Annotated in this window: 101 protein-coding genes and 3 tRNA genes (1 of these 104 only partly in view); 21 read left to right on the forward strand and 83 right to left on the reverse strand. The window is 68.8% G+C overall.

What is annotated here, in order from left to right; all coding sequences use genetic code 11:
* The 6 genes from BLQ75_RS08315 to dxr form a co-directional block, all read right to left on the reverse strand.
* A protein-coding gene (locus BLQ75_RS08315) for a type II toxin-antitoxin system VapC family toxin (RefSeq protein WP_092600535.1) crosses the window boundary here: on the reverse strand, positions 1-112 show its start. It extends 302 nt beyond the left edge of the window; only the first 112 of its 414 coding nucleotides appear in the window; the start codon lies at positions 110-112; the stop codon falls past the left edge of the window.
* Between the two features lie 73 nt (positions 113-185).
* Positions 186-1,997: a penicillin-binding transpeptidase domain-containing protein gene (locus BLQ75_RS08320; RefSeq protein ID WP_211481239.1), complete on the reverse strand. Its 1,812-nt coding sequence runs from the start codon at positions 1,995-1,997 to the stop codon at positions 186-188.
* 215 nt (positions 1,998-2,212) lie between these two features.
* A complete protein-coding gene (locus BLQ75_RS08325; RefSeq protein ID WP_092600287.1) occupies positions 2,213-3,049 on the reverse strand; it encodes a GNAT family N-acetyltransferase in 837 nt (278 codons plus the stop codon).
* 191 nt (positions 3,050-3,240) lie between these two features.
* A complete protein-coding gene (gene ispG, locus BLQ75_RS08330) occupies positions 3,241-4,389 on the reverse strand; it encodes a flavodoxin-dependent (E)-4-hydroxy-3-methylbut-2-enyl-diphosphate synthase (RefSeq protein WP_092600289.1) in 1,149 nt (382 codons plus the stop codon).
* Positions 4,390-4,634: 245 nt separating this feature from the next.
* A complete protein-coding gene (locus BLQ75_RS08335; RefSeq protein WP_092600291.1) occupies positions 4,635-5,915 on the reverse strand; it encodes a M50 family metallopeptidase in 1,281 nt (426 codons plus the stop codon).
* Entirely contained in the window at positions 5,915-7,177 is a 1,263-nt protein-coding gene (gene dxr / locus BLQ75_RS08340) for a 1-deoxy-D-xylulose-5-phosphate reductoisomerase (RefSeq protein WP_052428021.1), read from the reverse strand. The genes BLQ75_RS08335 and dxr overlap by 1 nt, the downstream gene beginning before the upstream one ends.
* A gap of 257 nt (positions 7,178-7,434) precedes the next feature.
* Here dxr and BLQ75_RS08345 point away from each other — a divergent pair, with 257 nt between their 5' ends.
* On the forward strand, positions 7,435-7,734 hold the full coding sequence (locus BLQ75_RS08345) for a DUF2631 domain-containing protein (RefSeq protein ID WP_043572732.1): 300 nt from the start codon (positions 7,435-7,437) through the stop codon (positions 7,732-7,734).
* A 377-nt stretch (positions 7,735-8,111) separates the two neighbouring features.
* On the opposite strand, the gene rlmN is transcribed toward BLQ75_RS08345, so the two are convergent.
* Positions 8,112-9,227: a dual-specificity RNA methyltransferase RlmN gene (rlmN, locus tag BLQ75_RS08350; protein WP_092600293.1), complete on the reverse strand. Its 1,116-nt coding sequence runs from the start codon at positions 9,225-9,227 to the stop codon at positions 8,112-8,114.
* 205 nt (positions 9,228-9,432) lie between these two features.
* Here rlmN and BLQ75_RS08355 point away from each other — a divergent pair, with 205 nt between their 5' ends.
* On the forward strand, positions 9,433-10,119 hold the full coding sequence (locus BLQ75_RS08355; protein WP_092600295.1) for a metal-dependent transcriptional regulator: 687 nt from the start codon (positions 9,433-9,435) through the stop codon (positions 10,117-10,119).
* A gap of 52 nt (positions 10,120-10,171) precedes the next feature.
* Here the strand turns inward: BLQ75_RS08355 and BLQ75_RS08360 are convergent, their stop codons facing one another.
* From BLQ75_RS08360 to rpsB, 7 genes are all read right to left on the reverse strand, one after another.
* Positions 10,172-10,579, reverse strand: coding sequence for a hypothetical protein (locus BLQ75_RS08360; RefSeq protein ID WP_092600297.1), 408 nt, complete (start codon positions 10,577-10,579; stop codon positions 10,172-10,174).
* 255 nt (positions 10,580-10,834) lie between these two features.
* Positions 10,835-11,572 carry a class I SAM-dependent methyltransferase gene (locus BLQ75_RS08365; protein WP_092600537.1) on the reverse strand — a complete coding sequence of 246 codons (738 nt, stop codon included), beginning with the start codon at positions 11,570-11,572 and terminating at the stop codon, positions 10,835-10,837.
* A gap of 22 nt (positions 11,573-11,594) precedes the next feature.
* Positions 11,595-12,440: a phosphatidate cytidylyltransferase gene (locus BLQ75_RS08370; RefSeq protein WP_092600539.1), complete on the reverse strand. Its 846-nt coding sequence runs from the start codon at positions 12,438-12,440 to the stop codon at positions 11,595-11,597.
* A 40-nt stretch (positions 12,441-12,480) separates the two neighbouring features.
* Positions 12,481-13,038 (reverse strand): ribosome recycling factor, encoded by a 558-nt coding sequence (gene frr / locus BLQ75_RS08375; protein WP_092600299.1) that lies wholly within the window; start codon positions 13,036-13,038, stop codon positions 12,481-12,483.
* Between the two features lie 117 nt (positions 13,039-13,155).
* Positions 13,156-13,908, reverse strand: coding sequence for a UMP kinase (gene pyrH, locus BLQ75_RS08380; RefSeq protein WP_043572194.1), 753 nt, complete (start codon positions 13,906-13,908; stop codon positions 13,156-13,158).
* 276 nt (positions 13,909-14,184) lie between these two features.
* Positions 14,185-15,000 (reverse strand): translation elongation factor Ts, encoded by an 816-nt coding sequence (tsf, locus tag BLQ75_RS08390; protein WP_092600303.1) that lies wholly within the window; start codon positions 14,998-15,000, stop codon positions 14,185-14,187.
* Between the two features lie 104 nt (positions 15,001-15,104).
* Positions 15,105-15,941 (reverse strand): 30S ribosomal protein S2, encoded by an 837-nt coding sequence (gene rpsB, locus BLQ75_RS08395; protein WP_092600305.1) that lies wholly within the window; start codon positions 15,939-15,941, stop codon positions 15,105-15,107.
* 515 nt (positions 15,942-16,456) lie between these two features.
* Here rpsB and BLQ75_RS08400 point away from each other — a divergent pair.
* Entirely contained in the window at positions 16,457-17,014 is a 558-nt protein-coding gene (locus tag BLQ75_RS08400) for a murein hydrolase activator EnvC family protein (RefSeq protein ID WP_092600541.1), read from the forward strand.
* Between the two features lie 82 nt (positions 17,015-17,096).
* Here BLQ75_RS08400 and whiG read toward each other — a convergent pair whose 3' ends face one another.
* The 21 genes from whiG to ftsY all read right to left on the reverse strand — a co-directional run bounded on the left by whiG (position 17,097) and on the right by ftsY (position 38,897).
* Positions 17,097-18,089 carry an RNA polymerase sigma factor WhiG gene (gene whiG, locus BLQ75_RS08405; protein WP_092600307.1) on the reverse strand — a complete coding sequence of 331 codons (993 nt, stop codon included), beginning with the start codon at positions 18,087-18,089 and terminating at the stop codon, positions 17,097-17,099.
* On the reverse strand, positions 18,064-19,044 hold the full coding sequence (locus tag BLQ75_RS08410; protein ID WP_092600309.1) for a tyrosine recombinase XerC: 981 nt from the start codon (positions 19,042-19,044) through the stop codon (positions 18,064-18,066). Before BLQ75_RS08410 ends, whiG begins: the two co-directional genes overlap by 26 nt.
* A 69-nt stretch (positions 19,045-19,113) precedes the next feature.
* Entirely contained in the window at positions 19,114-20,265 is a 1,152-nt protein-coding gene (gene dprA, locus BLQ75_RS08415) for a DNA-processing protein DprA (RefSeq protein ID WP_092600311.1), read from the reverse strand.
* On the reverse strand, positions 20,262-21,785 hold the full coding sequence (locus tag BLQ75_RS08420; RefSeq protein ID WP_092600313.1) for a YifB family Mg chelatase-like AAA ATPase: 1,524 nt from the start codon (positions 21,783-21,785) through the stop codon (positions 20,262-20,264). Before BLQ75_RS08420 ends, dprA begins: the two co-directional genes overlap by 4 nt.
* Position 21,786: 1 nt before the next feature.
* Positions 21,787-22,188: a YraN family protein gene (locus BLQ75_RS08425; RefSeq protein ID WP_092600543.1), complete on the reverse strand. Its 402-nt coding sequence runs from the start codon at positions 22,186-22,188 to the stop codon at positions 21,787-21,789.
* A 261-nt stretch (positions 22,189-22,449) separates the two neighbouring features.
* A complete protein-coding gene (locus BLQ75_RS08430; protein WP_043572207.1) occupies positions 22,450-22,773 on the reverse strand; it encodes a DUF2469 domain-containing protein in 324 nt (107 codons plus the stop codon).
* Positions 22,774-22,794: 21 nt separating this feature from the next.
* Entirely contained in the window at positions 22,795-23,586 is a 792-nt protein-coding gene (locus BLQ75_RS08435; protein WP_425286444.1) for a ribonuclease HII, read from the reverse strand.
* On the reverse strand, positions 23,580-24,530 hold the full coding sequence (gene lepB / locus BLQ75_RS08440) for a signal peptidase I (RefSeq protein WP_092600317.1): 951 nt from the start codon (positions 24,528-24,530) through the stop codon (positions 23,580-23,582). The genes BLQ75_RS08435 and lepB overlap by 7 nt, the downstream gene beginning before the upstream one ends.
* A gap of 380 nt (positions 24,531-24,910) precedes the next feature.
* A complete protein-coding gene (rplS, locus tag BLQ75_RS08445) occupies positions 24,911-25,270 on the reverse strand; it encodes a 50S ribosomal protein L19 (RefSeq protein WP_043572209.1) in 360 nt (119 codons plus the stop codon).
* A gap of 371 nt (positions 25,271-25,641) precedes the next feature.
* On the reverse strand, positions 25,642-26,436 hold the full coding sequence (trmD, locus tag BLQ75_RS08450) for a tRNA (guanosine(37)-N1)-methyltransferase TrmD (protein WP_092600319.1): 795 nt from the start codon (positions 26,434-26,436) through the stop codon (positions 25,642-25,644).
* Between the two features lie 155 nt (positions 26,437-26,591).
* Positions 26,592-27,134: a ribosome maturation factor RimM gene (gene rimM, locus BLQ75_RS08455; protein WP_092600321.1), complete on the reverse strand. Its 543-nt coding sequence runs from the start codon at positions 27,132-27,134 to the stop codon at positions 26,592-26,594.
* 11 nt (positions 27,135-27,145) lie between these two features.
* Positions 27,146-27,385 (reverse strand): RNA-binding protein, encoded by a 240-nt coding sequence (locus BLQ75_RS08460; RefSeq protein ID WP_092600322.1) that lies wholly within the window; start codon positions 27,383-27,385, stop codon positions 27,146-27,148.
* Complete coding sequence (rpsP, locus tag BLQ75_RS08465) at positions 27,382-27,837, reverse strand: 30S ribosomal protein S16 (RefSeq protein WP_092600324.1); 456 nt, start codon at positions 27,835-27,837, stop codon at positions 27,382-27,384. The genes BLQ75_RS08460 and rpsP overlap by 4 nt, the downstream gene beginning before the upstream one ends.
* Before the next feature lie 237 nt (positions 27,838-28,074).
* Complete coding sequence (locus BLQ75_RS08470; protein ID WP_244515340.1) at positions 28,075-28,860, reverse strand: CPBP family intramembrane glutamic endopeptidase; 786 nt, start codon at positions 28,858-28,860, stop codon at positions 28,075-28,077.
* A 152-nt stretch (positions 28,861-29,012) separates the two neighbouring features.
* Positions 29,013-30,086: an amidohydrolase family protein gene (locus BLQ75_RS08475; protein ID WP_092600326.1), complete on the reverse strand. Its 1,074-nt coding sequence runs from the start codon at positions 30,084-30,086 to the stop codon at positions 29,013-29,015.
* A 274-nt stretch (positions 30,087-30,360) separates the two neighbouring features.
* Positions 30,361-31,896, reverse strand: a complete 1,536-nt coding sequence (gene ffh / locus BLQ75_RS08480; RefSeq protein WP_092600328.1) for a signal recognition particle protein — start codon at positions 31,894-31,896, stop codon at positions 30,361-30,363.
* A 92-nt stretch (positions 31,897-31,988) separates the two neighbouring features.
* Complete coding sequence (locus BLQ75_RS08485) at positions 31,989-33,734, reverse strand: DEAD/DEAH box helicase (protein WP_092600330.1); 1,746 nt, start codon at positions 33,732-33,734, stop codon at positions 31,989-31,991.
* A 298-nt stretch (positions 33,735-34,032) separates the two neighbouring features.
* The gene (locus BLQ75_RS08490) at positions 34,033-34,671 is read right to left on the reverse strand and encodes an AAA family ATPase (protein ID WP_244515341.1); all 639 of its coding nucleotides are present in this window, start codon (positions 34,669-34,671) and stop codon (positions 34,033-34,035) included.
* A 719-nt stretch (positions 34,672-35,390) separates the two neighbouring features.
* Positions 35,391-35,729: a P-II family nitrogen regulator gene (locus BLQ75_RS08495; RefSeq protein WP_092600334.1), complete on the reverse strand. Its 339-nt coding sequence runs from the start codon at positions 35,727-35,729 to the stop codon at positions 35,391-35,393.
* Positions 35,726-37,066, reverse strand: a complete 1,341-nt coding sequence (locus BLQ75_RS08500; RefSeq protein ID WP_092600336.1) for an ammonium transporter — start codon at positions 37,064-37,066, stop codon at positions 35,726-35,728. Before BLQ75_RS08500 ends, BLQ75_RS08495 begins: the two co-directional genes overlap by 4 nt.
* Positions 37,067-37,292: 226 nt before the next feature.
* Positions 37,293-38,897: a signal recognition particle-docking protein FtsY gene (gene ftsY / locus BLQ75_RS08505; RefSeq protein WP_092600338.1), complete on the reverse strand. Its 1,605-nt coding sequence runs from the start codon at positions 38,895-38,897 to the stop codon at positions 37,293-37,295.
* Positions 38,898-39,010: 113 nt separating this feature from the next.
* Between ftsY and BLQ75_RS08510 the strand changes: the two genes are divergently transcribed.
* Positions 39,011-40,273, forward strand: coding sequence for an anhydro-N-acetylmuramic acid kinase (locus BLQ75_RS08510; protein WP_092600547.1), 1,263 nt, complete (start codon positions 39,011-39,013; stop codon positions 40,271-40,273).
* Positions 40,249-41,763, forward strand: coding sequence for a sodium:solute symporter (locus BLQ75_RS08515; protein WP_092600340.1), 1,515 nt, complete (start codon positions 40,249-40,251; stop codon positions 41,761-41,763). The genes BLQ75_RS08510 and BLQ75_RS08515 overlap by 25 nt, the downstream gene beginning before the upstream one ends.
* A gap of 70 nt (positions 41,764-41,833) precedes the next feature.
* On the opposite strand, the gene smc is transcribed toward BLQ75_RS08515, so the two are convergent.
* Together smc and BLQ75_RS08525 are read right to left on the reverse strand one after the other, a co-directional pair.
* Complete coding sequence (smc, locus tag BLQ75_RS08520) at positions 41,834-45,484, reverse strand: chromosome segregation protein SMC (protein WP_092600342.1); 3,651 nt, start codon at positions 45,482-45,484, stop codon at positions 41,834-41,836.
* Between the two features lie 115 nt (positions 45,485-45,599).
* Complete coding sequence (locus BLQ75_RS08525; RefSeq protein ID WP_092600549.1) at positions 45,600-45,893, reverse strand: acylphosphatase; 294 nt, start codon at positions 45,891-45,893, stop codon at positions 45,600-45,602.
* Between the two features lie 258 nt (positions 45,894-46,151).
* Here BLQ75_RS08525 and BLQ75_RS08530 point away from each other — a divergent pair, with 258 nt between their 5' ends.
* A complete protein-coding gene (locus tag BLQ75_RS08530) occupies positions 46,152-46,859 on the forward strand; it encodes a hypothetical protein (protein ID WP_092600344.1) in 708 nt (235 codons plus the stop codon).
* Between the two features lie 25 nt (positions 46,860-46,884).
* Here BLQ75_RS08530 and BLQ75_RS08535 read toward each other — a convergent pair whose 3' ends face one another.
* On the reverse strand, positions 46,885-47,505 hold the full coding sequence (locus BLQ75_RS08535; protein WP_092600347.1) for a nucleoside/nucleotide kinase family protein: 621 nt from the start codon (positions 47,503-47,505) through the stop codon (positions 46,885-46,887).
* Between the two features lie 325 nt (positions 47,506-47,830).
* Between BLQ75_RS08535 and asnB the strand changes: the two genes are divergently transcribed.
* Positions 47,831-49,666: an asparagine synthase (glutamine-hydrolyzing) gene (gene asnB, locus BLQ75_RS08540; protein WP_092600349.1), complete on the forward strand. Its 1,836-nt coding sequence runs from the start codon at positions 47,831-47,833 to the stop codon at positions 49,664-49,666.
* Between the two features lie 59 nt (positions 49,667-49,725).
* Here asnB and mutM read toward each other — a convergent pair whose 3' ends face one another.
* The 5 genes from mutM to BLQ75_RS08565 all read right to left on the reverse strand — a co-directional run bounded on the left by mutM (position 49,726) and on the right by BLQ75_RS08565 (position 53,253).
* The gene (gene mutM / locus BLQ75_RS08545; RefSeq protein ID WP_092600351.1) at positions 49,726-50,622 is read right to left on the reverse strand and encodes a bifunctional DNA-formamidopyrimidine glycosylase/DNA-(apurinic or apyrimidinic site) lyase; all 897 of its coding nucleotides are present in this window, start codon (positions 50,620-50,622) and stop codon (positions 49,726-49,728) included.
* A gap of 71 nt (positions 50,623-50,693) precedes the next feature.
* Positions 50,694-51,449 carry a ribonuclease III gene (gene rnc, locus BLQ75_RS08550; protein WP_092600353.1) on the reverse strand — a complete coding sequence of 252 codons (756 nt, stop codon included), beginning with the start codon at positions 51,447-51,449 and terminating at the stop codon, positions 50,694-50,696.
* A gap of 13 nt (positions 51,450-51,462) precedes the next feature.
* On the reverse strand, positions 51,463-51,645 hold the full coding sequence (gene rpmF, locus BLQ75_RS08555; RefSeq protein ID WP_092600355.1) for a 50S ribosomal protein L32: 183 nt from the start codon (positions 51,643-51,645) through the stop codon (positions 51,463-51,465).
* Between the two features lie 2 nt (positions 51,646-51,647).
* A complete protein-coding gene (locus tag BLQ75_RS08560) occupies positions 51,648-52,223 on the reverse strand; it encodes a YceD family protein (RefSeq protein WP_170837393.1) in 576 nt (191 codons plus the stop codon).
* 286 nt (positions 52,224-52,509) lie between these two features.
* A complete protein-coding gene (locus BLQ75_RS08565; RefSeq protein ID WP_092600359.1) occupies positions 52,510-53,253 on the reverse strand; it encodes an ATP synthase F0 subunit B in 744 nt (247 codons plus the stop codon).
* Between the two features lie 281 nt (positions 53,254-53,534).
* On the opposite strand from BLQ75_RS08565, the gene BLQ75_RS08570 reads away from it, so the two are divergent.
* Entirely contained in the window at positions 53,535-54,581 is a 1,047-nt protein-coding gene (locus BLQ75_RS08570; RefSeq protein ID WP_092600551.1) for an ion channel, read from the forward strand.
* A gap of 88 nt (positions 54,582-54,669) precedes the next feature.
* Here the strand turns inward: BLQ75_RS08570 and BLQ75_RS08575 are convergent, their stop codons facing one another.
* The 6 genes from BLQ75_RS08575 to BLQ75_RS08600 form a co-directional block, all read right to left on the reverse strand.
* Complete coding sequence (locus tag BLQ75_RS08575) at positions 54,670-55,104, reverse strand: guanyl-specific ribonuclease (RefSeq protein WP_092600361.1); 435 nt, start codon at positions 55,102-55,104, stop codon at positions 54,670-54,672.
* 136 nt (positions 55,105-55,240) lie between these two features.
* Positions 55,241-55,726: a pantetheine-phosphate adenylyltransferase gene (gene coaD / locus BLQ75_RS08580; RefSeq protein WP_092600364.1), complete on the reverse strand. Its 486-nt coding sequence runs from the start codon at positions 55,724-55,726 to the stop codon at positions 55,241-55,243.
* 175 nt (positions 55,727-55,901) lie between these two features.
* Positions 55,902-56,465: a 16S rRNA (guanine(966)-N(2))-methyltransferase RsmD gene (gene rsmD / locus BLQ75_RS08585; protein ID WP_092600553.1), complete on the reverse strand. Its 564-nt coding sequence runs from the start codon at positions 56,463-56,465 to the stop codon at positions 55,902-55,904.
* 290 nt (positions 56,466-56,755) lie between these two features.
* Positions 56,756-60,133: a pyruvate carboxylase gene (locus tag BLQ75_RS08590; RefSeq protein ID WP_092600366.1), complete on the reverse strand. Its 3,378-nt coding sequence runs from the start codon at positions 60,131-60,133 to the stop codon at positions 56,756-56,758.
* Between the two features lie 482 nt (positions 60,134-60,615).
* Positions 60,616-62,853, reverse strand: a complete 2,238-nt coding sequence (gene recG / locus BLQ75_RS08595) for an ATP-dependent DNA helicase RecG (protein WP_092600368.1) — start codon at positions 62,851-62,853, stop codon at positions 60,616-60,618.
* A 243-nt stretch (positions 62,854-63,096) separates the two neighbouring features.
* Complete coding sequence (locus tag BLQ75_RS08600) at positions 63,097-64,752, reverse strand: DAK2 domain-containing protein (protein ID WP_092600555.1); 1,656 nt, start codon at positions 64,750-64,752, stop codon at positions 63,097-63,099.
* Between the two features lie 797 nt (positions 64,753-65,549).
* Here BLQ75_RS08600 and rpmB point away from each other — a divergent pair.
* On the forward strand, positions 65,550-65,741 hold the full coding sequence (gene rpmB, locus BLQ75_RS08605; RefSeq protein ID WP_043572261.1) for a 50S ribosomal protein L28: 192 nt from the start codon (positions 65,550-65,552) through the stop codon (positions 65,739-65,741).
* 137 nt (positions 65,742-65,878) lie between these two features.
* On the opposite strand, the gene BLQ75_RS08610 is transcribed toward rpmB, so the two are convergent.
* Positions 65,879-66,556, reverse strand: a complete 678-nt coding sequence (locus BLQ75_RS08610; RefSeq protein ID WP_092600370.1) for a uracil-DNA glycosylase — start codon at positions 66,554-66,556, stop codon at positions 65,879-65,881.
* 100 nt (positions 66,557-66,656) lie between these two features.
* Entirely contained in the window at positions 66,657-67,649 is a 993-nt protein-coding gene (locus BLQ75_RS08615) for a thiamine-phosphate kinase (protein WP_092600372.1), read from the reverse strand.
* A 257-nt stretch (positions 67,650-67,906) separates the two neighbouring features.
* On the opposite strand from BLQ75_RS08615, the gene BLQ75_RS08620 reads away from it, so the two are divergent.
* Complete coding sequence (locus BLQ75_RS08620; protein WP_043572263.1) at positions 67,907-68,140, forward strand: Lrp/AsnC ligand binding domain-containing protein; 234 nt, start codon at positions 67,907-67,909, stop codon at positions 68,138-68,140.
* A gap of 138 nt (positions 68,141-68,278) precedes the next feature.
* Positions 68,279-68,863 (forward strand): DUF3515 domain-containing protein, encoded by a 585-nt coding sequence (locus BLQ75_RS08625; protein WP_244515345.1) that lies wholly within the window; start codon positions 68,279-68,281, stop codon positions 68,861-68,863.
* 165 nt (positions 68,864-69,028) lie between these two features.
* On the opposite strand, the gene BLQ75_RS08630 is transcribed toward BLQ75_RS08625, so the two are convergent.
* Together BLQ75_RS08630 and pdxR are read right to left on the reverse strand one after the other, a co-directional pair.
* The gene (locus BLQ75_RS08630) at positions 69,029-70,120 is read right to left on the reverse strand and encodes a D-alanine--D-alanine ligase family protein (protein WP_092600560.1); all 1,092 of its coding nucleotides are present in this window, start codon (positions 70,118-70,120) and stop codon (positions 69,029-69,031) included.
* A gap of 47 nt (positions 70,121-70,167) precedes the next feature.
* Complete coding sequence (gene pdxR, locus BLQ75_RS08635; RefSeq protein ID WP_092600374.1) at positions 70,168-71,580, reverse strand: MocR-like pyridoxine biosynthesis transcription factor PdxR; 1,413 nt, start codon at positions 71,578-71,580, stop codon at positions 70,168-70,170.
* Positions 71,581-71,691: 111 nt separating this feature from the next.
* Between pdxR and BLQ75_RS08640 the strand changes: the two genes are divergently transcribed.
* Positions 71,692-72,141 (forward strand): GNAT family N-acetyltransferase, encoded by a 450-nt coding sequence (locus BLQ75_RS08640; protein ID WP_244515346.1) that lies wholly within the window; start codon positions 71,692-71,694, stop codon positions 72,139-72,141.
* Positions 72,142-72,204: 63 nt separating this feature from the next.
* Here the strand turns inward: BLQ75_RS08640 and BLQ75_RS08645 are convergent, their stop codons facing one another.
* From BLQ75_RS08645 to BLQ75_RS08660, 4 genes are all read right to left on the reverse strand, one after another.
* A complete protein-coding gene (locus BLQ75_RS08645) occupies positions 72,205-72,651 on the reverse strand; it encodes a cysteine dioxygenase (protein ID WP_092600378.1) in 447 nt (148 codons plus the stop codon).
* Positions 72,652-73,023: 372 nt separating this feature from the next.
* Complete coding sequence (locus BLQ75_RS08650; protein WP_092600380.1) at positions 73,024-74,124, reverse strand: cystathionine gamma-lyase; 1,101 nt, start codon at positions 74,122-74,124, stop codon at positions 73,024-73,026.
* A 32-nt stretch (positions 74,125-74,156) separates the two neighbouring features.
* Complete coding sequence (locus tag BLQ75_RS08655) at positions 74,157-75,197, reverse strand: NAD(P)H-dependent glycerol-3-phosphate dehydrogenase (RefSeq protein WP_092600382.1); 1,041 nt, start codon at positions 75,195-75,197, stop codon at positions 74,157-74,159.
* Complete coding sequence (locus BLQ75_RS08660; RefSeq protein WP_092600384.1) at positions 75,190-75,969, reverse strand: lysophospholipid acyltransferase family protein; 780 nt, start codon at positions 75,967-75,969, stop codon at positions 75,190-75,192. The genes BLQ75_RS08655 and BLQ75_RS08660 overlap by 8 nt, the downstream gene beginning before the upstream one ends.
* 104 nt (positions 75,970-76,073) lie before the next feature.
* Between BLQ75_RS08660 and cofC the strand changes: the two genes are divergently transcribed.
* The 3 genes from cofC (at position 76,074) to BLQ75_RS08675 (ending at position 80,213) form a co-directional block, all read left to right on the forward strand.
* Positions 76,074-76,745: a 2-phospho-L-lactate guanylyltransferase gene (gene cofC, locus BLQ75_RS08665; protein WP_092600386.1), complete on the forward strand. Its 672-nt coding sequence runs from the start codon at positions 76,074-76,076 to the stop codon at positions 76,743-76,745.
* A 156-nt stretch (positions 76,746-76,901) separates the two neighbouring features.
* Entirely contained in the window at positions 76,902-79,184 is a 2,283-nt protein-coding gene (locus BLQ75_RS08670; RefSeq protein WP_092600388.1) for an RNA degradosome polyphosphate kinase, read from the forward strand.
* A 51-nt stretch (positions 79,185-79,235) separates the two neighbouring features.
* Positions 79,236-80,213 (forward strand): NUDIX hydrolase, encoded by a 978-nt coding sequence (locus BLQ75_RS08675; protein ID WP_092600562.1) that lies wholly within the window; start codon positions 79,236-79,238, stop codon positions 80,211-80,213.
* A gap of 6 nt (positions 80,214-80,219) precedes the next feature.
* Here BLQ75_RS08675 and BLQ75_RS24460 read toward each other — a convergent pair whose 3' ends face one another.
* From BLQ75_RS24460 to leuC, 3 genes are all read right to left on the reverse strand, one after another.
* Positions 80,220-81,257 (reverse strand): HU family DNA-binding protein, encoded by a 1,038-nt coding sequence (locus BLQ75_RS24460; protein ID WP_092600390.1) that lies wholly within the window; start codon positions 81,255-81,257, stop codon positions 80,220-80,222.
* Positions 81,258-81,483: 226 nt separating this feature from the next.
* Positions 81,484-82,086, reverse strand: a complete 603-nt coding sequence (leuD, locus tag BLQ75_RS08685; protein ID WP_092600392.1) for a 3-isopropylmalate dehydratase small subunit — start codon at positions 82,084-82,086, stop codon at positions 81,484-81,486.
* 99 nt (positions 82,087-82,185) lie between these two features.
* Entirely contained in the window at positions 82,186-83,586 is a 1,401-nt protein-coding gene (gene leuC / locus BLQ75_RS08690) for a 3-isopropylmalate dehydratase large subunit (protein WP_092600394.1), read from the reverse strand.
* Positions 83,587-83,672: 86 nt separating this feature from the next.
* Here leuC and BLQ75_RS08695 point away from each other — a divergent pair, with 86 nt between their 5' ends.
* A complete protein-coding gene (locus BLQ75_RS08695; protein ID WP_084133986.1) occupies positions 83,673-84,374 on the forward strand; it encodes an IclR family transcriptional regulator in 702 nt (233 codons plus the stop codon).
* Between the two features lie 356 nt (positions 84,375-84,730).
* Here the strand turns inward: BLQ75_RS08695 and BLQ75_RS08700 are convergent.
* The 5 genes from BLQ75_RS08700 to gltX all read right to left on the reverse strand — a co-directional run bounded on the left by BLQ75_RS08700 (position 84,731) and on the right by gltX (position 88,030).
* A tRNA-Glu gene (locus tag BLQ75_RS08700) sits at positions 84,731-84,803 on the reverse strand.
* A gap of 170 nt (positions 84,804-84,973) precedes the next feature.
* A tRNA-Glu gene (locus BLQ75_RS08705) sits at positions 84,974-85,046 on the reverse strand.
* Between the two features lie 36 nt (positions 85,047-85,082).
* Positions 85,083-85,154 (reverse strand) — tRNA-Gln (locus tag BLQ75_RS08710).
* A gap of 412 nt (positions 85,155-85,566) precedes the next feature.
* A complete protein-coding gene (locus tag BLQ75_RS08715) occupies positions 85,567-86,361 on the reverse strand; it encodes an HAD family hydrolase (protein WP_092600396.1) in 795 nt (264 codons plus the stop codon).
* A 157-nt stretch (positions 86,362-86,518) separates the two neighbouring features.
* On the reverse strand, positions 86,519-88,030 hold the full coding sequence (gene gltX / locus BLQ75_RS08720) for a glutamate--tRNA ligase (protein ID WP_092600398.1): 1,512 nt from the start codon (positions 88,028-88,030) through the stop codon (positions 86,519-86,521).
* A 329-nt stretch (positions 88,031-88,359) separates the two neighbouring features.
* Between gltX and BLQ75_RS08725 the strand changes: the two genes are divergently transcribed.
* A complete protein-coding gene (locus tag BLQ75_RS08725; RefSeq protein ID WP_092600400.1) occupies positions 88,360-89,598 on the forward strand; it encodes an FAD-dependent oxidoreductase in 1,239 nt (412 codons plus the stop codon).
* A 111-nt stretch (positions 89,599-89,709) separates the two neighbouring features.
* Here BLQ75_RS08725 and BLQ75_RS08730 read toward each other — a convergent pair whose 3' ends face one another.
* The 8 genes from BLQ75_RS08730 to BLQ75_RS08765 all read right to left on the reverse strand — a co-directional run bounded on the left by BLQ75_RS08730 (position 89,710) and on the right by BLQ75_RS08765 (position 99,578).
* On the reverse strand, positions 89,710-90,492 hold the full coding sequence (locus BLQ75_RS08730) for a fumarylacetoacetate hydrolase family protein (protein WP_043572289.1): 783 nt from the start codon (positions 90,490-90,492) through the stop codon (positions 89,710-89,712).
* A 67-nt stretch (positions 90,493-90,559) separates the two neighbouring features.
* A complete protein-coding gene (gene cimA / locus BLQ75_RS08735) occupies positions 90,560-92,245 on the reverse strand; it encodes a citramalate synthase (RefSeq protein WP_092600402.1) in 1,686 nt (561 codons plus the stop codon).
* A 361-nt stretch (positions 92,246-92,606) separates the two neighbouring features.
* Positions 92,607-93,650: a 3-isopropylmalate dehydrogenase gene (locus BLQ75_RS08740; RefSeq protein ID WP_092600404.1), complete on the reverse strand. Its 1,044-nt coding sequence runs from the start codon at positions 93,648-93,650 to the stop codon at positions 92,607-92,609.
* 337 nt (positions 93,651-93,987) lie between these two features.
* Positions 93,988-95,583 (reverse strand): phosphoglycerate dehydrogenase, encoded by a 1,596-nt coding sequence (serA, locus tag BLQ75_RS08745; RefSeq protein ID WP_043572295.1) that lies wholly within the window; start codon positions 95,581-95,583, stop codon positions 93,988-93,990.
* Between the two features lie 239 nt (positions 95,584-95,822).
* A complete protein-coding gene (locus BLQ75_RS08750) occupies positions 95,823-96,068 on the reverse strand; it encodes a DUF397 domain-containing protein (protein WP_043572297.1) in 246 nt (81 codons plus the stop codon).
* Between the two features lie 120 nt (positions 96,069-96,188).
* Entirely contained in the window at positions 96,189-97,184 is a 996-nt protein-coding gene (gene ilvC, locus BLQ75_RS08755; RefSeq protein ID WP_092600406.1) for a ketol-acid reductoisomerase, read from the reverse strand.
* A gap of 46 nt (positions 97,185-97,230) precedes the next feature.
* The gene (ilvN, locus tag BLQ75_RS08760) at positions 97,231-97,737 is read right to left on the reverse strand and encodes an acetolactate synthase small subunit (protein WP_043572301.1); all 507 of its coding nucleotides are present in this window, start codon (positions 97,735-97,737) and stop codon (positions 97,231-97,233) included.
* 8 nt (positions 97,738-97,745) lie between these two features.
* Complete coding sequence (locus tag BLQ75_RS08765; protein ID WP_092600408.1) at positions 97,746-99,578, reverse strand: acetolactate synthase large subunit; 1,833 nt, start codon at positions 99,576-99,578, stop codon at positions 97,746-97,748.
* 330 nt (positions 99,579-99,908) lie between these two features.
* Here BLQ75_RS08765 and BLQ75_RS08770 point away from each other — a divergent pair, with 330 nt between their 5' ends.
* Positions 99,909-100,529 carry a PH domain-containing protein gene (locus BLQ75_RS08770; RefSeq protein WP_092600410.1) on the forward strand — a complete coding sequence of 207 codons (621 nt, stop codon included), beginning with the start codon at positions 99,909-99,911 and terminating at the stop codon, positions 100,527-100,529.
* Positions 100,530-100,687: 158 nt separating this feature from the next.
* On the forward strand, positions 100,688-102,532 hold the full coding sequence (gene ilvD / locus BLQ75_RS08775) for a dihydroxy-acid dehydratase (RefSeq protein ID WP_092600412.1): 1,845 nt from the start codon (positions 100,688-100,690) through the stop codon (positions 102,530-102,532).
* 41 nt (positions 102,533-102,573) lie between these two features.
* Here ilvD and BLQ75_RS08780 read toward each other — a convergent pair whose 3' ends face one another.
* Positions 102,574-103,332, reverse strand: a complete 759-nt coding sequence (locus BLQ75_RS08780) for a DoxX family protein (RefSeq protein WP_092600414.1) — start codon at positions 103,330-103,332, stop codon at positions 102,574-102,576.
* Positions 103,333-103,456: 124 nt separating this feature from the next.
* Between BLQ75_RS08780 and BLQ75_RS08785 the strand changes: the two genes are divergently transcribed.
* On the forward strand, positions 103,457-104,650 hold the full coding sequence (locus BLQ75_RS08785; protein ID WP_170837395.1) for a PQQ-dependent sugar dehydrogenase: 1,194 nt from the start codon (positions 103,457-103,459) through the stop codon (positions 104,648-104,650).
* Between the two features lie 72 nt (positions 104,651-104,722).
* Here the strand turns inward: BLQ75_RS08785 and gatB are convergent, their stop codons facing one another.
* From gatB to gatC, 4 genes are read right to left on the reverse strand one after another with little or no spacing between them, the layout of a single operon-like run.
* Positions 104,723-106,231, reverse strand: a complete 1,509-nt coding sequence (gene gatB, locus BLQ75_RS08790; protein WP_092600416.1) for an Asp-tRNA(Asn)/Glu-tRNA(Gln) amidotransferase subunit GatB — start codon at positions 106,229-106,231, stop codon at positions 104,723-104,725.
* Complete coding sequence (locus tag BLQ75_RS08795; protein ID WP_092600418.1) at positions 106,228-106,422, reverse strand: hypothetical protein; 195 nt, start codon at positions 106,420-106,422, stop codon at positions 106,228-106,230. The genes gatB and BLQ75_RS08795 overlap by 4 nt, the downstream gene beginning before the upstream one ends.
* Positions 106,422-107,969: an Asp-tRNA(Asn)/Glu-tRNA(Gln) amidotransferase subunit GatA gene (gatA, locus tag BLQ75_RS08800; protein ID WP_092600420.1), complete on the reverse strand. Its 1,548-nt coding sequence runs from the start codon at positions 107,967-107,969 to the stop codon at positions 106,422-106,424. Before gatA ends, BLQ75_RS08795 begins: the two co-directional genes overlap by 1 nt.
* Positions 107,969-108,268 carry an Asp-tRNA(Asn)/Glu-tRNA(Gln) amidotransferase subunit GatC gene (gene gatC, locus BLQ75_RS08805; protein ID WP_092600422.1) on the reverse strand — a complete coding sequence of 100 codons (300 nt, stop codon included), beginning with the start codon at positions 108,266-108,268 and terminating at the stop codon, positions 107,969-107,971. The genes gatA and gatC overlap by 1 nt, the downstream gene beginning before the upstream one ends.
* A gap of 420 nt (positions 108,269-108,688) precedes the next feature.
* Here gatC and BLQ75_RS08810 point away from each other — a divergent pair, with 420 nt between their 5' ends.
* Complete coding sequence (locus tag BLQ75_RS08810; protein ID WP_092600424.1) at positions 108,689-109,342, forward strand: ACT domain-containing protein; 654 nt, start codon at positions 108,689-108,691, stop codon at positions 109,340-109,342.
* Between the two features lie 67 nt (positions 109,343-109,409).
* Here BLQ75_RS08810 and BLQ75_RS08815 read toward each other — a convergent pair whose 3' ends face one another.
* From BLQ75_RS08815 to BLQ75_RS08835, 5 genes are all read right to left on the reverse strand, one after another.
* Complete coding sequence (locus BLQ75_RS08815; RefSeq protein WP_092600426.1) at positions 109,410-109,910, reverse strand: GNAT family N-acetyltransferase; 501 nt, start codon at positions 109,908-109,910, stop codon at positions 109,410-109,412.
* A gap of 48 nt (positions 109,911-109,958) precedes the next feature.
* Entirely contained in the window at positions 109,959-112,079 is a 2,121-nt protein-coding gene (gene ligA / locus BLQ75_RS08820; RefSeq protein ID WP_092600566.1) for an NAD-dependent DNA ligase LigA, read from the reverse strand.
* 126 nt (positions 112,080-112,205) lie between these two features.
* Positions 112,206-112,919: a hypothetical protein gene (locus tag BLQ75_RS08825; RefSeq protein ID WP_092600428.1), complete on the reverse strand. Its 714-nt coding sequence runs from the start codon at positions 112,917-112,919 to the stop codon at positions 112,206-112,208.
* A complete protein-coding gene (locus tag BLQ75_RS08830; RefSeq protein ID WP_092600430.1) occupies positions 112,919-113,569 on the reverse strand; it encodes a DUF6461 domain-containing protein in 651 nt (216 codons plus the stop codon). The genes BLQ75_RS08825 and BLQ75_RS08830 overlap by 1 nt, the downstream gene beginning before the upstream one ends.
* A 97-nt stretch (positions 113,570-113,666) precedes the next feature.
* Positions 113,667-114,887, reverse strand: coding sequence for a L,D-transpeptidase (locus BLQ75_RS08835; protein WP_170837396.1), 1,221 nt, complete (start codon positions 114,885-114,887; stop codon positions 113,667-113,669).
* Between the last annotated feature and the right edge of the window lie 456 nt (positions 114,888-115,343).

Raw genomic sequence — 115,343 nt, forward strand, 5'->3', positions numbered from 1 at the left:
CGCTGGTGGCGCGCGGCTGCTCCCAGTTACTGCGGATCCACACGCTGAGCGCCCCGCTCTCCGGTTCGGCGGCGATCAGTTTCTTCAGGGCCGAAGAATCGAAGTAGATCACATCCACTCCCGTCGACGGTGTTGTCGCACCGCACCCGGTCGGGCACGGTGCGCGACAACCTAACACACCCGGCTCACCGGATCCCGTCGAGAAACTCCTTCGACACCCGCACCGCACGTTCCGAGGTCCCAGCGTCGGTCACCAACACCGCGAACGACATGTCCCCTCGATAGCCGGTGAACCAGCCGTGCGCCCGACTACCGTCGCCGAACTGCGCGGTACCGGTCTTGCCCGCCACCTCGCCGAGCCCCGACAGCTCGGTGGCCGTCCCGGAGCGGACGACCTCGCGCATCATCTCGCGGAGCTGCCGCAACGCGGACTTCGAAGGGGCCTGCCCGGCCTGCTCGTTCACGCGGGTCTCGGCCCCCTGGATCAGTTTCGGCGTGGGCATGGAACCGTGGGCCACCGAGGCACTTGCCAGCGCCATCCCGAACGGGCTCACGAGTACCTCGCCCTGACCGATGCCGTTGACGGCGCGCGCCACCCTTCCCTCGGAAGCGGGCACGTCCCCGGTGAGCGTGGTTATGCCCGGGACGGCGAAGTCGGCACCGATCCCCAGCTTCTCGGCCGCGTCGGGCAGTGCCGAGGCGGGCATCTCGGTGGCCAACTTCGCGAAGGTGGTGTTGCAGGACTCGGCGAACGCCTTCCGCAGCGTCACCCGCCCCAGCTCGAAGTGGTGCGAGTTGGGCAGGGTCTTGCCGTTGAAGGTCCGCTCCGCCGGGCAACCCAGCCTGGTGTCGATGTCGGCCTTCCCCGCCTCCAGGGCCGCGAGGCCGGTGGCCATCTTGAAGGTCGATCCGGGCGGGTACTGCCCCGTCAGCGCCAGCGCGCCCTTCTGGTCGGCGGCCTCGTTCTGGGCGACGGCCAGCACACCGCCGGTGGAGGGCCGCATCGCCACGATCATGGCGGGCTTGTCGATCGGGTCCACCGCGGACTCGGCCGCGTGCTGGACCTCATCACTGAGCGTGGTCTTGAGCGCCTCGGTCGGTTCGGGCTCGGCCTCGTGCAGCGTTTTCAGCTTCGCTCCCGAGGCGTTTGCCGTGAAGACGCGCCAGCCCGCGCGACCGTTCAGTCGGTCCTTCCTGCTCTCGGAGATGGCGGGCAGCACCTGCGAGGCGTAATCCCGTTCCGAAGCCACCAGGGCGGTCTCGTCCGGGAACCGGACACCGGGTAACTCGTATATCGCCGACTTGACCCGCTGGTAGTCGGACCAGCGCAGGGTGACGACCGTGTACGCCTGGTCCTCGGGGATCTTCTCGGCCCCCTCGACTATCCCCCCGGCGGTGACCGTGGGGGCGACGGGCCGCAGTCCCCGTGCCAGCGACCCGGCGACCTCGGAGAGATTCTTCGTCTCCTTCGGCACCACCGTGACCCGGACCAGCCGCTGCGGACCCATCAAGCGGGTTCCGTCACGTCCGAGGACGGGAGCGGGGGTGGCCGGGTCCGACTGGTAGTGCAGGCTCTGCCCCGAACCGAGTTCGGGATGTACCACGGAGGGTTGCCAGTGGACCTTCCACTCCCCCTCGCGATCACGCAGCTCGAAGCTTCCCCGATAGTTCCACACCCGCTCTGAACCGAAGTTCCACGAGGCGCGGAAGTTCGCGGTTGTGGGGTCGTCACCACCGCCGGACTCCACCTCGGTGACGGAGGCCCTGACCTTGTCCGGCGAGAGGTTCCGTCTCGTCTCGGCCAGGAAGTCGCGAGCGGCTTCCGGGGCGTCGGTGCGCCGGGCGGCCTCGGCGTTGTCACCCGCCGCGAAGGCGTTCAGATAAGCCTCCGCCGCGTCCTTCGCGGAAGGGCCGGAATCGAGAACGCCGCAGGAGGCCACCGGCACGGTGACGATCAGTCCCGTCAGCAAGCTGAGAGCACGAGCAGCTGTACGCACACACCGCAGTATGCCGAAGAAATCGACCGGATGTCTCGAACAACGCATCGCGCACAACGCACCGAGGGATCGGGAAACTTGTTGAACAGGAAGTAAGATCTCACCCGATCGCATGACTACGAACAAAAGTGTTCCGAATCACACCCGAAGCGGTCGCTGACGGCCCCTTCTCGGGAAGCGGCCCGGTTCCGGGGCCTCCGGCGCCGCGCCCCGATTCACAGCAGCACGGTGCCGAATGTCCCGGCCCGCCGGAAACCGACCTTGCGGTAGGCGGCCCTGGCGGCGACGTTGAAATCGTTGACGTAGAGGCTGGCCTTTCGCCTCATCACGCGAACCAGGTGGTCGGCGACGGCGGCGGTACCGGCCGCGCCCAGCCCGCTGCCACGCCGGTCAGGACGTACCCATACCCCCTGGATCTGCCCGACGGTGCTGGATACCGCTCCGATCTCGGCCTTGAAGACCACCTGACCGTCCTCGAACCTGGCGAACGTACGGCCGCTGGCTATCAGGTCGGCTATGCGTGCGCGGTAGCCCACCGCTCCGCCGTTCCTGCGGGGGTCCACCCCGACTTCCTCGACGAACATGGCGACGGCGGCGGGCAGGTAGCTGTCCAGCTCCTCGGAGCGGACCTGACGCACCTCGGGATCGACCCACCCGGTCGGCGGTTCGGACATCACCAGCAGGGGCTGCTCGGGGCGTATCTCCCTCGCGGGGCCCCAGTGCGGGGACAACTCCGTCCACAGCGCCATGACCTGCTCGGCCGGGCCGACGAGCGAGGAACACACCCGGCGCCGCCGGGCGGCCCGCTCCGCGAACGCGCGCATCGCGTCCCTGCCACCGCGCAGCGGGATGAGATTGGCCCCCGAGTAGCACACCCCCTCCGGGCCGCTGCCGTAGCCCCACAGCTCCCCGCTCAGGTACAGCGGGTTGACCTGGGCGGCCTCGATGCGGGACAGCACCATGCAGGCCGACACGGGATCCGACTCCAGCAGGGAACGGACGCAGGCCACGTCCCGTCCCTGCAACAACCGAGCACCCGCGAGCTTGAGCACTGCTCAAGAGTGCCAGAACTCGAGAGGAAAACGCCGCACGAGACATTCGGGAAGTGAGCAATTCCGCACCGAGATCACCCGTTCGAAGGACCTCTTCGGGCCACCCGGACAGCGGAACCGGGCTACACGACCCGGTGAAACGACTCGACCACCGTCCCGTGGCCGAATCGTTCCCGGCCTCACTCCCCGGCTCAGCTGACGGTGACGGTGGGCGAGTCGCCGGAGTCCTGCTCCATGCCCTCCGCCAGGCGTCCCGCCTCCTCGATGAGCGTCTCCACGATCTGGCTCTCCGGGACGGTCTTGATGACCTCACCCTTGACGAAGATCTGTCCCTTGCCGTTGCCCGAGGCCACGCCCAGATCGGCCTCCCTGGCCTCACCCGGACCGTTGACCACGCACCCCATGACGGCCACGCGCAGCGGAACCTCCATGCCCTCCAGACCGGCCGTGACCTCGTCGGCGAGCTTGTAGACGTCCACCTGCGCACGACCGCAGGACGGACAGGAGACGATCTCCAGCTTGCGAGGCCGCAGGTTCAGCGACTGCAGGATCTGCGTACCGACCTTGATCTCCTCCACCGGCGGTGCGGACAACGAGACGCGGATCGTGTCCCCGATGCCCTGCCGCAGCAGCGCGCCGAAGGCCACGGCCGACTTGACGGTCCCCTGGAAAGCGGGGCCGGCCTCGGTGACGCCCAGGTGCAGCGGGTAGTCACAACGCTCGGCTAGGATCTCGTAGGCACGCACCATCACGACCGGGTCGTTGTGCTTGACCGAGATCTTCACGTCGTGGAAGTCGTGCTCGGCGAACAGGCCGGCCTCCCAGAGCGCCGACTCGGCCAGCGCCTCCGGCACGGCCTTGCCGTACTTCTCCATCATGCGCGGGTCGAGCGAGCCCGCGTTGACCCCGATCCGGATCGGCGTACCGGTGTCCTTCGCGGCCTTGGAGATCTCCTTGACCTGATCGTCGAACTTGCGGATGTTGCCGGGATTGACCCGCACACCCGCGCACCCCGCCCTGATCGCGGCGAAGACGTACTTGGGCTGGAAGTGGATGTCGGCGATGACCGGGATCTGGGACTTCTGCGCGATGATCGGCAACGCCTCGGCGTCGTCGGCACTCGGGCACGCGACGCGCACGATGTCACAGCCCGAAGCGGTGAGCTCGGCGATCTGCTGCAGCGTTCCGTTGATGTCGGTGGTGTTCGTGGTGGTCATCGTCTGCACCGAGATCGGGTGGTCACTGCCGACACCGACCGGCCCGACCTGTAACTGCCGGGTCTTACGCCGTTCCGCGAGTACCGGTTCGGGATTGGCGGGCATACCCAGATCGACGGTCATCGCGTCTTCTCCACCTTCGCAATGCGGATCGAATTGTCGGTCCCGCGATATGACGGGAACCTCGGGGTGACGGGGCCCGGCGGGTGAGAGGCACCGGACCGCCACCCACGATACCGGCACGCACCACGACTCGAACGGGAAGTCACCTTTCGAGTGATGCCCGCCTTCTTAGCAGGCCTTTCGAGTGAGTTTAATAACACGGTGCGTGATACCGCGGGACCTTTCGGAACGCTGTTACCGGGGGATCAAGTGAACGTGACCGGGTTGACCACGTCCGCGACCAACACCAGCAGCGAGTACGCGATGAACACGATGCTGATCCCGTAGGCCAGCGGCATCAGCTTGGCCGTGTCGAACGGGCCGGGGTCGGGCCTGCGGGTCAGCTTCGCGAAGTTGCGCCGCAGCGCCTCCCAGCACGCGCCCGCGATGTGCCCGCCGTCCAGCGGCAGCAGCGGCAGCATGTTGATCAGGAACAGCGAGAGGTTCACGCCCGCCAACAGCTGCACCATCATGATCAGCCGGGCACCGACCGAGAGCTCGTCGTAGGAGAGCACCTCACCGCCCAACCGACTCGCGCCGACCACCCCCACCGGGGAGTCTTCCGCTCGCTCCTGCCCGCCGATGGCGGCCACCAGATCAGGCACCTTGCTGGGCAGCTCCACGACCTTCTGCGCGGTCGCGGTTATCATGCCGCCGATCCGGGTGACGACCTGACCGAAGTTCTGCCGCACCAGGTGATCGGTGGGGACCACCCCGAGGAAACCGACCTCGACGTAACCCTCCGCGTCGCCCAGCTTCGGCTGGGTGTTGCGCATGAGCTCCGGACGCAGTGTCAGCGTGCGGCCGTCCCGCTCGACGAGCACGCTCACCGTGCCGGACGACTCGCGGATCGAGCCGCGCAGCTCCGACCACGACTCGACCGGCTGGCCGTTGAACCGCAGGATCTCGTCACCGGCCCGGAAACCCGCCGTCGCCGCGGGTGACTTCGGCGCGTCAGGAGGGCACTCCTCCGTGTTCTGATCTTCGGGCACCACGCACTCGCTGACCGAGTGAATCGTGGTGGTGGGCTCCGCGATCCCGTAGCCCATCAGCACCGAGGTGAAGATGCCGATGGCCAGGATCAGGTTCATGAACGGGCCCGCGGCCATCACGATGATCCGCTTCCAGGGTTTGCGCTGGTAGAACTGCCGGTGGGAATCCTCGGGACGCACTTCCTCGGCCACGGCCTGCCTGGCGTCCTCGACCATGGCCCGCCACGGCGCGGAGGAGGCGGTGCGCCCGTACTCCTCGTCCCGCTTCGGCGGGAACATGCCGATCATCCGGATGAAGCCGCCGAACGGGACGGCCTTGACGCCGTACTCCGTCTCCCTGCCCTGCCTGGAGAACAGCGTGCGGCCGAACCCGACCATGTACTGGGTCACCTTGACGCCGAACATCTTCGCCGTCGCGAGGTGGCCCAACTCGTGCCAAGCGATCGAGAACAGCAGCCCGAGGAAGAAAATCAGGATGCCCAGCACGACAAGCATCAATGCGCTCTTTCCATACCGGCGAGTTCGCGGGCTCTGCGGCGGGCCCACTCCTCGGCTTCGAACACCTCGTCCACGCTGGCCGGCTCGGCGCACCAGGCGTCGGCCCCTGCCAGTACCTCCTCCACAGTGTGCACGATGCTGGTGAAACGACTGTTACCGGCGACGAACGCGGCCACCGCCTCCTCGTTCGCGGCGTTGTAGACCGCGGGCAGGCACCCGCCCCGGCTCCCCGCCTCACGCGCCAGCCGCACGGCGGGGAAGGCCGTGTCGTCGAGCGGTTCGAAGGTCCACGAGGCCGCCTGTTCGAACGTCAGCCGTGGGGTGACTCCGCCTATCCGGTCGGGCCAGCCCAGGCCGAGCGCGATCGGCAGCCGCATGTCGGGCGTGCTGGCCTGCGCGATGGTGGCGCCGTCGACGTAGGTGACCATCGAGTGCACGATCGATTGCGGGTGCACGACCACGTCGATGCGCTCGTAATCCACCCCGAACAGCAGGTGGGCCTCGATAAGTTCCAGACTCTTGTTCACCATGGTCGCCGAGTTGATGGTCACGACCGGCCCCATGGACCAGGTGGGATGCGCCAGGGCCTGCTCGACGGTCACCTCGTGCAACGCCGCGCGATCGTAACCCCGGAACGGTCCCCCGGAAGCGGTGAGCACGAGTCGCTCCACCTCCTCGGTGCGACCGGCCCACAGGCACTGCGCCAGCGCGGAGTGCTCGGAGTCCACCGGCGTGATCTGCCCCGGGGAGGCGGCACGCGTGACCAGTGGGCCCCCCGCGATCAGCGACTCCTTGTTCGCCAGCGCCAGCCGCGATCCGGCGCGCAGCGCCGCCAGGGTCGGCCGCAGCCCCCGCGAACCGTCCATGCCGTTGAGGACCACGTCGGCCTCGGTCTCGTCCACCATGTCCGTGGCGGCGTCCGGCCCGGCCAGCAGGCGCGGCAGCCGGAAGTGCCCGGCGGAGTAGCCGAGCCGCTGCGCCTCCGCGTACAGCGCCAGCTGCACGTCCTCGACGGCCGTGGCCCTGGCGACGGCCACGACCTCCGCCCCGAACTCGATGGCCTGCGCGGCCAGCGTCGCGGGATCGTTCCCGCCCGCGGCGAGACCGACCACCCGGAACCGTTCCGGAGCCCGCCGGACGACTTCCAGGGCCTGCGTGCCGATGGATCCGGTGGAGCCCAGCAGAGTGAGAGTTTGCACCGTGTCGCGACCGTCGTCGCGAGCGGGCGTGTCCGGTTGTGCGGAGACCATCGGGCTCATTGTCGCCCATCGGTGACCTCGCGTGTCATCGCGGTCGCGTTGGGCGGAACCGCCCCCACCCCGCCCGCCCGGAGTGACCGGGCGCACTGCCTACAGCACTCCGGCGTCGGTCACCCGGCGGTGTGCGAAGATGGTCGGCATCGGCGGTTCTCGTGCCGTGTGGCGTTCGGCCCGCGACGAAGCCGTACCGCCCGATGCCGACGATTCGGCGTCGCGGTTCCGAGGTCGGCAGCCGCGACGGGTTACAGGAGGAGAACGTGGCAAGCACGGAGCTGGAGCAGACCCAGAACGAACGGACACCGACCCAGGCGGTCGATCCGGCCGAAGAGCCCTCGGTGGAGTGGGGCTGGCACGGCTCGTTCCCGAAGGGCATCCAGATCGCGGGCTGGTTCTGCACCTTCGCGATGGTGATGATGCTGATCGGCAACCACCAGGGCATTCTCAGTGGTGGTGACGGCTTCATCAGCGCGGACATCTGGCTGATCGCGATAGCGCTCGGGATGGCGGCCGGGCTGATCTACGACCTGCGCAGGCGCCGCGTCTCCTGGCGGCGCTGACGTGCTCCTCCGGCGGTGGATTCCACCGCCGCGGCTCACGCGAGGAGCTCACGGACGTCGCGTGGGCGGACCGCGCGACGTCGCTCCCTCGCCGCCGGAGCGGTTCCCGCCCCGGCCATGTCGTTCCGGGTAGGCGAGCCGTTCCGGGTAGGCGAGCCGGGGCCACCGCGTGTGGTCCGGCCGAACCCCCACGGCGCGTGCTCGCGGGGATCGGATCCGCGAGGGCCGAGCACCCCGGGGCACGGGGTGGACGCATCGCCGGGCGGGGCCGTCCCGGAGCTCGGTTCGCTGTTCACCAACGACCGATCTTACGGACGGTGGCCGGAACCCGGGCCAACCGGGTCAGCGAGTTCTGCCCGGGTTCCGGCCACGAACGCTCAGGAGTTCTCCGCGGCCAACTGGCCGCAGGCCGCCGCGATCTCCTGACCACGGGTGTCGCGCACCGTGCAGGAGACCCCGGAGTCCCGCACGCGCCGCACGAACTCGCGTTCCACCGGTTTCGGGCTGGCGTCCCACTTGCTCCCCGGTGTGGGGTTCAGCGGGATGACGTTGACGTGGGCGAACCTCCCCAGGTGCTTGTGCAGCAGCTTTCCGAGCAGGTCGGCACGCCAGGGCTGGTCGTTCATGTCCCGGATCAGCGCGTACTCCACCGACACGCGCCTACCGGTGTGCTCGGCGTAGCCGCGTGCGGCCTCCAGCACCTCCGCCACCTTCCAACGGTTGTTGACCGGGACCAGCGTGTCCCGCAACTCGTCGTCGGGGGTGTGCAACGAGACGGCGAGCGTGACCTGGAGCCCTTCCTCCGTCATTCGCCGGATCGCGGGGGCTAGCCCCACCGTGGAGACGGTCACCGAGCGCTGTGAGAGCCCGAGCCCGTCCGGAGCGGGATCACAGATGCGGTGCACCGCGTCGATGACCCGTCGGTAGTTCGCCAGCGGCTCACCCATCCCCATGAAAACGACGTTGGAGAGCCTGCCCTCCCCACCGGGCAACTCCCCGTCACGCAGCATGGCGGCGGCCTGCCGGACCTGGTCGACGATCTCGGCCGTGGAGAGGTTGCGCTGCAGACCCCCCTGACCAGTGGCGCAGAACGGGCAGGCCATGCCACAGCCCGCCTGGCTGGAGACGCAGACGGTGGCGCGGTCGGGATAACGCATCAGGACGCTTTCCAGCGTGGTCCCGTCGTGCGCGCGCCAGAGGGTCTTGCGGGTCGCCCCTTCGTCGGTGTCGAGGTTGTGCACCGCGGTGAGCAGCGTGGGCAGCAGCTCCTGCGCCAGCAGCTGCCTGCTCGCGGTGGGAACATCGCTCATCGCCGAGACGTCGGCCGTGAGCCTGCCGAAGTAGTGCTGCGCGAGTTGGCGCGCCCGGAACGGCTTCTCACCCAGCTCGGAAACGGCGGTACGACGCTGCTCCCCGGAAAGGTCGGCGAGATGCCGGGGAGGCATCCCCCGTTTGGGGGCGTCGAAGATGAGGGGTAGGGACTTCGAGGTCATAGCCCCACCAGTATCCCACGACAGCGAGCGGCGAAGTGCGACGGTCACCTCCGTGAGCGGGCCGCCCCTCAGCCGTAGCGCCGAAGCGGACACCCCCGGAAGAACCGGATTCGTTGGGTATCGCCACAGACACGCTCAGTGCCGAACTCGCGGTTGCCTCACGGGGCACGGGCGGGATTCTCCGGCCTCGTCCTATTGTGAAGTCATGACTGGCATGGTCGAGCGCCACTCAGCCTCCGTGGAGGACTACGTGCGGACGATCTACGGGCTGGGCGAGCGGGGCGCGGCGGTCACCAACACCACCCTCACGGCACGTCTCGGCCTGAGCCCCTCCTCCGTTTCCGGAATGATCAACAAGCTCGCGCAGCTCGGGCTGGTCACTCACGAGAGGTATCGCAGCGTCGAACTCACCGACGAGGGGCGCAGGCTCGCCTGCGACGTACTGCGGCGGCACCGGCTGCTGGAGCTGTTCCTGGTGGAGGTCCTCGGCTACACCTGGGACGAGGTGCACGAGGAGGCGGACTCCCTGGAGCACGCCGTTTCGGACGAGCTGATCGAGCACATCGCCGCCAAGCTCGAACACCCCACGCACGACCCGCACGGCGATCCCATCCCGAGCGCCGACGGCGTGGTGGAAAAGCCCACCACGAAACTGCTGGAACAGCTGGAACCGGGCACTGTAGGCACGATAGCGCGGGTCTGGGACACCGACTCCGAGCTGTTGCGTTACCTCACCGACCACGGTCTGACGCTGGGCAACCGGATAGAGGTCGTGGAGCGGAAACCGTTCGGCGGTCCTCTGGTGGTGCGGGTGGGTGACGCCGGAGCGACCGAAACGCACTTCCTCGGCTCCGAGATCGCCCAGACGCTGTCCATCACGGTGCAGAAATGAGTTCACGAGTCCGGTCTGCGCCCCGGAACCACCGCAGCTCGGGAACCGACGTTCAGTGGACCGGGTCGTCCGAACGGCACGATTCGCCGAGCGCGGGGGTGTCCGTCGAGCCGTCCCGCCACCCCCGCTCCGCGTCGTAGGTTCCCAACACCGCCAGCAGCAGGTCGAACCTGTTGTCGGTGAGCCGCACGACCACCCAGCCGAACCCGAACAGTCCCGCGAACACGAACGCCGCCACCCACTCCATCGGGGCATCCTGAGCAAGGATCAGCACGGCCACGCACAGCGCCAGCCCGGAGGCGAACGCCACTGTCCTGGCGACGGTGACCGTACTCAACAGGGACCGGTACATCGGGCAGTCCCTGCCCAGCTCCCGCGTGACGGCCGCACGCTCATCGGCCTCCATTCGCGCCACCCGGTCCAACCCCGCCACCAACGTCTCGACCGGTCCCCCAGCCATAGCCACCGCACCCCTGCCAACAAATCGGAACTTCCCGAAACGAACGCCCCCCGACTTCGCCCGAACACAGTCGATCATGGAAAACGGCCGGCGACAAGGCGCCATTCGGGCCCATCGGGGCCTCCGCCCGGTCGCGATCAGTGACGATCGTCTCGCCCTGGCCTCTCCGTCCCGGTTCCGAAACCGATCGGCCAGGGCCACGAGGCGGGAAACCGCCCGTTCCGCCGATCACGCGGCGCGAGGCGGAAGAAGCGATCATCCGAAACGACGAATCCGAACTCGGTAAGTCACGGGTACGACGGTGCCCGGCACCGACTCGATCGCCCGGCGAGCCACAGGTGGGGAGAACTCGATGCGCAGCACGGCCTCCAGACTGGCGCGGTCGGGGAACACCCAACGCGTCTCCACCCCGAAGCTGTCGAACCCCCTGGCGGCGAAGAAGCGTTCGATTCTGCCGGGATCGAAGTCAGCCAGGTCGGCGCGCATCCACTCGCCGTACGGTGCGGCACTGCCGTCCAGGTCGACCACGACGAGCGCGCCGCCCGGACGCAGCACACGCCCGGCCTCGGCGATACCCGCCTCGCACCCCGGCCCGAAGAAGTAGGCGGTGCGGGCGTGCAACAGGTCCGCGGCGGCGTCCCCCAACGGCAGCCGGTGGGCGGTCCCGCGGACCACCCTGACCGACCCCGTGCCCCACGAACGCGCGATCCGGCGGCGCGCCCGTCGCACCAGCGGTCGATATGGTTCCACTCCCAGCACGCTGCGTGCCCGCCGCGCGAACACGGGCAGGTGGAAACCGGCACCACAACCGACGTCGACCACGTCGAGACCCCACCAGTCCTGGTGCCGACGCAGCTCGGCCCAGACGGCACCGGTGGCGTCCTGCGCGGTGTTCTCCACCTCGTAGAGATCCGGCCATTTCCAGATGTTGGGACTCGGCCGGACCTCGGAGCCTCCCGCCGTCGCACGAACGGAACCGGCAACGGTGAACAGTCCGCCGAACACCACGAGCCGATCAACCAGGAAGCAGCCAGGACAGCGTGCTCCACGCCACCACCGCCGACGGCAGCAACGAGTCCATCCGGTCCATCAGCCCCCCGTGCCCGGGCAGCAGGGTCCCCATGTCCTTGAGGTCGAGATCCCGCTTGATCAACGACTCCATCAGGTCACCGATGGTCGAACTGCACACCACGGCGAGGCCGAACAACGCACCCGTCCACCAGGGCCCGCCGAGCAGCAGACCGACGGACAGCACGCCGCCGACCACACCGGAGACCAGCGAACCGGCGAACCCCTCCCAGGACTTGTTGGGACTCACCCGCGGCGCCATCGGATGACGTCCGAACAGGCTGCCGGAAGCGTAACCACCCGTGTCGGAGGCGACGACGCCGATCATGAAGCACAGCGCGCGGAAACCACCGTCGGGCGGAACGACGAGCATGGCCGCGAAAGCGGCGAAGACGGGAACGTAAGCGGTGGTGAAAACCGAGGCCGTGACGTCGCGCAGATACCCCTCGACCCCCAGTCGAACGCGCCAGACCAGACACCCCAGGGTCGTGATGGCGAAGGCGACCAGCACGGCGGGGAGCCCGTAAGGCCAGGACAGCCAAATGATCGCCTGTCCCCCCAGCAGCACCGGAAACAGCGCCAACCGGACACCGGCCCCCCGACGCAGAGCACCTGCCAGTTCCAGGGTGGAAAGAGCGGCCGCGGCGGCCACTATGCCGATGAACAGATGGCGATAAGTCAGCAGAGCGGCGACGATCCCCGCGCCGAGCAGCAACCCGACCGCCAGCGCGGCAGGCAGGTTCCGTCCGGCGCGGGAAGGGCGTGCGGCGTCGCCCGGCACGTCGGCCGACATTCCGGACTCACCTTCGCGCTGGTCAGCGGTTACCACGTCCTCAGACCTCGAGCAGCTCGTTTTCCTTGTGCTTGACCAGCTCGTCGATCTGGGAGACGTAGCGGTGGGTGATGTTCTCCAGCTCCTTCTCACCGCGCGTGCCCTCGTCCTCACCGACCTCACCGTCCTTGACGGTCCGGTCGATCTCTTCCTTGGCCTTGCGGCGCAGATTACGCACGGTGATGCGGGCGTCCTCGCCCTTCTGCTTGGCGAGCTTGGCCATCTCCTTGCGCCGCTCCTCGGTCATCTCGGGAATCTGTATCCGGATGACGTTGCCGTCGTTGGTCGGATTGACCCCGAGGTTGGAGTCCCGGACGGCACGTTCCATGGCACCGAGCTGACTGCCGTCGTAGGGTTTGATGACCACGAGCTTCGCCTCGGGCACGTTGATGCTCGCCAACTGGTTCAACGGAGTCGGCGAACCGTAGTAGTTGACGACGATGCCGGAGAACATCGCCGGATTGGCACGGCCGGTCCGAACTGTGGACAGATCGTCCTTGGCCACCGCCACCGCCTTCTGCATCTTCTCCTCGGCTTCGAGAAGAGTCTCGTCAATCACGGTTGCTCCTTCGGTACGGGCCGGCAGGCTCCGACGGGTTGTCGACACTGATCGCGGCTCCGGCGACGGTGATCGACCGGAGCCCCAACAGGATCCCAGCACGAGTCGCGGGTGCCGCTAACCGGGGGTGCTGACCAGCGTCCCGATCTTCGCACCGTTCGCGGCACGCGCGATGTTGCCTTCCACCAGGAGGTTGAAGACGAGAATCCGCATGTGGTTATCCATGCACAGACTGAAGGCCGTGGCGTCGGCGACCTTCAACCCCCGCTCCAGGACCTCGCGGTGGGTGATGCTGTCGAAGAGCTCGGCACCGGGCGTGGTCTTGGGATCGGCCGAGTAGACACCGTCCACGCCCTTGGCCATCAGCACCACTTCCGCACCGATCTCCAGTGCGCGCTGAGCGGCGGCGGTGTCGGTGGAGAAGTACGGCATACCCGTCCCGGCCCCGAAGATGACCACACGTCCCTTCTCCAGGTGCCGGATGGCACGGCGCGGGATGTAGGGCTCGGCGACCTGTCCCATACTGATCGCGGTCATCACGCGGGTGTCGATGCCGTGTTCGCGCTCCAGGAAGTCCTGCAACGCCAGGCAGTTCATCGTGGTGCCCAGCATCGCCATGTAGTCGCCGCGGGCACGCTCCATCCCGCGCTGTTGGAGTTCCGCACCGCGGAAGAAGTTTCCGCCTCCGATGACGACCGCGACCTCGACTCCGTTGGCGACCACCTCGGCCAGCTGCCGTGCCACCGTCCCGACGACGTCGGGATCGACTCCCACGCTGCCGCCGCCGAACATCTCGCCACCGAGTTTGAGCAGTACTCGCTGGTAACCGGCCTCGCTGGCATGGCCAACGGGTACGCCGTCGTCAGTCACTCGTTCCTCCTGAGAAAACGCCCCGCCCTCGGACTGCGAAGGCGGGGCGCGGACACCGATTCCTGGGCAGTGATCCGGAAACGAACAGGGTGATGTCCGGAGACCGGACCACGGACAGGATCCACGTCCCGCCCGTGGCCGGCACCGAAAGTACGACCGTTCCGGAACAGCTCCCGCGCGGAGCGTTCCGTGAGCAGGAACGCTCCGGTTCACATCTTGACCGCCGGAACCGCGGGGCGCACGACGAACACGGTTCGGCGGCCGTCGCCACGAAGCTCAGGACTGACCGACTTCGAACCTCGCGAAACGAGTGATGGTGATTCCGGCCTCGTCGAGCAGGTCACGCACGGACCTCTTGTTGTCCTGCACGGAGGGCTGGTCCAGCAGCACGTTGTCCTTGTAGAACCCGTTGAGCCTACCCTCGATGATCTTGGGCATGGCCTGCTCCGGCTTGCCCTCGGAACGCGCCGTCTCCTCGGCGATCCTGCGCTCGTTGGCGACGACGTCCTCGGGCACGTCCTCGCGGGAGAGGTACTGCGGCTTCAGCGCGGCGATCTGCATAGCCGCGCCCCGCGCGGCCTCCTCGTCGGAGCCGGTGTACTCGACCTGGACACCGACCGCGGGAGGCAGGCCCGCGGCACGGCGGTGCAGGTAGGTCGCGACCTGACCGTCGAACGCGCTGATCCTGCGCAGCTCCAGCTTCTCACCGATCTTGGCGGACAGGTCGTGGATGGCCGTCCCGACGGTGCTGTCGCCCAGCTTGGCTTCCTTGACCGTTTCGACGTCCTCGGAACCCGCCGCCTTGGCAGCGGCCACGATCTTGTCCGCCAGCTCCACGAATTCGTCGTTCTTGGCGACGAAGTCCGTCTCGCTGTTGAGCTCGATCAGGATTCCGTTGCCGCCGGCGACCAGGCCCTCGGCCGTGGAGCGCTCGGCTCGCTTGCCCACATCCTTCGCACCCTTGATGCGCAGGTTCTCGATCGCCTTGTCGAAGTCGCCCTCGGTCTCCTCGAGCGCCTTCTTGCAATCCATCATTCCGGAGCCGGTGACGTCACGGAGACGTTTCACATCGGCCGCACTGTAGTTCGCCATCGTGCGTTGTCCGTCCTCGTCGGAGTGTGTACGCGGTGGGAAAATCGAAGTGACGGGGTGGCACCGACCCGGGCGAACCGCCGGAGCGGCACCACCCCGCCCCATCAGGACTGCGCGGGCTGCTCGGTGGCCTCGGAGTTCGCGGCGGCTTCGGAGTCACCGGAACCGCTCAGCAGTTCCTTCTCCCACTCCGCGAGCGGTTCCTCGGAAGCGGCCTGCTGGTTCTCGCCGTTCTCGGCACTCTCGCCGCGGCCGCTCCGGGCCATCAGCCCCTCGGCGACACCGTCCGCGACCACCCGGGTCAGCATGGCCGCCGAGCGGATCGCGTCGTCGTTGCCGGGGATGGGGTAGTCCACCTCGTCCGGATCGCAGTTCGTGTCGAGGATCGCGACGATCGGGATGCCCAGCTTGCGGGCCTCGCCGACGGCGATGTGCTCCTTCTTGGTGTCCACGATCCAGATCGCGCTGGGCACCTTGGACATGTCGCGAATACCGCCGAGCGTGCGCTCCAGCTTCTCCTTCTCGCGGGTCAGCATCAGGATCTCTTTCTTGGTGCGACCCTCGAAACCACCGGTCTGCTCCATCGTCTCGAGCTCCTTGAGACGCTGCAGCCTGCGGTGCACGGTCTGGAAGTTGGTGAGCATGCCGCCCAGCCAGCGCTGGTTGACGAACGGCATGTTGACGCGCTGCGCCTGTTCGGCGATGGCCTCCTGAGCCTGCTTCTTCGTCCCGACGAACAGGATGGTGCCGCCGTGGGCGACGGTCTGCTTGACGAAGTCGTAGGCCCCGTCGATGTAGGACAGGGTCTTCTGCAGGTCGATGATGTAGATACCGTTGCGCTCGGTGAAGATGTAGCGCTTCATCTTCGGGTTCCAGCGGCGGGTCTGGTGCCCGAAGTGCACACCGCTGTCGAGCAGCTGCTTCATGGTGACGACGGCCATAGCCTGCTTCGCACCTCACGTGTCGGGCGCGCCGATCGACGACGCGCGATTTCGGTTACCGTGACGAGCCGGGTGGCTCGTCACCCTGGTGCACGCGGAACCGTCACCCGGACACTCGCGGTGAACCGGGACCGCGGACGACTCCATGTGGCCGCCGCACCCTCGTCTCCTCGAACCGGCCCGTGACCCGGCCGAGGGCGGAAGCCTTCGTGCCGGTCGCCGTTGCCGGACAACGCACCCGGACGGCTCTCGTCGAGAGCGGTCTCCGAGGAATCGCTCGGGAGGAAGCCCCGACCGACCCGAGGAACGGACTCCGAACTCGGAATCCTGTGGTGATACGGCCGATACGCGCGCACGCGAAGTCGAACTCGTCTCCGACGAGTCGCGCGGCCGAGTATACGCCACGACAGGCGCGAACTGAATCGTGGTGGCGTTCTTCCACAACCGGCCGAACGATCCCCCACTGGAGGTGCGGACGTGGCGGGCGACCACGCTCCCTCGGCACGATGGCCGTCATGCGCGGTTGGGCGGTGGCACTGTTGCTGACCCTGGGTACCGGAGCCGTGGCCGCTTCCGGACATGGCGGTCCTCCCTCGGAACCGACCAATCCTTCCTCCCCGCGGGGCTCACCGCGGGGACCGCTCCGGGATCCGCTTCGGGGCCCCGCCGAGGTACTGCGGGACTTCCGGAAACCACGCGACCGCTACGCCCCGGGGCACCGAGGGGTGGACCTGCTGGCGCATCCTCGACAGGAGGTCCTGGCCGCCGCGGCCGGAACGGTCGGTCACGCGGGATTCGTGGTGGACCGGCACGTGATCGCCGTAAACCACGGTGACGGCCTGAGCACCACCTACGAACCGGTTCTCCCCGAAGTCGCGGCCGGACAGCGGGTCGCCCGAGGCGAGGTCATCGGGCACGTCACCGGCGGACACCCCGAATGCCCGGCGAAACCGCCGAACACCTGCTTGCACTGGGGAGTGCGTGACCACGACGCGTACCTGGACCCCCTCGGAGCGCTGCCCACCGGCGGTGTCCGGTTGCTGCCTTGGCGAGCGAGCGAGGCCGAACCGTGAGGAGCCGACGCTTCCGAAGCGACGGCGCACGACCCCTCGACCGGTTCGAGGTGAAGGCGGAGAACCGGGCGCGGGGGCGAGCTCAGTTCCCGGTTTCGGCCAGCTTGCCACGCAGTCGCAGTACCGCCCGGGTGTGCAGCTGGCACACCCTGGACTCGGTCACCCCGAGCACCTTGCCGATCTCGGCCAACGTGAGGTTCTCGAAGTAGTACAACGTCACCACGATGCGATCCCGGTCGCTGAGCCGCTCCACCGCCTCGGCGAGCTGGCGCCTGCTGTCCCTGTCGACCAGGGTGTTGACCGGATCCTCGGCGCGATCGTCCGGCAGCGTCTCCGCCAACGAGGCCGTACCCCGCCCCACACCGATGAGATCGTCGAGCGCCACCACACTGGTCATCTGCAGCTGGGCGAACAGCTCTCGCAGCTCCTCGACGGACAACGACAGCTCCTCGGCCAGTTCCGAGTCGGTGGCGGTACGCTGCAGCTTGGCCTCCAGCCGCTCCAACGCGCGCTCGACGTCGCGGGCACGGCTGCGTACCGAGCGGGGGACCCAGTCCTGGGCTCGCAGGTCGTCGAGTATGGCCCCCCGGATACGTTGCATGGCATAGGTCTCGAACTTGAGTCCTCGCTCGGGTTCGAACTTCTCGATGGCGTCGACAAGGCCGAACACACCGGACTGTATGAGGTCGGAGACCTCGACATGGGCGGGCAGACCGGTACCTATACGCCCGGCCACGTACTTGACCAGCGGTGCGTAGTGCAACACCAGTCGGTCGCGGAGCTTCTGGTCCCGGCTCTCGCCGAATGCCTGCCAGAGTGCGACTATCCCTGCCTCCACGTCCTCGCCCTCACGGTCCTCCGCGTGGCCCACGGTGGCGGTGGCCTCGCCGTGGGGCCGCCACGACTTCCGGAACGTCGAGTCGAGTCGGGAAACACCGACGGTGCTTCGCCCGTTGCCGGACCGGGAAAGTTGCTCCGTCTCCTCCGCCTCCTCGGCGGGAAGCATGCCGGAACGCGCGGTCGCCGCTCGGGGCGCGCCCCCGGCATCGTCAGGAACGGGGGTGGGTTCGCTCATGGATCGCCTTCAGCCGTTCGACGGTCACGTGAGTGTAGAGCTGCGTTGTCGAAAGCGTAGCGTGACCGAGCAACTCCTGTACGCTACGCAGGTCCGCGCCTCCTTCCAGAAGATGGGTCGCCGCGGAGTGGCGCAGACCGTGCGGACCGACCCCGCCGGCGTCGCGAACCGTGCTGACGGCGTCGTACACGACGCGCCGAGCGCTGCGCGGATTGAGCCGGCCACCACGCACTCCGAGCAGTAGCGCTTCACCCGAACGCGGCCCGGACAGCTCCGGACGGCCGACCTTCAGCCATCGGGCCAGGGCACGGGCCGCCGGAGTCCCGAACGGAACCGCTCGTTGCCGGTCGTTCTTGCCGATCACGTGCAGCAGACACCGCTCGTGATCGACGTTTTCCAGGTCGAGGCCGCACAACTCGGAAACGCGCACACCGGTCGCGTAGAGCAGTTCGAGCAAGGCGTGGTCACGCAGCGCCACGGGGTCCTGCTGCTCCGCACCCGAAGCGGCCGCCCGCAACACCGAATCCGCCTGGTCCTCCCGCAGCACGGGGGGAAGCTGACGTCGGTCACCGGGTACGGACAACCGCGGCCCGGGATCTTCGGTCAACAGGTCCCGACGATATGCCCAGGCCGTGAAGGTGCGCACGGCGGCAGCACGCCTCGCGAGCGTCGTTCTGCTGGTGCCTCGTTCGTGCTCGGCACTCAACCAGCCGCGCAGCGATGCGATGTCGAGCTCGCCCAGTCCCGGACCACCCTCGGGATGACCGGCCCCGAAGTGTTCGAGCAGCGACACGACATCGGCGACGTAGGCACGCACGGTGTGGCGGGACAACCCCCTTTCCCACGCCAGATGTCGTTCGAAGCGATCAACTGCCGTGGCCAGGTCGCGGGGAAGGCCCTCGCGTGCCGCGAGCAGGTCGGGCCTGGTCGAGTGATGGGAACGTTTCTGATTCATGCCGAGTGACGTCGCTGGGTGCATTCGCCGGATTCAAGTAGCACGACGCCACGATACGCGCTTGGAATCTCACTGCCCGCATCGTGTCCACCCTCGGTCCGCGCAGCTGGCGAGCCCGGACATCTCGAGCGCACTCAAGCAGCTGAGCACCGTTTTCCACGGGATGCCCGTTTCGTGGGCGAGCTGCTCGACTGTGCGATAAGCCCGAGGACGCAGCGAGTCGTGGACACGCTTGGAGGCTCCGTCGAGTCCGTCGGTCCGGCGTCGCGGGACTTCGCGTCCCGTCGCCGGAACGGACCCGAGTTCCGCGACGGCCTCCAGCACGTCCTCGGTACCCGTCACCAGTACGGCCTTTCCGGAGCGGATCAGCTCGTGGCAACCGGCCGAACTGACCGAGGTGACCGGCCCGGGTAGCGCCATGACCGGCCGTCCCAGCGTGTCGGCTGTGGCGGCGGTGTTGCTCGCCCCGCTGCGGATACCGGCCTCCACCACGACAGTGCCGTCACTCATCGCCGCGATCAGCCTGTTGCGGACCAGGAAGCGGTGCTTCCTGGGTGGGGTTCCGGGTGGATACTCGCTGCACACCAGCCCGTTCTCGGCGATTCGCGCGATGAGCCGGGCATGACCGGCCGGGTAGTCGATCTCCGGGCCGCAGGCCAGCACCGCCGAGGTCGTCCCATCGGCGGCGAGCGCCCCCCGGTGCGCGGCCCCGTCGATTCCGTAGGCCGCTCCCGAGACCACGGTCACCCCCGAGCGCGCCAGTTCGTGCCCCAGTTCGGCGGCGCAGGCCTCGCCGTACCCGCTGGCGGCACGAGTCCCCACCACCGCGACGGCGCCGCGGAGCACGGCTGCCGGGGAACCCGTCCCCCGGCACCAGAGCGCGATGGGGGCGACCAGCCCGGACAATCCCACTTCGGTGGCTCCCTCCATCGTGGCGGTGCGGTGATCGGGCCAGTCCGGGTCCTCGGGTGTGACCAGCCGAATGCCGAGCCGGTGGGCCCGGTCCAGCAGTTCGGCACCGCACACGTGTGCGCGGCGAGCATCGGTCTCGTCCGCCACGGCGGTGGGAACGTCGCCGCGGCGAATCCGCTCGGCGGCGGTTTCGGCCCCACAACCGGCGATGAATCCGTGCAGTGCGGGAGCGGGCGGTTCGGCGACGGCGGACAGGTAAGCCCGCGCGCACAGCAGTTCGTGGCCGTTGGACCCCGTGGCGGTGTTCACGGTGCCGTCCTGCCTCGGAACTGCAGCGCGGCGGCCACGTGCTCGGGCCCCGGCCGCTCGACTCCGTCCAGATCACCCAGCGTCCACGCGACACGCAGACAGCGATCCACTCCTCTGGCCGTCAACGATCCCGTGTCCAAACCTCTGTCCAACAGTCGTGTCGCCTCTTCCGGCAGTGGGAACTCGCGACGCAGCTCGGGGCCGGGAACCTCGGAGTTCGAACCCCATCCGTGGTTCTCCCACCTCCGGACAGCGGCCCGGCGCGCACGCGACACTCGTTCACGCACCCGTGAGGAGGACTCCGGGGGCTCGTATCCCGGTAGTTCCATCGTGGACAGTGGGCGCATGCGCACGCGCAGATCGACGCGATCCAACAACGGGCCGGAGAGCTTGGCCAGGTACTTGCGACGGGCGTGGGGTGTGCACTGACAGTCGATGTCTCTGGCCGGGGCGCAGGGACAGGGATTGGTGGCCAGAACCAACTGGAACCGGGCGGGGTACCGCAGGGTTCCCTCCGTCCTGGACAATCGGATCTCACCCTCTTCGAGGGCGGTACGCATGGATTCCAGTCGTTTCGTCCCCCACTCGCAGGCCTCGTCCACGAGCAGCACACCGTTGTGGGCTCGACTGACGGCACCGGGACGGGCGATTCCCGTCCCGCCTCCGATCAGACCGGCAACGGATATCGAGTGGTGCGGCGCCACGAAGGGCGGGGTGCGAAGCAGCTCGGCGTGCTCGGAGAGCTCGCCGGCGATCGAGTGAACCGCGGTGGTCTCCAGTGCCCGTGGAGCGGGCAGCTCGGGCAACAAGCCGCACAAGCGCCGTGCCAGCATCGTCTTGCCGGTGCCCGGTGGGCCGACCATCAGGAGATGGTGCCCACCCGCGGCCGCCACCTCCAGTGCCCACCGAGCGTCGGGCTGTCCCACGACATCGACCAGGTCCGGCTCCTCCGAGCTCTCGGGAGCGCCTCCCGGATCGGCGGTGGGCTCCCGGAACAACTCTCCTGTCCCGCGTGCCCAGGCGATCACCTCTTCCAGCCTCTCGGCCCCGAGCACCTCGATCCGCTCGACGAGTTTGGCCTCCCGCAGTCCTTCCAGAGGAACAACGGCTCGTCGCATGCCACCGGCCACGGCCGCCAGCAGTCCGGGCAGCAGTCCACGCACCGGACGGATACGGCCGTCGAGCGCCAGCTCCCCGAAGAACACCGTGCCCTCCAGTCTCCCCGGTGGGACGCGCTCGGCCCCCGCGAGCACCGCCATGGCCAGGGCCGTGTCGAACGAGGTTCCGGTCTTGGGCATGGCCGCCGGGGACAGTGCCAGAGTGACGCAGGACTGGGGCCAGTGCTCCCCGGAGTTCCTGATGGCGGCGCGGACCCGGTTCTTCGACTCCTGCAGCGCCGCGTCGGGAAGCCCCAACAGCTGAACGCTGGGAAGGCCACCGCCCCGAACATCGGACTCGATCTCGACCAGCACGCCGTCCACACCGAACAACGCCACCGCCCAGGTGGTGTGCAGCCCCAACTCAGCACACCTCCTGACGGTGCTCGATGCGCACCGGTGAGTCCGGAGGCCACAGCACGGACACCACGTCGAACCGGACGGGGCAGTCGCGAACCTCGTGCGCGCGTAGCCACGCGGCGGCGACCTCACGCAACTTGCGCACCTTGTGCGGACTCACGGCCTCGACAGGTGAACCGTAGTCGACCCCGGAACGCGTCTTGACCTCGCAGACGATCACGCGGTGGCCGTCGGTACAGACGAGATCGAGCTCTCCCACCGGACAACTCCAGTTGCGGGAGAGGACCACCAGCCCCTGCTGCCGGAGGTACTCCGCGGCCAGGCGCTCGCCCGCCCGGCCCAGTGCGTGCCTTCTTCCGTGTGTGTCGTCATCCGACACTGCTCCGATGATGGGATCGTTCCTCATGGGGTGCCCTTCGGACTCGGTTGGCTCGGACACCGCCAACCTGCCCGGAACTTCCCGCTCCCACCAGACTCGAACCGTTCGGTTGTGCACGACCACGGCAGCTGTGGACAACTTGGGAAAGCCACCCTGCCCGAAGCCCCGCAGGACTCGCTCAGCCGGTGGAGCACCGCCTCACCAGTCCGGAGGGCCCCCTGTCGTCGGTTCCGACACCTCCCGGCCCCCGATGAACACGGCGAATCATCCCAGCGACGCGATATCCGGTCAGCCGAACGGCGTTCCGCTCTCCGGAAGGCGGAGCTCCGGCTTGTCGAGCTCCTCCACGTTGACGTCCTTGAACGTGATCACCCGCACGTTCTTGACGAAGCGAGCGGGACGGTACATGTCCCATACCCAGGCATCCGACATGACCACTTCGAAATAGACCTCGGTATCGGAGTTGCGCACCTGGACGTCCACTCCGTTGGCCAGGTAGAAACGCCGTTCGGTCTCCACCACGTAGGTGAACTGACCGACGATGTCGCGATACTCCTTGTAGAGTTGCAGCTCCATCTCGGTCTCGTACTTCTCGAGATCCTCGGCGCTCATGGCTGTGCGAGCCCTTTCCTGTCACTGATCGGTCCACGGATGCCCAATGGTGGTGCCCCCATTGTCCATCACAGCTTGATCAAAAGCATCGAACAATCCGGGTTTACTGCTGTCCCCCCTCGGAGAACGCATCCCGTGGGCGAGGGCGGACTCCACCACGTTCGAATAGCTCCACCGGTGATGCGTGGTGGGACCGTGTAACCGGAGCGCCTCGCTGTGGCGCGCGGTCGAGTACCCCTTGTGCACGTCGAAGCCGTACCCGGGAAACGATACGTGCAGCTCCGCCATCATCCGGTCCCGGCTGACCTTGGCGAGCACCGAAGCCGCCGCCACGCAACCCGCCGCGCGGTCCCCCTTTCGGACGGCCACGCTGGGGGCGCCCAACCCCTCCACCCGGAAACCGTCGGTGAGCACATACCCGGGATGAAGGTCGAGTCCGGCGACCGCTCGACGCATCCCCTCCAGGTTCGCGACGTGCACGCCGAGGGAATCGACCTCGGAGGGGGCCAGCGAGACCACGCGGTACTCCACGGCCGACTCCCGCACCGTCTCGAACCAGTGTTCCCGCGCCCGGGCTGTGAGCAGCTTGGAGTCCGTCAGACCGTCGAACCGGCGGGACTCGCCTGCGCGCAGGACGCAGGCGGCGACCACCAGCGGTCCGGCACAGGCACCACGTCCCGCCTCATCGACACCCGCCACAGGCCCGAGCCCACGCCGTTCCAGCGCGTTCTGCAACGCCCAACTGCCGGCGTCCCTGCGCACGATGGTGCGCGGCAACCCCAGCTCGGCGGACCTGTTCCGCAACCTCAGTATCGCTCCCACGTACGCGAGCTCGCGCCGACGAGCGAGCCACGGCGAGCCGACCATGCGGCGGGCACGAGGGCCAGGTACTCCACACCCGCCGGTGCCGGAGCGCCCGAGCCGGGCTCCCGCGCCGGCCCCAGTGCCACGGCCTGGGGATTGGATTCGGGTATCCCCTGCCAACGTCCCGGCGGGAGCAGGATCACCTGTGCCTTGCCGACCACATCGTGGAGGGGTACGGCCCCGGCACGACCACCACCACCCTGGTAGCGGGAGTCCAGCGAGTTGTTCCGGTTGTCCCCCATGACCCAGAGGTGGTCCTCCGGAACCGTCACCGGACCGAACTCCTCCTGCTTGTGGGGGGTGCCGGGAGCCCAGTAGATGTAGGGCTCGTCCAGGGGGTGGCCGTCCACCAGCACACGGTTCCGCTCGTCGCAGCACTCCACGGTCTGGCCGCCGGTGGCGATCACACGCTTGACGAAATCCTTCTCCACGGGCTCGACGAGATGCAGCAGCGAACCGACGCGCTGGAAGAAACCGACCACCGGATTGGCGGGTTCGGAATACCCCCCCTCGTCCTGCATCCAGGTCCGGGGGCCGCTGAACACGATCACATCACCCGGCTGAGGATCGCTGAATCGGTAAGTGATCTTGTCGACGAGAATCCGGTCGTTGGTGCAGCCGTCGCAGCCGTGCAGCGTCTGCTCCATCGACCGGGAGGGGATGAGGAAGACCCGGGCGACGAAGAGCTGAAGCAGCACGGTGAGCACCAGCGCGGTGCTTATCAGGACGAACAGCTCCCACCAGAAGGAGCCCTTCTTGGACTTTCCGGCCCCCTTAGCGGCGTTCCGCGCCGTGGAGCGCGTCGCCTCCCCCTGGTCGGCGGCTGACTGTTCGTCAGAGGAGTCCTCGGCGGGGTCCTCCTCCGGTCCTTGGGAACGCATGACGTCGGCCACGTGGCCAGGCTACTGGATCCGTGACGCCCTTCTCCTCCGACCCCGCCGGGCCCCACGAATCACGATGATCGAAAACACCACCTCTGCGGTGGGATTTTACCGTTCTGTCAGGAACGTCCCCCGCAGAACGCGGGGCGCGGGGGCGACGGACCGGAGAGCCGTCGGGAGATCGCCACCACGGCTTCACTCAATCGAAGGATCCCGACTCGCTGAACACATTCGGACGAGGAAGATCTCACGACAAGGGGCCGGGCCTCCCGCGACGGACGTGACGGCACTTCGAGCGGGAACAAAAATGCACGGCCCCGAACCGATCGGGACCGTGCATCGTCGATACGCCACTCCGCCCGGCGGACGAACCCCACCGGACGAAATCCGCGTCAGGAGGAGGACTTGGCGAGCTTCTTCTCCTTGACGCGTGCAGCCTTGCCGACCCGGTTGCGCAGGTAGTACAGCTTGGCCCGCCGGACGTCGCCACGCGTGGCGACCTCGATCTTGGCGATGTTGGGGCTGTGTACCGGGAAGGTCCGCTCCACGCCGACACCGAAGGAGACCTTGCGAACGGTGAAGGTCTCCCGGATGCCACCGCCCTGCCGACGGATGACCACACCCTGGAAGACCTGGACACGCTCGCGCGAACCCTCGATGACGCGGACGTGGACCTTCAGCGTGTCGCCGGGCCGGAAGTCTGGGATGTCGGAACGCATCGACTGGGCGTCCAGCGCGTCCAGCTTGTTCATCGGTGGTCCGTCCTCATCCGTGTCGTTGAACGTTCACTCACGACAGTGAAATCTGTTCAGGTGAGCCGCGACTCGTGTCACGGCGACTCTGCACTCGCGACCCTCGCAGGGCCTACGAATCCCCCTGTGACTAACCCGACACCGCTGTCGGCGTCCGGGTCCGTCACCGAGTCGTTTTACGTCGTCCCGGGACACCGGGGAAGACGTCTGCCGTAGCAGAAAAGCGGTTACCGGTGGTACTGCCACCGCACCGGCCGCAATTGCTTCACCGGACAGCTTATCAGCCGAGCTCGGCCCCTCGAACGAGCCCCGGTTCGACCGGCACCACCACGGGTACCGGGCGGCCGGAGGACACGGCCGGAGAACACGGGTCAGGCCTCCGGAGAGTCCCAGACACCCGAGGAGCCCTCCTCGTCCCCGGCCAGGCGCAACCGCTCCAGCACGGCCCGGTCGTGCTCGTCCAACTCCTCGGAAGAAAGCCTCTCCAGCAGTTCGGGACGACGGCGCCACGTGCGTCGCAGGCCCTGTTCCCTGCGCCAACGCCGCACAGCGGCGTGGTCCCCGGAACGCAGCACCTCCGGCACGGAAAGTCCTCGCCAGGTCTCGGGACGCGTGTAACTCGGGCCTTCCAGCAATCCGTCGGAGAACGAATCCTGCTCCGCGGAAGCGGGATTGCCGAGCACGCCGGGCAACAACCGGACCACGGCCTCGATCATGGTCAGGGCGGCGACCTCTCCACCGACGAGCACGTAGTCGCCGATGGAGACCTCCTCGACCGGCATCCTGCGCGCGGCGTCGTCGATCACCCGCTGGTCGATGCCCTCGTAGCGTCCGCAGGCGAAGATCAAACGCGTCTCCTCCGACCAACGACGTGCCGTGCGCTGCTCGAAGGGTACTCCGGCGGGAGTGGGCACGACGAGGCGCGGGATCGCGGCCTCCGCTGCGGAGACGCTGTCGAGTGCTTCACCCCACACGTCAGGTTTCATTACCATACCGGGACCGCCACCGTAGGGGCTGGCATCGACCGAACGGTGGACGTCGTGGGTCCAGTCACGCAGATCGTGCACTTCCACGGAGATCCTGCCCCGTTCGATGGCCTTTCCCAGCAGGGCCTCCCGCACCGGAGCGAGATAGTCGGGAAAGATCGTCAGTACGTCTATCCGCAAGGCAGCTCCCTTCCGGTCGAACGGCCGGGATCGGTGGAACGCCCGGAACGATCCGGGTGGGAACCGTCCCGCGACATCGGCCCGCCAACGCGGCGGCCCCGAAAAGATGTCGGGAACTCCGCTCGGCTCCCGGGAAGGGAAATACCGAGGGCGGTTCAGGAAAGATCCAGCAGCCCCTCGGGAGGATCGACGGTCACGAACCCGTCCTCCGGAGCCACCTCGACCACTATGTCGGCGACGAAGGGCACGAGGGCCTCCCGCCCGTCCGCGAGCGACAACCGCAACAACTCCCCGCCCGGAGCGTGCAGCACGCCGAGCAGGGTGCCCAGCTCATCACCCGACGGGTCGAAAGCCCGCAGCCCCTCGAGCTCGTGGTCGTGGAACTCGTCCGGATCGTCGATCCCCTCGAGCTCGTCGGACCGCACGGTGAGCAGCGCTCCCCGAAGCCGTTCGGCTTCCTCGCGCCCCCTCACCTCGGTCGCCTTGACGAGCAGCCGCCCGGCATGCCACCGGGCGGCCGTCAGCTCAAGCGATTCGGGACGCGTGCCCGGGGATTTCCACAGCACCCCCAGCACGGCCCCCGCGACGAAACGCCGCTCCGGACTGTCCGTGCGGACTTCCACCACCAACTCGCCGTGGACACCGTGCGGCTTGGCCACACGACCGACCACGAGTGGGGACGTCTGTTGCTCCGCCATCGTCGATGGTGTCAACGATCGGTGTCGACCACGTCGACCCTGATACCGCGGCCGCCCACTCCGGAGATGACGGTGCGCAACGCCGTAGCGGTCCGACCACCCCGACCGATCACCTTGCCGAGGTCGTCGGGATTGACGTGCACTTCGAGAGTGCGACCACGGCGAGTGGTCAGGGACTCGACACGCACCTCGTCAGGGTTGTCCACGATCCCTCGGACGAGGTGCTCCAACGCGTCGGCGAGGACAGTCACTCCTGGCCTTCCTCGGCCTGCTCCTTGTTCTCGTCCTCACTGGCGGAGGCCTCGGACTTCTTGCCGCCGCCCTTCTTCTTCGGGGTGGTGGCGTCGGCGCCCGGCTCCTCCTCAGCCGCGGCCAGCGCGGCCTCGAACAGCTCCTGCTTGGACTTCTTGGAGTCCTTGACCTGCAGCGTGCCCTCGGCGCCGGGAAGCCCCTTGAACTTCTGCCAGTCACCGGTGATCTTGAGCAGGTGCTGGACCCGTTCGGTGGGCTGGGCACCGACGCTGAGCCAGTACTGCGCACGCTCGGAGTTCACCTGGATGTGACTCGGCTGCTGCTTGGGGTGGTACTGACCGATGGTCTCGATGTCCCTGCCGTCACGGCGGGTCTTGGCGTCGGCCACGACAATACGGTAGTGCGGTTCACGGATCTTGCCCAACCGCATCAACTTGATCTTAACTGCCACGGGTGGTGGTGCTCCTCAAACTCTCGTTCGTGCTCCGGTGAGCATCACTGTTCATACAGCGCCGAACGCGCCGGGATGCCCATACTTCGACCAGCCACGAAGCGGTGAGAGAGCCCGCTCGTGGCGAACAGCTCCCCATTGTGCCAGACCCACTTCCGGGTGGGCCCCCTCGGTCTCCAGCTCGTGCACATCGCCGAGGCTGAGGCCGCGAGGGCCTCCGGCTCCCCGTTCGGTCTCTCAGGCCGGCAGCATGCCCAGCGACATGAGCAACAGCCCCAACGCCGGCAGGAAGTTGTTCACCTGGTGTGCCACGACGCTAGCAGTCAACCTTCCGGTAACCAGGCGGGCCAGGCCTATCGGAACCGCGATGACTATCAACAGCAGGGTACGAGCCGGTTCGAAGTGCCCGATCGCGAAGATCGCGGTGGTGAGCAGGAAGACGGTCAACTGGTTGAACCTGAGCCGCTCCATCGCTCCCCAGAGCAGGCCCCGGTAGAGCAACTCCTCGCAGACAGGAGCTATCAGCCACACGTGCAGGAAGATGACCACGGCCAGTAACGGTGGCAGGCGGACGTCCTCCAGCAGACTGCCCACAGCCGAGTTGGCCCGCTCCGTACCCACCCAACGGGTCCACAGCGAGGAGGCGACGGTGCTGAGCACCAACCCGGCGAACCCGATGAGCAACCCGATTCGCACGTCGGAACGCCGCCAGCGCAACCCGAAGTCCCGGACCGGCCCGTTGCCTCGGACCACGGTCGCCGCGACGGCCACCAGACCGGCCAACACGGTAGGAGCCATCAGAACCAGGACGAAGACGGGGCCCACCCACCCTCCTTCGCCGAAGTCCCCGAACAGAGCGGCGAGCCCGACCGAGACCAGCACGAACACGGCCTCGGCCAGGAAGAAGGCACCGAACCCCCATCGTGGCTTCGACGCCGTGGGCGAGCCGTCGGTCGTTCCCGAAGTGGTTCCGCCGTGCTGCTCCGGATCCACGTGTCCACCGGATGACTGCGGTGCCGTCACGGGCGCCTCCGTGCGATCCAGGTAACCGCCGGGCCAGGGGCTGAATCGCCCGGCATCGTCGAACCGCCAGACTACCGCCGATTCCCGAGGGTCGGCACTCGGATATATCAGCACGGCGGCAACACCCCACAGGGCGCGACCGTACCCGGTGATCAACCCACCAGGTCACCGCGCAGCAGGATCCGCTCCGGAAAGCGCAACGCGTCCAGGTCCACGCGTGGGTCGTCCGCGTAGCAAACCAGGTCGGCGGCGGCTCCGTGCTCGAGACCGGCGAAGCCGAGCCAGCGGCGGGCCGACCAGGTAGCGGCGCCCAACGCCTGTTCCCGAGACATTCCCACCCGGTGCAGCGCGACGATCTCGTCGACGAGCCTGCCGTGCTCGATGCCACCCCCCGCGTCCGTTCCCGCGTAGACCGGCACCCCGGCCTCGATGGCCCTGCGCACGGTTCGATCGCTGTCCCGGTGGAGCCGGCGCATATGGGAAGCGTAGTCGGGGTACTTGACGGCGGCCGAGGCGAACGAGGGGAAGTTCTCGATGTTGATCAGTGTGGGAACCAACGCGGTCCCCTGTCGCGCCATCTGCTCGATCATCGCGTCGTCGAGGCCGGTCCCGTGCTCGATGCAGTCGATCCCCGCGTCGAGCAACCCGCCCAGGGCCCGCTCCCCGAAGACGTGCGCGGTGACCCTGGCACCGTGCCGATGCGCGGCCTCCACGGCCTTGCCGAGCGCTTCGTCACTCCACAGCGGGGCCAGGTCCCCCACGGAACGGTCGACCCAGTCGCCGACCAGCTTGACCCACCCGTCACCGCGAGCGGCCTGCTCGGCCACGGCTTCCGGAAGCACCTCCGGATCCTCGAGTTCCTCGGCGAGTCCGGGAATGTAGCGCTTCGGACGAGCCAGGTGCCGCCCCGCGCGGAGAATTCGCGGGAGATCGGCCCTGGCCTGCAGCGGGCTGGTGTCCACCGGAGCACCGCAGTCTCGGATCAACAGCGTCCCGGCCGCCCTGTCGGTCTCGGCCTGGTTCGCGGCCTCGTCGAGGTCCACCGGCCCGTGCGGCCCGATGCCGACGTGGCAGTGCGCGTCCACCGGACCGGGCAGCACATAGCCACCGTCGAAAACCGTGACGGCGTCCTCCAGCGGTTCGGTACTGATCAGCCCGTCCTGAACCCACAGGTCACGGGACCGCCCCTCGGGGAGGAGAACCCCACGCAGATGCAGTGCCGTCACGAACGCTCCTCGATCCTCGAACCCGTCACGGGAGCCAGCCGGAGCACGCGAGCCCCGGAAACCACCGGAGCCCGAACGAGCTGCCTCCTCGGCCGTGAGAGTCCGTCGTCCGACCGCCGCGCCACGAGAATCTCGTCACACGGAAGACGGCACGCCGAGACGAGGCGCGACGCGGCCGACCGCCCCGCGGTCGGCGAACCCGTGAACCGAGACGGAACGACCGTGACTTCGTGCCAGCGGGTAGCGACGACGGAGCCGACCACCGGACGGGTGACTACTTCTTCTTCTTGCCGAAGTCCAGTTTCGAAGGGTCGAAGCCGGGGGGAAGCTGATTGAGACCGCCACCCAGCTGGGACGGATCGGTCCCCTGACCGCCGGGAGGCATACCGGGGAGACCACCCGGCATACCGCCACGTGCCGCCTTCGGCGGGGTGGGGCCCTTGTTCTTGCCCTTCTTCCCCTTTTTGTTGCCCTTCTTGGTGGCCTTGCGGCCACCACCGCCACCACCGAACTGGCCCGCCATCTGCTGCATCATCTTGCGAGCCTCGAAGAACCTGTTGACCAGGTCGTTGATGTCGCTGACCCGCACACCGGAACCGTTGGCGATACGTTGCCTGCGGGAGGCATTGATGATCTTCGGATCGGCCCGTTCGGCGGGCGTCATGCCCCGAATGATGGCCTGAACCCGGTCGAGATGCGCCTCGTCGAAGTTGGCGAGCTGGTCCTTCATCTGGTTGGCGCCGGGCAGCATGCCGACCAGGTTCTGCAGCGGACCCATGCGCCGGACCGCCTGCATCTGCTCCAGGAAGTCCTCGAGGGTCAGCTCCCCCGTCCCGAGCTTCTCGGCCGCCTGCTCGGCCCGGTCAGCGTCGAAGGCCTGTTCGGCCTGCTCGATCAGGGTGAGCATGTCGCCCATGCCGAGGATGCGGCTGGCCATCCGGTCGGGGTGGAAGACGTCGAAGTCCTCGATCTTCTCACCGTTCGAGGCGAACATGATGGGCTCGCCGGTGACCTGCCGCACCGACAGCGCGGCACCGCCGCGCGCGTCACCGTCGAGCTTGGTCAGTACGACTCCGTTGAAGCCGACCCCGTCCCGGAAGGCCTCGGCGGTACTCACGGCGTCCTGCCCGATCATCGCGTCGACGACGAACAGGATCTCGTGCGGATTCACCGCGTCACGGATGTCCGAGGCCTGCTGCATCATCTCCTCGTCAACGCCGAGGCGACCCGCCGTGTCGACGATGACGATGTCGTGCTGGGCACGCTCCGCCTCGGCGACACCACGCCGCGCGACATCGACGGGATCACCGACCCCGTTGCCGGGTTCGGGAGCGAAGACCGGTGAACCGGCGCGCTCCCCCACCACCTGCAACTGCGTGACGGCGTTGGGGCGCTGTAGGTCGCAGGCCACCAGCATCGGGGTGTGCCCCTGCCCGGCGAGCCACTTGGCCAGCTTGCCCGCCAGCGTGGTCTTACCGGACCCCTGCAACCCCGCCAGCATGATCACCGTCGGTGGCTTCTTCGCGAGGGCGAGATCGCGCTTCTCGCCACCGAGGATGCCGATCAGCTCCTCGTTGACGATCTTGATCACTTGCTGGGCGGGGTTGAGGGCCTGGGACACCTCGGTGCCCTTGGCCCGCTCCTTGACGCCGGAGATGAAGCCGCGCACCACCGGCAGTGCCACGTCGGCTTCCAGCAACGCGATACGGATCTCGCGCGCGGTGGCGTCGATGTCCGCCTCGGACAGGCGACCCTTGCCGCGCAGGTTCTTCAGGACCGAGGTGAGCCGGTCGGAAAGAGTGTCGAACACGGGGTCACGGACTCCAGAGTCGTCGATGTTCCTACGCCGAGGGTAACCGCCCACCTACGATGTCCGAAGGCGGACAGCGAACGAAGCGGCGGTCAGCCCCGATCGACCGCCGGACGCTTGTCACCGCTGGAGCGGTGGCCCCCACCGGCACGCCCTCCCTTGCGTCGGGAGCTGGAACGCTCCCTGCCGGGGCGCCGCGACCAACCACCGGACGACCGACGGGGTGGTTCTCCCTCGGTGCGGCTGATCCGCAGGCCGCGTCCAGCCACCTGGGTCTTGCGGAGCTTGCGCAGCATCTCCTCCGGAATCTCGGCCGGCAGCTCCACGAGCGTGTGCTCGTCACGGATGTCGATGTGGCCGATCCGCTTGCTGGACAGACCGCCCTCGTTGGCCAACGCCCCCACCAGGGCGCTGGGGGTCACGCGGTTGCGGCGACCGACCTCGACGCGGAACATCGCCGTCTCGGAGTCCGAGGAGAGCTCGGCGGAGCGCTGCGAGCCGCGCCGGGACTTCGGTTCGGGTTCGGGCTCCGGCTGCAGCAGCAGCTGGCGGTCGCCCTGGGTCATGCTCGCGAGCGCGGCGGCCACCCTGGCGGCGGGCACCTCGTTGTCCCGCTCGTAGTCGCGCACCAACTGCTCGAAAACCTCCAGGTCACCGTTCTGCAGCGTGTCGGTGATCCGCTGGCGGAAACGTTCGAGCCGCCGCTCGTTGACCGCCTCGATCGTGGGCAGCTCCATCCGTTCGATGGACTGCCCGGTGGCCTTCTCGATGGAACGCAGCAACTGCCGCTCTCGCGAGGTCACGAACAGGATCGCCTCACCGCTGCGCCCGGCGCGGCCGGTGCGACCGATTCGGTGCACGTAGGACTCGCTGTCGTGGGGGGCGTCGTAGTTGAGCACGTGCGAGACCCGGTCCACGTCCAGACCGCGCGCGGCGACGTCGGTGGCCACGAGGATGTCGACCCGGCCCTGCCGGAGCTGGTCGATGGTGCGCTCCCGCTGTGCCTGGGCGATGTCGCCGTTGATCGCGGCCGCGTTGAAGCCGCGCAGCCGCAGCTGTTCGGTCAGTTCCTCGGTGAGCTGCTTGGTGCGGGCGAACACGATGGCCGCGTCGACCGGTTCGACCTCCAGCAACCGGGAGAGCGCGTCGACCTTGCGGACACCGCGCACCTGCCAGTAGCGCTGGCGGATGTTGGCCGCTGTGGTGGTGGAGCTGCGAACCGCCACCTCCACGGGGTTGTCCAGGTAGGACTGGCTGATCTTGCGCACCGCGTTCGGCATGGTCGCCGAGAACAGCGCGACCTGCCGCTGGGACGGGACGGAGCTCAGAATCCGCTCCACGTCCTCGATGAATCCCATGCGCAGCATCTCGTCGGCCTCGTCCAGCACGACGTGGCTCAGCTCGGACAGATCCAGCGACCCCCGGTCGAGGTGGTCGATGAGACGCCCAGGAGTGCCGACGATCACGTGTGCGCCGTCACGCAGCCCGCCGAGCTGTGGCCCGTAGCTCTGTCCGCCGTAGATGGGCAGCACCCGGAAGCCGGGCAGGTTGGCGGCGTAGGTGCGGAACGCCTCTGCCACCTGGATGGCCAGTTCACGGGTGGGAGCCAGCACGAGGGCCTGCGGTTTCTTGCGCTTGTCGAGATCGATGCTGGAGAGTATGGGCAGTCCGAAGGCGGCGGTCTTGCCGGTGCCGGTCTGCGCTTGGCCGGTCACGTCACGGCCCTGCAGCAACGACGGAATGGTCTCGGACTGGATGGGCGAGGGCGTCTCGTAACCGAGTTCGGTCAGGGTTTGCAGTACGCGGCTGTCGAGATCGAGCTCGTCGAATGTGGGCATGTAAGTCTGGAGTCTCCTCGTGTGGTCTCGGGGCGGCTGAAGCACTGCGGACGAACCCGTGGCGACATCCACAGCGGGGATCGCACGAATCGGGTTCGCGAACCGACGGTACGGTTCACGCACCGTCGCCTACGCATCTCGGGCCGCGCTCACCCGCAACGCACACTCTGTTGCCAGTCACTCGCAGCTCGATGAATCTCAGCCGGCAGCGCCGAATACGTCCGGCGCGTACCGACCAGGGTAACGGTCGATCACGTCCGTCTTGGCACCCACCGGCCCTTCGGGGAGCAACATCACACTACGGAATCAGTTGAACCCCGCCCGTAACCTCCGTACGGGTGAGCACGTGTACCCGTCGCCATCCTCGCAACGAGCCGAGACGGTGCAGGTGCCGCCTCGGGTGCCGAGCACGGCGTACGTGTCGGGCGAACGCGCGTGCCGTCATCATTCTGCCACGCGTGCGCTGCCCCGCCAGCGCGGCCGAGGGTGGGACCTCCAACCAGCACAGCACCGGGCTCCGCCGGCTCAGCGCGGCCAGTGCCACCAGCGATCCGCGCGCGGCGCGCCGCGTGGCCGGCACGTGCACCACGACGACGCCGGGAACCAACAGGCAGGCCGCAACGATCCTGGCGTAATGCACGGGGTGGACGATCCCCCGGTACGCCCGACGCGGGAGCCCACCACCGAAGCGGGCGAACAGCGCCTCGTACAGCTGCGCGGAGTCCAGCACCACGGCGGGGCGCACCCCACGGAGCGAGCGCAGCAGCGTGGTCTTGCCCGCCCCCGGAAGACCGGCCACGACGAGCAGGTCCCTGCGTCCGACACGGATGCGCGCGGCGGAGTCCGCACGGCACTCGTCGAACACGGGTGTCACGACCGCTCCGACCAGGCCGCGAGCGAACAGAGCGGTACGCCGGAAGTCCTCTCGTGTAGCCACTTCACGTTCACTGTACGCGAGCGGCGCGGCGCGCAACGGCTCTTCCCGGCTCCGGTCCACCGGGCGGCCCGACCCCTCGACGGGCCGCCCGACGGGTACCCCGAGGACGCGGGACGTTCCCCGACGGCTTCCGCCCGACCCCCAGCACGGGCGGGAGCTCCACCCCTCACCGGGTTCCGTTCCCGACGTCACACCGGAATTCTGGCGTTCGGAGGAGCGGCGACGAGACCGTGAGACCCCGTGAAGCGGACTGCGTATTGCTACGCACATCCCGCCCCCTCCCCTGCCGGGCACTACGCAGCGGCCGGGCCGCCTTCCGTCACGCCGTCACCCCATACCCCGGGCGCGCGCCGTGGGGCACGAAACCAGCGGAACGGGAGAATCCGAGACGTGGCTCGGAGCGCTCCGGCGCGGAATCGTCCACCGCGGACGCCGCACGAGCCGGTCGGCCTCGAATTCGCGGCGCGGAGAGGAGACGTCGGAAGACGACGAGAACGGCCGCCTCCGAAGTCGAGGAGAACGACTCCGGAGACGGCCGTGACGTGATTCACTGGTTCGGTGCGCGCTTCAGGCGAGGCCCGCCGGGGCGGCGGGGGCACCGTGCGAATCCCAGGATGAGGTGCACCGGGGTTTTCGAACGAGCGGGGGCGTAGGGGTGTGTTCCGTCACCGCCGACGCCGGGACGCGCGGCCGCCCCCGGCGGCAGGAAGAGAGCTCGGTCAGATCGCCTGCTCACCGGTCTCACCGGTACGCACCCGCACCACCGACTCCACCGGTGTCACCCACACCTTGCCGTCACCGACTCGACCGCTGCGCGCCGCGGAAACGATCGCCCGCAGCACCTCGTCGGCATCGACGTCGTTGACCAGCACCTCCACTCTGGTCTTGTCGACCACGTCGACCTTGTACTCGGCGCCGCGGTAGATCTCCGTGTGCCCCTGCTGCCTGCCGTACCCCTGCACATCGGCGATGGTCATCCCCCGCACACCCAGTGCGGTGAGCGACTGCCGGACCTCGTCCACCCTGGTCTGCTGGACGACGGCTGTGACAAGTTTCATCGAACGCTTCCTTCCAGTGCCTCGACCGAACCGTGCTCACTGGTCCGGGAACCGCGCAGTGTGTTGCGCGTCTCCCCGAAGTGGTAACCGGTCTCGGCGTGTTCCGTCTCGTCGATGCCCGCGTCCTCATCCGCGGTGCTCAACCGGAAACCGATCGTCGCGCGCACCACCCAGGCGATGCCCAGGCTCAGCACCAGCGAGTACGCGAACACCGCCAGGGCTCCCACCGCCTGGCGCCACAACTGGTCGAGACCGCCGCCGTAGAACAGTCCGGCCACTCCGGCCGGAGCGCTGGCGGAGGCGAAGAGACCGACCAGCAGGGTGCCGACGAGACCGCCGACCAGGTGCACTCCGACCACGTCCAACGAGTCGTCGTAGCGCAGCCGGTACTTGAGCTCCACCGCGAGCGCGCACACGGCGCCCGAGACGGCCCCGACTGCGATCGCCCCCAGCGGCGTGACCGCGGAGCAAGCCGGTGTGATGGCCACCAGTCCGGCGATGATGCCGGACACCGCTCCCAACGTGGTGGGTCTGCCGTGCCGCAACCGTTCGACCAGCATCCAGGCGAGCATGGCGGCGCTCGCCCCCACGAGCGTGTTCACGAACACGATGGCGGCGGTGGTGCCCGCGGTCAGGGCCGAACCGGCGTTGAAACCGAACCACCCGAACCACAGCAGCCCGGCGCCGAGCACCACGAGCGGGAGATTGTGCGGCTTGCCCGTCTCCTTCGGCCAACCCGAACGAGGACCGAGAACCAGCACGAGGGCGAGCGCCGCGGCCCCCGCGTTGATGTGCACGGCGGTACCCCCCGCGAAGTCGATCGCCGCGATCCGGTTGGCGATCCAGCCTCCCACCGCGGTCACCTCACCGGCGGCGTTGGTCTCGTCGAACGCGAAGACCCAGTGAGCCACGGGGAAGTACACCAGACTCGCCCAAAGCCCGGCGAACAGCAGCCACGGGCCGAACCGGGCACGGTCCGCGATCGCCCCGGAGATCAGCGCCACGGTCAGGATCGCGAACATGGCCTGGAAGGCCGCGAAGGCGAACGTGGGGATCGTGTCGGACAGCCCCTCCTGCCCGACCAGTCGCGACATCCCGAAGAACTCCGAGGGGGAGCCGAGCAGTCCCAGCCCGCCGAGGTCGGCACCGAACGCGCCGGAATACCCGTAGATCACCCAGAGCACCCCGACCACCCCGAGGCTGCCCAGACTCATCATCAGCATGTTGAGCACGCCGCGGGAACGGACCATGCCGCCGTAGAACAGCGCCAGGCCGGGTGTCATGAGCATGACAAGCGCGGCACACACCAGCACCCAGGCAGTGTCACCTGAATTCACGTCGCCTCCCGTACGATCCGGCGCTCCAAGTCGAGCCCGAATACTCGGCAACGCGTGTTTCCCCACGACGTTCTCGTCGTGTCGTGCCGATGAAGTTCGCCCGGCGGAGTGTTACGAACCGATTCGCACGGTCACCGGTGTGTTAACGAGACAGCTCGGGGACGGGCGGTAGCCCCGGCGAGGGCACGACCGACCGTCCCCGCGGCCTCGGCTCGGTCCGGCGGGCTCAGCCGAGCAGCGCGTCGACGAACGCCTCCGGTTCGAACGGCGCGAGGTCGTCGGCTCCCTCACCGAGACCGACCAGCTTGACCGGCACGCCCAGTTCGCGCTGGACCTGGAACACGATGCCCCCCTTCGCGGTGCCGTCGAGCTTGGTCAGCACGATCCCCGTGACGTCGACGACATCGGCGAAGACCCTCGCCTGGGCGAGCCCGTTCTGACCGGTCGTCGCGTCGAGCACCAGCAGCACCTCGTCGACCTGGGCACGCTTGTCGACCACGCGCTTGACCTTGCCGAGCTCGTCCATCAACCCGGTCTTGGTGTGCAGCCTGCCCGCGGTGTCGACGAGTACGGCGTCGACGCCGGAGTCGGCACCACGCTGCACCGACTCGAACGCCACACTGGCCGGATCGGCGCCCTCCTCACCCCGGATCACCTCGGCGCCGACGCGCTCGCCCCAGGTGCCGAGCTGTTCGACCGCGGCGGCGCGGAAGGTGTCGGCGGCACCGAGCAGCACGGAACGCCCATCGGCGACCAGCACGCGCGCGAGCTTGCCGGTGGTGGTCGTCTTGCCGGTACCGTTTACCCCGACAACCAGCACCACGGCCGGTTTACCTCCGTCGGCCGGGTCACCGTGCGGCAGCGCCTGGACCGAGCGGGACTGTGTGGTGGCCAACGCGTCCATCAGCACCTCCCGCAGCAACGCCCTGGCCTGATCGGGGGTGCGCACGCCGCGCGCGGCCACCTCGGTACGGAGCCGCTCGATTATCTCCGAGGCCGTGGTGGCCCCCAGGTCGGCCATCAGCAGGGTGTCCTCGATCTCCTCCCAGGAGTCCTCGTCGAGGTCACCGGCGCCGAGCAGTCCCAGCACGCTCTGCCCGAACATCGAGCGGGAGCGCGAGAGCCTGCCGCGCAGCCGTTCCAACCTGCCGGTGGAGGGCTCGATGGGTTCGATCTCCGCAGGGGAGGCCGTGTCCGCCTCGACCTCGGCGGTCGGGGACTCGGAACGCGCACCGGCATCCTCGACGGCGGCTTCGGCTCCTTCCGGAGCCCGGGGCGGCATCGTCCCGGTGGCTTCGGCGGACGCGGGCTCGCCGGTATTTCCGGCCTCCTCCTCGGTCCGCTCGAGCGGTGTGGCGGTGTCCGTGCTCCCCTCGGACTCCGGTTCGGACGGGCCCTGCTGTTCCGGGACGGCGGGACTCTCCGGCTCGGCAGGAGTTTCCGGAACGGTGGACCCGCCTGCCGGAGACCGTTCCCCGGTCGCGGTGCCGGAGGTGGTGGCATCGGAGTCGGTGGAGTCCGGCAGCGGCACGTCGACCATGCCGCGCCGTTGGCTGTCCCTGGGAACGGCGGCGTCGTCACCGACCCCGGGTTGTCCCTCCGTCTCGGTTCGATCCTCGACGGGGTGGGCGGGTGCGGTCGTCGTGCCGCCACTGGAGAGGCTGATTCCACTGCCCGCGCGATAACCACCCTGGTCCGCGGACGTATCCTCTCGCTCCCCCTGAGCGAGGCTGACCCGCCTGCGCCGGGCGAGCAGGATGCCCGTGCCGACGAGCGCGGCCAGCACCACCAGTGCGGCTACAATGATCAGGATCACATTCGTGGTGGACACACGTCCATCGTCGCACCCGGCACGGGGGCCACCGGACTCGACCCGTGTGAGGAATTCACCGACACGTCCGTGTCGAACTTGCGTTCCGACCTGGGGTGACCTACACCACCAGAATGGAACCGTGGCGGGTGATCGGTCTGCTTTCCGGAACCTCGATGGACGGCGTGGACGTCGCGGCGGCCGAGTTCCGGTTACGAGGGCACGAGATCGAGATGCTCCCGCTGGGGTACCGTTCACTGCCGTACCCGGAAGCGCTGCACCGTGAGCTCGTCTCCCTGACCCGGTCCGAGAAGTCCGACGCCTCGGTGTGGTGCCACTTGGAAGCCGAGACCAGCCGGATCTTCGCCGAGGCCGCCCTGCGCGGTGTCGAGGAACTGGCCGCCGGGCGCGCGGACCTGGTCGGCTCGCTCGGCCAGACGGTGTGCCACACCACCGTACGGGGGCGAACCACCGGCACGCTGCAGCTGGGTGGCCCCTCCCGCGTGGCGGAGGCCACCGGCCTGCCCGTGCTCTCCGACCCGCGTGGCAGGGACGTGGCCGCGGGTGGGCAGGGCGCCCCGCTGGCCCCCGTACTCGATCTGCTCTGGCTCGGTGGAGCGACCCCACCGCCGGATGACGCCCTCTCGCGAGGTGCCGTACTGGCGCTGAACCTCGGAGGTATCGCCAACATCACGGTGGTGGACGAGCGAGAACCGGTCGCCTACGACACCGGCCCGGGAAACGCGCTGATCGACGCCGCCGCCGAACTGGTCGGTGCCGAGAGCGGCCGGGACACCGACGGCGCGCTGGCCGCACGGGGACAGGTGCGCCCCGACCTGCTGGCGGCGCTGCTGGCCGATGACTACTTCCGGACCCCACCGCCGAAATCGACCGACAAGGAGCGTTTCGGAGCCCGGTACCTGCGCGACGCGCTGACCGGACTTCCACCCGTCCCCGAGCACGACCTGCTGGCCACGGTCACCGAGTTCACGGTGCGCACGGTCGCCGAGGCGTGTGCCGCGCACGCGGCCGGGCTGGTCGTCGCCTCGGGAGGCGGTGTGGCGAATCCGGTGCTGTTCGGCGGCCTCCGACGCGAACTCGGACGCCACGGCGCACGGCTGTGCACCAGCGGGCGCTACGGAATCCCCCCGGAGGCCAAGGAGGCGTACCTGGCCGCGCTGCTCGGCTTCCTCGGACCGCACGGGATCGCGGGCAACGTCGCTTCCTGCACCGGCGCGGCCGGCCCTCGCGTGCTGGGCAGCATCACCCCGGGGCGGTGGCCGCTGCGGCCGCCCACTCCCGTCGAAGCACCGGTGACCGCACTTCGGATCCCGGAGCCGGGCGCGTTTCCCGCCGCCGACCGGGAGGGCGCATGCGCATCATCGACCTGGCGGTGACGGGTGTCTATCTGGTGGCGATGCCCGCGCTGGGAATCCTGCTGGCCGGAAGGCAGCGGGGTACCGGTGACTACTTCCTGGGCGGACGCGACCTGCCCTGGTGGGCGGTCTGCCTGTCGGTGGTGGCCACCGAGACCTCCACGCTCACCGTGATAAGCGTTCCCACCGTGGCCTACCTGGGCTCGTTCACCTACCTGCAGCTGGCTATCGGGTACCTCGTCGGCAGAACGGTGGTCGCCTTCGTGCTGCTGCCCCGCTACTACGCGGGGGAGCTGGTCAGCGCCTACGCCTTCCTGGGAAAACGCTTCGGCGGGGGACTGCAGGGCACCGCTTCGGTCACGTTCTCGGTCACGAGGCTGCTCGCGGACGGGTTGCGCCTGTTCGCCACGGCCATCCCGGTGAAGGTCGTGCTGGCCTCGTTCGGGGTGACCGCGACCTACTGGCAGATAATCCTGGGACTGTCGGCCCTGACAGTGGTCTACACCTACTTCGGGGGAATCCGGGCGGTCGTCTGGGTGGACGTGGTGCAGCTGGGCGTCTACGTGGGCGGCTCGGTGGTCGCGGGAGCCATCCTGCTGGCCAAGCTCCCCTCCGACTGGTTCGACAGGGCGCTCGCGGCGGGCAAGTTCGAGCTGTTCGACATGACCGCGCCAGTGCTGACCAGTCAGTACTCCTTCGTCACCGCCGTGCTCGGCGGAGCGGTGTTCGCGATGGCCTCGCACGGGGCCGACCAGCTGATGGTGCAGCGGCTGCTGGCCTGCCGCACACTCGCCGACAGTCAGCGGGCGGTGATCACCAGCGGTGTGCTCGTGCTGCTGCAGTTCGCCCTGTTCCTGGCGATCGGTTCGATGCTGTGGACCTTCTACGCAGGCGTCGCCCCCGAACAGCTCGGCATGAGCAGTGGTGACGCGCTGTTTCCCCGTTTCATCGTGAACCAGCTGCCCGCCGGGCTGTCCGGGTTGCTGATCGCCGGGATCATCGCCGCGGCCATGAGCACGCTGTCCTCCTCGCTGAACTCGCTGTCCACCTCGACCGTCAGCGATCTGTACCCGCGGCTCACCCGCCGGACTCACGGCGATCGGGGAAGGTTGCGGCTGGCGCGGGGCGCCACGGTCGGCTGGGCTCTGGTGTTCGTGGTCTTCGCCTCGCTGTTCACCAGTACCGACAACCCGGTGGTCGAGGTGGGGCTGGGGATAGCCTCCTACACATACGGGGCGCTGCTGGGAGCTTTCCTGCTGGGGCTGCTGGTCGGACGGGCACGGCAGGCGGACGCGGTGGTGGCCTTCTGCTGCGCGCTGGCGGGGGTGCTCTGGCTCGCGCTCGGCGCGGCGTTCCCGGACGGGCGGGGAGGTCACGCACCGCTGGCGTTTCCCTGGTACACCCCGATCGGCGTGGCGATCACCCTGCTCGTCGGCGGAGCGCTGTCGCTGCGCCACCGCGGCGCACGCGAGGGTGCCGGGCGGGAGTCGGAGTTCTCCGAGGCCGGCTGACCGACGCTCCCCTCGACGGAGGGCACCCGAGCCGACGCGCCCCGGTAAGGCGCCGGGGCGCGTCCGGTGTTCAGCCCTCCCCCGCGTCGTTCGCCCCTGCCGGGGAGTCTGAGGGCTCGGTGGTCTCGACGGGCTCCGCGCCTCCCGAAGCCAGCCGCTGCGAGATGACGGTGGTGATCCCGTCCCCACGCATGCTGACCCCGTAGAGGGCGTCGGCGATCTCCATGGTCGGTTTCTGGTGCGTGATGATGATCAACTGCGAGTTGGCCCGGAGCTGGTCGAGCAGCCCGATCAACCGCCGCAGGTTCGTCTCGTCCAGCGCGGCCTCCACCTCGTCGAGCACGTAGAACGGCGAGGGACGGGCACGGAAGATCGCGACCAGCATGGCCACGGCCGTCAACGACTTCTCCCCGCCGGACAGCAACGACAGCCGTTTGACCTTCTTGCCCGGGGGCCTGGCCTCCACCTCGACACCGGTGGTGAGCATGTCCTCGGGATCGGTGAGCACGAGCTTGCCGGACCCGCCGGGGAAGAGCACCGAGAACACCTTCTCGAATTCGGCGGCCACGTCCTCGAACGCCGTGGAGAAGACCTCGAGGATCTTCTCGTCGACCTCCTTGACCACGTCGAGCAGGTCCTTGCGGGTGGCCTTGAGGTCCTCCAGCTGCCCGGACAGGTACTTGTAGCGCTCCTCGAGCGCGGCGTACTCCTCCAGAGCCAGCGGGTTGACCTTCCCCAGCGCGGCCAGGTCCTTCTCCGCGCGTTCGGCCCGACGCTGCTGGGTCTGCCGGTCGTAGGGCAGTGCGGGCGGCTTGCTCACCTGTTCGCCGCGTTCCTTGGCCGCCTCGTACTCCGCCATCTCGTCCGGGCTCGGCGGCACGGGGACGTCGGGGGAGTAGTCCTGCAGCAGATCGTCGAGCCCCACCCCGAACTCCTCGACGATCTTCGTCTCGAGCTGCTCGATCCGCAGCCGCTGCTCGGCCCGGGCCACCTCGTCCCGGTGCACCGCGTCGGTGAGCTTCTCCAGCTCCCCGGAGAGCTCGCGCACACGGTTGCGGAACGTCTCCAGCCGGCTCTCGTTGTCGGAGTGGCGCTGTTGCAGCTCGTCACGCTGCTCCGCCGCCGAGCCCAACGACAGTTCGATGCGTTCGAGCGCGGTGCGGCAGCCCTCGATCACGGTCTCGGCCACCCGCGCGCCACGCTGCCTGGCAAGGCGTGCCTGCTCGGCGCGTTCCCGCTGCTGCCGCTCCTGACGCGCGGAACGCCGCAACTGCTCGGCCCTGCCCTGCAACGCGCGCGCTCGCTCCTCGGCACTGCGCACCGCGAGCCGGGCGTCCATCTCGCGCTGGCGCAGGTCGTCGAGTTCGGCGGCCAACCGGTCGCGCTCCGTGGTGTCGGGCTCCTCGTCGTCGAGCTGTTCGGACTGGACCACCTCCAGCCGCTCCTGGAGTTCGGCGAGTTTGTCCACGGCCCGCTGCCTCGAACTCTCCACTTCGCCCCGTTGGGTACGCAGCCGCTCCACCTCGGCCGCCGCGGAGCGGGCCGCGTCGAGCAGGCTGGCCACTCGCTCGGAACTGCGCGCGTGGCGGACCCGGAGCTCGTTGAGCTGTTCCTGCGCGGCGCTGACCTCCTCCTCGCGCGCCCGCAGCTCGGACCGTGCCCCCTCCAGCGCGGCGCTGTGCCGTTCGAGCCCGCGCCGGGCCTCCGCCAGCTCGGACTCGGCCTCGTCCACCGCGGCCTGTATCTCGATCACACTTCGCTCGTCCGAGGCGGCGGAGCCGCCGCAGGCCCAGCTGCTCCCGAGCACATCCCCTTCTCGGGTGACGACCCGCACTTCCGGGTGCTGCCGCAACAACCGCTCGGCGCCGTCCAGGTCGTCGACCACCGCGATGCGGTCGAGCAGCACCGCCAGGGCGGAGTCCAGCCCCTCGGGGGCCCGCACCAGGTCCACCGCCCACCGCGCCGCGTCGTCCAGCTCCGGCCACCCGCTCCGATCGGGGGGAGCTCCGGAACCGACCAGCAGCCCGCTGCTGCCCGCCTCATCGGCCTTGAGCACCCGCAACGCGGTGGCGGCGTCGGAGACCCCGCGCACCGCCACCGCCTCGGCGGCCGCCCCCAGCGCCGCCGTCAGCGCGGCCTCGGATCCCGGATCGACGGTCAGCAACGCCGAGACCGAACCGAGCAGTCCGGGGACGCGGTCGCCCGCCGCCAGCAGCGCCGCGGCGCCGTCCTTGCGGTCCAGCCCCATCGACAGGGCCTCCACGCGGGCCTGCCAGGAGGCTATCTCGCGCTCGGCGGACCTCTCGGCCTCCACGAGTTCGTCCACTCGCCCTCGCGCCGCGTCCCTGGCCTCCACCGCGTTGGCGTGGCGCTGCTCGGCCCCGCCGTCGTCATCGTGCTCGGCACCGTCGGCCGCCGCCTCCTCGTAGGCCTGCTGCGCGGCGGCGGCGCGCTGCTCGGCCTCGGTGGTGGAGGCGGACAACCGCTCGATCTCCTCGTCGGTGGCGGCCACCTTGCTGCGCATCGACTCGACCTCGCCCGAGAGGCGGGCCGCTCCCTCGCGGCGGTCGGCTATGGCGCGCACGGCGGCCATGTGGGCGCGTTCGGCCTCCTGCAGCGCGGACTCGACTTCGGCCCGGTTGGTCACCACCTCGGAGAGTGCCTCACGGGTGCGCTCGGCCTCCTCGTTGGCGGTCTCCTCCCGTTCCGCGGCCTCCTCCGCCTCGGCCTCCAGCTCCTCGGGCTCGCGCTGCTGCCGGGGCTGCTCCGGCTCGGTGGTGAGGTGCTTGTGCCGCTCCTGGGCCAGTCGCAACGTACCGCCGAGACGTTCCCGCAGCGCGGAGAGGCGGTACCAGGTGTCCTGGATGCGCGCGAGCCTGGGGGCGTCGGCGCTGACCTGTTCGCCCAGCGCCTTCTCCTGCTCCTGGGCCTGCTGCAGTGCCCGCTCCGTCTCCGCGCGCTTCTCGCGGGCGGCCTGCTCGTTCGCCTCGTCCCTGGCCAGTTCGGAACGAGCGGTGACCAGGTCGTCGGCGATCAGCCGGAGCCGGGCGTCGCGCAGTTCGGCCTGGATCGTCTGTGCCCTGCGCGCGACCTCGGCCTGCTTGCCCAGCGGTTTGAGCTGTTTGCGGAGCTCGCCGGTCAGATCGGTGAGGCGGGTCAGGTTGGCCTGCATCGCCTCCAGCTTGCGCAGCGCCTTCTCCTTGCGCTTGCGGTGTTTGAGCACGCCAGCGGCCTCTTCGATGAGCCTGCGGTGCTCCTCCGGCTTGGCCTGCAGGATGCTGGACAACTGTCCCTGCCCGACGATGACGTGCATCTCACGGCCGATGCCGGAGTCGGACAGCAGCTCCTGCAGGTCGCGCAGTCGGCAGGCGTTTCCGTTGAGCTCGTACTCACTGGCGCCGTCCCGGAACATGCGACGCGTGATGGAGACCTCGGTGTAGTCGATCGGCAGCGCCCCGTCGGCGTTGTCGATCGTCAGGTTCACCTCGGCACGACCGAGCGGCGCGCGCCCCGACGTGCCCGCGAATATGACGTCCTCCATCTTCCCGCCGCGCAGTGCCTTGGCACCCTGCTCCCCCATGACCCAGGTCAGCGCGTCGAGCACATTGGACTTGCCGGAGCCGTTCGGCCCGACCACGCATGTGATCCCCGGTTCGAACCGGAGCGTGGTGGTCGACACGAAGGATTTGAACCCCTTCAGCGTCAGGCTCTTCAGATGCACCGCTGCTCAACGACCTTCCCGAAATGACGGCTGTGCAAGACCCGCGGCCCCGGGCGAAAACGGACGTGCCCGGAAACCGCACCGACCCGGTCTGAATCTTGGAGACCCGTGGAACTCACCGTTCGACGAACCCGGAGAGTTCACCACGTGGCTGTGCCCACTGCTCCGCGACGTGCTCGACAACCCCCGGTGTATCACCCGAACGAAGGAGTTCCAGCAGTCTTTCGCAGGCGTGTCGGGGTCCCTCGGCCACCACTTCGACACGACTTCCCGGCAGGTTCGTCGCGCTGCCGGTCAGCCCCAGTTCCAGGGCACGTGACCGGGTCCACCACCGGAACCCTACTCCCTGTACTCGACCGTGCACCCAAGCGGTCAGCCTGGTCAGCTCGGTGTTCGTCCCATCGGACATCTCCGACTCACCCTTCCTGTCGTGTTCATGGTCACCGCGCGAGGTGGTACCGATGATGCCTTCCGCTGGTTCCGGAGCGGGAATCACGACTCCCCCGAACAGCGGTTCACCCCCACCCCGATCTCGGGGCACCGGATAGCTACCGTAATGCGGACGAAACCGACCACCGTGAGGGTCCGCGCATCCACCACCGAAGAGACTGCGGCACCCGGCCCGCCGGGGCCACACCTACGGATTTCGAGGACGAGTGAGCAATCCATGGATCCACTCCACGAGGACCGGAAAGCCCTGTCGAAGCGTCTGGTGGCGCTCGCGGGCTCGGGAGTGATGATCGCGACGGCTTTCTCCACGATGGCGGCGATCGCGATGGGCAACGTGGCGCAGGAGGAAGCCTCGCTCCCCGGCTCGGTGGGCGAGGCGGCCGGGACCGCGAACTACGAGAGCACGAGCTCGGAACGCGACACGACGAGTTCGCGGAAACCGGACTCCGAAAAACCGGCCCTCGGCACACCGGCCGACGAGGCCGAGGGCGGCGAGTTGGAGGATCCCCACCCCGAGTCGACTGCGGCGGACACGCCCGACTCCTCGGCCGGAACTTCCCATGAGAACTCGAGCACTGGGATGAGCGACCCCACGGACGACAGCGGGCCGACCGGGAACGACGAACGGGACCCGAGTAACGAGGATCCTCAGATCTCCTCGACCGAGAACACCAGCCCGGAACAACCAAGCACCACGCCACCGGAGCCGACCACTGATCCCGATGAATCGAGCAACGAGGAGCCGCCTCCGAATGAGCCCGAGACGAGCTCGGAAAGCGCTCCAGATAGCGACGCCGAGACCAACGCGTCGGGCAGCACGACGGACGACGAGACCGAGGTAACGGCCAGTTCCGCACGGGAGACCTCGACCATCTCGTCCACCTCGCCCTCCGCACAGCGTCCCTCGGCGTCCACCACCGCGTGAACCGGATCGGGCCGACCGGTCGCGGCTAGCCGATGTCTCCCCGGACCACCAGATCGGCCCTGTCGCGGGTTCCGGCGATGAGCCGCGCGTTGCGCTCGTCGCTGCGCAGCACCCACTCGCGGGCGCGCTCGCGGGACAGGCCGTGTCGCACGTGGCGCGCGATCAACCGCTCGACCCGCTTGTCGTCGTCGGGCGCCAGGTACCAGCACTCGTCCAGCAGTTCACGCACTCCGCTCCAGGAGCCCTGGTCGAGGAGCAGGTAGTTGCCCTCGGTGATCACCAGCGGCACATCGGACGGAACGGCGATCGAACCGGCGTAGGACTCCTCGACCGAGCGATGGAACTCGGGGGCGTAGACCACCTCGTCGCCCTCGCCCTGCTCCCGCAGCCTACGCAGCAACGCGAGGTAGCCCGCCGCGTCGAAGGTGTCCGGGGCTCCCTTGCGGTCCTGTCTGCCGAGCCTGCGCAGTTCGGCCCCGGCGAGGTGGAAGCCGTCCATCGGGACGAGCACCGCGTTCCCCTCCAGGCGGCGAAGCAACCTGTCCGCGAGCCTTCCCTTCCCGGCTGCGGGTGGTCCGGTTATTCCGAGAACGCGACGACGCCCGTCGCCGAGGAGCTCGCGAGCGCGTTCGAGCAGCCCTTCCATGCCTTCGCGGTGGACGACCGGCGATCGTCGTGGCTGTCCCGGCACGTTGGCTCCTTCCCGAGCGACATCGACCCGGCGGGGCCGACCGCCCGACCCCTTCGCACGTGATCAGACTACCCGGCTCCGACGGGTCGCTTCAGTCCACAGCCTCGTGACAGGACCGGAACGTGGTCGGCCCGCGCTAGCCGGAAAATGCGCTTTTTGACTCGTTTTCGCAGGTATGCCCCTTTCATCGGTGATCGACATCACCGGCGGAACAGTTTCCGCGATGCGACAAAATAGTTAATTTAGCTAAGGAAATGTTTTCCGCGACCAGGAGCGCACGATGTGTGGTATTTGCGGCTGGATCGATTTCCGGAACGACCTCGAACAGCAGCGGGACACCCTCGACGCCATGTGCCGGACCATGGCGTGCCGCGGCCCCGACGCCTCGGGGACGAGCGTCCTGCGGCACGCGGCTCTCGGGCACCGGCGTCTGGCGATCATCGACCTCCCCGGCGGGGCCCAGCCGATGAACACGCGGACCCCGGACGGTGAGCTCTGCCTGGTCTACAGCGGCGAGACCTACAACTTCACCGAGCTGCGCGGCGAACTGCGCGGCCGGGGGCACCACTTCGAAACCGACAGTGACACCGAGGTGGTACTGCGCGGCTACCTCGAATGGGGGGAAGGTGTCGCCGAACGGCTCAACGGAATGTACGCCTTCGCCGTCTGGGACGGACGCGCGGACAAGCTGACCCTGGTGCGGGACCGGATGGGCATCAAGCCGCTCTACTACTACCCGACCGATAACGGCGTGCTGTTCGGCTCCGAACCCAAGGCGATCCTGGCCAATCCGCTGGTCGAGCACAGGGTCGACGCCGACGGCCTGCGGGAGCTGTTCGCCCTGACCAAGCAACCCGGCAACGCCGTCTGGTCCGGGATGCACGAGGTGGAGCCCGGCACCGTGGTCACCGTGGACCGGGACGGAACGCACCGGCGCACCTACTGGAGGCTGGCGGCCACCGAACACACCGACGGCACCGAGGCCACCGTGACGAAGGTGCGCGAACTGCTGGACGACATCGTGGACCGTCAGCTCGTCTCGGACGTGGCACGCTGCGTCCTGCTCTCGGGGGGTCTCGATTCCAGCGCGATCACCGCGCTGGCCGCGCGGCGGTTGGCACCGAGTGGCCAGGACGTCCGCAGTTTCGCCGTGGACTTCCTCGGCCAGACGGAGAACTTCGTCTCCGACTCGCTGCGCGAGACCCCGGACGGTCCCTACGTGCACGACGTGGCCGAGCACGTCCGCTCGCGGCACCGCGACATCGTGCTGGACCCGCAGATGCTCGCCGATCCCGAAGTGCGGCGCGCGGCCGTGGCGGCCCGGGACGTGCCGATGGGGTTGGGCGACCTGGACAACTCGCTGTACCTGCTGTTCAAGTCCGTCCGGGAGCACTCGACCGTCGCGTTGTCCGGTGAATCCGCCGACGAGATCTTCGGCGGCTACAAGTGGTTCTTCGACCCCCACGTCAGGGAGGCGGAGACCTTCCCGTGGCTGGCCGCCTTCGGCGGTCTCCACTCCCCGGGGCGGGAGATACTGGACCCCACGCTGGCCGAACAGCTCGACCTGACCGGCTACGTGGCTGAGGAGTACCGCCGCGCGGTGAGCGAGCTGCCGACGTTGGAGGGCGAAAGTGCCTTCGAACGCAAGATGCGGGAGATCAGCTACCTTCACCTGACCCGTTTCGTACGGATCCTGCTGGACCGCAAGGACCGCATGAGCATGGCGGTCGGCCTCGAGGTCAGGGTGCCGTTCTGCGACCACCGGCTGGTCGAGTACGTCTTCAACGCCCCGTGGGCGCTGAAGACCTACGACGGCAGGGAGAAGAGCCTGCTGCGCGGCGCCACGGCCGACATCCTGCCGCGTTCGGTGGTCGACAGGGTCAAGAGTCCGTACCCCTCGACCCAGGATCCGAACTACGCCGCCGAGCTGCAGCGGCAGGCCGGGGAACTGCTGCGGACCGACGACCCGGCACTGTCGCTGCTGAACGAGCGGTGGATCCGGGAGGCCGTGACGACACCCGCCGAACAGGTGGACGCCGACACGCGCAACGCGTTGGAACGCTTCCTGGACGTGTCGATCTGGCTGGAACAGCACAACCCGGAGATCAAGGTCTGATCACCCGTATCCCCCTCGGGCTGAGCTCGAACGGTGCGGCACGACCACCCACCACGGGATCACCAGTGTGGTTCGGGCGGAACCGGCTGACAGCTCGGGCAGCTGTAGGAGGAGCGGTTGGTGAAGGCGTCCCGCCGGATCGCGGTCCCGCAGCGGGGGCACGGCGAGCCCGCCCGGCCGTAGACCGACAGGGAACGGCTGAAGTAGCCCGAGCGACCGTTGACGTTGACGTACAGCGAGTCGAACGAAGTGCCCCCGGCGACGAGTGCCTCACCGAGGACCTCGACGACCGAGTCCAACAGCGCGTGCGCCCTCCCCTCGTCGAGTTCGGCAGTGGGATGTGCCCAGTGCAGGCGAGCGCGCCAGAGTGCCTCGTCCGCGTAGATGTTGCCGATGCCGGAGATCAGGTTCTGGTCCAGCAGCGCTCGTTTGATGCCGGTCCGGCGGGAACGGACGAGCCGCACCACCGCCTCGCGGTCGAAGGAGGGTTCCAGTGGATCGGCCGCGATGTGCCCGATGGAGTCGGGCACGGCGAGGCCGGTGGATGGCACCAGCTCGGCCAGACTCAACCCGCCGAAAGTCCGCTGATCGACGAAACGCAGTTCGGGGCCGTCGTCGGCGAACCGAAACCTCACGCGCAGGTGCTTCTCGTCGACGGCCCCGCTCGGCTGTACCAGTAGCTGACCGCTCATCCCGAGGTGGGCGAGTACGGCCTGCCCAGCACCCGACACCTCCTCGCCACCGCCCACGTCCCCCAGTGACAACCAGAGGTACTTGCCACGTCTGCTGACGTCCTCGACCACACGACCGGCCAGCACGGAGGCGAAATCCTCCGGCCCCGGCGGATGCCCGCGAACGGCACGGGGGTGCAGTACCTCGACACCGGCGAGCCTGCGACCGGCGACGTACTCGGCCACACCGCCGCGAACGACTTCGACTTCGGGAAGTTCTGGCACTCGGCCATCTTCGAACACGATTCACCGCCCCCGTTCACCGGGGGTCCCCGCCCGGGAGCTCTCTCACCAGTTCAGGAGGAGTCCTGGGGGTCGCCTGATTCGGCGTTGAGCTGGTCGGACAGGGCGCGCCAAGCGGTCTGGGCCGCCTTCTGCTCGGCGTCCTTCTTCGTTCGGCCGTCACCCTGCCCCCGCACCTCGCCGTTGACGACGGCGTAGGCGCTGAACTCCTTGCGGTGGTCCGGCCCCTGCTCGTCGATCCGGTAATCCGGAACCCCGAGACCGGCCGAGGCGGTCAACTCCTGCAGACTGGTCTTCCAGTCCAGCCCCGCCCCCAGCATCGGCGCCTCGGCCAGCAACGAGTCGAACAGGCGGTGGATCACCGAGCGAGAGGTCTCCAGTCCGTGCTGCAGATAGACGGCTCCGAGCACGGCCTCCAACGAGTCGGCCAGGATGCTGGCCTTGTCCCTACCGCCGGTGAGTTCCTCACCGCGCCCGAGCAGCAGGTACTGCCCCAGGCCGCCCTCACCCAGTTCACGGGCCACACCGGCGAGCGCGTGCATGTTGACCACGCTCGCCCGCAGCTTCGCCAACTGCCCCTCGGGCAGATCGGGGTGCTTGCGGTACAGGTGATCGGTTATCACCAGTCCGAGTACGGCATCACCCAGGAACTCCAACCGCTCGTTGGGTTCCAGACCGCCGTTCTCGTAGGCGTAGGAGCGGTGCGTCAGGGCAAGAGTCAGCATCTCGGCGTCGAAATCGACGCCGAGTGCCTCGACCAACGCCGACCGGTCCGTCTCACGGCTCCGGGACTGTTGCTTTCCCCCCACGATCGAACGCCTATCAGGCGGGGCTGCTGACCTGGCGGCCCTTGTACTGACCGCAGGACGGGCAGGCGACGTGCGGGGGCTTCATCTCACGGCAGGCCCGGTTGGGGCACGCCCGCAGAGTCGGTGCGGAGGCCTTCCACTGCGAACGACGCTTACGGGTGTTCGACCGGGAAACCTTGTGCTTGGGGACAGCCACGGCTACTTCTCCTCTTCGGTCCCGCCGAACCGCTCACGCAACGCGGCCCAGCGAGGATCAATCGTCTCATGACGGTGTTCCGGACCGAGTTCGGCCCACTTGGCACCACATCCGGAACACAGTCCCGGACAGTCCGGCGAGCACAGCGGGGCGGTTGACATCGACGGCAGCACCGTGTCCCGCACCACCGGCTCGAGGTCGATCAGGTCTCCGGACATCCGGCTGACCTCGTCCTCATCGGTACTGGTGTCGGTGGTGCTGTCCTGATAGGCGAACAGCTCCCGCAGCTCGACGTCGACCTCCTCGGAAATCGGGTCGAGACACCGCGCGCACTCGCCGCTGGCTTTCGCCCTGACGGTACCGGATACCAACACGCCTTCGACCACTGCCTCCAGCAGCAGATCGAGGTCGATCGGCTCCCCCGTGGGCACCCGAACCATGTCGATGCCGAAACCGGCGGGAGCCGGAGGTCTGAGGGTGTAGCTGCGACTCGCCCCCGGACTGTGCCCGAACTCGCGGGTGTCTATCACCCAGGGGCCGTCCGGCGCTGGTCGCGCGACTTCTTGATTCTGAGACATCTGTGGTTTCGGCTAGGAGTTCTCGGCGATTGCTTGGCCCGCTCGGTTCGAGACCGGTTCGGCCGTGCGGCGGCCGAAAACGGTTCACCGAACCGTCCTCTCCCACCCGAGCCACGACGGCTCACCGTCGCGAAACGCACCGGCGGGTCGGGAGCCGAGCGAGCCACTCTACCAGGCTACGCCACCCGAACCTTCTCCCCGAAACCGCACGCGCCGGGTGTCTCGGTCCCACCCATCGGTGGTAGCGACGAGCGAGCCACCGGCGGGACGGTCACCGGGGAACCGGTCAGTGTTCGCTGACCACGGTTCCGTGCTCCGAAGCCTGCCACTCCTCGTAGTCGAACGGCGCGCTCATCGGACGTCGGAGCTGCTGCCTGCCCTTGCCCACCGTACGCAGCGTGCGACCGAGCAGTTCCTCGAAGTCGGCCAGCCGGGAGTCCACGTAGGCGTCGCAGTCGCCGCGCAGTCGTTCGGCCTCCTCGTGGGCCTCGTCGACCACGCGTTTGGCCTCCTGCTGCGACTGCTGCACCACCTCGGTCTCGGAGACCAACCGGGCCTGTTCCGCACGCCCCTCGTGCACGGACTGGTCGTAAGCGGCACGCCCGGCCTGCACCATCCGGTCGGACTCCGACTGCGCGCGAGCGATGTGGTCCTCGTACTCCCGGCGTGCGTTGTTGATGGTCTGCTCGGCCTCCGCCCTCGCCTGAGCGATGATCTCGTCGGCTCGCTCCCGCGCGTCGGCGAGCATCTTCTCCGCCTCCGCCCTGGCCTCGGAGGAGGTCTTCTCGGCCTCGGACCTGGCGGAGTTGAGACTGTCGTCGGCCTCGCTCTTGGCCTTGTTCACCAGCTCGTCCCGATGGTCGAGCACGTCCTGCGCGTCGTCGAGCTCCGACGGGTACGAATCGCGCACCTCGTCGAGCAGCTCCAACACGTCGCCACGCGGCACGACGCACCCGGAGGTCATCGGAACACTTCGCGCTTCCTCGACGATCGTGACGAGCTCGTCGAGCGCCTCGAACACCCGGTACACGTCGGTCTCCCTGCAGTCGCACTCACCCGAAGGATACTTGCCAGGCCCGTTCAGCTTCTCAGAACAGCCGGGGAGGGGTGTCGATCACCCCACGATCGGTGGTCGCCGCCCCTTCCCGCGGCCCGGCCGCCGGTCGTCCCAGTCTGCCCGGCGACGCGCACCGGGTGCGGGATATCCGGTGCCGCGTGTCCGACAACGGGCACCACCGGTCGGGAGCCACACCGGACCGTGCCCGAGACTGGAGCGGAGACAGCGGTCACGCGATCCGCCGGGAGGTCCTGTTGCCCACCGTACTGTTCCGCCTGCTGCAACGACTGATCAGTCTTCGCTCGTGGGCCACTCCGGCACTGGTGATCGCGTTCGTGTTCCTCACGAGCTGGCCGCTGATGGCGCTGTTCGAGGGCACGGACAGCGAGCTCACCGCACCGGGGAACTACTGGTGGTGGTTCCTGGTGACCACCTCCACGGTGGGCTACGGAGACTTCTACCCCGAGACCACCGGGGGCCACATCATCGGGGTCTACGTCATCGTAGGCGGCATCGCGACGTTGACCACCCTGTTCACGCACCTGGCGACCACCCTGGAAACGGCGAGAGGCAGACGAATGAGCGGCTCGGCCAGCCTGCACGTGTCCGACCACATCGTGGTGTTGGGATACGCCCCGGGACGCAGTGAACGCATAATCGACGAACTGCTCGCGGACGGCAGGCACCCCGTCGTGCTGGCCTCCTGGGACGATGTGGACCACCACCCGATCCCCGATCGCGGCATCGGTTTCGTGCGCGGCGACCTGATGACGGATGACGTGCTGCGCAGAGCACGGCTCGACCAGGCTCACTCGGTACTGGTCGACGCGCGCGACGACAACGAGGCACTCGCCGTGGCCGTGACCGTGCACCACGTCAACCCGGCGCTGGAGCCGGTGATCTCGCTGCGGGACATGAGCCGCTCCGAACACCTGCGCTATGTCGACGAGAAGATCCGCTGCGTGCAGTGGCACACCCCGCAAATGATCACCGAGGAGCTGTTGGACCCCGGCATCACCCAGGTCTACGGCCAGCTGGTGACGCACGGCGGCGGGAACACCTACTCGTGCCGACTTCCGGCCTCACTCGACCGAGTGTCCTATGGGGACTGTCAGTTCGCGCTGGGCAAGCGGCACGACGCCACGGTGCTCGCGGCCCGCACGGACGAACAGCTGCTGATCAGTCCGGCCTGGAGCACCCGACTGCCGGTGGGCAGCACGCTGTACTACATCTGCGACCAACGGATAACGCAGGAGCAGCTCGTCCGCGCGGTACGCGAGTTCGACGGGTCCCACTCCTGACGACGCGGTGGCGCGCGCCCGGCTCCATCACGCGCCGCGCCGCACGCCACCGGAGACTGACCGTCCCGAGAGTCAGCCTTCCCGAGAATCAGGCGTGGATGTCGGTGAGCCGGAAGCTCTCATAGTGGTCGGCGGTGTAGAAGTACTCCCCCTCGGCACCGACGACGAACCGACGGGCACCGCGATGATCGATTCCCGGCGTCTCGACCGTGTACTCGTGGTAGTAACCGTCCGGGCAGTCGGGCAGAATCCCCTCCCAGTTGTGGAACACCCCGCCGTCCTCGGGGTAGGGGTAGGGGCCACCCCGCTGAATCAGTTCCACGGTGTCGGTCGCTTCCGGAGGAAGAGCCGACAACGCCACCCGCTCGAAGCCGGAGGTGTTCCCGCACTCGACGGCCGCGGTAACGGCCGAGGTCCGGGCCACCGGTTCGGCGGAGGCCACCGTGGCCGGACCGAGCAGGCCCAGCACGGCGATCAGACCCGTCAGCAACAACCTGGGTGATCTCACAGCGTGTTCGCGCATGAACGAGAAGATATCCCCGCCGTATGGCTACCGAAAGGAGTCACCGTGAACACCGAGTGACGAACGGGTCAGCGGCAGCGGACCCGGCCGGCACGGCCCCGTCACCCGTGTCCGAACCCGCCATCCAGCCGAGGGCTCACTCCGCGCGCTCGGCCAGCCTGTCGAGCAGCCGCTGCTCGATCTTCGGAGGCAGCAGGTTGGAGACGTCACCGCCGTAGGTGGCCACCTCCTTGACCAGTGAACTGGCCAGGAAGCTGTAGAGCGGATTGGTCGACATGAACAGCGTCTCGACGCCGGACAGTCGCTGGTTCATCTGCGCCATCTGCAGTTCGTAGTCGAAGTCGCTGACGGCGCGCAGTCCCTTGACGATCGCGCCGATCCCGTTGGCCCTGCAGTAGTCCACCAGCAGACCGTGCCAGGAGTCGACCACCACGTTCGGCCAGGGCTTGGTGACCTCGCGCAGCATCTCGATCCGTTCGTCGACGTCGAACAGGCTCTTCTTGCTCTTGTTCACGAGTACCGCGACGGTTACCTCGTCGAACAAACCAGCCGCTCGTTCGATGATGTCCAGATGACCATTGGTGACCGGGTCGTAAGAGCCTGGGCAGACGGCACGCCTCATAAGCGGCAACTTAGCAGTACCAGCCGGTAGGACTCAGGACGAGGTGGTGTGACTCACCGCTCCGTTCGGCGTTCGGCGCGGAGGGGACCATCGCAACGCCGGAGGGAACCCGGTACTTGAGTTCGGCAACGACGTCGCGGAGTGCTTCGAACCGGCACGTGCGCGTCCCCGGGGTTCACTCCGGGGGGACGCGCTCGGCCCAGTACACGGCCGCGTCACCGTAACGCCTGGTCCGCAGCTCCTCGATGCCCTCGGGCCACCGCGGCGCCGGGCTGCTCCAGAAGCGCTCGACGATGACGAGGCCGTCTCCCGCCAGCCAACCGTTGCGGGCGAGCGCCTGCCAGCACTCGTCCAGCTCGGCCGACTCCATCGCGAAGGGGGGATCGGCGAAGACCAGGTCGTAGGGTTCGCGCGGGGAACCGCCCAACACCGAACGCACCGGAATCTGTTCGATGTCGATCGACCGGAATCCCAGCGTGCCGGCGTTTCGACGCAGCACCCCGGCGGCACGGCGGTCGGACTCGACGAAGGTGACGTGTCCGGCACCGCGCGACAACGCCTCGAACCCGAAACCACCCGAACCCGAGAACAGGTCCAGCACCCGCACCCCGGACAGCTCCGTCATCGCTTCCAGCGAGCTGAACAGCGCTTCCCGCACCCGCTCGGTGACGGGTCTGGTGCCACGCTGCGGCACCTCGATACGACGCCCACCTGCGGTTCCCGCGACGATTCTGGTCACCGGAACATCCTCGCCCACCGGTACGTGCCGGAGGCCGCAGGGGTGGGTGCCGACGAGAACCGTCACGCCTCCCGAACCCGTTCCGAGAAGCGCCCCGAGGTCGCGGAGTTCCCCGGACGGTGGCGCCCGGTGTCCTCGGCCGTGGCCGGGACCAACGCGCGACAGCCCCGGAGTCACCGCGTGCGCGCTCCTCGACGGAACCCGACGTGGCGGGGTGCCCACCCGGTGCCGGGCCGGGACCGGCGGGAGGTCACCGCCCACCGGTCCCCTCCGTCCCGGGGGGATCGCGATCAGTCGATCTCGATGATCAGATCGCCTCCTTCGACCTGCTGGATCGCCCCGATCGCGACGCGCTTGACCGTGCCGCCCCGCTGGGCGGTGATCGCCGCCTCCATCTTCATGGCCTCGATGGTGGCGACGGTCTGGCCGCTCTCGACCGTTTCGCCCTCCGTCACGGAAAGCGTGACCACACCGGAGAACGGCGCGGCGACGTGCGCCGGATTGGTGCGCTCGGCTTTCTCCGCGACGGGGAGTTCGGAGGCCACCGAGCGGTCCCTGACCTGGATGGGGCGCATCTGTCCGTTGAGAACGGCCATCACCGTACGGATGCCGCGCTCGTCCGCCTCGCTGATCGCCTCCAGGCCGATCAGCAGCCGTACCCCGGGATCCAGGTCGACGGCGTACTCCTCCCCAGCGCGCAGCCCGTAGAAGAAGTCCTTGCTGCTCAGCAACGAGGTGTCCCCGTAGGAATGCCGGTGTTCGTTGAACTCCTTGGTGGGCTTGGGGAACAGCAGCCGGTTCAGCGTCTCGCGCCGGTCCGTCACCAGTCCCTTGCTGTCGTCCTCGGACAACTCGACCAGCTGACGTTCGGCGGGCCTGCCCTGCAGCGCACGGGTGCGGAACGGTTCGGGCCAGCCCGCCGGCGGATCACCCAGTTCACCCTGCAGGAAGCCGATCACCGAGTCCGGGACGTCGAACTTGTGGGGCTCGGCCTCGAACTCGGCCGGGTCCACACCCGCCCCGACCAGGTGCAGCGCCAGGTCTCCCACCACCTTGGAGGAGGGAGTTACCTTGACCAGCCGTCCGAGCATGCGGTCGGCGGCCGCGTACATGGCCTCGATCTCCTCGAACTTGTCCCCGAGCCCGAGGGCCACGGCCTGGGTCCGCAGGTTGGACAGCTGCCCGCCGGGGATCTCGTGCCGGTAGACGCGGCCGGTCGGGGAGGCGAGTCCCGCCTCGAAGGGCTTGTAGATCTTGCGGACCGCCTCCCAGTAGGGCTCCAGCTCGCACACCGCGTTCAGGTCCAGGCCGGTCGCCCGCTCGGTGTGGTCGGTCGCGGCCACGATCGAGGACAGGGCCGGCTGCGAGGTGGTTCCCGCCAGCGACGCGGAGGCACCGTCCACCGCGTCCACCCCCGCCTCGATGGCGGCGTGGTAGGTGGCCAGCTGCCCACCGGGTGTGTCGTGGGTGTGCAGGTGGACCGGCAGGTCGAACTCCCGCCGCAGCGCGGAGACGAGGGTGGCGGCGGCCGGCGGGCGCAGTAGTCCGGCCATGTCCTTGATGGCCAGTACGTGCGCGCCCGCCTCGACGATCCGCTCCGCCAGCCGCAGGTAGTAGTCGAGGGTGTAGATCCGTTCGTCGGGATCGGACAGGTCGCCGGTGTAGCACAGCGCCACCTCGGCCACGGATCGCCCGGTGTCGCGCACCGCCCGGATGGCCGGACGCATCTGCTCGACGTCGTTGAGCGCGTCGAAGATCCGGAAGATGTCGATACCGGTGTCGGTGGCCTCGGCCACGAAGTGCTCGGTCACTTCGGTGGGGTACGGGGTGTAGCCGACCGTGTTGCGGCCACGCAGCAGCATCTGCAGGCAGATGTTGGGCACGGCCTCGCGCAGCGCGGCCAACCTCTCCCACGGGTCCTCGGCCAGGAAACGCAGCGAGACGTCGTAGGTGGCGCCACCCCAGCACTCCAGTGAGAGCAGTTCTGGAGTCGTTCGGGCCACGTGGGGGGCGACCGTGGTGAGGTCCTTGGTACGCACCCGAGTGGCCAGCAGCGACTGGTGGGCGTCCCGGAACGTCGTCTCGGTCACTCCCACCGCCTCGGAGTCCCGGAGCCACCGCGCGAAGCCCTCCGGGCCCAGCTGGTCGAGGCGGTCCTTCGACCCCGCGGGTGGTGGCGTGTCGAGGTCGGCGGCGGGCAGCTTCCGCCACGGTTCCGGCACGGTGGGCCGTTCACCGTAGGGCCGGTTGACGGTCACGTCGGCGAGGTAACTCAGCAGCCGCGTCCCTCGGTCGGCCGAGTGACGCGCGGTCAGCAGTCCCGGGCGCTCGTCGATGAAGGAGGTGGTGATCCTTCCCGCGCCGAAGTCCGGGTCGTCGAGCACCGCCTGCAGGAACGGGATGTTGGTCGAGACGCCGCGGATCCGGAACTCGGCGACCGCCCGGCGGGCGCGCGCCACGGCGGTGTCGAAGTCGCGACCACGACAGGTCAGCTTGACCAGCATGGAGTCGAAGTGGGCGCTGACGCTGCTCCCGGAGAAGGCCGTCCCGCCGTCCAGCCGGACACCGGCACCGCCCGGGGACCGGTACGCGCTGATCATCCCGGTGTCGGGGCGGAAGCCGTTGGCCGGGTCCTCGGTGGTGATGCGGCATTGCAGCGCCGCGCCCCGCAGCCGGACCCCCTCCTGCGACATGCCGAGGTCCGGCAGGGTCTCGCCCGCCGCGATGCGCACCTGGGACTGCACCAGGTCCGCGTCGGTGACCTCCTCGGTGACGGTGTGCTCGACCTGAATCCGGGGATTCATCTCGATGAAGACGTGGCGCCCCTGCTCGTCGACGAGGAACTCCACGGTCCCGGCGTTGACGTAGCCGATCTGCCTGGCGAACGCCACCGCGTCGGCACAGATGCGCTCCCTGAGCTGAGGATCGAGATTCGGGGCGGGAGCGATCTCCACGACCTTCTGGTGCCTGCGCTGCACCGAGCAGTCGCGCTCGTAGAGGTGCACGACGTTGCCCGCCGAGTCGGCGAGGATCTGCACCTCGATGTGCCTGGGGTTGACCACGGCCTGTTCGAGGAACACCGTCGGGTCACCGAAAGCCGACTCGGCTTCGCGCATCGCCGCTTCCAGCGCCTCGCGCAGTGATTCGAGGTCGTTGACCCGGCGCATGCCGCGCCCACCGCCACCGGCGACCGCCTTGACGAACACGGGGAAACGCATGTCCCCGGCGGAGTCCATCAGTTCGTCGATGTCGCTGGACGGCGCGGAGGACTCCAGGACGGGGACGCCGGCCTCCCGCGCCGCGCGGACCGCGCTGGCCTTGTTTCCGGTGAGCTTGAGGATGTCGTGCGACGGGCCGATGAACGTGATGCCCGCCTCCTGGCAGGCCTCGGCCAGGTCGGGGTTCTCGGACAGGAAGCCGTAGCCCGGATAGATCGCATCGGCGCCCGCCGTTCGGGCCGCCCGGATGATTTCCTCGACGGACAGGTAAGCCCGAACCGGATGACCGGCACCGCCGATCTCGTAGGACTCGTCCGCCTTCAGCCGGTGCAGTGAATTGCGATCCTCGTAGGGAAACACGGCCACGGTTTTCGCGCCGAGCTCGTATCCGGCGCGGAACGCGCGGATCGCTATCTCGCCGCGGTTGGCGACGAGGACCTTGCGGAACATGCCGGCTACCTCCTGGGGCAGGTGTCGGATCGCCTGCGAACAATACCCCGAAAATTCTCCTCTCCGGGAGCTGTTCTCGCGTGATGGAACTCATGATCCACGCCCTACACGCGGACGACCTGCTAAATCATCCTCCTCGAACAAGGATCAACCAAAAGAAATAATCGATATTTTCACATGAACGCGAAAACGAGGAAGTTTTTCAATAGTGCTCGGTCCGGTCACCCTGAGGTGACCACTGGCAGTACCGATGTTCGCGCGCCCCACGTGAACGCACCAGTCGAACGAGCCCCGAGGCACGGAGAACGGCACGACCACGAGGACGAGGAACCGCGACGAGCTCCCGCACCGGACTCCCCGGCCGGCGGTAGACGGAGCCGGCCGTTCCGACCTCCTCCGGGCAGGACACTCGCCGTCCCCTCGCGACTCCCCGAAGGGAGTACTCGGCCGGACGCGCGGCGCGCCAGGGGAGAAACGACCGGTCAGGCCTTCTCCAGGAAGTCGGCGCGCTGGTCGGCGACGAGTTCGTCGATCATCGCCGCCAGACCGGGATGGGAACGCAGTTCGGGGTCCTGCCCCACGACTGCCTCCGCCTCGTTCCTGGCCTCGGCGATGATCCGCTCGTCGTGCACCAACGACAGCATCCGCAGCGCGGACCTGCGGCCGGACTGCGCCTCACCGAGCACGTCGCCCTCCCGGCGCTGCAACAGATCGAGCCGCGCGAGTTCGAACCCGTCGGTGGTGGAGGCGACGGCGTCCAGCCGAGCACGTGCCGCCGTCTGCGGTACGGACTCGGTGACCAGCAGGCACAACCCGGGAGCGCTGCCACGCCCGACACGCCCGCGCAACTGGTGAAGCTGGCTCATCCCGAACCGGTCAGCGTCCATGATCACCATCATGCTCGCGTTCGGCACGTCCACCCCGACCTCGATCACGGTGGTGGCCACGAGCACGTCCAATTCCCCGGCCGCGAACCGGCGCATCGCCGAGTCCTTCTCGTCCGAGGAGAGCCTGCCGTGCAACACGCCGACACGGAGGTCCCGCAGCGGTCCCCCGCGCAACCGTTCGGCCAGCTCCAGCACGGCCACCGGAGCGCGCCGCGCGTTGTTCCCACCCTCGTCGTCCGGTCCGGCCGGCCCGGGGTCGTCCTCGGAATCCCCCTCGGCGAGCTCGTCCTCGTGGCAGCGGGAACCGTTCTCGTCCCCGACCCTGGGACAGACCACGTAGACCTGGTGCCCCCGCGCGACCTCCTCACCGACCCGCTGCCACACCCGGTCGAGCCAGGCTGGTTTCTCCGCCGAGGGAACGACAGTGGTGCTGATCGGGGAACGGCCGCGGGGTAGCTCGCGCAGGGCGGAGGTCCGCAGATCACCGAACACGGTCATCGCCACGGTGCGCGGGATCGGAGTGGCGGTCATCACCAGCAGGTGCGGACAGGTGTCCTCACCCGCACGACCGCGCAACGCGTCCCGCTGCTCGACACCGAAACGGTGCTGCTCGTCGACCACCACGAGTCCGAGGCCGGCGAACGAGACCTGGTCCTGCAACAGGGCGTGAGTGCCCACGACGATGCCCGCCGCACCGGAAGCCGCGTCCAGCAGGGCCTGTTTGCGCTGCGCCGCGGGCAACGAGCCAGTCAGCAGGGCGACCCTGGTGGCGTGCTCCGGAGAGTCGAACTCCCCCGCCCGAGCGAGCTCACCCAGCATCTCCCGCAACGACCTGGCGTGCTGCGCCGCGAGCACCTCGGTCGGTGCCAGCATCGCCGCCTGCCCGCCGGAATCGATCACCTGCAGCATGGCGCGCAGAGCCACCACCGTCTTGCCCGAACCGACCTCCCCCTGTACCAGGCGGTTCATCGGATGCCGAGCGGACAGATCCTCGGCGATCCGCTCCCCGATCTCGGCCTGGCCGGAAGTCAGCGCGAAGGGCAGCCGCGCATCGAAATCAGCCCCCAGCCCCCGGTCGTGCCGCGGACACGACGGGGCGGGTCGCGCGTCCTGCCGCGACCGCGACTGGGCCAACGAGAGCTGCACCCCGAGCGCCTCGTCCCACTTCAACCGGCGTCGGGCCGCCTCCACCTGGTCCGTCCCCTCCGGACGGTGGATCCACCGCAAGGCCTGGTTCAGCTCGAGCACACCGACGCGTTCGCGCAACGACTCGGGCAGGGGGTCCTCGACACCCTGCCAACCGTCGAGCACCTGCGTCACGCACCGGGCCAGCGACCAGGAGGGCACCCCCTGCGCGGCGGGGTACACCGGAATCAACGCCGCCGCGAACTCGCGCGCGGCGTCGTGCGCGTCTGTCTCCCCCTCCTCGGTGAACAACTGGTACTCGGGATGGGCGAGCTGCAGCTCACCGCGATAAGCCGTCACCTTGCCCGCGAACATCCCCCTCCGGCCGGGCAGGAGTTCGCGTTCGCGCCATGCCTGGTTGAAGAAGGTGCAGGACATGGAGCGAGCACCGTCGGTGATGCGCGCCTGCAGGATCGTGCCGCGCCGGGAGCGCATCTTGCGCTTGCCCACCCGCTCCACCCGGGCCAGCACGGTGGCGTGCTCCCCGATCTCGAGCCCACCGATCGCCGTGAGCTCGCCGCGCTCGGCGTAGCGGCGCGGGTAGTGGCGCAGCAGGTCCCCCACTGTGGACATGCCGAACGAGCTGCCGAGGGCCTTGGCGGTCTTGCCACCCAGCACCCGGTCGAGGTTGGTGTCCCACCCGATCATCGCTTCACCAGTTGTGTCACGGCGCACGGGCCGTGCGCTCGAGGTCGTGGGCCGATCGAACCGTGCAGGCGGGAGGAGCGCCCGTCGGTTCGCATCGGTGTGCACCGGTCAAGTTATCCGAGACGACCGACAGGGCTCACCAGCCCCTGTGGCTCGTGGCCACGTTCCGGTGAGCCGCGTGACACGGACACGACAGGCCCTCCGGCTCCACACGCCGAGCGGGTACGGATGTCGGACCGCTCGTCACTCCACACCCAGCATCAGCTCGGAGGAGGACTCCCCGCACGGGTAGCAGACCAGCTCCACCTCGGGACGGGTCCCGCGAAGGTGCTCGGCGAGCACGTCCGGCAGCGCGGCAGGCGCGTGTTCCGGTACCAGCGCGGTGACGAGCTCCCCGCCCGAGGACAGCATCCGGTCCAGCAGCAGGCACGCCGCCCGCTGCCGGTCGTCGCCGATGAGCACCACCTCACCGTCGAGCATTCCCAGCAGGTCGCCCTTTCGACAGTAACCGACCCAGGTCAGCGCCTCCCCCGTCGCGACGGTCAGCTCCCCCCTGCGGGTGGCCGCGGCGGCCTCGGCCAGCGCGACGGTGTCGTCGGCGGTACGCCGGTTCGGGTCGTGCACCGCGAGCGCGGCCAGCCCCTGCACCGGAGAGGCCGTGGGGACCACCACCACCTCGATCCCCGCGCGCAACGCGGCCTGCGCCGCGTCCTCGGCGGTATCCGCCAGCGATTCCTCGTTGGGCAGCAGCAGCACGCACCTGCGCCCGGCGTCGAGGATCGCCTCCAGCAGTTCCCGCGCCTCCGGCACCGCGCGTTCACCGATCGGCAGCGTCAACGCCCCCTCCTCGCGGAAGAGCCGTTCCAACCGCTCCCCCCTGGTGACGGCGAGCACGACGTGCCCCTCGGCGATCTCCCGCCCTCCTGGGACAGCGCGCTGCCCCGGAATACCGCCCACCGTGTCCGCGGCCTGATCGGCGAACCGGGTGACCCTGATGCCGTGCACCCTGCCGAGCTCGATGCCCGACTCGACGGCGGCACCGATGTCGTCGCAGTGCACGTGTACCGCCCAGGTGGCGCGGGCGTCGTGATCGCCGACTTCCCCGGTGTCGGCCACCGACACACAGTCACCGAGATTCGCGAGCCTGGCGCGCAGGTCGTCCGCCACAGTGGGGGAGGCGTCGGACAACAGGTACATGACCTCGTAGTCGTACCGGGAGTCGTGGCGGGGCACCTCCTCGCTGACCGGGTCGGACTCCAGCACAGCGGGCGCCTCCGGCGCGAGCCGCTGTCCGTCGCGGACCACCGCGTACAGCGAGTCGAGCAGGATGACCAGTCCCCGACCGCCCGCGTCCACCACCCCGGCCGAGGCGAGCACCGGCAGTTGGGTGCGGGTCCGCCGCAACGCCTCGATGGCGGCCCTGGTCGCCGCGCCGACCACCTCGGGGAGCTCGGGTACCGCGTCCCGGCAGGCATCGACCGCGGCCCGCAGCACGGTCAGCAGGGTTCCCTCCACCGGTTCCGCCACCGACTGAACGGCCAACTCGTCGGCCCGGCCCAGCGCCTCGCGGAACAGCTCACCCGTCACGGGGACTCGTCCGACTGCCTGCTGGGCGATGCCGCGAAGCACCTGCGAGAGCAGCAGGCCCGAGTTGCCGCGTGCGCTGTGCAGCGCGCCGTCGGCCAACGCGGTCAGCACCCGGTCCGGTCGCTCGTCGAGCGGTGTGCTCGCGGCTGCCTCGGCCGCCGCACGCATCGTCCGCAGCATGTTGGTGCCGGTGTCGTTGTCCGCGACGGGGTAGACGTTGATGTGGTCGATGGCCGCGCGGTTGGCGGTCAGCGCCAGTACGGACAACTCGGCCCACCGGCGCACGGCGGGCCCGTCCAACGCCTGCAGCACCTTTCCCTCCAATACGTGCCCCACGCTCGCCGCCGAACGCTTCCCCGGGATTCTCGGTTGTCCGCCCGGTGAGCGGTTGCCGGGGCGCCGACTCGGGTGCGCCCGGGACACATCGGTGAGCGGTCCCGCCCCTCGGAAGGCACGGCCCTCCTCCTGGAGCGGGCCCCACGGGAGGCGACGCGCGGGCTCGGAACCGAAAGTCCCGGACGGCCCTTCGAGAGTAGTCGCCGGGTCCGATCCTGCTCGGCGAAGGCACGACACGCGAAGCGCGTGGCACACCGTGATCGGTGGGGTAGACCGCGGCGGCAGGCGGAGACCGGGTACCGGCCCGACGGTCGGGGCCGACGGAGCGGTGGGGCGGGCCGAGCGCTACTCGTCTCCCGCCGTCTCCGAGGGTGCGGAGCCGTGTTGCTAGACTCCGGCGGTGGAGGAACTCGACGGGACCGGGTGGCGACCAGCCGGTTCGGTCAGGTCCTGCAGCGGCGGCGAGTTGCGTCGTGACAGCCCGCGGGAAACCCAGGTAAGGCCAGCCACGCTGGTATCGGGTGTAGCCAAGGGAAGACCTCGCCCCAAACCGGAGCGGGGCCAACACCGTGCCGCGAGGCGACGGATCAGGAAACGTGCGCATTTCCACGCGTTCCCTGCAGCGGCGGTGTACGGGCGCGCAGTCACCCCTGGGTGAACGGCCTTCACCGACGCGGGGTAGCCGCGTGGCCTCGCAGCGCTGCCACCGCACGAGCACGATCCGCGCCGGGTGGTGCGGAATGGAGATTCGAGCGAAGTTAGGGGTGTCTGACGTGGCTGCCGTCTGCGACGTCTGCAACAAGGGACCGGGTTTCGGCATGGCGGTCTCGCACTCACACCGGCGCACCAAGCGCAGGTGGAACCCGAACATTCAGACCGTGCGCGCCAAGGTCAGCCCGACACAGCGCAAGCGGCTGAACGTGTGCACCTCCTGCCTGAAGGCGGGCAAGGTCGTACGCGGCTGATCAAGCCTTTCGGACGAACGCTCGGCCGGGACCACCGGCCGAGCGTTTTTCGTTCTCCCCGGGAGAGCGGGGCAACCCCGCCACGCCGAGCCCCTACCTGCCGTAGCCGCCCGAGACCACGAGGGCGGGCGGTCACGCTACGGAAGTTTCCAGTCGATCGGGTCGGCACCGAGTTCCCGCAACATCTGGTTCGCGCGGCTGAACGGACGGGACCCGAAGAACCCCCGGTCCGCCGACATGGGGCTCGGGTGGGGCGACTCGACACACCCGACGCCGGGCATCAACGGCCGCAGGCTCCGTGCGTCACGCCCCCACAGGATCGCCACCAGCGGTTCGGGACGTTGCGCCAGCGCCCTGATCGCCTGATCGGTGACTTCCTCCCACCCCTTGCCGCGATGCGAGGCCGACTTGCCCGGCTGCACGGTCAACGCCCGGTTGAGCAACAGAACCCCGCGTTCCGTCCACGGTGTGAGATCACCGTTGGAGGGGTGCGGATAGCCGAGATCGTCACAGTATTCGCGAAAGATGTTGGCCAGACTGCGTGGAACGGGATCGACGTCGGGGGCGACGGAGAAACTCAGCCCGACGGGATGCCCCGGCGTCGGGTAGGGGTCCTGCCCCACGATGAGTACCCGCACGTCCCGGAAGGGCTGCTGGAAGGCGCGCAGCACGTTCTCCCCGGCCGGCAGATACTCACGCCCGGCGGCGACCTCCGAACGGAGGAAATCACCCATGGTGGCTATCCGATCGGCCACCGGCTCGAGTGCTTCGGCCCAGCCTGGTTCCACAATCTCGTTCAACGGGCTCCTGGTCACGGGCCATGACCCTAGCGACCTCTTGATCATCGACACCGCCCCCCTGGGTTCCACTCCCCGCTTCGGCATCGGGTATGGGCACGGAACCCACGGCCTCGGTTCACTGCCGCCAGTGCCGCCAGCCGGCTTCCCCGGAGTACTCGGCACCGTCGACCGTTACCCCCTCGCCGGCCAGGACACGACCGACGGGGCTCCACCCGTCCGGCAGTCCCGCCGCCTCGGGGAAGGTGGCCACCAGCGCCTGGTCCTCCCCGCCGTTGAGCACCCAGTGCCTGGCATCGGCCCCCAGGGCGGAAGCCACTTCGAGCAGGCGCTGGGGCACCTCGAGCTGATCGGTCCGGATGTCCAGCGAAACTCCGGAGGCGGTCGCTACGTGCTCCAGATCGGCGAGCAGTCCGTCCGAGATGTCGATCATGGAGGTCGCTCCCGCCTCGGCCGCGCTCGGTCCGGCCCCGTAGGGCGGTTCGGGCACTCGGTGCGCGCCGACCACCGACAACGGCGAGCGGAAGCCACGAGCGAGCACCTCCAGCCCGGCGGCCGACCACCCCAACCCCCCTGCCAGCGCCACGACGTCGCCCGGCCGTGCGCCGCCCCGGGTCACCGGGGGCCTGCCCTGCAGGTCACCCAACGCGGTTACCGAGATGGTGAGTTCCGTCGCGGTGACCATGTCACCGCCCACCAGGCCTGTACCGGCCCGCCGGGCCTCCTCCCACATGCCCGCGGCCAGCTCGTCGACGAACTCCGCGGAGAACTCCCCGGAACACCCCAGCCCCACCAGCAGGCCGGTGGGAACGGCTCCCATGGCCGCGATGTCGGAGAGGTTCACGGCCACGGCCTTGCGTCCCACGTGCCGCGGTCCCGACCAGTCCAAGCGGAAATGCACGTTCTGGACCAGCACGTCGGTGGTGGCCACCACCCTGCTGTCGGAGGCCGAGACCACGGCGGCGTCGTCACCGGGCCCCAGCAGCGTGCTCTCCGGCTGCCTCCGGTCGTCGGTCACTCGGCGGATGAGACCGAACTCACCCACTTGGGAGACGGTCCGCGTGTCCGGTCTCTCCTCGGGAGTCAACTGGACCTTCCTTTCGTCGCGCATCCTCTCGATACGATGCGGTAACTTGCTCCGTCGGGGCCGACTCCGGCCACGTGTGCCCGCCCGTCGCGTCCCGGGCGCTCCGGCCACTGGTCGGACGTACCACCGGTGGACGGGGCACTCGGCCGGGGCACCGTTCCGGGGACCGGGACACCACGAAGCGTCGATCCGGCCGCCACTTCCCCGATCACCCGACCAAGCTGTAGAACAGGTTCCAGTTTCCTCCCCGAACGCTTCCGACGAGACGAAGGGGCACACCCGTGGTCCAGGCATACATCCTCATCCAGACCGAGGTCGGCAAAGCCGCAGCGGTGGCGTCCGAGATATCCGGCAACACCGGGATCATCAGCGCGGAGGACGTTACGGGGCCGTACGACGTCATCGTGCGCGCCGAGGCCGAGAACGTCGACAAACTCGGCAAGATGGTCGTGGCCAACATCCAGAACGTGGAGGGCATAACCCGCACGCTGACCTGCCCGGTCGTGCATCTTTGACCGGGTTCTTCGCTCGGGGGCCACTACGGCCCGGGCTGCGGGCCCTCCCAGCGCCCCGCCACGTCCCGCGTGCCACGCGCGGCGCGGGCGACGACACCGGTGCGCGCCCCGGGGAACGCTCGTGCTGTAGTGGATGACGTGCGGGAACAATCCGGAGCCGGGCTACCCCGGCTGGTACTGATCGTCGCGTTGTCCCTCGCGGTGCTGCTGGCGGCGGGGGTCGCCACACTGGGCGTCCTGAGCGGCAGGACCGGTTCGAACGCTCGTCCGGAGCAGGGGGGAGCGACGACGGCGCGAGGCGATCGCAGTGGGCCGTTGGCGCTGCCTCCGGTCAAGGCCCCGGAGGCGAACTCGGACGAGTGCGGGACGGTGTTGGCGAAACTGCCGGACGAACTGCGCGTCGACGGTTCCGCCGTGCCACGCCGCGAACTGGCCGCGCCGAAACCTGCGGGCACCGTGGCCTGGGGCGACGCGGAGCACGACCCGATCAGCCTACGATGCGGACTGACGGCGCCCGCCGAGCTGAAGCCCACGTCGAAGCTGATGGTGGTCTCCGGGGTGAGCTGGCTGCCGATCAGCAGCGGCGAAACCACCACCTGGCTGGCGGTCGACCGGCCGGTTTACGTGGCGATCACCGGTCCGAACGACACCGGTATCGGTCCGGTGCAGGACGTCTCCCTGATCCTGCGGAAGGAGCTTCCCCGCCGGGAGGTGTCCGGATGAGCGCGCCCTCCCCGACGCGCGGCTCGGTTCGGCCCGGTGCTGCCCAACCGGCCGAACGAGTCGCCGGTGATCCAGTGGTCCCGCGCACCGGCCTCCGGGCCACCCGAACCGGTGCGGTTCGCCGTCACGAATCGGTCTCGCGGAGCGGTGTCCGCGACGCGGCGCTCACCGAAGCCCGGTGCCGCGGGCGATGGCGGTGTCCAGCAGGATGCTCAGCAGACTCGAGTACTCGATACCGGCGTGCGCCCACATTCTGGGGTACAGCGAGATCGGGGTGAACCCCGGCATGGTGTTGACCTCGTTGACCACCACCTGCCCGTCCTCGGTGAGGAAGAAGTCGACCCGGGCCAGCCCCTGGCAGTCCAGGGCGCGGAAGGCGGTGACGGCGGCCTCGCGCAACCGTTCCGCGTCCTCGTCGGAAAGCTTGGCGGGCACGTCGAACTCGGTGATGTCGTCGAGGTACTTCGACTCGTAGTCGTACCAACCCGCGCCGCCCTCGACCCGCAGCTCCGCGGGAGCGGAGGCGGTGACCTTCCCGTCGGGGAACTCCAGCACACCGCACTCGATCTCACGCCCGGACAGCGCGGACTCGACGATCACCTTGGGATCGGTGCGCCGTGCCTCGGCGATCGCGTCGTCGAGTTCGGCGAAATCGGTGACCCTGGTGATGCCCACCGAGGAACCGGCACGAGCCGGCTTGACGAACACGGGCAGCCCCAGCCGTTCCCTGCGGTGCTCGTCCAGTGTGGGCTCGTCCCCGCGAAGCACTTCGTAGGTTCCGACCGCGAGCCCCTCGGCCGCGAGGAGCTTCTTGGCGAACTCCTTGTCCATGGCGGCCGAGCTGGCCAGCACTCCGGGGCCCGCGTACGGGATGCCCGCCATCTCGAGCAGTCCCTGGATGGTGCCGTCCTCGCCGAAGGCACCGTGCAGCATCGGCAGCACGACATCCACTCCGGACAGCACCTCACCCACACTGCCCGACTCCAGCGAGACCAGTTCACGGCTGCCGGGATCGGCCGGCAGGGTCAGCGTCCTGCCATCGGTGATCTCCGGCTCGACCCGGTCGTTGATGCGCAGCTGCTCCTCGTCGTCCGGCCCCAGGACCCAGGTTCCACCACGCGTGATCCCGACGGGCACGACCTCGAAACGCTCCCGGTCCAGATGAGCGAGCACACTACCGGCGGAGAGACAGGAGATACCGTGTTCGGTGCTGCGCCCGCCGAAGACGACGGCCACCCGGACCTTGCGTTCTGCCATACGGAGCACCATACCTCCCCCGGAACGCGCGGACCGCCGGCGGCTGATCACCCCCCGGCGATCTCCTCGACCAGGAGCGGCAGCGTGCTCCGCAGCTCCCGCTCGCCACAGGCCGCGTATCCGAGGGCCAGCCCGTACCACTGCTGCTGGGCCAGGTGGTGCCTGCGCAGACCGTCGACGAACACCCCGCGTCTCCCCAGGTCCCCGATGACGCGGCGCTCGGCTTCGCCGTCCGACAGCGGCAGCACGACGTGTGCCCCGGCTCGGTCCCCGAACAGCTCGAAGCCCGCCCGATCGAAAGCCGCCACGATCAGCTCCCTCCTGCGGGAGAACTCACGCCGCAACCGCCGCAGATGCCTGCCCAGGTCCCCGTTGGCGGCGAACTCGGTGAGCAGCCACTGCCCCGCCGGGGCGGGTCGGGTGCCGGTGCGTTGGCGGTACTCCAGCACGGCGGCGGTCACCCACTCCGGGGCGAGCAGCCAGCCGACCCCGAGCGTGGGGGTGAGTATTTTGCTGGTGGTGCCCAGGTGCACCACCACGTCCGGCGCCATGGCGGCCAGGACCGGCAGCGGAGCCACGTCGTAACGCAGTTCTCCGTCGTAGTCGTCCTCGACGATCAACCACCCGGCCGCTCGTGCCCGCTCGATCAGCGCGGTCCGCCGCTGGGCCGGCATCCTCCCCCCGAGGGGATACTGGTGAGCGGGCGAGCAGTAGACGGCGTTCACGTGTTCGGGGATACGTTCCACCACGATCCCGGAGTGGTCCACCGGCACCGGGTGCACCTCGACACCGGCCGCGCGCAACGCCCCCACCGCCCGCTGGTATCCGGGGTCCTCGATGGCCACCGACATCCCGGGACGCAGCACCGAGGCGGCCAGTTCGGCGAGGGCCGAGGTGGTACCGGCCGTGGCCAGCACCGAGTTCTCGGCGGGGCCCTCCACCACCAGACCGCGGTGGCGCAACAGGTGCTCGACGACGGCCGCGCGGTACTCCGGAACCCCGGCCCGGTAGGGCAGGGTGGACGGAGCCTTGTCCCCGGCGGCGCGCCAGGCGCGGCGCCAGGCGGCACGGTCGATGCCCTCCGACCACGGTGCGCCGGGGGCGAGTAACACCCCCTCCTCCGTTCCGGTCTCCCGCTCGGAGACCTCGCCACCCCGCGTGGTTCCGGACACTCCGGGCGGAGCCGCCGTGACGTAGGTGCCGGACCCGTGCCTGCCCGCGATCCAACCCTCGGCGTGGAGCTGCTCGTAGGCGGCCGCCGTGACGGTGCGACTGACGTCGAGGTGCCGGGCCAGCGCACGTGTGGAGGGCAGCCGGTCACCGCGTCGGAGTTGGCCCCGGGTAGCGGCGTCGCGCAACTCCGCGGCGAGTTGCGCCGCCAACGGTCGGGGACTCGCACGGTCCAGCTCCACCGCCAGTTCCAACGGCGGCGCTCCGGAAGGGAAAACCCTGGGTGGCATTTTCGAATACTCCCTGAATGGCCCTTCAATGATGCCACCTTTCGGGCGACGCTACGGAGGCGGTCGCCGGGTCGGCGAGCGCACGCCCACCCAACGCACGCCAATCGGGAGGTGGCATTGCTGGTCAGGGAGCTCGATCACGAGGAGACCGTGGCCGCGTATCCGGTGCTCCGGGAACTGCGGCCGCATTTTGAGACGGTCGCGGAGTTCCTGGCCGCGGTCGGCAGGCAACGACGGCACGGCTACCGGCTCATAGCTGCCTACGCCCCGGAGGAACGGGTGGTGGCGGCTGCCGGATTCCGGGCCGGTGAGTGCCTTGCCTGGGGACACTACGTCTACGTCGACGATCTGTGCACCCTGCCTCGGGCCAGGGGAAACGGTTACGCGGGTGAGCTGTTGCGCTGGATAGAACGGGAGGCGGCGGCGACGGGGGCGGGCGAGATCCACCTCGACTCGGGCAACGGACGACACGCCGCTCACCGGTTGTACGCGAACAGCGGGTTCACCGCGCCTTCCACGCACTTCGTGCGAAAGCTCGACTCCACGGTCACGTCCTCCTGAACCACCCCGAGGACGTACGGCGAGGAAGAGCGCACCGGAACTCCTCGGTTCCGGAGAAACTCTCTAGCCGGTGGGGTTGACCGCCCGGGCCGGGCGGTAGACGTGGATGCTGATCGCCGGATCCGGGCCTTCGTTGTTCACCTGGTGAGCGTAGTGGGGCCCGAAAACCCGTGACTGGCCCGCGACGAGCGTGTGCAGCACCTCGGCCCGGTGATGTCCGGAATCGGAACGCACCGCGCGCTCGGTGAGCACACCGGAGACCACGATGAACGCACCGTCGGCGCCTCCGTGGTCGTGCAGTTCGGTGTGCTGCTCGGGAAGCCAGCTCAGAATCCAGACCTCGTGGTCGGCTGTACGGCGCAGCAGCCGGGACCAGCGCTGTTCCCGGTCATAGCGCACCAGGTGCGCCCAGTGGCGACGGTCGTTCGCGACGTCGCGGGCGATCAGCGCGGGGTGGGCCCGGGTGCGTCCGGACGCGTCCAGGACAGTATTCGGTGGAACGGCGAACACGGTGAGAGATCCTTCGCGGTCAAGTGAGAGGTGGATGAGGACAAGAACATCGGCGACTCGCGGATCAGCGATCCACGATCGCGCTGTAACTCATCGCGAAGGACACAGCGCGCTGGCTACCAGGCGCAGCTCGACATGGCGGTACTGACCGACTGGGAGTCGGACCGCCGTCGGGTTCGCCTTCTCAGCGCACACAAACACGGTTTCCAGTTGAGCAGCCACACGCCGGGAGGTCAAGGAACTTCCCGATGTCTCCGCGAGATCTCACACCATCGTGGCCTTCCGCGAGCCGCTCCGCCCACCTGGCACCGCACGCCCCATGAGATCACGGGCTCGCCACGACCGAAAGGTAAACCCCACGGCGAGTTCCGGTCAGTCCAGCGCGGCGAGGACATCGGCCACGAGATCCTCGGTGTCCTCGCACCCGGCGGAAAACCGCACGAACCCCTCGGGAACGGGGTCGCCCCACTGCGCACGCCGATCGACGGTGCTGTGTACGCCCCCGAAACTCGTCGCCCCGGAGACGAGACCACTTCGGCTCACCAACCGCTCCACCGCCTCGGCGTCCCGCAGTTCGAAGCGCAGTACCCCACCCCACCGGCGCATCTGTCGGGCGGCGACCTCGTGGGCGGGGTCGGACGGCATACCGGGCCAACGCACTCCGGAGACGGCCCGGTGCCCGGACAGCGCCTCGGCCAGTGCGGCGGCGTTCTCGGCCTGCCGAGCGAGCCGCAGGTCGAGCGTGGCCATGCTGCGGTGTGCCAGCCAGGTCTCGAACGGGGCGGGGATCGCGCCGGAAAGCGTGCGGACGCGGACGAGCCGCCACGCGAGGTCCTCGTCGCGCACACTGACGTGGCCGAGCAACAGGTCACTGTGACCGCACAGCGCCTTGGTGTCACTTGCGAGCACCGCGTCGGCGCCGAGTTCCAGCGGTCGCTGCCCCAGCGGGGTGGCGGTCGTGTTGTCCACCGCCACCAGTGCTCCCGCCGCGTGCGCGCGCTCGGCCAGGGCGGCGATGTCGCAGACGTCGAGCCCCGGATTGGAGGGCGTCTCCAGCAACACCAGGCGGGCGCCGTCGAAAACGCCGTCGGGGAAGGGGCCCGCGGTGGGGACCTCGCGCACCTCCAGGTGCAGCTCGGAGAGCTCGGTGCGCACGAACTCCCTGGTGGCGTAGTAACCGTCGGTGGGAAGCACCAACACATCGCCCGCGTGCAGCACGGCCCGCAGCAGGGTTCCGATGGCCGCCATCCCGGACGGCAGCAGCAGGCACCGCCCGCCGTCCAGATCCCCGATGGCGGCCTCCAAAGCACGCCAGCTGGGGTTTCCGCCCCTGCCGTAGAAGTCGGAGTCACCGAGCCGGTCGGATCCCCCCAGGTGGTACGGGGCCGCGAACACCGGACCGGGCATGAACGGCTCCCCCGGGGCCGGTTCGGTCTCTCCACCGTGTACGCAGCGCGTCCCGTCCCCGTACAACGGAGTCTCCTTCCTGTCGAGCGTGTCGGTCGCTACTCCGGTTTGCGGTCCCGCCCCAGCAACTCGGCCGCGGCGGGGATCGGATCCAGTCCTTCGTGGCACACGCGGTGGACCACCTCGGCTATCGGCATTTCCACCCCGTTGGCGGCCGCCAGCTCGCACAACGAGCGGCAGGACTTGACCCCCTCGGCCACCTGGCCGTGCGCGGCCCGCTGCGCCTCCGCGACGGAGTCGCCACGTCCCAGCCGCTCCCCGAACGTACGGTTGCGGGACAACGGCGAGACACAGGTCGCCACCAGGTCCCCCGTACCGGCCAGACCGGCGAAGGTCATGGGTTCGGCCCCCAGCGCCGTTCCCAGTCGGGTCGTCTCGGCGATCCCCCTGGTGATGAGAGTGGACATGGTGTTGGAGCCGTACCCGAGCCCGGAGGCCACCCCGCAGGCGAGCGCTATCACGTTCTTGCAGGCACCTGCGACCTCCACCCCGACGATGTCGGTGTTGGTGTACGGCCGGAAGTACCTCGTCGAGCAGGCCCGCTGCAGCGCGACCGCGCGGTCGTGGTCCGGACAGGCCACCACTGTGGCGGTGGGCTGCTCCTCGGCGATCTCCTTGGCGAGGTTGGGGCCGGAGACGACCGCCACCCGCTCGGCGGGAACATCGGCCACCTCGGCTATCACCTGGCTCATCCGCTTCAGGGTGCTCAGCTCCACACCCTTGGCCAGGCTGACGAGGGTGGCCCCCTCCGGGAGCAGGGGCTGCCACCCGGTCAGGTTCTCCCGGAGTGTCTGGCTGGGCACGGCCAGCACCACCGCGTCGACGCCGTGCAGCGCTTCGGCGGCGTCGTCGGTGGCACGCAACCCCTCCGGAAGCGGAATCCCCGGCAGGTACTCGGGATTGACCCTGTCGCGCTCGACGGCCTCGGCCACGTGAGCACGCCGCGCCCACAACCGCACTTCGGTCCCCGCGTCGGCGAGCACCTTCGCGAACGTGGTGCCCCAGGAGCCGGCCCCCAGCACCGCTACGCGGCGGAGCACCTCCGGCCCCGACGGCGAGACGACGGCCGCCTCAGACATGGTCGTCGTTCCGCTCCCCTCGCTTGGAGCTCGAGTAGAACGCGGTGGGAGCCCGCTCGCCCCTGATCTCGGCCAGCTGGTCACGCACCAGACGCATGATCAGCTCGGTGACCTCGCGCAGCGTCCTGGTGTCGGCTTCGCCCCGGGGGTACGCGGAGAGGTCGACGGGCGGACCGAACTTCAACGTCACCCGCTTGCGGGGGAAGGGGCGGAAACGCTTGTTGTACTGGTCGTAGATCTCCCTGGTTCCCCACCGCGCCACCGGAACCACCGGGACGTCGTGCTCCAGCGCGAGCCGCGCCACCCCCAGCTTGGGGATCATGGGCCAACCGTCCGGGTCCTTGGTGATGGTGCCGTCGGGATAGATCAGCACGACTTTGCCCCGCTCCAGAGCCCGGTGGGCCTCCCGCAGGCTCTGCTGGGCGTTCACGCTGCCGCGATACACCGGAATCTGCTCGACCCCCCGGAGCACGCCGCGCAGCACCGGATAGTTCCAGAGCGTGTGCTTGGCGAGGAACCGGGGAAGCCTGCCCGCCCGGTGCACCGAGACCGCGTCGTAGATCGGGTCGAGGTGCGAGACGTGGTTGAGCACCAGCAGCGCGCCGCCCTCGGCGGGAACATGCTCCAACCCGATCAGCCTGGTTCGGGCGAGCAGCGTCTTGACCGGATAGAACACCAGGATGGCGATCGCCAACCAGATCCTGCCGACCACACCGCGTCCACGTTCCTTGGTGCCGCTGCGGGAACGCCGCAGACTCCTGGGCTCGGCCACACCAAACTCCTTCCGTTCCAGCGGCTGCCAACATACCCGTTGGGGTTGTTTCCACCCATTGACCGGTCGTGCCGCCCGTTTCGGGCGAGGAGCAGAATGGCGGAGTGACCGTGGGAGTTCAGCTGCTCGTACCCATCAAACCGTTGCACTCGGCCAAGACCCGGTTGCGTGGCGGGGAGATCCCTCCGGGAAAACACGCCGAGCTCGTGACGGCGCTGGCGCTGGACACCGTGCTTGCCGCCGAGGCTGCCGAACGGGTGCTGCGGGTGATCGTGGTCACTTCGGATCCGGAGCTGACGCGCCGGTTCCGCGACCACGGTGTGGAGGTGCTGGCGGACGCGCCCCTCGCCGGGCTCAACGCGGCGCTGCGTCACGGCGACGGCGTTCTCCGCGAACGGCTGCCGCACGTCCGCACCGGTGCACTCCAGGCCGATCTGCCCGCGTTGCGCGGTGGGGAACTGGACGGGGCGATCGCGGAGGCGGGGGCGGAGCGCGCCTGCTGCGCCGACCGGCAGGGCACCGGCACGACCTTGCTGCTGGCTTCGAGCGGGGCTCCGCTGCGGCCGAGCTTCGGTCCGGGGTCGGCGGCGGCCCACCGGGAAGGCGGCGCGAACCCGCTGCGCGGGCCGTGGGAGTCGCTGCGCTGCGACGTGGACACCGAGGCGGACCTGCGCACCGCCGCGCGACTTCGGCTCGGGGAACACACCCGCGCGTTACTTCGGGACGAAGCCCCGGAACTCCTCGACCGCTGGGCGGGCTGTCCCGACACGGTGTAGTCCGCACTTCTTCTCCGGGGCCGCGGGAGGTTTCCGCCACGGAAGCCCCGGAGTCGGCCTCACCTGAGCCCCGCCACGCTCGTCCGTTCCCAGCCTGCCCGAACAGCTACTGTAAGCTCCGTCACCATCCGATCGGATGAGCGTACCCCCTACCTCATGAGCGAGAATAGGGATGTGAGCACGGACGGCGACGATCGGCTTTCCGAACCGACGCGAGGGCAACACCCCGGCGGAGCCCCCGCCCCGGGGGAGCGGAACGCGTCCGAAACAACGACCGACGAGGCCCGACCGGCTCCCGAGGGGGCGGGCACGCGCCCCGGCGAACCCGACGGTGCCCGTGTCCCGGCCGCCCCTCCCGCGGTCACGCGTGCCGCGGCCAGCACCGATCTCCCGGAGAACCGGTACCTGAACCGCGAGCTGTCCTGGTTGGATTTCAACGCCCGGGTACTGGCGGTGGCCGAGGACCCGTCACAACCACCCCTGGAGCGCGCGAAGTTCCTGGCCATATTCGCCTCGAACCTGGACGAGTTCTACATGGTCAGGGTGGCGGGGCTGAAGCGGCGCGAGGAGACCGGGCTGTCGGTGCGCAGCGCCGACGGTCTCTCGCCGCACGAGCAGCTCACCAGAATCTCGGCACGCAACCAGGATCTGGTCGAGCGGCTCGACCGGGTGTTCCTCGACGAGCTGCTGCCGGAGCTGGAGGCCAACGGCATCCGCGTCCTGAGCTGGTCCCGGCTCGAACAGCGGGAGCGGGAGAACCTGACGCGCTACTTCCAGGACCACGTCTTCCCGGTACTCACCCCGCTGGCCGTCGATCCGGCGCACCCCTTCCCCTACATCTCCGGGCTGTCGCTGAACCTCGCCGTGATGGTCACCGACCCCGAGGCGGGCATCAAGAGGTTCGCCCGGGTCAAGGTCCCGGACAACGTGGCGCGGTTGATCCGGGTGGAGGAGGACCGGGACAGGTCGCAGAGCACCTTCATCCCGCTCGAGGAGCTCATAGCCGCGCACCTGGACAAACTGTTCCCGGGAATGGAGGTAACCGAGCACCACATCTTCCGGGTCACCCGGAACGCGGATCTGGAGGTCGAGGAGGACCGCGACGAGGACCTGCTGCAGGCGATGGAACGTGAGCTCGCCCGTCGGAGGTTCGGCCCTCCCGTTCGGCTGGAGATCGCCGACACGATGAGCCGGACGATGCTCGACCTGCTGCTGCGCGAACTGGACGTGGATCCGCACGACGTGGTCGAGGTACGCGGCCTGCTGGACCTGTCCTGCCTGTTCCAGCTGGGAAAACTGCAACGCCCGGATCTGAAGGGCTCGCCGATGGTACCGGCGACCCATCCGGCGTTCGCGGAGGGCAACACGTCCAAGAGCATCTTCGCGACGCTGCGGGAGGGCGACGTACTGCTGCACCATCCCTATCACGCGTTCTCCACCTCGGTGCAGCGGTTCATCGAACAGGCCGCGGTGGACCCGCAGGTGCTCGCGATCAAGCAGACGCTGTACCGGACCTCGGGTGACTCACCGATCGTCAACTCGCTGATCGACGCGGCCGAGGCGGGCAAGCAGGTGGTGGCACTGGTCGAGCTCAAGGCGAGGTTCGACGAGCAGGCCAACATTCAGTGGGCCCGCGCGCTGGAGCGTTCCGGGGTGCACGTGGTCTACGGGCTGGTGGGGCTGAAAACGCACTGCAAGACGGCGCTCGTGGTCCGCCAGGAAGGGGCGAGCCTCCGGCGTTACTGCCACCTGGGGACCGGCAACTACAATCCGAAAACAGCTCGGTCGTACGAGGACCTCGGACTGCTCACCGCCGACGACGACATCGGCGCCGATCTGACTGATCTGTTCAACGTGCTGACCGGATACGCGCGACACGACACTTATCGTCGAATTCTGGTTTCGCCACAGGGCATCCGAACCGGCATAGTCGAACGCATCGAGGGTGAAATATCCCTCGCGGGGAGCGGACAGCCGGCCGGCATTCGCATGAAGGTCAATTCACTGGTCGACGAACAGATCATCGACGCCCTCTACCGGGCATCGATAGCCGGGGTACCGATCAGAATCGTGGTACGCGGTATCTGCGCCCTGCAGGCCGGGGTCAGCGGATTGAGCGACAACATCGAGGTTCGCTCCATTCTCGGCCGGTTCCTGGAACATTCCAGAGTGTTTCACTTTCAGGGCTCGAACGAGCACTGGATCGGCAGTGCCGACATGATGCACCGCAATCTGGACCGGCGGATCGAAGCACAGGTCCAGGTGACCGACCCCCGCCTGACAGCGGAGCTGGACGCGCTACTCGACTCGGCACTGCATCCGCAGACCCGCTGTTGGGTACTCAACGCGAAGGGCGACTGGGAGGCCTCGCCACGCCAGGACCAGCAGGTTCGCGACCACCAGGTGGAGATGCTGCGGATGCACGGCGCTAAGGTGTGAGTCGAGATGTCCGAACTCGAATCCGATTCCGAGACCGAGCGGGCTGGAACGATGCCTTCCCCCGCCGAGCACGGGGACGTGATCCTGGCGGCCGGAGCGGTACTGTGGCGGCCGGGCCCCACCGGTGAACCGGAGATAGCCGTGGTGCACAGGCCCCGGTACGGGGACTGGTCCCTGCCCAAGGGCAAGCTCGACCCGGGTGAGACGATCGCGCACACCGCCGCACGGGAGGTCGGTGAGGAAACGGGACTGGACTGCGTGCTGTCCCGCCACCTCCGCCGAATCGGTTACGAGGTGCCGCGCGGGGCGGGCTCCCGCGCCGACAAGTTCGTGCACTACTTCGCCGCGCGTGCGCTCCCCGGCGAGTTCGTCGCCAACGAGGAGGTCGACCAACTGCGCTGGGTCCCGCTCTCGCGGGCTCACGAATGGCTCACATACGCGGACGACCACGGCGTGGTGAACTCGTTCGAGAGCCTGCCCGCCACCATGAGCACCGTGCTGCTGGTCAGGCACGCCGAGGCGGGCGACCGCGCTGACTCCCACGAGGACGACAACCTGCGACCGCTCAGCGACGCGGGATGGCGGCAGGAGAAGGAACTGCACAGCCTGCTGTCGCTGTTCGGCCCCGAACGCGTACACGCCGCTCCGAGGCTGCGCTGCGAACAGACGGTGGACTCACTAGCCCAGGACCTGCGGACGAACGTCGAGCCCGAACCGGCACTGACCGAGGAATCATACCGAGCTGATCCGGAAGCCGGAAGGCGGCGACTGCTGCGTATCGCCTCCGAACCCGGAACCGCGGTGGTGTGCAGCCAGGGCGGTGTCATTCCGGATCTGGTCGGCTCGTTGTCCCGGTCGGGCGGGCTGGCGATCGGCGAAGTCCACAGCCGCAAGGCCAGCGTCTGGGTCCTCTCCTTCCTCACCGACACGCACTCCGGTAACGGGGCGGATCCCTCCCCGTTGCTCGCCGCGGCCGACTACTTCCCGAGCCCGGCCCCGGAAGACGAAAGCGTCCGAGAAGCACGGTAGCGAGCGCTACTTCCTGCTTCCGCGACTCGAAGTGGACTTCCTGGTCGAACTCGTGGAGCTCTTGGAAGACTGGGTCCTGCTGGTCGCGGACTTGGACGTTCCTGTCTTCGCGGTGCCAGTCTTGGCGGTTCCGGTCTTGGCGGTGCTCGTCGTGGACGTGCCCTTCGAAGCGCCGGTGGCCCTGGTGCTACCGCTCTTCGTCGCCGTCTTGGCGGAAGTGCCCGCCTTCGCGGTCCCGGTCTTCGCGGTGCTCGCCTTGGCACCCCCCGTCCGGGACGCGCTCGTACCGGTCTTGGCCGTGCTGGTCTTGGCGGTGCTCGTCCTCGTGGAGGTGGCCGCGGTCGTACGGCTCGTTCCGGTCCTGGACGCGGCCTTCGTGCTCGTACCGCTCTTGGCCGTGCTCGAACGGCCCGTGGTGGCCCTGGACGACGTCGCCGTCTTGGCGGAAGAGCCCGCTCTCGCCGTGCTGGTCTTGGCGGTGCTCGTCGTGGACGTGCCCTTCGAAGCGCCGGTGGCCCTGGTGCTACCGCTCTTCGTCGCCGTCTTGGCGGAAGTGCCCGCCTTCGCGGTCCCGGTCTTCGCGGTGCTCGCCTTGGCACCCCCCGTCCTCGTGGTGGCGGGCCGTGTGGTCGCTCCGCCCGTGCGGGAACTCGTCCCGCCCGTGCGGGTGGTGGTTCCGGCCCGCGCGGTACCGGAAGCGCTCTTGGCAGCCGCCGAGGTGGAACGGCCCGCCGTACCGGTCTTGGGGGTGGTGGCGCGGGGAAGTTTCCGCTGGCCGCCGACCACTTCCTTGAACTGGGTGCCGGCCCGGAAAGCGGGCACGTTGGTCTTGCGGACCTTCACCGCTTCCCCGGTGCGCGGATTGCGGGCGGTGCGGGCGGCACGAGCGCGCTTCTCGAAAACACCGAAGCCCGTGATATTCACCTTCTCGCCCTTGTTGACGTTGCGGACAATGAGATCCACGACGTTGTCCACTGCCTGACTCGCGGTTTTTTTGTCACCGAGGCGTTCGGCCAACGCCTCGATTAGTTGCGCCTTGTTCACGTCAGTCCCTCCCAGGACAACTACGGCCCGTCCGGGCCGACTCAGGGGCCACGGTAAATCTCCGCACCAACGGATGCCATTCGCCACGCCCGTTTTTCGGGTGGTGGCGCATCATTGACGGTCGGCGAAACCGATGTCCCCTCATCCCGGGAGTGCTCGTCCGGTTTACCGTTCGGGGGCGATTTTCAACGCTCGAGAGCGGGAAAACGCCCCCGAACCGCGCCCCTCAGGCGGTGGGGGCTGGCAACGTGGTGGGCAGGAAACCGGGCCTGGTTCGCTCGAAGGCGTCGATGCTGTCCTCGGAACGCATCGTCAGGCCGATGTCGTCGAGGCCCTCCAACAACCGCCAGCGCGTGTACTCGTCGACCTCGAAGCCGACGGTCAGGTCCTTGGCACTCACTGTCCGCGCGTTCAGGTCCACCGTCACGCTGGTACCGGGCTCGGTCTCCAGCAGCTTCCACAACAGTTCCACATCGGACTGCTCGCAGCGGGCGGCGAGCAGTCCCTGCTTACCGGCGTTGCCTCGGAAGATGTCGGCGAACCGGGAGGAGATGACGACGCGAAAACCGTAGTCCTTCAGCGCCCAAACCGCGTGCTCACGGGAGGAGCCGGTACCGAAGTCGGGGCCGGCGACCAGCACGCTGCCCCGGTTGAACGGCTCGACGTTGAGGACGAAATCCTCCTCGGCTCGCCAGGCGGCGAACAGCGCGTCCTCGAAGCCCGTCCGCGCGACGCGCTTGAGGTACACGGCCGGGATGATCTGGTCGGTGTCTACGTTGGACCGACGAAGCGGCACGCCGACACCGGTGTGGGTGGTAAACGGTTCCATGGACTGCTCCAAACATGTCGGAAGGCGAGGCGCCCCGCTCCGGCCGGCGCGTGTTGGGGCGTCGTGCCCGGAGAGCGCCGGATGGGGCGGACCGCGTGACTACAGGTCCTCCGGCGAGGAAAGCGTGCCGCGCACGGCCGTCGCCGCCGCCACCACTGGGGAGACGAGGTGCGTACGACCGCCCTTGCCCTGCCTGCCCTCGAAGTTCCGGTTGGAGGTCGAGGCCGAGCGCTCCCCCGGCGTGAGCTGGTCCGGATTCATGCCCAGGCACATCGAGCAGCCCGCCTGGCGCCATTCGGCCCCCGCGGCCTCGAAGACCTCGTGCAGCCCCTCCTCCTCGGCCTGCTGACGAACGCGCATGGATCCCGGGACCACCAGCATGCGGACGTCATCGGCGACCTTGTGGTCGCGCAGTATCCCGGCCGCGGTGCGCAGATCCTCGATCCGACCATTGGTGCAGGAACCGAGGAACACGGTGTCCACCGAGATGTCGCGCAACGGGGTACCGGCGCGCAGGCCCATGTACTCCAGCGCCTTCTCGGTGGCCGTTCGGGACTCCTCGTCGGAGATGGTCTCCGGATCGGGAACCCGCTCCCCGAGCGGAAGCCCCTGGCCGGGATTGGTCCCCCAGGTCACGAACGGCGTGAGCTCGTCCGCGTCGATCGTCACCTCGGCGTCGTAGACCGCGTCGTCATCGGTGCGCAACGACTTCCAGTACGCCACGGCCTCGTCCCAGTCCGACCCGCGAGGCGCGTGCTGGCGTCCCTCGAGATAGGCGAAGGTCGTCTCGTCCGGGGCTATCATGCCCGCCCTGGCACCGGCTTCGATGGACATGTTGCACATGGTCATGCGGGCTTCCATCGTCATGGACTCCACCGCCGAGCCGCGGTACTCCAGCACGTAGCCCTGACCGCCACCGGTTCCGATCTTGGCGATGACCGCGAGGATGACGTCCTTGCTGGTAACTCCGGGGCGAAGCGTTCCCTCGATGTTGACGGCCATGGTGCGGAACGGCCGCAGCGGCAGCGTCTGGGTGGCCAGTACGTGCTCGACCTCCGAGGTGCCGATCCCGAAGGCGAGCGCACCGAAAGCCCCGTGCGTCGAGGTGTGACTGTCGCCGCACACCACCGTGGTCCCGGGTTGGGTCAGCCCCAGCTGAGGCCCGACCACGTGGACGATTCCCTGCTCGGAGTCCCCCATGGGATGAAGCCGTACTCCGAAGTCGGCGCAGTTCTTGCGCAGCGTTTCCACCTGCGTACGCGACACCGGGTCGGCGATGGGCAACTCCGCGCCGTCGGTGGGCACGTTGTGGTCCTCGGTCGCCAACGTCAGATCCGGCCGGCGTACGGGGCGGTCGGCCAGCCGCAGCCCCTCGAAGGCCTGCGGGCTGGTCACCTCGTGCACGAGATGGAGGTCGATGTAGAGCAGGTCCGGCTCGTCCCCCGTACCGCGACGCACCAGGTGCTCGTTCCATACCTTCTCGGCGAGCGTGCTACCCATCGCTCCTCCCATCGAGGCCGTGGGATCCGAGTGGTACGGCTCCCACGTTGTGGACTTCCCATATGACGAGACGTTAGTATCGCCCCGTGGGAGAGCATAGCGGTATCGGAGTTCTGGACAAAGCGGTGGCCGTCCTACAGGCGGCCGCCGAGGACCCGTGCGGCCTCGCGGAACTGTGCGAGCGTACGGGACTGCCCAGGGCAACGGCACACAGACTGGCGGTCGGACTCGAAACTCACCGGATGCTGCGGCGCGGCTCCGACGGACGTTGGCGCTCCGGACCGGCCCTCGGCGAACTCGCGGGCGGAGCGGTGGACCCGCTGCTGGAGGCGGCGGCCGCCGTGCTGCCCAAACTCCGCGACATCACCGGAGAGAGCGTCCAGCTCTACCGCCGCGACGGCATGCAGCGCACCTGCGTGGCCACCGCCGAGCCACCGAGCGGACTGCGGGACACCGTTCCGGTCAACACGGCGCTGCCGATGACGGCGGGTTCCGGCGCGAAGGTACTCGCGGCGTGGTCCGATCCCGCGACCCAGCGGGCGGTACTGGCGGAAGCCGTGTTCGGAGAGCGGACCCTCATGGAGGTGCGCCGGCGGGGCTGGGCGCAGAGTGTCGCCGAACGGGAGTCCGGAGTGGCCAGCGTCTCGGCACCGGTGCGTGATTCGGCGGGCACCGTGGTGGCCGCCATCTCGGTCTCCGGACCCATCGACCGGATGGGGCGCAGGCCGGGCAGCAGGTGGGCCGCGGACCTGCTCGCGGCTGCCGAGGGGCTGCAGAACAGGCTCTGATCGGAACCCACCCACCGTCGCGGCGGCCGCGGGGTGTCCTTCACGCGTTCCCGGGGCTCGGGAACGGTCCACCACCTCGCGGCCCACCCGGGGGCGCGAGCCGAGGGACGGGTGCCACTCGACGCGGCAAGGCATGTTCCCCGGCCGCGAGACCGAGCACGGTGGCTCGGTGGCACTCGTCGTCCCGACGAGCGGAATCGCCGGACACCTGGGCGTACGGTGACAGCGGAGATCCGAGGAACTGGAGGGCGCCACCCCGCCGAGCTCGCCACGGAACCGCCGAGGGCGGGAATGGTGACAGACCCTTGAACACACGAAAAGCCGATGTGCGGCACACCGGCTTTCCGTATCTCGAGTAGTCCCGATGGGATTCGAACCCACGTTACCGCCTTGAGAGGGCGGCGTCCTAGGCCACTAGACGACGGGACCGTAAGCACTCTCGCGGAGCTCCCGAAGGAGCACCATAACTTGTCAGCGGATCATAACGTAACCCGGTGCGACACAGCACACGAATCCGAAATGACCGGCACCACGCGGGCGAAGCTCACGCCTATCTCGGTGAAGTGGCACGGCGAAGCCGAAAGGCTCCCCGGCCTCCGTAGTCCCGATGGGATTCGAACCCACGTTACCGCCTTGAGAGGGCGGCGTCCTAGGCCACTAGACGACGGGACCGCACGAGGCACGCCGGATTACCGAGCGTTTCCTCAGCTGGGGTACCAGGATTCGAACCTAGACTAACTGAACCAGAATCAGTCGTGCTGCCGATTACACCATACCCCATCGACACCGATGAACATCGTATCATTCGGCGGTTTTTCACTTGTTCCGTGCGATGACCTCTGTTCATCGCGTTGGTGAATATACTAGACCATGGCCGCGAACCCCGGTTAACCACCCCCCCTGTCGACGATGATTCAGCAGGTGAGCGGGCTATACCCCGCGATCCTCGGCACGTCCCTCGACAGATGGATCTCGCCCCCTACGCGCCCCGTCTTCCACCGAACCACGTTCCGGGGAGCCGACCGGATCTCCGGGCTCGGGACTTCCCCGAGTCGAACCGGTCCGCCTCGGGGCGCGGAGGAGCGCCACTCGGAGCACCCAGCGAGGCCACGGGCCGCCACGACACGCGTGCGACAGCCGTTGGGCCGGGCGAGCACTCCGAGGGCACCGAATCACTCGGCCCGGTAGCGGTTCACCTCGAGCCGACCATGCTCGCGTCGCGAGCGGGCGGCGCGGCACCACCGGCCCAGTCGAGCGGAAGATCGCACACCAGCAGTTCGGGAAGCTCGCACAGGCTCGTGATCACAGATACCCCGCGGTGGGGAACCATCACACTCGCCGAGCTGTTGCGCTCGCGGTCCAGCCAGACACCGTGCATGCCCGCGCACGCGGCTCCGTTGGCGTCGACCTCCAGGTTGTTGCCGACGTGGACCACCTCGGCGGGCGAGAGGCGCAGGGCCGCGCAGGCAGCGGAGAAGATCTCGGGGGACGGTTTGGCCACCCCGCACTCCTCCGAGATGAGGACCGCGTCGAAACTGGCGGCCAGTCCCGTGGCGGCCAGCTTGTGACGTTGATACGCCCCGGGGGCGTTGGTTACGGCGGCCACCCCGAAACCACTGGCACGAAGCCATTCAAGACAGCGGGAGACGTCGTCGAACAACTCCCAGGACTCCCGCAGCGCGGCCATGCGGCGCTGTTCCCTGGCCAGCACCTCGTCCTCGCTGAGCTGTTCCCCGAACGCGCCGAAGAAGTCACGGGTGCGCTCCCGGCACATCGTCTCGAAGTCGATCTCACCCGCCGCCATGCGCGCGTTGTACTCGTCGGTCAGTCGTCGCCACACCGGCCACGCCGCATCGTTGCCGGTCAGCGACGCGAAGGCCCTCCGAGCCGAGCGGTGACTGTCCAGCAGCGTGTCGTCGATGTCCAGGCAGACTGCTTTGACGCCAGAGGGGCGTTCCGGAGCCGATACTTCAAGTGCGGATTTCACCCCGTGAGGCTAGGCCTCCACCCGGAGTGGCCGACTCGCCCAACATGGTGATACTTAAGTCACTGACACGGTTTAGTTCGCTCGTGCATCAGCACATGAACTCACTCACCGTGCCGGTCCGCGGACCCCGCCGCCGGAACCGACACGGTGAGAATGATCACTCCTGATTCGCGGTCCGCAGCGCGCCGCGCAGTCGGTCCAAGGAGGGCTGCCTGCCGAGGAGTTCCATGGACTCGAACAGCGGCGGCGAGACCGTACGGCCCGTGACCGCCACGCGAACCGGAGTGAACGCTTTGCGGGGTTTTATCCCCAGCCCCTCGACGATCGCCTCCTTCAACGCGTGCTCGATGTCGGCGGCACGCCACTCGGACAGCGGTTCGAGAGCGTCGAGAGCGGCCGAGAGCACCGGTGCCGCGTCGGTCCCCAGAGCCTTCGAAGCGGCGGCCGGTTCCGGCTCGAACGTCTCCCCCGCGAACAGGAAACCCATCATGCCGACGGCGTCCGAGAGGACCGTGAGCCGCTCCTGGACGAGCGGGGCCGCCGCACGCACCGTCTCCAACTGGTCCTCGCTCGGACGTTCGGGCAGCACCTCTCCGGCGACCAGGTAGGGCACGACCCTTTCCACGAAGTCGTCGAGGTCCAGAGCGCGCAGATGCGCGGCGTTGATGGCGTCGGCCTTCTTCTGGTCGAACCGGGCCGGGTTGGCACTGACCCGGCGGATGTCGAACGCTCGGACCATCTCGTCGAGACCGAACACGTCACGGTCCTCGGAGATGGACCATCCCAACAGGGCCAGGTAGTTGAGCAGCCCCTCGGGGAGGAAACCCCGCTCGCGATGATGGAAGACGTCGGACTGGGGATCGCGTTTGGAGAGCTTCTTGTTGCCCTCCCCCATCACGAACGGCAGGTGGCCGAACTCCGGGGTGAAGTCGGTGATCCCGATCCGCCGCAACGCCTCGTAGAGCGCTATCTGGCGCGGCGTGGAGGACAGCAGGTCTTCCCCACGGAGCACGTGGGTGACCTTCATGAGTGCGTCGTCGACGGGGTTGGTCAACGGGTACAGCGCGTCCCCGTTGCCACGCACCAGCACGGGGTCCGGCACGCTGCCCGCCGGGAAGGTGACCTCGCCTCGGATGAGGTCGGTGAACCCGATGTCGCGGTCCGGCATCCGCAGCCGCAGGACCGGCGTACGTCCCTCGGCGCGCAGCTCGGACTTGCGCTGTTCGCTCAACGCGCGGTCGGCGTTGTCGTAGCCCAGCTTGGGGTCCCTGCCTGCCTCACGGTGGCGCTGTTCGACTTCCTGGGGCGTGGAGAACGACTCGTAGAGCTCACCGGCCTCCAGCAGTTTGGCGGCCACATCCGCGTAGATCTCACGCCGCTGGCTCTGGCGATAGGGGCCGTACTCACCTCCCACATCCGGCCCCTCGTCCCAGTCGAGGCGCAACCATCGGAGGGCGTCCAACAGCGACTGGTACGACTCCTCGCTGTCCCTGCTCGCGTCGGTGTCCTCGATGCGGAACAGCAGCGAGCCGTTGTTGTGCCGGGCGAACGCCCAGTTGAACAAGGCGGTGCGGATCAGTCCGACGTGTGGCGTCCCGGTCGGTGAGGGGCAGAACCGGACTCGTACCGGGCGGGCGGACTCGGCGGTGGTGACATCTGACGTGCTCATGACTGGTTCAGCTTATCCCGCGTCCCGGACCTGTTGACCGGTGCGTCCCACCCGAGCATCCTGGCATTATTCAACGCTTGTTGAATTCTTTCCAGGAGTACCCGGTGATGCTCTGTCAGGTCGCGATGCGCCCGTTTCGGCTACCGTCCGCGCGAGCCCTTCGGCGCGGTGTGCCCACCGAGCGCGTGATCGGCCACCCGCGTGGTTCCCCAGGTCCCGCCGTGCGGGATTCCGGGACACGGCGGGAAAACCGCCCCCGCTCAGCGGACTCAACCGTGCGAGCACCGCACCGACCGGGACGACGAAACCCTGTACAGGAAGGGATCTCCTTGAAACCGACCACCTGCTGCATCGTCGGCGGAGGCCCGGCGGGGATGGTGCTGGGACTGCTGCTCGCACGCTCCGGGGTGCGCGTGACCGTGTTGGAGAAGCACGCGGACTTCCTGCGCGACTTCCGGGGCGACACGGTGCACCCGACCACGCTGGCACTGCTGGACGAGCTCGGTCTCGCCGAGCGTTTCGCCGAGCTCCCGCAACGAAGGGTCGGCAGCGTGATGCTGCCGGTGGGCCCGGACGAGGAGTTCTACACACTGGGCGACTTCGAGCGGCTGCCGATCAAGTACAACTACATCGCCCTGGTCCCGCAGTGGGACCTGCTCAACCTGCTGGCCGAGGAGGCGAACAAGGAACCCACCTTCTCACTGCGGATGAGCACCGAGGCGACCGGACTCGTGCGGGAGCGGGGCCGGGTGAACGGCGTGGACTACCGCACCGCCGAGGGGGAGGAGGGGCGCATCCGAGCGACCGTCACGGTGGCCTGCGACGGCAGGAATTCCCTGGCCCGGCGCGAACTCGACGCGGAGCTCGGGGTTCGGGACTTCCCCACCCCCATGGACGTGCGGTGGTTCCGGATTCCACGCCGGGAGGGCGATCCCGCCGGAGTCGTGGGAAACATCCGCGACGGCTCGTTCACCGCCCTGCTCGACCGCGGGGACTACTACCAGGCCGCCTCTGTCATAGCCAAGGGCACCGACGCCGCCGAGCGCGCCGACGACGTCGAGCGATTCAACGAGTCGCTGCGGAACCGACTCGGCTGGCTCGACGACGGCAGGGAACTCGTACACGACTGGGAGGATGTGAAACTGCTGCACGTCACACTGGACCGGCTGCGCCGCTGGCACGTGCCCGGTCTGCTGTGCATCGGCGACGCCGCGCACGCGATGTCGCCGGTGGGCGGGATCGGAATCAACCTGGCGGTGCAGGACGCGGTGGCGGCGGCCCGGCACCTCGCGAAACCACTGCGGCGGGGTGGACTACGGCACGGCCACGTCACCGCGATCCAACGCGTCCGCCGACCGACGACCGTGCTCCTCCAGGGGCTGCAACGCATCCTTCACGCCAACGTGGTCGAACCCGCCCTGCGCGGGGACATCGACTTCGGCCGACGCGCCGAACCGCCCCTCCCGCTCCGACTGCTGTCGAAGCTCCCCTGGCTGCGGCTGATTCCGCCGTACGTCCTGGCCTACGGCGCCAAGCGGGAACGCCCGCCGAAAGAGGCCCTCCGCTGAACGCACCGCCGGTGCCCGTTCCGCGCCTGGCACGAGGCCGGGCGGATGGAACGGGCACCGGCGGTGCCGCGCGATCGGACGGGACTGTCGCCGGGTCCCGGGAGCGGAAGCTCAGGCCTGCTGCACCGGATTGGTCAGCGTTCCCAGTCCCTCGATGGAAACCGAGACCTTCTGCCCGGCCCGCATCGGCCCCACTCCGGCGGGAGTACCGGTGAGGATCACATCACCGGGCAGCAGCGTCATCACCCTGGAGACGAACGAGATCAACCCGGCGACGTCGTGCGTGAGCAGCGAGGTCCGGGACTCCTGCCGCACCTCGCGGTCGAGTTCGGTTCGCAACTGCAGGTCGGAGGGGTCCACGGCCGTGTCGATCCACGGCCCCAGGGGGCAGAAGGTGTCGTAGCCCTTCGCCCTCGTCCACTGCCCGTCGGCCCGCTGCTGGTCCCTGGCGGTGACGTCGTTGGCGATCGTGTAGCCGAGCACCACGTCGGTTCCCCGGGCCTCGGGCACGTCCTTGCACGGTTGTCCGATCACCACCGCCAGCTCGCCCTCGTAGTCGACCCGCTCGGAGTCCGGGGGCATCTTGATCGGAGCGCTCGGCCCGATCACGGACGTGGAGGGCTTCATGAACAGCACCGGGTTCTGGGGTACGTCCCCGCCCATCTCCCGCGCGTGCTCGGCGTAGTTCTTGCCCACGCACAGCACCTTGGTCGGCAGGATCGGCGCCAACAGCCGCACGTCGGCCATCGGCCACTTGCGACCGGTGAACGTCGGCTCCCCGAACGGATGCTGGTCGATCTCTACGGCGAGTACCTTCTCACCGGGTGACTTGGGGTCCGGCTCCAATGCCACGAACGAGACCCCTTCGGGCTGAGCAACACGTGCCAGGCGCAAACGAAACCTCCGTTATCAACTGTCCGGTGACAGCCTACGTGCGGACGCGGAAAGCCCGAACGCCTGGTCACCTCCTGTTCGGAGCGGTGACTTCCCCGGTTTCGGCCCGGTGGATCGCCTTGTGGGCGAAGGCGTCGCACAGCGCGTACCAACTCGCCTCCACGATGTTGCCGTGCACACCCACGGTGCTCCACTCCCGGTGTTCGTCCCGGGACTCCACGAGCACCCTCGTCACGGCGTCGGTGCCGGAGGCGTCGGTGAGAATCCGCACCTTGTAGTCCACCAGCTCCACCTCGTCCAACCACGGCAGCCTGGGCACCAGTGCCTTGCGCAGCGCGGCGTCCAGCGCGTTGACGGGGCCGTTCCCCTCAGCGGTGGCGATGACGCGCTCCCCCCGCACGTGCAGCTTGACCGTGGCCTCCGAGACCACCTGCCCGTCCGGACGGTGGTCGAGCGAGACCCGGTAGGACTCGAGGCCGAAGGGAGCTCCGAACGACGGACCGTCCGAGGTGTCCACCTCGGTCTCCGAGATCGTGCCCTCGGCGAGGGCGATCTCACGGCGCAGCAGCAACTCCAGCGAGGCGTCGGCGCCTTCGAACGACCACCCCTGCGACTCCAGCTCCTTGACCCGCCGCACCACACCGGTGACGGCGTCCGGCGAGGAGCTCAGGTCCAGCCCGAGCTCGGCGGCCTTGAGCTCCAGACTGGCGCGCCCCGACATCTCGGTCACCAGCACCCGCATCCCGTTGCCGACACGTTCCGGCTGGATGTGGTTGTACAGCTCCGGATCCACCTTGATCGCGCTGGCGTGCAGCCCGGCCTTGTGGGCGAAGGTCGAGGCTCCGACGTAGGCCTGGTGGGTGTCCGGGGCGATGTTGGCGATCTCGGCGAGCGCGTGCGAGACCCGGCTGAGCTCGGACAGGTTGCCCTCGGGCAGCACGGGCAGTCCCAGCTTCGTCTCCAGGTTCCCGACGACGGCGAACAGGTCCGCGTTGCCCGCGCGTTCGCCGTACCCGTTGGCGGTGCACTGCACGTGCGTGGCCCCCGCCTGCACGGCGGCGAGCGTGTTGGCGACGGCGCAGCCGGTGTCGTCCTGGCAGTGGATGCCGACCCGGAAGCCGGTGCGCTCGACGACCTCCTCGACGGTCTCCGCCAGTCCGGTCGGCAGCTGCCCGCCGTTGGTGTCGCACAGGCAGACCAGATCCGCACCGGCGTGCACGGCCGCTTCGAGCATCCGCAGCGCGGTGTCCGGATCGTGGGCGTAGCCGTCGAAGAAGTGCTCGGCGTCCAGGAAGACCCGCCGGCCGTGTTCGGTGAGGTAGCGCACGGTGTCGGCGATCATGGCGTGGTTCTCCGCCACGTCGGTGCGCAGCGCGCGTTCGATGTGCCTGCTGTCGGACTTGGCCACCAGGGTGATCGCGGGAGCACCCGAGTCGAGCAACGCGGCGACCTGGGAGTCCTCCCGAACCGAGGCTCCCGGACGGCGGGTGGAACCGAAGGCGGTGAGCACGGCGTGCCGAAGATCGAGTTCACCGGCGGAGGCCCGCCGGAAGAACTCGGTGTCCTTCGGCAACGCACCGGGCCAACCGCCTTCGATGAAGCCCACGCCGAGGTTGTCCAGGATGCGAGCGACCGCGAGCTTGTCGGCCACCGAGTAGGAGATGCCTTCGCGCTGCGCACCGTCGCGCAGTGTCGTGTCGTAGACGTGGAACGTGTCCGCCGGTGGGGTTCCTGCCGGGCTGGTGCGGGTCACTGTCCCTCCAGAAGGGCGGTGATGGTCGGGCCTGTCGCGGCGTGGACGGCCCGCGGTGGCTGTCGTGGACACAAAAAAGACCCCCCGCGAATGCGAGAGGTCTGCGCGCCGGGTCCGCGGAGTCGAGTCACCCGGCGCGCTCGCCAATAATGCCCATCGTGTACTGGACCATGCCGCAATGCTCGCACATCGCGAAAGCTCTCCAACCAGTGGGCCCTTTTTCCCAGGATGCGGACGTGACGATTCGCCCACCGCCTCGGCCCGGGATCACACCTCACGAGGTGGCCGGACCGGTCGACGGGACACCCCGCACGGCGGTGTCGGACAGGCCCGGAGAACGGTTCCGGGCCCGCGTGAACCGTCACACCTGCTGCACGACCTCCCGGGCGGACACCAGGGCGGCGAGCCGGTCGCCGATGGCGTGGGTCGCCCCCGGGGCGGAGTGATCGCGGGTCGCCAGATCGAAGGCGACCGAGGCCTGGACCCTCCTGGCCGCCTCGGCGTAGCCGACGTGGTCGAGCAGCAGCGCCACCGACAGCACCGCCGCGGTCGGATCGGCGGTTCCCTGCCCCGCGATGTCGGGAGCACTGCCGTGCACCGGTTCGAACATGCTCGGATTCCGCCTGGTGGCGTCGATGTTCCCGCTGGCGGCCCTGCCTATCCCACCGGTGACGGCGCCCGCCAGGTCGGTGATGATGTCGCCGAACAGGTTGTCGGTGACGATCACGTCGAACCTGCTGGGGTCCTGGACCAGGTGGATCGTGGTCGCGTCGACGTGCTCATAGGTAACCGTGACGTCCGGGTACTGCAGCGAGAGCTCCTCGACCACGCGGGACCAGAGCGATCCGGCGTGACTGAGCACGTTGGTCTTGTGCACGAGGGTCAGATGCTTGCGCGGACGTGCCGAGGCCCTCGCGAACGCGTCGCGAACCACCCGCTCCACCCCGAATGCGGTGTTCAGGCTCACCTCGGTGGCCACCTCCTGCGGGGTGTCCTTGCGGAGCAGTCCGCCGTTGCCCGCGTAGGGCCCTTCGGTTCCTTCCCGCACGACGACCATGTCGATCTCACCGGGATCGGCGATCGGACTCTGCACACCCGGGTAGAGCCGTGCCGGGCGCAGGTTCACGTGGTGATCGAGCTCGAAGCGCAGCCGCAACAGCAGTCCACGCTCCAGAATGCCGCTCGGCACCGACGGATCGCCCACAGCACCGAGCAGAATCCCGTCGTGCTCGCGCAACTCACCCAACACGGATTCGGGAAGTAGCTCCCCGGTGTTGTGCCAGCGAGCGGCTCCCAGGTCATACCGAGTGATCTCGGTTTCGGGGAGGACCTCCCCCAGCACCTTCAGCGCCTCGGCCACCACTTCCGGCCCGATCCCGTCACCTGGGATCACAGCGAGCCGCATGCACACACCTCCCGAGTACTACCCCGATTCGGGGCTGAAACGTTGTGCCGCAGATTACCGTGCTTCGGTGTCGCACAGGCACGCCGGACCCCGAAACTGGACGTCACCTCCCGCGCAGTGGGACACCCGTTCGGGCGATTCTCGTCCCTACAGTGGGTGTTCGAACCGTGCTGACACATCGGTGACCAGCCAGTGGGACACGAAAAAACGGGGGCCACCGCGACTGCGGTGGCCCCCGTTCAATCGATCAGGGGAACGTCTCCGTTCCCCACTCCACGAGTGGCTCAGGAACCACGTCGGGCAGCGGACCCGCCCCGGCCGCGGTTCGGAAGGCCCGTCACTCGAAGCTGACGGTGCGCACCGTCTTGGCCCCCACGGCGGCGCCGATCGGCTCCAGCACCCCGGCGTCCACGGGCCGATCCACGCGCAGCAGCATGATCGCGTCCGAACCGTCCGAGGTCTGGCTGATCTGCGCGGCCTCGATGTTGGTCCCGACCTCGCCGAGCAGAGTCCCGACCTTGCCCATGACACCGGGGCGGTCCGGGTACTCCAGCAGCAGCACACTGCCCTCGGCACGCAGGTCGAAGTGCCTGCCGTTGACCTCGACGAGCTTCTCCACCTGGTTCGGGCCGTCCAGGGCACCCGAGACGACCCCGGTTCGACCGTCGGACAGCACGGCGCGCACCGAGACCACGCTGCGGTGGCTCGCGCTCTCCGGAGCGGTCTTGACGTCGATGTCGACCCCGAGGTCCTCGGCGAGCTGCGGGGCGTTGACGAAGGTGACCTGGCTCTCCACGGCACCGGAGAAGACACCGCGCAGCGCGGCCAGCGGCAGCACGGAGACATCCTCGTCGGCCAGCTCGCCCCTCGCCTCGACCGTGACGGAGGTCGGCGTGCTGCCGAGCACCGCGGCCAGCAACGAGCCCAGCTTCTGGGTCAGCGGCAGGTAGGGACGGACCTCCTCACCGACGGCCCCGCCCTGCACGTTGACCGCGTCGGGGACGAAGTCGCCGCGCAGCGCCTGCAGCGTGGAGTGGGCGACGTCGGTACCAGCCCGGTCCTGGGCCTCGGCGGTGGAGGCTCCCAGGTGCGGGGTGGCGACGACGTTGGAGAGCTCGAACAGCGGGCTGGAGGTGGTGGGCTCGGTGCTGTAGACGTCGATGCCGGCGCCACCGAGGTGGCCGCTGCGCAGGGATTCGGCGAGGGCGTCCTCGTCGATGAGCCCGCCGCGCGAGGCGTTGACGACGATCGCGCCCTGCTTGGTCTTCTTGAGCTCCTCCGCACCGATGAGGCCGAGCGTCTCGGCCGTCTTCGGCAGGTGGATCGACATCGCGTCGGCGCGCTGCAGCAGTTCCTCGAGGCTGACCAGCTCGATGCCGAGCTGTGCGGCACGCGCCGCCGAGACGTAGGGGTCGTAGGCGATCAGCTTCGCGCCGAAGGCCTCCAGCCGCTGCGCGACGAGCTGGCCGATCTTGCCGAGGCCGATGACGCCGATGGTCTTGTTGTTGATCTCCACGCCGCTGTAGGAACTGCGCTTCCACTCACCGGCACGCAGGCTCGCGTCGGCCGCGGCGACGTTGCGGGCCACCGCCAGCAGCAGCGCGATCGCGTGCTCGGCCGCGGAGACGATGTTGGAGGTGGGGGCGTTGACGACCATGATGCCGCGCTCGGTGGCCGCGGGCACCTCGACGTTGTCCAGACCCACCCCGGCACGGGCGACGACCTTCAGCCGCGTGCTGGCCGAATAGACCTCGGCATCGACTTTCGTCGCCGAACGGACCAGCAGCGCGTCGGCGTCGGCAACGGCCTCGAGCAGTGCCGGGCGGTCGGTGCCGTCAACGTGGCGGATCTCGACCTCGTCTCCGAATGCTTCCAGCACCGAAGGAGCCAGCTTCTCGGCGATCAGGACGACAGGACGGCTTGCGTTGGTCACGGGCGCGCTCCAGTAACAGAGATCAGGGTCGAAGCAAGGCACGCCATTGTGCCGGGCTGGTGCCGCAGTTTAACGCTGATATGAGAATCCGTTCACACAAGTGTTGGACGTATCACCGTAACGCGGCGGCATCCCAACACGACCGTGCGGCGGAAACAACACCGAAACAGCCGCGCACCAGCCCCTCGAAGGACTCGACGGCTCCACCGCCCCGCGACAGCGGGGGGTTGACACCCGGTTCACGGCTCGTCGAACTCGCCGTCCTTGGCGCCGGCCACGAAGGCGTCCCACTCCTCGGGGGTGAACACGAGCACCGGCCCCTCCGGGTCGGCACCGTTGCGCATGCCGATGTAGCCGTCCACGAACGCGATCTCCACCCCCGGCTCGTCATCGTCGTCGGTGCTGGTGATCCACTCAGCCTTGCTGAAGTCGAGCTCGTCCCTGATGTGGGCCTTGTCGTCGACCGGTTGCGTTTCCTCACTCACAGTGTGGATACTAGCGCGTCCCGCGTGGTCCACCGAACACCCCGGAGAACTCCGGAAAAACCGTGCGGCGCCCCGGACGCTGTCACGGACCGCCGCACGGCGGGACCTGCCCCGGACGGCTCAGCCCTTGGTCCAGGACATCAGGGAACGGAGTCGCTTGCCGACCTCCTCGATCTGGTGATCATTGCCCGCGGCCTGCAGCTTGTTGAACTCGGGCCTGCCCGCTTCGTCCTCGGCCACCCACTCCTTGGCGAAGGAACCGTCCCGGATCTCGGAGAGCACCTGGCGCATCGAGGCCTTGACGTGCTCGTCGATGACCCTGGGGCCCCGGGTGAGATCACCGTACTCGGCGGTGTCACTGCAGGAGTAGCGCTGGCCGGCGATGCCGCCCTCCCACATCAGGTCCACGATCAGCTTCAGCTCGTGCAGCACCTCGAAATAGGCGATCTCCGGCTGGTAACCGGCCTCGACGAGCACCTCGAAGCCGGACTGCACCAGCGCGCTCGTGCCGCCGCAGAGCACGGCCTGCTCACCGAAGAGATCGGTCTCGGTCTCCTCGGTGAACGTGGTCTTGATGACCCCGGCCCGCGCACCGCCGATACCGGCGGCGTAGGCGAGGGCGAGCTGCTGCGCCGCGCCGCTCGGGTCCTGCTCCACCGCGATCAGGCACGGCACCCCCTTGCCGTCCACGAACTGGCGGCGCACCAGGTGTCCCGGCCCCTTGGGGGCCACCATGGCGACGTCCACATCGGACGGAGGCTGGATCAGGCCGTAGCGGATGTTGAAACCGTGCCCGAAGAACAACGCGTCCCCACTGTTGAGGTTGGGCGCGATGTCGTCGGCGTAGATCTGACGCTGCTTGGTGTCCGGTGCGAGGATCATGATGAGGTCGGCCTCGGACGCGGCCTCGGCGGGCGTGACGACCCGCAGCCCCTCCTCGGCCACCTTCTCACGCGACCTGGAGCTCTCCGGCAGCCCGATCCGGACGTCGACGCCGCTGTCGCGCAGGCTCAGCGCGTGCGCGTGCCCCTGGCTGCCGTACCCGATGATGGCGACCTTGCGTGACTGCACCCGGCCGAGGTCGGCGTCCGCCTCGTAGAAGATCTCAGTTGCCATTACCGTTCTCGTTTCCTTTCTGTAGCGAACCCGCGCCGCGCGCGGGTCAACGCACCGCCGTTGCCGTGATGGAACGCGCTCCCCGACCGATGGCGACCATGCCCGACTGGACCATCTCCCGGACGCCGTAGGGTTCGAGCATCCGTAGCAGGGCGTCGAGCTTGTCGGTGTCGCCGGTGGCCTCGATGGTCAGCGCCTCCGGCGAGGCGTCGACCACCTTCGCCCGGAACAGCTGCACGGTTTCCAGGACCTGGCTGCGCACCGAGGCATCGGCCCGCACCTTGACCAGCAGCAGTTCGCGCTGCACCGAGGAGTCCTGCTCCAGCTCGACGATCTTGATGACGTTGATCAGCTTGTTGAGCTGTTTGGTGACCTGCTCCAGGGGCTGCTCCTCCACCGAGACCACGATGGTCATCCGGGAGATCTCGGGATGTTCGGTGGGTCCGACGGCCAGGGACTCGATGTTGAAACTGCGCCGGGAGAACAGCCCGGAGACCCGCGAGAGCACACCGGGGACGTTTTCCACCAGCACGCTCAGTGTGTGTCGACTCATCGGCGCGTTCACCCCTCGTCGTCGTCGAACAGCGGGCGGATTCCACGCGCCGCCATGATCTCGTCATTGCCGGTGCCGGCGGCCACCATCGGCCACACCTGCGCGTCCTTGCCCACAACGAAGTCGATGACGACCGGTCGATCGTCGATCTCCATGGCCCGCTCGACGACACCGTCCACGTCGGAGGCGGCTTCGCACCGCATTCCCACACCGCCGAGGGCCTCGGCCAGCAGCGAGAAGTCGGGAATCCGGTGGTTGTGGGTGCCGAGGTCACTGTGTGAGTAGCGCTCGGCGTAGAAGAGGTTCTGCCACTGCCGAACCATACCGAGGTTTCCGTTGTTGATGACGGCGACCTTGATCGGCAAGCGTTCGATGGCGCAGGTGGCGAGCTCCTGGTTGGTCATCTGGAAGCAACCGTCACCGTCGATGGCCCACACCTGCCGGTCGGGCGTTCCGGCCTTGGCCCCCATCGCGGCAGGCACCGCGTAGCCCATCGTGCCGAGCCCACCGGAGTTGAGCCAGCTACGGGGCCGCTGGTAGCCGATGAACTGAGCGGCCCACATCTGGTGCTGTCCCACCCCGGCGGTGTAGACGGCCTCGGGGCCCGCCAGCTCACCGATCCGCTGGATCACGTACTCCGGGGATAGCGTGCCGTCGGCGGGCCAGTCGTAGCCCAGCGGGAACCGGTTCCGCCAGTCGTCGAGCTGAGTCCACCACTCGCCGAGGTCCGCGGCACCGTGCTCCCGCTCGGCGGTGTCCACGGCGTCCAGCAGTTCGGAGAGGACCTCCTTGCAGTCCCCGACGATGGGCACATCGGCGACCCGGTTCTTGGAGATCTCGGCCGGGTCGATGTCGGCGTGCACCACCTTGGCCTCCGGGGCGAAGCTCGACAGCTGGCCGGTCACCCGGTCGTCGAACCTGGTCCCCAGCGCGATCAGCAGATCGGAACGCTGCATCGCGGCCACGGCCGAGACCGTGCCGTGCATACCGGGCATGCCCAGGTGTGAGGGGTGCGAATCCGGGAACACCCCGCGCGCCATCAGGGTCGTCACGACCGGGATGCCGGTGCGCTCGGCGAGTTTGGTCAGTTCCTCGGAGGCGTTGGCCTTGAGCACTCCACCGCCGACGTAGAGGACGGGGCGCCGGGCCGAGGTCATCAGCCTGGCCGCTTCCCGAACCTGCTTGCCGTGCGGTTTGCCCACCGGGCGGTACCCCGGCAGCCGCTGCTCGGGAGGCCAGGCGAAGGACGTGTTCAGCTGCTGCACGTCCTTGGGGATGTCGACCACGACGGGGCCGGGACGCCCGCTGGAGGCGATGTAGAACGCCTCGGCGATGGTTCGCGGGATCTCGGCGGGATCGGTGACCAGGAAGTTGTGCTTGGTGACCGGCAGCGTGATGCCGCAGATGTCGGCTTCCTGGAAGGCGTCGGTACCGATCAGGCCGGTGGTCTGCTGCCCGGTGATGGCCACGATCGGCACCGAGTCCATGTGCGCGTCGGCCAGCGCGGTGACCAGGTTGGTCGCCCCCGGCCCCGAAGTGGCCATGCAGACTCCGGTCTTGCCCGTGGCCTGGGCGTACCCGGTCGCGGCGTGGCCCGCCGCCTGCTCGTGCCGAACCAGTACGTGGCGAACCTTGGTCGAGTCCAGCAGTGGGTCGTAGGTGGGAAGGATCGTCCCACCGGGGATGCCGAACACCACTTCGCAGCCCACGGCCTCCAACGAGCGGACCAGGGATTGCGCACCGGTGGTTCTTACCGGCGCCCCGTTGGGCGGAGCTGGTTTCGGACGCTGCCCCGGTGATGCCGCCGGGGCCGGATTCTGCCTGGTATTGGCGCTGGTCATCGATTCTGCCTCGTGGTCGATGAATGGGGCCGAGCACGAAAAAACCCCCGCCGGCACAGGGCCGAACGAGGGTTGGCGCGTCGACGTTTCGTACTCCTCAGGCGTCGACGCGCCCGGGAAGTACGAGAATGTCGTTACCGCGCTGCATGGCTCGAACATTAGACCCCGCTCGACGGGGAAGTCAAACCTACGGGAAAAGCTTCCCGGATTGTGGACACCACCGGACGCGAGACGCGCGTGACGGGTTTCGCCGGGAAAGACCGGACACCGTCGGAGCAGGAACACTCGGTCCCCCGGAGGAACGGACTGCGCAGCTGAGACCATCGGCGGGTGAACGACTCGCAGGAAAACGACCGACCCCACGACCCGGAAGCACGCGAGCCCGGGGAAGGGCCACAGCGGGAGGGGGACGCCGACGAGGGGACCGCCGGGTGGACTTCGCCTAACACCCCCGAGGAGTCGGAGGCGACCCCAGCGGGCACCACCGAGCGGGAACGACCGGACGAGGCGCCGGAGAGCGCCCCCGAGTCCTCCGGACGACGGGAGGAGCGACCGGAGCTTCCCTCCCGTCTGGTCTTCCGGCTCACGCGGGTGAGCCTGCTGGTGATCCTCGTGCTCGCGGTCTGCATCAGCCCGGTGGCGGCCTCACTGCCCTGGCTGTCGGTGCTGTACCTGGTACCACTGGGGCTGGTCCTGTGGGTGGTCCGGATGCGCACCGTCGTCGACGAGTCGGGCATCACAGCCCGCACTCTCACCGGAAGCACCCGCATGGCGTGGACGGAGATCAAGGCGCTGCGGCTCGACGAACGGCACTGGGTCCGCGCGGTGACCACTTCTGACCGGCAGGTCCGGTTGCCCGCGCTGCGGGTGCGGGACGTGCCCCGGCTGGCCGCGATGAGCGGTGGGCGGATCCAGGACCCGAGTCGCCCGGACGGCCCTCCCGAGGAGTGAACCCCACAGAACTCTCACGATGCGGACAATGCCAGGGCGTTCACGAGCACTGGGAGCTCCGGAGTAGTGTCGTGCTCACCGCGAACTCCCGGCGCCCACAAGGCGTGACCACGCCCCGCCCGCGTGGCGACATTCCCACGAAGTGAGAGCTTTCAACGATGCCCGAGTTGCGTTCCCGAACGACGACACACGGTCGAAACGCCGCAGGCGCCCGCTCGCTCTGGCGCGCCACCGGAATGACCGACGACGACTTCGGCAAACCGATCGTGGCGATCGCCAACTCCTTCACCCAGTTCGTACCGGGGCATGTTCACCTGCGCGACCTGGGCGAGGTGATCGCCGGAGCGGTTCGCGATGCGGGCGGCGTCCCGCGCGAGTTCCACACCATAGCGATCGACGACGGCATCGCCATGGGACACGGCGGGATGCTGTACTCGTTGCCCTCCCGCGAGCTGATCGCCGACTCGGTGGAGTACATGGTCAACGGGCACCAGGCGGACGCGCTGGTGTGCCTGTCCAACTGCGACAAGATCACTCCGGGGATGCTCAACGCCGCCATGCGGCTGAACATCCCGACGGTCTTCGTCTCCGGCGGTCCGATGGAGGCGGGCAAGGCGGTCGTGGTCGACGGCGTGGCGCACGCGCCGACCGACCTGATCACCACGATCGCGGCGTCGGCGAACTCGCGGGTCGACGACGAAGGACTGGGAGAGGTGGAGCGCTCGGCCTGTCCGACCTGCGGCTCCTGCTCCGGCATGTTCACGGCCAACTCGATGAACTGCCTGACCGAGGCCCTCGGCCTGGCGTTGCCCGGCAACGGCTCGACGCTGGCCACCCACCGGGCGCGGCGCGAGCTGTTCGAACGGGCGGGCAGCACGGTGGTCGAGCTCGCCGAACGGTGGTACCGGCACGACGACGAGTCCGCGCTGCCGCGCTCGATCGCGAACAAGCGGGCCTTCGAGAACGCGCTGGCGCTGGACGTGGCGATGGGCGGCTCGACCAACACGGTGCTGCACACCCTGGCCGCCGCGCGGGAGGGCGAGATCGATTTCACCCTGTCCGACATCGAGGAGATCAGTCGGCGCGTGCCCTGCCTGGCCAAGGTCAGCCCGAACTCCAACTACCACATGGAGGACGTGCACCGGGCCGGTGGCATCACCGCGATCCTGGGTGAGCTCGACCGGGGCGGACTGCTCAACCGTGAGGTCCGCTCGGTGCACAGCCCGAGCCTGGCCGCCTGGCTGTCCGAGTGGGACGTACGCGGCGGATCCCCCTCCGAGCGAGCGATGGAACTCTTCCACGCCGCACCGGGCGGGGTCCGCACCACCGAGGCGTTCTCCACCGACAACCGATGGTCCACTCTGGACACCGACGCGGCGGAAGGATGCGTCCGCGACGTGGCGCACGCCTACACCGCCGACGGCGGGCTCGCCGTGCTGCGTGGCAACCTGGCCGAGGACGGCGCCGTGGTCAAGACAGCGGGAGTCGACGAGGAGCTGTGGAGCTTCCGAGGGCCCGCGCGCGTGCTGGAGAGCCAGGAACAAGCCGTCTCGGCGATCCTCAACAGGGAGATCGAACCGGGTGAGGTGCTGGTGATCCGCTACGAGGGACCGGCGGGCGGCCCCGGCATGCAGGAGATGCTGCACCCCACGGCTTTCCTCAAGGGAGCACGAATGGACCGCGAGTGCGCCCTGATCACCGACGGCAGGTTCTCCGGCGGCACCTCGGGACTGTCGATCGGGCACATCTCCCCGGAGGCGGCCAACGGCGGCGCGATCGGACTGGTGCGGGACGGCGACGAGATCCGCATCGACGTACGCGAGCGCGCGCTCGAACTGCTGGTGGACGAACGAACACTGGCCGAACGCCGGGCGAAGATGGACAGCTCGGAGCACCCCTGGCGCCCGGTGGACCGACAGCGCCGGGTGAGTACGGCGCTGCGGGCCTACGCGAGCCTGGCCACTTCGGCGTCGTTCGGAGCGGTCCGGAGCATCGGCGGTTGAACCGGCCCCGTGGCCGGCGGGAGGTGCCCGCCGACCACGGGTCACCGGAGCACGAACAGCACCACCGCGGCGGCCGCCACGGCCAGCAGCAGTCCGGTCAGGCCGCTGGCGACCGGGCGTCGGAACCAGACCCTCCCGTTGTCCGCGGCGACGCGCCCCGGCCCCGCGAACAGCAAGGCGAGGGCCACGGCACCGAGCACGGCGGGGTACTCGACGCCACCCGACTCGAGGAAGAAACCCTCCGAACGCTGCGTGAACACCGCGTTGAGCATCACCCCGAGCAGCCCGGCCGCCGCCAACGGCGTGAACAGCCCCAGGACCAGCAGGATACCGCCACCGAACTCCACACCCCCGGTGACGGCGGCCAGCAACCGGGGGTACCGGAAACCGAGGTCGGTCAACATCCCGGCGGTGCCGTCCAGCCCCTGCCCGCCGAGCACGCCGAAGAGCTTCCGCGCACCGTGGGCGAGGAACACGCCTCCCAGCGCCAGGCGCAGCACCAGCAGCGCGAAGTCCGTACCGCCGCTCCACAGCCGACCGTTCACCGAATCCGCGAACTCGTCGTAGAGGTCGAGGTCGCGTTGCGGCGCCCGACCTTCAAGATCGGTGTAGGCATCGTCGTCGTAGTAGTCGAGTTCGACGGACCCGCCGTAGGGACGAGTGGGAGGTTCGTGCGCGCCGCTCACCGTGGCCTCCTCCCCCGGAACGGTCCAACCACCCTGCTCCCCCCGGACATCACGGTGATATCGATCATCGGGATACCCGCCCGCGGCACCGGGGCGGTCGTCGTGGATTCGCACGGGCGAAAGGCTAGGACACATCCGGCAAAATGTGCGAGCTTTTCATAAAAATCGGTCGCGACACCTCGGCCGGATTCGCGGCACTCACTCCGGATTAACCCCCGACGCGATATGGTCTGCGGACGTGGCAGTCCGAACCGGCGACCGACGCTCCGCTTCCCGTGCCGCGCACCGACGCACGGTGGCCGGGGTGGCGTTGCTCGCGGCCGCCCTGCTGGGGGGCTGCGCCGAGTTTCCCGACCAACACCCCGAGAGCTGGCGGGAACAACCCTCGTTGCGTCCGCAGGCGGGTCCCCAACCACGGATCGAAGGACGCCAACAGCCCCCCGACGAAGGACAAACCGAGGCCTCTCCGCCCGAGAACGCCGAACCGGACGGCTGCGAGGACCCCGATCCCTCAGTCGTGGCGACCTGCCTGGGAGCCGTGGGGGACGTGGCCGTACTGCCCGGCGGTCGCGGCGCGCTCGTCGGCGAGCGCAGGACGGGCAGGATCATGCTGGTCGAGCCGGGGTCCGAGCCCCGCGAGCTGGCCCGCGTGGAGGTCGATCCCACGGGCGGGGGCGGACTGACCGGGCTCACGCTCTCGCCGAGCTACGCCGAGGACGGCCTCCTCTACGCCTACGCCACCACCCCCACCGACAACCGGGTGGTCCGCATAGCACCGGGCGATCCCCCCGAGCCGATCCTGACCGGCATTCCGCGCGGCTCCGGCCGCAACGCGGGGGGCATCGCGACGAGCGGCTCGGAGGCGCTGTTGGTGGCGACCGGCGACGCGGGTTCTCCCGCCGAGGCGGACGACCGCTCGGTGCTGGCGGGCAAGGTGCTGCGGATCGACACCTTCGGCGACCCCGCGCAGGACAATCCCGACCCCCGCTCGGCGGTGATCGCCACGGGCCTGCGGGCTCCGGGCGGAGTGTGCACCCGGCCGAACACATCCTCTTACTGGGTGACAGACCGGCTCCCGGAGCGGGATGTGCTCTACCGGGGTTCCCCCGGCGAACGGTTGGGCTCACCCGCATGGTCCTGGCGGGATGGCCCGGGGGTCGCGGGCTGCGCCGCGAGTGAGGGGCTGCTCGTGGTGGCCCTGACCGACGCGTCGGCCGTCTACACCATGCGCCCCGGCCCCGAGGGGACGTTCACCGGCGAACCGGAACGGGCCCTCGAGGACGACTACGGACGACTCCGGGCGGCGACCAGCGGGCCGAACGGGATGCTGTGGCTCGGCACCTCGAACAAGGCGGGAGGAAAACCCGTGTCCAGTGACGACAGGGTGATCCGCATCCAACCCCCCAACGGGGGGACCGCGGGCAAGGAATGAGCGCTCCCGCGCGAGCGTCCGCCGCGCGGGAGCACTGGCCCCGGCGCGCTCGTACCGCACCGGGGAGGCCACTCACTGCTGGCCGCAGGCGGCCAGCACCAGTTCCCGGACGCGCTTGGCGTCCGCCTGCCCCTGGGTGGCCTTCATGACGGCCCCCACGATCGCTCCGGCGGCCTGCACCTTGCCGCCACGGATCTTCTCCGCCGCGTCGGGCTGGGCAGCCAACGCCTCGTCCACCGCCGCCTGCAGCGAGGAGTCGTCGGAGACGACCTCGATACCGTCGGCCGCGACCACCTCGTCGGGGTCGCCCCTGTCGTCGAGCACGCCGTCCACGACCTGGCGGGCCAGCTTGTGCGTCAGTTTGCCCTCGGCGACCAGTTCGATGACCCGGGCCACCTGGGCGGGCGTGACCGAGAGCTCGGCGAGCTCCACACCGCGCTCGTTGGCCCGCTGGCTCAGGTAGGCCACCCACCACGAACGGGCCTCCGACGGAGGCGCGCCCGCGTCCACCGTGGCCGCGACGAGGTCCAGCGCCGACGCGTTGACCAGGTCGCGCAGCTCCTCGTCGGAGAGTCCCCACTGCTCCTGGACGCGCTTGCGGCGCTCCCAGGGCATCTCGGGAAGCGTGCCCCGCAGCCGCTCCACCCACTCCCGCGAAGGGGCGATCGGTACCAGGTCGGGCTCGGGGAAGTAGCGGTAGTCCTCTGCCTCCTCCTTGCGCCTGCCCGAGGAGGTCTCACCGGAGGACTCGTCGAAGTGCCTGGTCTCCTGGATGATCTCGGAGCCGTTGACCAGCAGGGATGCCTGCCTGCGCATCTCGAAGCGCACCGCGCGCTCGATGCTGCGGAACGAGTTGACGTTCTTCGTCTCGGTGCGTGTACCGAACTCGCCGGAGCCCTTCGGGCTCAACGAGACGTTGGCGTCGCAGCGCAACGAACCCTGGTCCATGCGGACGTCGGAAACACCCATCGAACGCAGCAGATCCCGCAGGGCGGTGACGTAGGCGCGGGCCACCTCGGGAGCACGTTCGCCCGCCCCGGTGATCGGCTTGGTGACGATCTCGATGAGCGGCACACCGGCACGATTGTAGTCCAGCAGCGAGTGCTCGGCACCGTGAATCCTGCCGGTCGCACCGCCCACGTGCAACGACTTGCCGGTGTCCTCCTCCATGTGGGCGCGCTCGATGCCCACCCGGAAGACCTCGCCGTCGTCGAGCACGACGTCGAGACCGCCGTCGAACACGATCGGCTCGTCGTACTGCGAGGTCTGGAAGTTCTTGGGCATGTCCGGGTAGAAGTAGTTCTTCCGCGCGAACCTGCACCACTCGGCCACCTGGCAGTCCAGGGCGAGACCGATCCGGACCGCCGACTCCACGGCCGTGCCGTTGACGACCGGGAGCGCGCCCGGCATCCCCAGACAGACCGGGCAGACCCGGCTGTTGGGTTCGGCGCCGAACTCGTTGGCGCAGCCGCAGAACATCTTGGTGGCGGTGGAGAGCTCGACGTGCACCTCGAGACCGAGCACCGGGTCGAAACGTCGCAGAACCTCGTCGTAGTCCATGATCTCGGCGACCGCTGTCATTCTCGTTCCGCCTTACGTACCTCGCGAACAGCCAACGCCACTCCGGTGATCAGCCCGAGGACGGTGACGATCGCGTCTGCCATCACCAGCCGGTCGTTGTCCTTGCGCGCCTGGCGGATCTTCGCCCGCAGACCGATGCCGCGGGACAACTCCGCTCCGACGGCGAGCAGCGCTCGCAACTTGGGATTCATCAGGCGACCTCCAGCCGAGGAACGCGATCGAGCAGGGGAACTTCCGAAGCCGCGTCCCGTGCGGCCTCGTAGGCGGCACCCACACGGTAGAGCCGGTCGTCGGCCATCGGCGGCGCCATGATCTGCAGCCCCACGGGCATCCCGTCCTCGGCGGAAAGTCCCGAGGGCACGCTCATGGCGGCGTTGCCCGCGAGGTTGCTCGGGATGGTGCACAGGTCGGCCAGGTACATGGCCATCGGGTCGTCGACGCGCTCCCCGATGCGGAACGCGGTCGTGGGGGTCGTGGGGGACACCAGCACGTCCACCTGCGCGAAAGCGGCCTCGAAGTCCCTGGTGATCAGGGTACGCACCTTCTGCGCCTGGCCGTAGTAGGCGTCGTAGTAGCCGGAGGACAGCGCATAGGTGCCGAGCATGATCCGCCGCTTGACCTCGGGGCCGAAACCCTGCTCCCGGGTCAGCGACATGACCTCCTCGGTACTGCGCGTGCCGTCGTCGCCGACCCGCAGGCCGTAGCGCATGGCGTCGAACCGCGCGAGGTTGGAGGAGCACTCGCTGGGCGCGATCAGGTAGTAGGCGCCGAGGGCGTACTCGAAGTGCGGACAGGAGACCTCGACGACCTCGGCACCGAGCGAGGTCAGGGTGTCCACGGCCGCGCGGAACGAGTCCCGCACGCCCTGCTGGTAGCCCTCCCCGCCGAACTCGCGGACGACGCCCACCCGCACGCCGCGCAGGTCACCCGTGGCGCCCTCGCGGGCGGCGGCGGTCACCTTCGGGACCGGCGCGTCCACCGAGGTGGAGTCCATCGGATCGTGCCCGGCGATGACCTCGTGCAGCATCGCGGTGTCGAGCACGGTGCGCCCGCACGGTCCCGCCTGGTCCAACGAGGAGGAGAAGGCGACCAGGCCGTAGCGGGAGACCCCGCCGTAAGTGGGCTTGACCCCCACGGTGCCGGTGACCGCGGCGGGCTGACGGATGGAACCGCCGGTGTCGGTGCCGATCGCCAGCGGGGCCTCGAAGGCCGCCAGCGCCGCGGAGGAGCCTCCGCCGGAGCCGCCGGGAACGCGGTCGGTGTCCCACGGGTTGCGGGTCGGCCCGAACGCGGAGTTCTCCGTGGAGGAGCCCATCGCGAACTCGTCCATGTTGGTCTTGCCGAGGATCACCACCCCCGCGGCCCGGAGCCTGGCGGCCACGGTCGAGTCGTACGGCGGCGTCCATCCCTCGAGCATCCTGGAGCCGCAGGTGGTCGGCATGTCCGTGGTGGTGAGCACGTCCTTCAGCGCCAGCGGGACGCCCGCCAGCGGCGAGGGCGGTGTACCGTCGGCGCGCTCCTCGTCGGCACGGCTCGCGGCCGCCAGGGCCGCCTCGCGGTCCACGTGCAGAAAAGCGTGCACCGCCGGTTCGAGCGCCTCGAGACGGTCCAGATGCGCGCGGGTGACCTCGACGGCGGAGACCTCGCCCGCGGCTATCTTGGCTGCCAGTTCTGAGGCGGTGAGACCGGTCAGTTCGGTCGGCCCCGACCCCTCGGGGCCGGATGTGGTCGAGGTCATCACGCCTCCTCGTTCAGAATCCTCGGTACGCGGAACCTGTTCTCCTCGGTGGCCGGGGCCCCGGCGAGCGCCTGCTCGCGGGACAGCCCGTCGCGTACCTCGTCCGTTCGGAAAACATTGGTGACCGGCACCGCGTGCGACGTGGGCGGTATGTCGTCGGCGGCCACCTCACCCACCCTGGCGACCGCGTCGAGGATCACGTCCAGCTGGCCTGCGAACGTGTTCAGCTCTTCCTCGGAGACGGCCAGCCGTGCCAGGCCGGCGAGGTGTGCCACCTCGTCACGGGAGATCGTGGACAATGCGCGGACCCCCTGATCGTGTCCGGTTCGTTGGGGTATCCGGTCGGTTTCCGGCTACCACGTGTGCTGGTGTCGAAGGCCTGTTCCGCGACCCGCGCGGTACGGGGAACGTGCCGACGCGGAAACGGTGTCAGCCGTCCCGCACCTGCCGATCGCTGAACCGATTCGATCGGACCGCCGAACAAGCTCCGAGAGGTGGCAACGAGTCTATGGGCAGCGGTCACGAGCGCCGACGGGTGGTCACACCCGGGCATCGAGATCGTTTCGGGCCGGTTCGCACGCCGCCGTGCCGCCCCGGTGGGCCCTCGTGTCTGCCACAATTTGGCCGGTCCGCTCCACACGACGGCTCGAGCCGCACGTGCGAACCGGTCCGGCGCGGACGGCGAGGTGCCGCGCACGATGCTGGAGGCGTGAAAACCGGTGTCCTTCCTCATCCGGGTCCAGGTTCCGGACCGTCCCGGCACGCTCGGGTCGGTGGCTAGCGCACTTGGCGAGATCGGGGCCGACATCCTCAGTGTGGACGTGGTCGAGCGCAGCAGCGAGGCCGCGATCGACGACCTCATCGTCGAGCTGCCGTCGGGCAGACTGCCGGACGTGCTGATCACGGCCGCCGAGTCGGTGGAGGGCGTGCGGGTGGACGCGGTGCGTCCCTATGCCGGGATACTGGACACCCACCGCGAGCTGGAACTGGTCGAGGAGATCGCCGCCGAACCGGCGCGGGGGCTGCAGCTGTTCGCCGAGGGCGTCCCCAGGATCATCCGCTCCGGCTGGGCGATGATCTTCGGAAACCGCGCGGGCGGGGCAGAACACCTGGCCGCCAGCACCTCGGCGCCGGAGGACGAACACCTGCGTCTGCCGTGGATGCCGTTACCCAGGGCGACAGTGCTGGACGGGGACGACTCCTGGGTGCCCGACACCTGGAGGGAGCTGGCGACCGAACTGGCCGCCACCCCGATAGGCAAGCCGGACCTGGTGCTGCTGGCGGGCAGACCGGGTGGGCCGGTGTTCCGCACCTCAGAGGTCGCCCGGCTGGCACACCTGGCGGGCATCGTCTCGGTGGTGCTGGACAGCTGAGGCCCGCGACCGGTTCCCGCGCGTTCGAAGGGGATCGTGCCCGACGGTCCACCTCACCGTGGAGATCTCACCGCCGGATGCGCAGGGCGAAGGCGAGCAGGCACACCCCGGGGACCGGCTGCCAGTCGTCCTCGGGGACCCGGTGGAATCCCATCCGGCGGTACAGCCCGTGGGCGACCGCCATCGAGCTGTCGCTGTACAGCACGACCCGCTCCCAGCCTTCCGAACCGGCGAGGTCGAGCACCCGACCGACCAGTGCTCTGCCGATCCCGTCCCCGGCCGCTTCCGGAGCCACGGCCAGCATCCGGAACTCCAGGTCACCGGGGCGCGCGAGCTCGGTGTACTCGCCGCCGTGGCGCGCCACCGTGACCGTGCCGCACACCTCCTCGCCGCGGGCAGCCACCAGCAGCTCCGCCTTGGCGGCACGATCGGCGGCATCACGCAGCACCGGAAGGTAGTGGGTATTGTCGGGGGCGATGTGTCCGCCCGCCAGGTAGGCCCGCGCCGTCAGCTCGCCGACGGTGTCGAACTCGGTGGGCAGCGCCCGCCTGATGGTCACGGTTTCCACGCGTCCGATATTACTGTCGGCCACGAGCGTCGCTCGCCGGCACGCCCCTCACCGCTCGGGTGCCAACGCGGCGTCGGCCGCCGCCTCCGGGCCCTGGTCCAGCAGCACCCGGAAACCCTCCTCGTCCAGCACGGGCACCCCCAGTTGTACGGCCTTGTCGTACTTGGAGCCGGGGGAGTCCCCCACCACGACGAAAGCGGTCTTCTTGGAGACGGAACCGGCGGCGCGCCCGCCCCGGTTCATGATCATCTCTTTTGACTCGTCGCGCGAGTAGGTGGGCAGCGAACCGGTCACCACGATCGACAGCCCCTCCAGATTCCGGGGGACGGAGTCGTCGCGCTCGTCAGCCATCCGCACCCCGGCGGCGCGCCACTTCTCCACCACTTCCCGGTGCCAGTCGACGGCGAACCACTCCCGCACCGCGTTGGCGATGGTTGGACCCACGCCGTCCACGGCGGCCAGGTCCTCCTCCGCCGCCGCCTCGACGGCGTCGACGGAACCGAACTCGCGGGCCAGCGCCTGCGCGGCGGTGGGACCGACGAACCGGATGGACAGCGCGACCAGCACTCTCCAGAGCGGCTGCTGCTTGGCGGACTCGAGATTGGTGAGCAGCTTGCCACCGTTGACCGTCAGACTGCCGTCCTTGGCCCGGAACTGCTCGGTGCGCAGCAGCTTCTCCTCGTCGAGGTGGAAAACGTCCCCCTCGTCGGCGACGACTCCCGCTTCCAGCAGCGCCGAGGCGGACTCGTAACCGAGCACCTCGATGTCGAACGCCCCTCGGCCGGCCATGTGGAACAGCCGCTCGCGAAGCTGCGCCGGGCAGGAACGCGCGTTGGGGCACCGGATGTCGACGTCGCTCTCCTTCTGCCGGTACAGCTCCCAGCCGCACTCCGGACAGGTGTCCGGCATCACGAACTCGTACTCGTCGCCGTCGCGGGCGTCGACCACCGGCCCGAGCACCTCCGGGATGACGTCTCCGGCCTTGCGGATGACGACCCGGTCACCGACCAGCACCCCCTTGCGGCGCACCTCGTCGGAGTTGTGCAGCGTCGCCATCGACACGGTGGAGCCCGCCACCTTCACCGGCTTCATCACCGCGAACGGGGTCACCCTGCCGGTCCTGCCGACGTTGACCCGGATGTCCACGAGTTCCGTGGTGGCCTGCTCGGGCGGGTACTTGTAGGCGATGGACCAGCGCGGCGCCCGGGAGGTCGTGCCGAGCCTGCGCTGCAGGGCCACGTCGTCGACCTTGATCACGATGCCGTCGATCTCGTGGTCCGCGTCGTGCCGGTGCTCCCCCCAGTAGCGAACGTGCTCGACCAGCTGGTCGAGCGAGGAGAGCACCACGGTGTGCTCGGAGACGGGAAGCCCCCAGGTACGCAGCGCCTCGTAGGAGGCCGACTGGGTGGGGGGCTCGAAGCCGTCGCGCCTGCCGAGACCGTGGCAGATCAGCCGGAGCGGGCGCTGTTTGCTGATGCGCGGGTCCTTCTGCCGCAGCGAGCCCGCGGCACCGTTCCTCGGATTGGCGAACGCCGTTTTGCCCGCCTCCACCAGCGAGGCGTTGAGCTCGGAGAACTCGTCGAGCCGGAAGTAGACCTCGCCCCTGATCTCGACCAGTTCCGGGACCGGGTACTCCACGCTGCCGCTCAGTCGGTCCGGCACGTCTCGCATGGTGCGCACGTTGAGCGTGACGTCCTCACCGGTCCTGCCATCCCCCCGGGTCAGGGCCCGTTCCAGTCGGCCGTTCCGGTAGACCAGGTTGATCGCCAACCCGTCGATCTTGGGTTCGCAGAGGAACTCGGGCTCGGTCTCGGTCTCCCGCTGGACGCGGTGTACCCAGGTCGTCAGCTCCGGGACGTCGAAGGCGTTGTCCAGGCTCAGCATCCGCTCCAGGTGATCGACGGCGGTGAACTCCGTCGAGAAGGTTCCGCCGACCTGCTGGGTGGGTGAGTCCGGAGCACGCAGCGCGGGATGCTCCTCCTCCAGCCGCTGCAACTCCACGAACAGCTCGTCGAACTCGCCGTCGGTGATCACCGGGGAATCGAGTACGTAGTACCGGAACTGGTGGAACCGGACCCGCTCCACCAGCTCGTCGTACCGGTTCCTGGTCTCGCGCGGGACGTCCTCCAGCCCCTCGGCCTCCTCACCGCCCGCCGGTTCCCCCGACATCTCCCCTGCGGCGTGGATCGACGGTTCCTCGTCCCGCGAAACGGCATCCGGTGCGGCGCCCTGCGTGTGTTCCCTGGTCACGTCCCGAGACTAACCAGCGCCTCCGACAACGGCGCGTTCGACCGGTTACCGGTGCCCCCGCTCGGTGTCGGGGGGCTCGGTGCCTTCGGTGTCGAAGACGCGAACCCGGTCGCGGAAGGCGACCAGATCGACCGCGTTCTCGGGCAGCCGCTCGGCGGTCTCCACCCGGCCGATCCGATCGGCCGCCAACTTCTCCCCCAGTGCGGCGTGCAGCGGCAGGAAGGTCAGCGCCTCCCGCTCGTTGCCCGCCAGCTCGGCGAAACCGGGGTGGTAGACCGCGACGTCGACCAGGTGCCTGGCTTCGTCGAACCGCGCCGAGACGCGCACTTCCTCCAACGGGTAGCGCCGACCGCCCAGGTTGACGGTCACTTCCCTCGGATCGGGGACCGGTGGTACCGCATCGTGGTATTCCCAGAGGGAGTCCGGGGCTGGTGCGGCCGCCCGCCACGCGTCGGTGTAGACCCGCAACCGGGGGTCGGCCTGGGCGGTGATCACCAACGCGTAGATGGCCTCACGACCCCGCTCGATCGAGAAGTGCAGCCCGGGGTGCAGCAGCGCGACGGCCTCCGCGATCTGGTGGTCGACCCGCTGCGGGACCCCGTCACCGAGCGCCGATCCCACTTGCGGCAGCAGTTCCTCCCAGCGTCGCCAGAACAGCTCCGCTCGCCGCGCGGCCTCGGTGGACTCGTCGTGGCCGGTCGAGCTCGCCGCCGAACCGGTCCGCCGCCCGAACCCGAGCAGTCGACGCAGCAATCCCATCAAGCTCTCCATCCTGCCGAACCGTCGAGCAGCGAGCCGTCCCGGCGGACGTCCGGATCGGCGGTAGCGCTCCGATGCGCCTCTACCACCGGGCAGGTCAGAAACTGTCCCGCGAACCAATCAGGCCCCGGTACGCATCCCGTGACGCGGGCCACCAACGCCAACATGAGCGGCACCCGATCCGCCTCGTGCCAGGGTAGTCCGGCACGCAGCGGCTCCAGGTCGTCCGGCCGGGTACCGATCCGGTACTCCGGCAGCACGGCCTCGAAGCGAGTGCGCACCTCACCGTTCACAGCGTGTGAGAACCCGCCGCGACCACCGATGTCCCAGTGCACCGAGACCAGTCGCGTGCCGGTGCTGGCGGCTGCCAGCGCCTCTGGGCGGGTCCCCTCGAAACGGCTCTCCTCCGCGACGAGCGTCCATTCCCCCAACCTGCGGAGGCCGATCAGGGACTGCTTGTCAGCACAGGCGAAGGCTTCCTCGCAGAACTCCTCGAAGTTCCAGTGCCTCCCTCGTGTCGGGTCTGCCCCGAAAGCCCGCGCCACGCGATAGGTATCGGTCCCCCGAACCAGAGTCAGGCATCCCGCGTCCCGCACGGCGCTGTCGTGGATCCAACCGTGACGCCCCACTTCCGAACTCCCGCTGTCCACGGGGAGTTCCTATCACCATCGGTGCGTTCCGCGTGGCGATTCGAGCGAATCGGTGTCGGGCCGGGACGGGCTCCCGGCCCGCTCGTCCTCGTCCGGATCAGCTGTTTCCGGCCACCCACTCGCTCCACGGGATCTGCCAGTCACCGAAGCCGTCCCAGGCCGCCAGCTCCCCTCCCTTCGAGTTGGTCACCTCGACGACATCACCCTTCTTGACCAGGTCGTAGACCCACTTCGCGTCGGCCGTGCTCATGTTGATGCAGCCGTGGCTGACGTTGCGCTCGCCCTGGTCACCGACCGACCAGGGAGCGGCGTGCAGGAACTCACCACCGTTGGAGATCCGCACGGCCCAGTCGACCCTGGTGCGATAACCGCCCTCGTCGAGCCCCAGCCCGTAGGTGGTCGAGTCCATCAGGTAGTCCTCGTGCTTGCGCATCACCACGTGCGTGCCGTTGTGCGAGGGATAGGAGGGGCGTCCCAGTGAAACCGGGATCGTTCGCTTGACCTCGCCGTTGACCGTGACCTCCATCTGGTGGCTGGCGGCGTCCGCTCGCAGGATCACCTCGTCACCGATGTGCACGGTGGCGCTGCGGTCGGACTTGCCGTACACCCCGTTGCCGAGATCCTTGCCGTAGACGTCGACGTTGATGTCGATCTCGGTCCCGGGGTCCCAGTACTCCTCGGGACGCCAGTGGACCTCGCGGTCGTTGAACCAGTAGAACTCACCCTTGACGGCGGGGTCCGTGGTGATCTCGATGGCCTGCTCGGCCCGCTTCTTCTCGGGCGCGGGGGCGTCCTCGCTGAAGTAGAAGGCCAGGGGTTGTCCGACGCCCACGGTTTGGCCGTCCAGGGGATTCATGGACACGTAGGTGAGGCTCTCCGGTGTCAGCGTGGTGAACCGGGAGCGCTCGGTCAGCCGCTCGCCGTCGGCCCCTTCGGCCATGGCCACCACCTCGTAGGTCTTGCCGTAGCCGAGCGGCTCCCCGATCGACCAGCGGCTGCCCTCCTCGGTGATCGACCCCTCCACCTTCTCACCGGAGGAGTTGGTCATCACCACCTCGGTGAAAGTGGCGTTCTTGGCCCGGGCGCCGATCTCTCCCACCGGGGAGACGTTCGAGGCATCCGGTTCGGGGGTGAACTCGATCGCGGGCGGACCACTCCGGGGCGGCTCGGAGCTCCCGGAGTCCGGAATGTGACCACCGCCACTCGGTCCGGCTCCGCATCCTGCTATCAACAACGCGACCAGGCACAGCAGGGTCGCCCCCAGACTCCGCCGCGGGGAAACCATGGAGCCCCCGGAAGAGTGATTCAACAGTTTCATCCGTGGTATTCCGTTCAACTCGACTCGCCATTCCCCACAGTCGTGTCCCCCACAAGTCCGAGGTTCACCTGAGCCGCCCGGAGCGGGCGACCAGAGCGTGAGTCCGCACAACTGTCACCCAGGGTGACGCCCCCTCCCCCGAAAGGGTTGTCGTCGCGATGCAGCCGTAGTACTTCCGTAACCTCGGCCGAACATCGGGCGCGGTGGTCACCGCGACCCCCTCCTCCGGAGTGGCCTCGACGCAGGACGCACGAAACCCCGCACCCCGACACGGGAAGCCACGTGCGGCCCCCGGAGGTCCTCACGCAGCGGTCACCCCCCAAGATCGCGGAACGCGAGACGAAACCGCAGCGCACAGCTCTCAACCCCACATGGTGACCCCCCCTCGAATCACACCCCGACAACCGTGCTAAAGTTTATGTTGTCGCTGACGCGAGAGGGAAAAATCAAGCGGGG

Source organism: Actinopolyspora xinjiangensis (assembly GCF_900104475.1).
GTDB lineage: Bacteria > Actinomycetota > Actinomycetes > Mycobacteriales > Pseudonocardiaceae > Actinopolyspora > Actinopolyspora xinjiangensis.

Excerpts from the sequence above, each read along its gene's own strand:
- BLQ75_RS08615 (WP_092600372.1), bottom strand. The coding sequence starts at position 67,649 with ATGCGCGACGAAAGGAAGGTCCAGTTGACTCCCGAGGAGAGACCGGAC.
- BLQ75_RS08630 (WP_092600560.1), bottom strand. The coding sequence starts at position 70,120 with ATGGCAGAACGCAAGGTCCGGGTGGCCGTCGTCTTCGGCGGGCGCAGC.
- recG (WP_092600368.1), bottom strand. The coding sequence starts at position 62,853 with ATGATCGGGTGGGACACCAACCTCGACCGGGTGCTGGGTGGCAAGACC.
- BLQ75_RS08575 (WP_092600361.1), bottom strand. The coding sequence starts at position 55,104 with ATGCGCGAACACGCTGTGAGATCACCCAGGTTGTTGCTGACGGGTCTG.
- BLQ75_RS08425 (WP_092600543.1), bottom strand. The coding sequence starts at position 22,188 with ATGAGGAACGATCCCATCATCGGAGCAGTGTCGGATGACGACACACAC.
- ilvN (WP_043572301.1), bottom strand. The coding sequence starts at position 97,737 with ATGAGTCGACACACACTGAGCGTGCTGGTGGAAAACGTCCCCGGTGTG.
- asnB (WP_092600349.1), top strand. The coding sequence starts at position 47,831 with ATGTGTGGTATTTGCGGCTGGATCGATTTCCGGAACGACCTCGAACAG.
- ispG (WP_092600289.1), bottom strand. The coding sequence starts at position 4,389 with ATGACCGTCGATCTGGGTATGCCCGCCAATCCCGAACCGGTACTCGCG.
- BLQ75_RS08670 (WP_092600388.1), top strand. The coding sequence starts at position 76,902 with ATGAGCGAGAATAGGGATGTGAGCACGGACGGCGACGATCGGCTTTCC.
- ilvD (WP_092600412.1), top strand. The coding sequence starts at position 100,688 with ATGCCCGAGTTGCGTTCCCGAACGACGACACACGGTCGAAACGCCGCA.
- rimM (WP_092600321.1), bottom strand. The coding sequence starts at position 27,134 with ATGGCGGAGCAACAGACGTCCCCACTCGTGGTCGGTCGTGTGGCCAAG.
- BLQ75_RS08370 (WP_092600539.1), bottom strand. The coding sequence starts at position 12,440 with ATGTCGGCCGACGTGCCGGGCGACGCCGCACGCCCTTCCCGCGCCGGA.
- BLQ75_RS08590 (WP_092600366.1), bottom strand. The coding sequence starts at position 60,133 with ATGTTCCGCAAGGTCCTCGTCGCCAACCGCGGCGAGATAGCGATCCGC.
- BLQ75_RS08515 (WP_092600340.1), top strand. The coding sequence starts at position 40,249 with ATGCGCATCATCGACCTGGCGGTGACGGGTGTCTATCTGGTGGCGATG.
- rlmN (WP_092600293.1), bottom strand. The coding sequence starts at position 9,227 with ATGACCTCGAAGTCCCTACCCCTCATCTTCGACGCCCCCAAACGGGGG.
- leuD (WP_092600392.1), bottom strand. The coding sequence starts at position 82,086 with ATGGAACCGTTTACCACCCACACCGGTGTCGGCGTGCCGCTTCGTCGG.
- BLQ75_RS08410 (WP_092600309.1), bottom strand. The coding sequence starts at position 19,044 with ATGAATCAGAAACGTTCCCATCACTCGACCAGGCCCGACCTGCTCGCG.
- BLQ75_RS08525 (WP_092600549.1), bottom strand. The coding sequence starts at position 45,893 with ATGTCCGATGGGACGAACACCGAGCTGACCAGGCTGACCGCTTGGGTG.
- BLQ75_RS08825 (WP_092600428.1), bottom strand. The coding sequence starts at position 112,919 with ATGGGATTGCTGCGTCGACTGCTCGGGTTCGGGCGGCGGACCGGTTCG.
- BLQ75_RS08655 (WP_092600382.1), bottom strand. The coding sequence starts at position 75,197 with ATGTCTGAGGCGGCCGTCGTCTCGCCGTCGGGGCCGGAGGTGCTCCGC.
- BLQ75_RS08485 (WP_092600330.1), bottom strand. The coding sequence starts at position 33,734 with ATGCCCACATTCGACGAGCTCGATCTCGACAGCCGCGTACTGCAAACC.
- BLQ75_RS08740 (WP_092600404.1), bottom strand. The coding sequence starts at position 93,650 with ATGCGGCTCGCTGTGATCCCAGGTGACGGGATCGGGCCGGAAGTGGTG.
- BLQ75_RS08535 (WP_092600347.1), bottom strand. The coding sequence starts at position 47,505 with ATGGAAGGGCTGCTCGAACGCGCTCGCGAGCTCCTCGGCGACGGGCGT.
- leuC (WP_092600394.1), bottom strand. The coding sequence starts at position 83,586 with ATGGGTAGCACGCTCGCCGAGAAGGTATGGAACGAGCACCTGGTGCGT.
- gatA (WP_092600420.1), bottom strand. The coding sequence starts at position 107,969 with ATGACCTCGACCACATCCGGCCCCGAGGGGTCGGGGCCGACCGAACTG.
- gatB (WP_092600416.1), bottom strand. The coding sequence starts at position 106,231 with ATGACAGCGGTCGCCGAGATCATGGACTACGACGAGGTTCTGCGACGT.
- pdxR (WP_092600374.1), bottom strand. The coding sequence starts at position 71,580 with ATGCCACCCAGGGTTTTCCCTTCCGGAGCGCCGCCGTTGGAACTGGCG.
- rpsB (WP_092600305.1), bottom strand. The coding sequence starts at position 15,941 with ATGGCCGTCGTCACCATGAAGCAGCTGCTCGACAGCGGTGTGCACTTC.
- whiG (WP_092600307.1), bottom strand. The coding sequence starts at position 18,089 with ATGAGCGAACCCACCCCCGTTCCTGACGATGCCGGGGGCGCGCCCCGA.
- ligA (WP_092600566.1), bottom strand. The coding sequence starts at position 112,079 with ATGTCGGGGGAACCGGCGGGCGGTGAGGAGGCCGAGGGGCTGGAGGAC.
- BLQ75_RS08510 (WP_092600547.1), top strand. The coding sequence starts at position 39,011 with ATGGAACCGTGGCGGGTGATCGGTCTGCTTTCCGGAACCTCGATGGAC.
- BLQ75_RS08560 (WP_170837393.1), bottom strand. The coding sequence starts at position 52,223 with ATGTCTCAGAATCAAGAAGTCGCGCGACCAGCGCCGGACGGCCCCTGG.
- BLQ75_RS08495 (WP_092600334.1), bottom strand. The coding sequence starts at position 35,729 with ATGAAACTTGTCACAGCCGTCGTCCAGCAGACCAGGGTGGACGAGGTC.
- BLQ75_RS08400 (WP_092600541.1), top strand. The coding sequence starts at position 16,457 with ATGCGCGGTTGGGCGGTGGCACTGTTGCTGACCCTGGGTACCGGAGCC.
- gltX (WP_092600398.1), bottom strand. The coding sequence starts at position 88,030 with ATGAGCACGTCAGATGTCACCACCGCCGAGTCCGCCCGCCCGGTACGA.
- BLQ75_RS08675 (WP_092600562.1), top strand. The coding sequence starts at position 79,236 with ATGCCTTCCCCCGCCGAGCACGGGGACGTGATCCTGGCGGCCGGAGCG.
- coaD (WP_092600364.1), bottom strand. The coding sequence starts at position 55,726 with ATGAGGCGTGCCGTCTGCCCAGGCTCTTACGACCCGGTCACCAATGGT.
- BLQ75_RS08795 (WP_092600418.1), bottom strand. The coding sequence starts at position 106,422 with ATGAATCCCAAGTTGCGAGCGCTGCTCGCCGTCGGAGCGGAGTTGTCC.
- ilvC (WP_092600406.1), bottom strand. The coding sequence starts at position 97,184 with ATGGCAACTGAGATCTTCTACGAGGCGGACGCCGACCTCGGCCGGGTG.
- BLQ75_RS08835 (WP_170837396.1), bottom strand. The coding sequence starts at position 114,887 with ATGAAACTGTTGAATCACTCTTCCGGGGGCTCCATGGTTTCCCCGCGG.
- BLQ75_RS08355 (WP_092600295.1), top strand. The coding sequence starts at position 9,433 with ATGACTGGCATGGTCGAGCGCCACTCAGCCTCCGTGGAGGACTACGTG.
- tsf (WP_092600303.1), bottom strand. The coding sequence starts at position 15,000 with ATGGCGAACTACAGTGCGGCCGATGTGAAACGTCTCCGTGACGTCACC.
- BLQ75_RS08335 (WP_092600291.1), bottom strand. The coding sequence starts at position 5,915 with ATGCTTGTCGTGCTGGGCATCCTGATTTTCTTCCTCGGGCTGCTGTTC.
- BLQ75_RS08430 (WP_043572207.1), bottom strand. The coding sequence starts at position 22,773 with ATGAGCGCCGAGGATCTCGAGAAGTACGAGACCGAGATGGAGCTGCAA.
- dxr (WP_052428021.1), bottom strand. The coding sequence starts at position 7,177 with ATGAGCCCGATGGTCTCCGCACAACCGGACACGCCCGCTCGCGACGAC.
- BLQ75_RS08530 (WP_092600344.1), top strand. The coding sequence starts at position 46,152 with ATGGATCCACTCCACGAGGACCGGAAAGCCCTGTCGAAGCGTCTGGTG.
- BLQ75_RS08765 (WP_092600408.1), bottom strand. The coding sequence starts at position 99,578 with ATGACCAGCGCCAATACCAGGCAGAATCCGGCCCCGGCGGCATCACCG.
- BLQ75_RS08360 (WP_092600297.1), bottom strand. The coding sequence starts at position 10,579 with ATGGCTGGGGGACCGGTCGAGACGTTGGTGGCGGGGTTGGACCGGGTG.
- rplS (WP_043572209.1), bottom strand. The coding sequence starts at position 25,270 with ATGAACAAGCTGGACGCGCTGGACGCCCAGTCGATGCGTTCCGACATC.